Raw genomic sequence first — 112,573 nt, forward strand, 5'->3', positions numbered from 1 at the left:
GCTCGGGCGTGGCCGCGCCCTGGTATTTCGACTTCCAGGTCTCGTAGGGCATGCCGTAGACGGCTTCCCGGCTCTCGTCCTTGCTCAAGGGAACGCCTTTGGCGTCGGCGGCGTCCTTGAGCCAGTTGGACAGGCAGTTGCGGCAGAAACCAGCGAGATTCATCAGGTCGATGTTCTGGACGTCCGTCCGCGTCTTCAAATGGTCGAGCAGGCGCCGGAAAGCGGCAGCCTCGAGTTCCGTTCTGGTTTTGTCGTCGATTGCCATGGCTGGATCCCTCGGCTTACGAAATTGGCTCTGACCCCGATGGGGTCACCCTTACGAGATCAGGTGGGGCGTGTCACAGATTTTGCCATATCGCGGCGCAAACGGGCGCGAAGCCGGCTTTGGGGCAGTTCCCGGGCCCAACGCCAAATCGTCAATGATCTGATATAGCTTCCGCGACAATGATCGCCGAATCTCCCCGCTCCCCCCTCTGCCTGCTCGCCCGGTTGGTCCCGGTGCTGGTGGTTGGCCTGCTGTGCTTCTGGGCCAGCCCGGCCTCCGCCGATTTCCGGCTCTGCAACAACACATCGAGCCGGGTCGGCATCGCGCTCGGCTACAAGGATGCCGAGGGCTGGACCACCGAGGGTTGGTGGAACATCTCGTCCCGTTCCTGCGAGACGCTGCTGCGCGGAACGCTGGTCGCCCGCTTCTACTACATCTACGCCATCGACTATGACCGCGGCGGCGAATGGTCGGGCCAGGCCTTCATGTGCTCGCGCGACAAGGAGTTCACCATCCGCGGCACCGAGGATTGCCTCGCGCGCGGCTATGACCGGACCGGCTATTTCGAGGTCGATACCGGCGAGCAGCGGGCCTGGACGGTGCAGCTCACCGACGCCAACGAGCAGCCGTCAAAGCAGCAGCGCGTGCCGGGCATGCCCGGCCCCGTCGGTCCGGGGGTTCCGGGTTTGCCCAATGGCCCGCCCGGTGGTACGCCCCCCGCCGCGCCTGGCCTCTCGCCAGCTCCCTCGCCCCCGTCTGGAAATAAGCCATGAGGCGTCTTCGCCGTATCAAGATACTCGCGACCCTGGGCCCCGCCTCTTCGGACCTCGCGATGATCCGCCGCCTGTTCGAGGCCGGCGCCGACCTGTTCCGCATCAACATGAGCCACACCCCGCATGACAAGATGCGGGAACTGGTGGCAACGATTCGCAATGTCGAGAGCAGCTACGGCCGGCCGATCGGCATTCTGGTCGATCTCCAGGGGCCGAAGCTCCGGCTCGGCGCCTTCGCCGAAGGCGCGGTCCAGCTCCAGAACGGCCAGACCTTCACGCTGGATTCCGACAAAGCGCCGGGCGACACCACCCGCGTCCAGCTCCCGCATCCGGAGATCCTGGCCGCGCTGCGGCCGGGCCATTCGCTGCTGCTCGACGACGGCAAGGTGCGGCTGATCGCCGAGGAGACCACGAAGGAGCACGCGGTGACCCGCGTCGTGGTCGGCGGCCGGATGTCCGACCGCAAGGGCGTCAGCCTGCCCGACACCGACCTGCCAGTCTCGGCGATGACGCCGAAGGACCGCGCCGACCTCGAGGCGGCGCTGGTCACCGGTGTCGACTGGATCGCGCTGTCCTTTGTGCAGCGCGCCGACGACGTGATCGAGGCCAAGAAGATGATCCGCGGCCGCGCCGCGGTGATGGCCAAGATCGAAAAGCCGCAGGCGATCGATCGCCTCGCCGACATCATCGACGCCTCCGACGCCCTGATGGTGGCGCGCGGCGACCTCGGCGTCGAACTGCCGCTGGAACGCGTGCCGAGTCTGCAGAAGCAGATGACGCGCATGGCGCGGCGGGCCGGCAAGCCGGTGGTGATCGCGACCCAGATGCTGGAATCGATGATCCAGTCGCCGGTGCCGACCCGCGCCGAAGTCTCAGACGTCGCCACCGCCGTCTACGAAGGCGCCGACGCCATCATGCTGTCGGCGGAATCGGCGGCCGGCAAATTCCCCGTCGAGGCCGTCTCGACCATGAACCGCATCGGCGAGGAGGTCGAGCGCGACCCGATCTATCGCTCCGTCATCACCGCGCAGCGCCCCGCTCCGGAATCCACCGCCGGCGATGCCATCGCGGACGCCGCGCGGCAGATCGCCGAAACGCTCGACCTTCCGGCCCTGATCTGCTGGACCAGCTCGGGATCGACCGCCGTGCGCGTGGCGCGCGAGCGGCCGAAGCCGCCGATCGTGGCGATCACGCCGAACGTCGCGGCGGGCCGCCGGCTGTCGGTCGTCTGGGGCGTCCATTGCGTGGTGGCGGACGATGCGCGCGACCAGGACGACATGGTGAGCCGCGCCGGCCAGATCGCATTCCGGGACGGCTTCGTCCGGGCCGGCCAGCGCGTGATCATCGTCGCCGGCGTGCCGCTCGGGATCCCCGGCACCACCAACATGGTGCGCATCGCCTCGGTCGGCCCCGAGGGCGAAGCGAATATCTAGCTCCGCCGGCACGCGGCAAACAAAAAGTCGAAAACAACCCCATGCACAGTAGCCGGCTGGTCCGGCGAATGCGCTGAGGTTTCTCGAAAAGGCGAGCTCAAGCAACGGCCTGGGCGGGATCAGGCCCCACGTCGATCAGGCGGGCGTTTTAAGCCCCAACCAGCGCCTTCGCCGCCGGCAGCAGCGTCTGCTGCACGACGAGACCCCTGGCGCGGGCGTCCATGACGCCGACCGCGCGGAGCGCCAGCAGCGTCACGGTCTGCACGGCGTCGCGCATCCTGGCGGGATCTTCGAGATTATCCGGTGCGAGCGGTCCGACCAGAGCCTCATGCAGCGCGCCGAGCAGCGCGGTGGCGGCGAGCGCCGTGTCCTGCGCCGGCAGGTGGCCAGCACGCACGGCGGCGTCGATCCGCGAGGCCATCTCACCCGCGATCTCGCGCCGGCTGGCGAGGCGCGAGGCGCTGACATCGACATCGACCGGCTCGGCCAGGATGCCCCAGGCCAGCCTGCGCTGCGACAGGCTGTGGACCGCCACCGTGGTCACGGCCGCTGCCAGCGCCGAGGACGGTCCCGGCGCGGCATCGGCTGCTCGCCGGATCGCCGTGAGCTCGTCGCGGGAGACTTCGGCGATCAATTCGGAAATCAACTCGGCCTTCGAGGGGAAGTAGCGGTAGACCGTACCCGCAGCGACGCCGGCACGAATCGCGACCGGCGCAATCTGCACTGCCGCCATCCCGCCTTCCGCCGCCGCCTCCCGCGCAGCCGCCAGTATCGCACTGCGCCGGGCCGCAAGGCGCTTCACCACTTGATGCGTCCGCCGATAAACCATGGCGCGCTTCCTGTCCCACACGCCGGCCGCACACTCTGCGGCCGAACGCTTCGTCACTGATGTCGCAAATCGCCCCGCAAGGACTGAACAACTATTCAGAGTGGATGACAAGGTACAAATGCATGAAGCGTCACGGCAAAAAAGCGCGAGCTCAAACAGCTAAAAACGCCGCGAACCGGGTTGGTGAAGAGGTAACCACGATCGTTACCGCCATCTTAAACCTGCAGCGCGACTGTGCCGCGGTATTGCGATCCTAACTCGGTGCAGCATGGTCGACACGGACGCCCGGACCGCCTGGCAGCTCTTCCACTTGAACTGGATTCCCATCGCAGCAATGGGCAGTCTGCTGGCGCTCGGCCTGCCCTTCACCGGCCTGAGCCTCGAACCCGTCGCCTGCGTCGTGACGTTGGCGATCGCTGCGGTCCTGGTCGCGCTCGCCTATGGCCACCGCATCGTCAAAGGCGAGCTTGCCGACCCGAAGCTGGTATTTTCGCTCGGCACGATCGGACAGATCATTATCACCTGCGTCCTCGTCGGACCGCTCAGCTATGTCGCGGGCAAGCTGAACTGGCCGCTGCAGGACCAGGCGCTGCTTGCGATCGACCGGGCGTTCGGCCTCGACCCCGAACCGATCGCGCGATACGTCAACGACCATCCCTGGCTGGCGGACTGTCTCGCTCGCGGATACGGGTTGATCAAATTGCCGCTGCTCGGCATCCCCGTCGTGCTGGCACTGACGGCGCGCTATGTGCGGCTGCAAGTGTTCGTGCTCGCGATGAGCCTCGCGCTCGCGGTCACCATCGCGATCTCCGCCGTCGTTCCCGCGATCGGCACCTATTGGGGGCTGCAACTGTCCGCCGCACATTTTCCCGAAATCAGCACCGCGGTCTATGCCGGACAGTTGCGCGACATCCTCGCACTTCGCGACGGCAGCCTGCACGAGCTCCGGCTGTTCTTCCTCTCCGGCATCGTCTCGTTTCCGAGCTTCCACGCCGCATCCGGCGTGCTCTACATGTGGGCGCTGTGGCCGGTGCGCGGCCTCGGCGGCGTCGCGGCCGCGCTCAATCTCCTGATGATCGCGGCGACACCGGTGATCGGCGCGCATTACATCATCGACGTCGCCGGCGGCATCGCAGTCGCCGCAGCGTCGATCTGGGCGGCGAAATTCTATCTCGAATGGCACGGCCGCGCGTCGCGAATTGCTGCCGCGCCTGCTCCCTCGCCGGTCTGGCAGACCGGCCTCGCGGAGTGACGGGCGGCAATTTGCCGTAAGGTGGGCACGTAACGCTGTGCCCACCAGCCATTTCGATGTCTAATATTCTCGACGGTGGGCGCGCTTCCGCCTGCGCTCGTGGAGCTGCGGCAGACGCTTTGCGCACCCCACAAGCTTGCCAAAGCTTCACGACCTGCCATCCGGAAATCGTCCGCCAAAAGAAGAGAGCCCCGTCAAGGACGGGGCTCTCTAAATTCGCTATTCGTCCGGGCTTACTTGAGGCCGGTCGAAATCGATGTGAACTTGCCGTTCAACGTGACGCCCAGGTTATTGACGACAGTGATGATCGCCAGCGCGATGCCGGCGGCGATCAGACCGTATTCGATAGCGGTGGCGCCGGATTCATCCTTCAGGAAACAGGCAACGAGGTTCTTCATAGACAGCTCCAAAAATACACGAGGCTACAACTGATCTGGTCTTTTTGGCTTCCCAGCGCCGCTTGACCATGGAACCAAACGTAGTGGCAAAGAATTGCGCCGCAGTTAATTCGACTGCGGAAACACAAAGCGGTTTGCGTGTATTCGCTGATGGTAAACCGAAATCTAAAACGATCCGTTAAATTGTCGAGACATCAAACCGGCCCGCCTGTGCCGGTTTACCCGAAGTTATGACCACCGTGGTCCAATCTCGCCCGCTCGGCAACCCGACAAAAAACAACTGGACGACGAGGCGGCATGTCCTTTTCCTTTGCCAACAGCATCGCGGTGCAGAGCCGTGCGCGAGCTCTGGTGCCGCTGTGCGTTGGTGCGGGCGCCTATCTCTTCTTCGTGTATGTCGGCGATACGCTGCTTCAGGACTCCGACTCGTTCTGGCAGATCAAGATCGGACAATGGATCCTCGATCACCACGCGCTTCCCTACACGGACTTCTATTCCTTCACCCGGCCGGGAGCGCCCTGGGTTTCGACCTCATGGCTGTCGCAGGTGCTGTTCGCCCTGTCCTATGCGCAATGGGACTGGGCCGGCCCCGTGATCCTCACCGCGCTTGCCGTCGCATTGTCGACGGCGATCCTGGTCGACCTGCTCGAGGCTCATCTGGAAATTCCGCGCGCGGTCCTGTTCGCGATGTTCGCGGTCTTGCTGTCGCTGCACCACATTCTGGCGCGGCCGCACGTTCTGGCACTGCCCGTGATGATCGCGTGGGTCGGCATGCTGATGGCCGCAGCCGACCGCAAGGGCGCCCCGTCATGGTACTGGCTGCCGCTGATATCATTGTGGTCGAACCTGCACGGCGGCTTCGTGCTGGGCCTGGCGCTGATCGGCCCGATGTCTTTCGTGGCACTCTGGGGCATGGAGTCCGGCAAGCAGGTCCGGCTGCTGTGGCGCTGGTTCCTGTTCGGTGTTGCGGCACTCGCTGCAAGCTGCGTCACCCCCTATGGATGGCGCACATTGCTCGGCGCGACCAACATCCTCAATCTCGGCGAGCTGCTGACGGTCATCTCCGAATGGTCACCCGCGAACTTCGCGTCCTTCAACGCATTCGAAGGCGCGCTGTTCGGCCTGATCGCGATCGGGCTTTATCGCGGCCTGACGCTCTCGCCGCCGCGTATTCTTCTGATCCTGCTTCTGACCTGGATGGCGCTCACCCATGTCAGGAGCATCGAGGCCTTCGCCTTCCTGGTGCCGCTGGTGCTGGCCAAGCCGCTCGGCGAACGGTCTGCGCTGCCGCAGCCTGGCATGCAGGGCACGCAAGACAGCGAGAGCTGGGCGGCCCGCTACGTCACCGTAACGGGCGCGCTGATGATCGTGTTGGCCGGCTGGACCTCGACGTCACTTTACATGTCACATCACCGCTTCACCTTCACGATGGACCAGACACCGGTTGCCGCCGTCGACCTGCTCGAGAAACGAAAGGCCCGGCGCATCTTCAACGCCTACCAGTTCGGCGGCTATCTGATCTCGCGCGACATCCCGGTCTTCATCGATGGCCGCGCCGAGCTATACGGCGAAACCTTCGTCATGGACGTCTTCAAGGCCGTGGAGCTCAAGAAGCTCGACCATCTGACGCGACTGCTCGAGGAGTACAAGATCGACGCCACGCTCATGGTTGCGGACACGCCGGCCGCCCAGGTGCTGGACCACATCAAGGGCTGGAAGCGGCTCTATGCGGACAATATCGCGGTGATCCATGTACGGGACGATGCAGCTGCAACGCGATCGAAGTGAGAACGTCGCTCCAGGGCAGGAATTATAGATGAGATGTTCGCTTCCAGGTGTGATGCAAACTTGAGCCGGCGCTCTGGCCGCTTCGCCGGTTGACCCGATTTCGTCGAAAAGGCCCATAGCCGACACGCCAAGGCGAGTTGACCTACTCCGCTCGCGGGGGCGTAGGGACATGGCATGCGTTCGCTGATCGGATGTATCAGCACACCCCAGCGCGTTGAACCAAATACGAGTCGGCTGTCCACGGTCAAACCCTCCCCAATCGGGAGAGACGATCAGGGTTCTGGAGTCGCACTGGCTCGATCAACAGCTGATCCCTCGTCGATTATCAATTGCTCGTCTGCAATTCGCCGAAGCGCTTCCAGCTCTTGCCGTTCGCCAGCGCATAGCGCGCATAGAGCCGTGCCTCGTAACGGAACGGCGCCTGCACGCCCATTGTCGCCTGCGGATATTGCGCGACGTCGGCGAATTTCGAGGCGCCGGAGCCGATGAAGAGCTGTGGCACGTTCTTGGACTGGAGATATTTCGCGATCGCCGCGTTGTAGGCGGTGCCGATCGAGGAGAAGATCAGCGCGACCTCGTCGCTCTCCACCAGCCTGCGGGTCTGCTCGACCGATTTCGGCGGCGCATAGCTGTCGTCGAGCGAGATCAGATTGACCTTGCGGCCATTGATGCCACCCTTCTCGTTCAGCATCTTGAAGTAGCCGACCTCGCCCCTGCCGAACGCCGACACCGACCCGCTATAGGGCATGGTCTGGCCGATCCTGATTTCGGTCGCGGTGACGCGGCGCATTCCGGCAGCCATCGCGGCGGCAGGCAGCATCAGACAAGCGACGGCGCCCAGCGCCGCCAACCGCCGTGACGAAACGCATCAGCTTCCCTCCCCTGTGTCGTCAGCCGCGCTTTAAGTGCGCACGGAGCGGCCGGTATTGCGTTCCGGCGCTTGGAAACATGCCATGGCGCCCGGGTCCCAACCCTAATCATGAAGGTTCGGACGCAGGGGACACGCGGTTTCGGCCCGCTATAGCCGCTTCGCCACCACCGCATTGGCCAGCAACGACTGAACGCCGGTCCGGTGGAACGGCACGATGAAGAACAGATAGATCTTGCCGGCAAGGTTGTGCACCGAGCAGATCGTCGAGACGACAACGCTCTCCGCATCGCCATCCCTCACTCGAAGCACCGAGAGTCTGAAATCGAGGTGCTTGTTGTTACGGCCCGCGACAATCTCATTATCGCCAATGAAGAAAATCGGCCACGGTCCGATCTTGTCGCCGACGCTGTAGCTGGCGCGCACCGCAGGCTTGAGAATTTCGGCGATCGTCGGCGCTTCCAGCCCAAAACATCTGGCAATGGCATTGCGGGTGATCAGCAACGCCTTCATCCAACGCGGCGTATGGCCGAACAACGCAAAAAAGATTTCGGCGATTGTCAGCCCTCGACGCGCCAGCGGCACGCGGTACGAATCGTGAAAATAGGCTTTGCTGATCGCATCCTTGCCCAGCGCGCTCGTGGGCGGAAGTTCGCATTCGACCACGTGCATGCCGGTCCCCTGTCAAGCGGGCGTCCATAACAGAACGGGCGCTGATGCGCCCGTTCCTAACTCAGTGCGATAGATGATAACCCGGCGGTTACGCCTGCGGCTGTGGCTCCAGGCCGGGATCCGGATCGGGCCGCGGGCGCGACTTGCCGGCCGGCGGCACGGCGGAAGCGCGCGGCGTGGTCGGCTCGAGCACGGATTCGCGGTTCGGCTTCTTGCCCTTGAGCAGGTCGATGATCTCGTCGCCGGAGAGCGTCTCGAACTCGAGCAGGCCCTTGGCGAGAGCTTCGAGATCGGCGCGCTTCTCGGTCAGAATACGCGTCGCTTCGTTGTAGCCCTCTTCGACGAAACGCCGGATCTCGTTGTCGATCTTCTGAACCGTCGCTTCCGATGCGTTCTGGGTGCGCGACACCGACATGCCCAGGAAAACCTCGTCCTGGTTCTCGCCATAGGACACGGTGCCAAGGGCCTCGGACAGACCCCAGCGCGTCACCATCATGCGCGCCAGACGCGTCGCCTGCTCGATGTCGGACGACGCACCCGAAGTCACCTTCTCGCGGCCGAAGATCAACTCCTCGGCGACGCGGCCACCCATCATGATGGCAAGGCGCGAGGTCATCTGCTCCAGTGACATCGAGAGCTTGTCGCGCTCGGGCAGCTGCATGACCATACCCAGCGCACGACCGCGCGGAATGATGGTGGCCTTGTGGATCGGGTCGGTCGCGACGACGTTGAGGCCAACGATGGCGTGGCCGCCCTCGTGATAGGCCGTCAGCAGCTTCTCTTCCTCGGTCATGACGAGCGACTTGCGCTCGGCGCCCATCATCACCTTGTCCTTGGCTTCCTCGAACTCGGACTGCGTCACCATCCGCTTGTTACGGCGAGCGGCGGTGAGCGCGGCTTCGTTGACGAGGTTCATCAGGTCGGCACCGGAGAAGCCCGGGGTGCCGCGCGCGATGGTCTTGAGGTTGATATCCGGCGCCAGCGGCACCTTGCGGACGTGAACCTTCAGGATCTGCTCGCGGCCGACGACGTCCGGGTTCGGCACCACGACCTGACGGTCGAAGCGGCCGGGACGCAGCAGCGCGGGATCGAGCACGTCGGGACGGTTGGTCGCGGCGATCAGGATCACGCCCTCGTTGGCCTCGAAGCCGTCCATCTCGACCAGCAACTGGTTCAGCGTCTGCTCGCGCTCGTCATTGCCGCCGCCGAGGCCGGCGCCACGGTGACGACCGACGGCGTCGATTTCGTCGATGAAGATGATGCAGGGCGCGTTCTTCTTGGCCTGCTCGAACATGTCGCGGACGCGGCTTGCGCCGACGCCGACGAACATCTCGACAAAGTCAGAACCCGAAATGGTGAAGAACGGCACATTGGCTTCGCCCGCGACCGCACGCGCGATCAGGGTCTTACCGGTGCCAGGGGGGCCGACCAGCAGCACGCCGCGCGGAATGCGGCCGCCGAGGCGCTGGAATTTGCCGGGGTCGCGCAGGAATTCGACGATCTCCTGGAGGTCCTGCTTGGCTTCGTCGACGCCGGCGACGTCCTCGAAGGTGACGCGGCCATGCGCTTCCGTGAGCATCTTGGCGCGCGACTTGCCGAAGCCCATCGCCTTGCCGGCGCCGCCCTGCATCTGCCGCGACAGGAAGATCCACACGCCGATCAGCGCGATGAAGGGCAGCCAGGAGACCAGCAGCGAGACGAACCACGGCACGTTGTCGCCGGGCGGCTTCGCGGTGATCTGCACCTTGCTGTCATAGAGGCGCTTCACAAGCGTCGGATCGCTCGGCGCATAGGTCTGGAAGCTCGAGCCGTTGGTGAAGGTGCCGTGAATGTCCGGCCCCTGAATGACGACGTCGCGCACATTGCCGCGGTCAACCTCGCTCAACAGCTGGGAGAAGGCGATGTCCTGCGAGGAGGCGCGCTGACCCGGATTCTGGAAGAGCGTGAACAACGCCAACAGCAGCAGGACAATGATGACCCAGAGGGCGAAATTGCGCAGATTGGCGTTCATCGATCTTCCTTCGTGGTCGCGCGGATCGCGGCCTGAGCCTTGGGCAGTTATTTGGGCAGCGCGAGGAAACCCCAAGGAATCCTCTCGGTTAGACGCATATAATCTAGGTGTCTAATCTAGGTGTCGCTCCGGTCGCTGCCAAGGGAACGAGATGGGACTATTTAGCCCATCTTAGTCCGATTCCCGCTGAAATAATGGCGCCCGGATCCGGGTTTTTCCTGCCTGGTTAAGGTGTCCTGACGGCGCGGTCGCCAAACGAGCCGGTGCCATGATCCGCCCTTCTCCACCCTTATCCACCCTTGCGCCGTCGGGCAGGCGCCGCCGCGACGCGGATACGGCCCCCGGCGAGGCTGATCAAGGCTCCTGCAAGCGTCTGCTTCAGGGCAGGCCGGCCATTTGCGGGTGCGCGGGGACGTGCGGCAATGGCCTGATCGAGCGCGGCCAAGAGGGATTCGACCTTGCCGAGTTCCGCCGGCCCCTCATGGCCGAAAGCGTTAATGGCCCGCAGCAGGAGCCGCAGCCGGACCTCCTCCGGCAGGACGGCAAAGCTCGCTGCATCGAAGCTTCGACCGCCCGCCTGCGGCGCATCGCCGCGATCCCGCAAACGGAGGAAGCGCTCGGCTCCATCGGCCAGCACCTCGACGGCCGCATTGGCACGCGCCAGCCTTGCCGCGAGCCGAGCCAGGCTGCGGGCATCGCCGCCCTCGGCCGCGAGCTGCGGCAACAGCGCACGCAGCCGCGGCCGGGTGAAGTCGGTGTTGCGGTTGGTGGGATCGTCGACAAAGCCGATCTTCGCCCGCTTCAAGGTCGCGATCAGCTGCGACTTCGGAACATCGAGCAGCGGACGCGCAAGGACAACGCCGTCGCGCTCCGTGAGACGGGCCATCGCCGACAGCCCGGCAAGTCCGCTGCCGCGGACGAGCCGCATCAGCAGGGTCTCGGCCTGGTCGTCGCGGGTGTGGGCAGTCAGCACATGGCTCGCACCGGCGGCACGCGCGGCCTGTACAAGCAGGCGGTAGCGAGCTTCGCGCGCGGCGGCCGGCAGTCCCCTCTTCGGCTTGGCCCCGCGCCAGCGCATGGTCCGGTGCGGCAAGCCAAGCGCGGCAGCCAGCCGCTTGACCTCGCGCGCCTCGCGCGCCGCTTCGGGGCGCAAGCCGTGGTCGATGGTGACGACGGTGAGGCGCGGGCCGCGCGCGAGGCTGCGGTGCCAGCGCGCCGCAAGCCACATGAGCGCGACCGAGTCGGGCCCGCCGGAGACCGCGAGCAAGAGTCCCTGCGCGCCTTTCAGGCCGGCGAAGAGGCGCTTGGCCTCACGCGCCGAGATCGGTGAGTTGTCCTCTGACATGACGCTGCAATCGTCCGCGGATGGGCCGACTGTTTAGCCCAGCACCATCCGTCTTGTCAGGATCGATCGCAGCAGATCAGCACTTCACCCGCTTCTGCTCGCGGTCCACTGCGGCTTTAACACCGGCGGACGCGCGCGGATATTTGCGGCCGACTTCGCCGAAGGCGGCGCAGGCGGCCTCCTTCTCCTTCAGCGCGGCCAGCGACTGCCCGAGCCGCAGCAGGGCGTCCGGCGCCTTGCCGGATTTGTCGTATTTGGTGGTGACGGCGAGAAAGGCTTCCGCGGAGTCGCGATATTGCTGGCGCTGGAAATAGCTCTCGCCAAGCCAGTATTGCGCGTCGCCGAGCAGCGGGTCGCTCGGATATTTCTGCGAGAAATTCTTCATGGTCTGCTCGGCCAGCGCATAGTCCTTGCGCTGCATGTAGCCGATGCCGAGGTCGAACTCGTCGCGCGGGGTTGCCGAGGGCGGCAGGGTCGCAAGGCCTGTGCCGCCTGACGGTGCGGGAGCGCCGGATTGGGCCGGCGGGTAGCCGGGCTGCGCGGCCTGGGGGGCGGCCGCTTGCGGATAGCGGGCGCCGTTGTTGGCAAGATCGAGCGGTTCGCCGGCGCCACGGCCACCGGGCGCGCCGGCAGGAGCGCCTGCCGGCATCGGCTGCTGCCCGCCGCCGAGCGCGCGCGGCGCACCCGGCGCATTCGGGCTCTGGTTCGGGTCAAAGGCATCGCCGCGGCGGCGCGTGCCCGGCGCACCGGGCGCAGTCTGCTCCTGAACGATCGGCGCGGGAGCGGCGATCTGCGGCTGCTCGTAATTCGGCTGGGTCGTTTGCTGCTGCGGCTGCTGCTGGCGATGGGCCGGCGCGGCTTGCGCGGGCGGCATGGCCGCGACATTGGGCTGGACCGGCGCTTGGCCGGGCGCACCTTGCGCGCCGCCCTCGAGCGCTCGCAGCCGCTCTTCGAGCTGGCGGTTGCGATATTGCAGCTCTTCGTTCTGGCCGGTGAGCTGGCGCAGCTGGTTCTCCAGCCGCTCGATCCGCATCTCGGGATCGGGATCATCCGACTGTGCGAGGGCGGGCGAGCACAAAGAGAGCAGCGCGGCGATCGCCACGGTGCCGGTGAAGACCTTAATTCTGGATGACATCTTGCCCTGACGACGAAAGCGAAATGGCCTGCGACCGAACACTCGGCGCGCCACACATTGAAGGGGAGTACGCCAAAACTTTGACTGCAACAAACGGGTTTCTGTCACAGATTGCTGAAACGAAACCGGCGCCCGAGAGGGCGCCGGCATCATCGGTTCCTGAAGATGAACGGCGCCTGACTGACGTCAGGAGCTCGCGTTCAGCACGGTGACGGCGCGGCGGTTCTGCGACCAGCAGGAGATGTCGTTACAGACGGCGACCGGCCGCTCCTTGCCGTAGGAGATCGTGCGCATGCGGTTCGGATCGATGCCGCGCGAGGCGAGGAACGAACGCACCGACTGGGCGCGGCGGGCGCCGAGCGCGATGTTGTATTCGCGGGTGCCGCGTTCGTCGGCATGACCTTCGACGGTGAAGCTGTAGCGCGGATAGCTCTGGAGCCACTGCGCCTGCTTCTCCAGGGTCACGATCGCCTGCGGGGTCAGATCGGTCTGGTCGCTTTCGAAGAACACGCGGTCGCCGACATTGACGACGAAGTCCTGCTGGCTGCCCGGCGTCGCCGCGTTGGCCATCGCATCCGTGGCAGAGTTCTTGTTGGCGCAGGCGCCCATCGACAACGCGACGGCAAGCACCGCGGCCAGCTTCAATCCCTGGAGGATACGCATAGGATGTTTCATTCCGGAGCCTCCACGCTCACGTTTCGTCCACTGCTGTCCGGTCTACAGGGGGTTGGTTAAGCGAACGTTCCGTCAACCTTGATGGAACCTTGCCACAGCCGGTCAAATGCCCCCAACCAGCGAAAAGCAACCGTCATGGTTAATGGGTTGTAAATGTGGCGCGAGGGTGAAGGCAAGCCGCGTGATCGACTAAAAGGCAGGGTTTCGCCCGGGGGCGGCCGCCGGCGAGCCGCGGCCGAATAAGTAGCGATCTTCGGGGTCGAGGGCTCAGGCCTGCGCGACGGCGGCACCTGCAACAAGAACCGGCCGGACCGCGGCCTTTCGTTGGCTGCCGCGTTCGAACAGCATACGCCTCTCGAACGCGCTCGAACGCATGATCGGGAAGCGCGTCAGTATCCTTTCGCGGACCTTGGGGTATTCAGACGCCATCAGGACAGCCTTCTTCGTCGGCCAGCCCGGAAACGAACGCGGTTCGGTGAGGGTCTCGGAAAGGAACACGCGCCGGTAGAACGCCTGATGATCGATCCGCACCATCGAAAGTCCGACATCGGCGTTGAAGTGTTCGCAGGCAACGAAGGGTAGCCGCACGGTCAAATACGGCAGTTCCGGGAAGCGCTGCTGCATTTCGGGGTCAGCAACAAATCGACATGGATCGACGAAAACCTCGCCCCGGTCGAGGCGAGGATGCAGGACGTCACCGAAAACCTCGGTCGTATACGACATCCGCCATTCGGACGTGAGAACGTGGATTCGGACGGAGCTGCAGAGTTCGTCGTCAACGTAGACACCGAAGTTCCAGACGTTGGGCGCGTCGTCGAAACGGTCGGTCACCCGCTCTGACTCGGACGGTGGTATCAGACCCGCCTGCAAATAAGCGCGGTAGCGCATCAGGTGGAGGCGATCTTTGTCCTCCGCAGTTTCGATGAGACGATAGTCGATACGCTCGAACAGCGCGGCTCCGCGTGGGAGAAGCCCAGTCTGCGGTTCGGACCCGGACTTCATCTGTAACCTCTACGCTGCAATCAACCTGTGCGAGTGCGAGATTAATAGTTCCTTAACGAAATTGCAAAGGCTTAGAAATGTTAGGGTTAACCTTTGCACCCGTAGAAATGCGGGACGCAGACGGTGTCAAAGATCGATGGAGGAATCGTCAGGCGATGGATCGCGATGCCGCGGCCATCTGATCCTTGCCCTGCCGATGCCCATGCGAAGCATTAAGCAGCTGGCGAATCCGCACGGCCGGAACGGGCCGGCTGAACAGGTAGCCTTGAGCTTCGCTTACCGTGCCATCGGCACTGATGAGCTCGAGTTGCTCGTTCGTCTCGATGCCCTCGACCACGACTGCCATGCCGAGATCGGCCGACAGCCGCGCCACGCCGCGCAGCAGCGTCAGCGGCCGATCGGTATCGATGCCTTCGAGGAAGGAGCGGTCGATCTTCACCTTCTGCATCGGGAAATTGTGCAAATAGCTGAGGCTGGAATAGCCGGTGCCGAAATCATCCAGCGAAATGCGCACGCCGAGCGCATGCAGTTGCGACAGGATGTCGTGCGTGAGCTGGGTGTTACGCAACAGCGAGGATTCGGTGATCTCGATCTCCAGCCGGTGCGCCGGGAGCCCTGAAACTTCCAGTGCGTAGCGGATTTCACTGAGCACGTCGCGCTGATGGAATTGCTGCGGTGAGAAGTTGACGGCGACGCTGACCCCTTCGGGCCATTTCATGCATTCCACACAGGCCCGGCGCAGGATCCAGCGGCCGAGATCGACGATCAGACCCATGTCCTCGGCGACGGGGATGATGTCGATGGGCGAAACCGTGCCCCGCACTGGATGATTCCAGCGCAGCAGCGCCTCGCAGGTGGTGACCTTGCCGGACTTCAGATTGACCAGCGGCTGGTAAAACAGCTCGAACTCCTCGCTGGCCAGCGCCTTACGCAGGTCGAGTTCGAGGGTGCGGCGGGCCTCGACAGTCGCGGCCATCTCGTCGCGGAAGAAGCAGAAGGTGCCGCGACCGTCCGCCTTGGCGCGGTACAGCGCCATGTCGGCGTTCTTGAGCAGCGTGTCGGCCCTGATGCCGTCCCCGGGCGAGGTCAGCGCGATGCCGACGCTGGCACCGATCTCGACCAGGTGATTGTCGATGCGGTAGCGCTCGCTCAGTCGCTCTACGATGCGGCGGGCGAGACTCGCGGCGTCATCGGCCGCACTGATGTTCTGCTGGAATACGACGAACTCGTCGCCGCCGAACCGGGCGACGTAGTCTTCGGGGCGCAGCATCTCGCGCAGGCGGTTGGCGACCGCGCACAGAAGCTGGTCGCCGCAGGGGTGACCGAGCGTGTCGTTGACCTGCTTGAACTGGTCGAGATCGACGAAGAGCAGAGCCGACAGACGCTCCGAATGCTGCGCGACAGCGAGCAACCGCTCGATCTCGTCGCGAAAGCTGACTCGGTTGGGCAGCGCGGTGAGATCGTCATATCGCGCGAGATGGCTGATCCTGGCCTGGGCATTGCGCCGCTCCGTAACGTCCTCGAGCAGCACCACCGCGCCGCCGTCAGCCATTGGCTGCACGGTCCAAGCCAGTGAGCGGTTCCTCTGGGGATCGGGATCGACGGTGATAACTTCCTTTGCCTGCGAGGTTTCGATGTCGGCAATGATCAACTCACCGCTGGCACCCGAAATCGATCCCGCTTCGACGCAGGCCGCGACGACATCGCGCGCGCTCGTGCTGCTCTGTGCGAAATCCTGAGCGAGGTTCATCATCGCGGCAAAGCGATGGTTCATCACCGCGAGCTGGCCGTCGGCGCCAAACATGCAGAGCCCGTGCGGCATGTTGTTGAGGGCCGTGTCGAACTGGCCGGCGAGCGCCGCTTCGCGCTCGCGCGCAACAACGGCCCGCAAGAATATCCGGTGCAGATTGGCCGAGAGCCGCATGACGGACAAAAGAAACGCGGCGCACACGAAGGACATCGCGATGTAATAGGGGGTGCCGTGCAGCGCCAGGGCGACCACGGCCGGTCCAAATATCAGGGTTGCCTGCAAACGAAATATAGATTGCCGCCCGTAGGCTCTCCCCGCTCCACCCGCCACGATTCCAGTGGTGACCGAGAGAGCGATCATGTGAGCGATGGCGTCGTCATTGCTCAAGAGGCTTGTGGAACACCATAGCCCCATCACAGCGGCCTGGATCAGCGCTCCGATCTGGTAGCGCTGCTGCCAGCGCGCGGCTTGTTCGGCGGTCAGGACCGATTTTTGAGCTTGGTAACGGCTCAAATCGAAGGCCCGTATAGCTCCGGCCAGAATGAGAAGCGGGACAAAACCCCAGATCAGCGTTTGTCCAGTTTTGAGCGCAGTCAGGGACGCCGCGAACGCCGAGAAGACGATGCCGGTGAGCACCGTGCCGGGAGCCTCGAACAACGAATCGGTCAACGCCGCCGAAATCGTCGGCGTGGCCTGTTCGGGTTCTCCGCTCTTGCTGTCAAACTGCATATGGTCTGTACGCGCGTCCTATCTGGAGCGCAGTTTTACCGATCCGGTATGAAGTCTTTCTGAGGGAACATCGTTAAAGTCGAGTTGTTTTGAGCGACAGATAATCGAAATATATCAATAGAAACAAAGTCATGGGAAAATTTTGCCGAGCACAACCTTAAAGAACAATTATCGCGGAGAAACATCTCCCAAACTTTTCGAAAAAGGCGCGCGGTCAAATGATCGCCCGCCGCGGGCGGCCGGCTAGCCCGAGGTCGAGGACAATAGCGGCGACCATGCCGGGTCGGAGGCGAAGCCCGGCGTCGGCACCTTCAGCTCGTTGCGGCCCGAGATGTCGACGGAGAACAGCGATGGCCCGCCGCTGCCGCCGGGATCGCGGAAGAACATCAGCACGCGGCCGTTCGGCGAGAAGGTCGGGCCTTCGTTATGGTAGCCGGAGGTGAGCAGCCGTTCGCCGGAGCCATCCGGCTTCATGACGCCGATCGAGAACTGTCCACCGCCTTGCCTGGTGAAGGCGATGTAGTCGCCGCGCGGCGACCACACCGGCGTCGAATAGGTCGCGTTGTTGTCGTCCTTGGAGAAGGAGATACGCTGCGCAGCTCCCCCGCCCGCGGCCATGACGTAGATCTGCGATCTGCCGCCGCGATCGGACTCGAAACAGATGCGGGTGCCGTCCGGGGAGTAGGACGGAGAAGTGTCGATCGCCGGCGTGTCGGTGAGGCGCGTGGTCGAGCGCGAGCGCAGATCCATCACGAACAGGTTGGAATTGCCGCCCTGCTGCAAGCTCATGATGACGCGCTGGCCGTCCGGCGAGAACCTTGGCGCAAAGGTCATGCCCGGGAAGTTGCCGACGATCTCGCGTTGGCCGGTCTCGATGTTGAACAGATAGACCTTCGGATCGCCCTGGCCGAACTCCATGTAGGTGATCTCTTGCGAGTTCGGCGAGAAGCGCGGCGTCAGCACGAGGTCGGAGCCGCGGGTCAAATAGCGCACGTTGGCGCCGTCCTGGTCCATCATCGCGAGCCGCTTGACGCGGCGCTCCTTTGGCCCGGTCTCGTCGACGAACACCACGCGGCTGTCGAAATAGCCCTTCTCGCCGGTCAGCTTCTCATAGATCTGGTCGGAGATGATGTGGGCGATGCGGCGCCAATATTCCGGCGAGGTGAAATATTGCTGGCCGGCGAGCTGCTGACCGGTGACCACGTCCCACAAGCGGAATTCGGCCTTGAGGCGGCCGTCCGGCTGCCGCGTCATGCGGCCGGTGACGAGGGCCTGCGCGTTGAGGGTCTTCCAGTTCTCGAATTGCGGCGCGACGTCGATGTTGCTGATGCGCTCGATGAAGGCGGCCTGGTCGACCGGCGCGAACAGGCCCGAGCGCTTCAAATTGTTGGTGATGACCTGCGTGACGCCGTTTCCGACGTCGCCGTCGGCCGGCGAGCCGGGCACGAAGTTGGTGATCGCGATCGGAATCGGCCGAAACTCCGTCGGGTCGATGCGGAGCCGCCCCTGCTGCGGCTGCTGGGCGAAGGCCCGTCCGCCCCCCAGCATCGCGAGCGTCGATCCGGTCAGGGTCATGAAGCGGCGGCGGTTCATCGATCGGACGTCATTCATCGCAAAATACTTTTGTTCGGATGTCACAACATATCTTTCAGGCCGAAAGTCATCGGGATGAGCTTCCAGCTCTCGTACTGCGGCTTCGGCATGAACGAATAGACCTGACACTGCACGATGGCGCGCTTGGCGCTCTCGGCCACCGCCTGGGCGATTGACCGTGACGGTCCCCTCACCGCGACGACGACGGGCTCGGATGCGAGCGATCCATCGATCTTCATGGGAATGTCGATGTCGGCTTCGTACTGATCGGCGTCCTGGCCATTGTAAGTCGGCGTGAAGCAACGCTTGACCGCGCCCTGAAAAGCGCCGCGCCAGGTCGCGACGTTGTTGGCGGCAGTTCCCGTCGTTGATCCCAGCGAGGCGGACGCATTCAGCGCCGTGCCAGCGAGCTCGTGCCGGGTCGAAGCGCGCTTGTCGAGGTCGCGCTGGATCTGCGCGGGGTCGAAGCTGCGCTCCTTGGGCTTCGGCTGCTGTTGCGGCTGCACCGCTGCGACCTTTTGCTCCGGCGGCTTGGGCGGCGGCTTCTTGGTCTCCAGCTTCTTCTGGAGCTCGGCGATCGGATCTTCCTTGGCCGGATCAGGCTTCTTTTCCGGCGGCTTCGGTTCTTCTTTCGGCTTGGCCTCGGCTACCGGCTTCGGCGGCTCGGGCTTCTTCTCGACCGGCTTCTCGACGGGTTTCGGCGGCGGCTCGGGTGTCGAGTTGGTCTTGATCAGCTCTTTCTTCTCGGTGACCTTGCCGACGGCGTCTTCCTCGGGCTTGGCCTCGGCGATCTTCTCTACTTTGGGCTTCGGCTCTTTCTTGTCGCCGGTCTTCTGCCCCGACATCATCTGCGCGAGCTGGTCGGTCGAGATGATGTCGATCGGCAGCGACTCTTCCGGCGGCACGAAAGCCCTGCTGCTAAAGGTGACGAGCCCCCATCCCAGCACGAGGATGTGGAGGGCAATCGACGCAACGAGTGTCTTGTCGACCTTCACCTTCACCGCCTACCCCTGATCCGCTTCCGTGACGAGGGCCAGCTTCTTGAATCCTGCGCCGGACAACTGGCCCATGACCTTGGCCACCGTCCCGTAATCGGCCTTCTTGTCGGCACGCAGATAGATGCGTTCCTCAAGCCCCCCGCGCGCGTCCGTGATCGCCTTCAGCTTGGGGATCAGTTCGTTCATCGCGATCTCGGCGTCGTTGATGAACACCTTGCCCTTGATGTCCACCGACATCTGGATCGGCTTCTGGTCGTTGTTTTCGAGGCTCTTGGCCTGGGTCTGCGGCAGGTCGAGCGGCACGCCGACCGTCAGCATCGGCGCCGACACCATGAAGATGATGAGCAGCACCAGCATCACGTCCACCATCGGCGTGACGTTGATTTCGGCCACGACCGGCTTGCGCCGGCCACGGCGCCCACCGCCTCCGGACGAACTCGCGGCGTTCATGCCCATGGTCTGGTGCCCAAATTGCCCTTCACACTATACATGCCGTCCGTCAGCCCCGCTCGTCGATCTGGCGTGACAGGATGGCTGAAAATTCATCGGCGAAGCCTTCGAGCCGCTGCGCCTGCCGGTTCACCTCAGAGGTGAACTTATTGTAGAAAATAGTGGCAGGAATGGCGGCGATAAGGCCGACGGCGGTCGCAAACAGCGCTTCCGCGATACCCGGGGCCACCACCGCCAGAGAGGTATTTTTCGACGCCGCGATCGACTGGAAGCTCGACATGATGCCCCAGACGGTGCCGAACAGGCCGACGAAGGGGCCTGCGGAGCCGACGGTGGCGAGTACCAGCAGCCGGCGTTCCAGCCGCTCGACCTCGCGGGCGATCGAGACGTTCATGACCTTGTCGATGCGCATCTGAAGGCCTGCGACCGAACGGGCTTGGCTTTCGAACGAACGCTTCCATTCGCGCATCGCCGCCACGAAGCAGGCCGCCATGGAATGCGTCGGTTTGGCCGAGAGCGTGCGATAGAGGTCCTCGATCGACTCGCCGGACCAGAACGCCTGCTCGAAACGGTCCATCGAGCGGCGCGTGCGGGCGAACAGGAAGATCTTGTCGATGGCGATCGCCCAGACCCAGACCGAGCAGGCGAGAAGCCCCAGCATCACCGCTTTCACGATCCAGTGAGCCTGCCAGAACAGCGCGATCAGCGACACGTCCGCGGAAGCGGCAACCGGAAGGGCTGACTGAGCCACGTCGGCCGGATTCATAAGCAGTATCCTCTCAAGGCGATCATCACCTAATGTCCCGGCCGGCAAATGGCCGCCGGTTCCCAATGGCCGCGCTAGAACCGGCGCGGCCGGCAAGCCCGCTCAAAGCCTTGTCTTTCTGGGGTGCAGGGCTCGTCCAAAGCCGGCCGCCTGCATTCCCTGCCAAGATGTCAAAACTATGGGGCCTCGGCCCAAGGCTCAGAGTTCGGGCTTTGGGCGCGATTATCCGCAATTACCAGAGCCCGGCGATGGTTAATGCTGGGTTACCGCAGGCGAATTTGGCTGCGGAAAAGGAAGCTAGCGCAGGGGGATGGGCGGCGGGGGCGGTTCCGTGCCCGGGACGCAACGCAACGGCCCAGCGGTTGGCATGGGCCCCGGATCTGCAGCGCATCGTCGAAGAGACGCTGCACTGCGTCCGCGCACCAGAGTTCCGTTGCCGTCCCCGCTACCCGCTATCGTCGGAGGAACCAGCCCTCGCCTGAAAAATTGTCCGGAGCATCACTTCTCGCGAGGTTTTGCCATGAGCATCAACCCAAAGACGACCGCCGCCGTCGGCGATCATCCGCTCCACCCCATGATCATCCCGTTCCCCGTCGCCTTCCTGGTCGGCGCGCCCATCGCCGATCTCGCCTTCATCGGTACCGGTGACGGCTTCTGGGCCAGGGCCGCGATCTGGCTGATCGGCGCCGGCATCGTCATGGCTCTCGTTGCCGCCGTGGCCGGCTTTGTCGACTTCTTCAGCGAGGCTCGTATCCGCCGCCTCAACGATGCCTGGTATCATATGATCGGCAACCTCGCGGCGGTCGTGCTGGCCGCAATCAATTTCTACCTCCGCTACGCCCAAGGCGCGGAGGCTGCGGTCAAGCCGTGGGGCGTGGCGCTCTCCCTGATCGTGCTCGGCATCCTCCTGTTCACGGGATGGAAGGGCTGGGAAATGGTCTACCGGCATCACGTCGCAGTGCTGGACGCGCCGGGCCAGACCAGTTCGGAGCCGGTCACGCCGCATCATGGCGGCGAAAGCCACCGCCGCGCCGCCTGAGCGGGTGTAGAGCCGGCCGCGCGCTGCATGGGCCACGCCGCCCGTCTTTCGATGAGCGTCAGGCCGCGGGGGCAGGTTCGGGGCAATTGGTCAGCCGCGCCGGATTGCCGATTGCGGTGCAGCCGCCGGGTACGTCGCTGGTTACGACCGTGCCGGCGCCGATCTTTGCAAAATCGCCGATCCTGACGTCGCCGAGAATAGTCGCGCCGGAGCCGATGAACACGCCGCGACCAATGCGAGGCGAGCGCGCCGGCAGTTCAGCGCTGCGACCTATGCTGACGTTCTGAAGGATGGTGGCCTCGTCACCGATCACCACATTGGCACCGATCACGATGCCGGTGGCGTGGTCGAGATACACGGACGATCCGAGGCTCGCTGCCGGATGAATGCTGACCTGCAGGACGTTCGACGCCTCGTTCTGAAACAGCAGCGCCGCGTCGCGATGGTCGTGATGCCAGAGCCAGCTCGAAACGCGCCAGGCTTGCAAGGCGACGTAGCCTTTGAAATGCAGCAGCGGCGCCATCAGCCCGGCGATGGCGGGATCGCGGAGCACGATGGCATGCAAGTCGCGGCCGGCCGCCTCGATCAGATCCGGGTGCGTGCGAAAGGCGTCGCGGGAAAATGTCGTGAAGCGCTCGCGTTCGGCCGCGCTGTCGCCAAGCCGGCGCCCGATCAAATCGGACAGTGCGGCGGTAAAATCGTCATGGGCAAGGATGAGACCGACAAGAGCCTTGCCGAATATGGGGTCGGCTGCCGCTGCGCGCTGCGCCTCGCCGCGGATCTCCTGCCAGAGGCTCTCGCTCGCCATGATCGCAGCTTCCGTCATCGTTGCCGCCTGCGGTGTTTTGACGCTTCCTTCTCATTGGCGGATATACGCCGCCGTCAGCCCGCGCGCCAAGCTCCCCGTGAGGCTACGAGCTTGCATGCCAAGCAGCCCGGATCATATATATAGGGTCAGTCGAGTTCCCGGCCGAAGCTAAGGTCTCAGGTTCGTACTGCCGCACTGGGCTAGGGTTGTTCAGGCAAAGTATCTCGTTCAAGACCCCGCAGTGGTCCGCCATCCCCGGGTTTGTCGTGCACAGCGGCTCAGTGTGCCGAAGCGAATCCCGAATCCCGTCATCCAAGGTCACGCCAATACATGTCGCCCAACGCCTCCGCCGACGACCAACACGACGACATCATGTATCCCTCCGCCCTGCCGTTCCTGCTGGTCCATCTCGGCTGCGTTGCAGCCATCTGGACCGGTGTTACCTGGCAGGCCATCGCGATCTGCGCCCTACTGTATGTCGTGCGCATGTTTGCAATCGGAGCAGGCTACCACCGCTATTTCTCCCATCGGGCTTTTGCGACCGGTCGGGCGTTTCAGTTCACCCTGGCCTGGCTCGCGCAAAGCACCGCGCAGAAGAGCGTTTTGTGGTGGGCGGCCAAGCATCGACACCATCATCTGCATTCCGACACCGAAAACGACGTGCATTCACCGCGTCACCGAGGCTTCCTCTACAGTCATCTCGGCTGGATTTTCTACCGAGAGCACGATGAGACCGACCTCGTGAAAGTCGGCGATTTCGCCGCCTATCCGGAACTGATGTGGCTGCATCGGCTGGAACTGGTGCCGGCCGTTGCGCTGGCTGCGCTCTGCTTTCTGGTTGCAGGATGGTCCGGCCTCGTCGTCGGCTTCCTGTGGAGCACCGTGCTGGTGTATCACGCGACCTTCTGCATCAACTCCCTCGCCCACGTGCATGGACGCAAGCGCTACGTGACCGGCGATGATTCCCGCAACAACTGGCTGCTGGCGCTGTTCACCCTCGGTGAGGGCTGGCACAACAACCACCACGCCTACCAGAGCAGCGTGCGACAGGGCTTTCGCTGGTGGGAAATCGACGTGACCTATTACATCCTGAAGGTGCTGTCCTGGTGCGGCGTGGTCTGGAACATGAAGACGCCGCCCGAACAGGTGCTGCGCAACGAACAGGCGCTTGGCGCACGGGTCATCCATCGGGCGGCCCGCGAGCTTGCCGGACGGTTCGATGCGCAGACCCTGGCACACGCGATCTCGTCGGCGCTACGACGAGCCGATTTGGCCCAGTTGCAACTGCCAACGCTGCACGACATCCTCAATCGCGCGCATGAAGGCGTCGATGCGCTGACGCATCTGCATTTGCCGAAGATTCCGACCCGCGAGGAGTTTCTCGCCGAGGCCAGGGCGATGTTCGCGCGAACGCGATCACTCAATGAGATCGTGGACTACGCCTACGAACACTTCCTGGAGTCGGTTCGCGCGCAACTCGCGACGGCGCGCTGACCAAAACAATCCAGACAAGGCAGCCCAGAGATCGCGGCTGCCGGCCTCGCATTCCCAAAAACCAAACCGCCCGCCTGCGGGTTGCGCAGGCGAGCGGCTCAGGGGCCATCAGGACTTTGGGGGCATGCGCCTGAAGGCTTTGAGAGGCGTCAGTCCCAAGATCAACCTTGCTGCTGGTCGGTCGGCGGCGAGGTCGGGCGCGTCTTGTGCTGCGCCATGAACTGGTCGAACTCTTCCTTGTCCTTGGCGTGACGCAGACGGTCGAGGAAGTTCTTGAACTCGACCTGCTCCTCCTCGAGCCGCTGCAGCGTCTCGGTGCGGTACTCGTCGAAGGCACGGTTGCCGCTCGTGGGCGGGCCGAAGCCGAAGCCGAAACCGCGGCGCTCCATGCGGCCGCGCATCCGGTCCATCTTGTACTGCATCCGCTCCATCTTGTTCTGCCAGCGATCCTGGTTGCTCCAGCACGACATTCTTCTGCTCCCGAGTGTGAAAAAGAGAAGGGCAAGTCCGATCGGCCACCAGATGATGAAGCCGAGAATGGTCACGGCGATCCAGCCGGGGTGCCAGGGCGTCTCGAGCATGCGGGGACGCTCGTACTGTTGCTGTTGGTCCGAAGGGCCGCGCCATCGATTGACATCAGCGGTGTAGGCCATTTCCCTCTCCATGACGGCATCAGCGCCGTTGTGAATGTAAATAACATTTACATAGGTAGATCATCCCGCGATTTTGTCAAGCCGACCGCCCAACAGGGCGGGCGAATTATTTGAGCAACTTTATTTCGGCTTGCCCCAGGGACCACCGGGCGGCACACCGGAACCGGAGGACGCCTCCGGTGGCACCGGCGGCGGCTCGGCGCTTTTCGCCGGAGGGCGGCGATCGGTCGGGAAGCCGAGACCGCGCAGATAGATCAGCACCTCGGCTTCGAGCAGTTCGTCCGGCGACATCGGCAGCTTTCGGCGCGCGGCGTCGCCGCGGGAGAACAGCGAGGCCACGCCATGCGCCATCGACCAGATGTGCAGCGCCATCATCATCGCCGGCGGCCGCGGCGTGCCTGGCGGCGCCAGCGCGGCAAGCCGCTCCGCCGCGGCACGAATGATGTTGAAAGCACGTTCGCTGGCGGCCTGGAGCGCCGGATTGGAATCCACCGGCACGCCCGATTCGAACATCGCATTGTAGAACGCAGGCTCCTCGCGGGCGAAGGCGAGATAGGCCCTGCCGACACGCTCGAACGCCGTGACGGTGTCGGGCCGGCCGTCGTCCCAGGCTGCGGTGAGGCGGGCCTCGAACTGCTCGAAGCCGCGCTGCGCGATCGAGGACAGCAGCTCGTCACGGTCGCGAAAATGCCGGTACGGTGCCGCTGCACTGACGCCGGCCATACGCGCGGCATCGGCAAAGGTGAAGCCGGCCGCGCCCTTTTCGGCGATCAGCCCGAGGGCAGCCTGCAACAGGGCTTCCTTCAGATTGCCGTGGTGATAGCCGCGCTCGGCGCGGCGCGTCTCCTTGCGCCAGCTCATGTGAACGACCTTTACATGAGCCGGGCATGAAGGTCACTAGCCGCGACGGGTTTGATCAACCCGTATTTTCCGCAGTCATTCCGGGGCGATGCCAAGCATCGAACCCCGGAACGATGCCAAGGCCTCGCAGCCCGGAAGGCCTAGCGGCCCGGGATCGGCAGCACCGGCATGACTTCGATGGCCTCGCCCGGGAAGATCGCAAAGTGCGGGTGGTTCTTGAACAGTTCTGCGGCGGCTTCCTGCGAGGCGGCGCGCACCACCGTGAAGCCTGTCAGCGCGTTGCTGACCTCGGTGACACCGCCGGCGTCGATCCTGCGGGTCTTGCCGAGCGGGCCGCCCATCTCGACGATGACGGCCTTGTGCTTTTCGACCCAGCCGTGCCAGGCGGCCATGCCCTCCTGCTCCTTTGCCTTCCGTTCAGCCTCAGGCATCGCGTGCCAGGCTGCCATTTTCGTGCCGGTCATGCTGCCGAGATAGACGGCGAGAAACGTGTGTTCGGTGCTCATGGGGGTCTCCTCAGGTTTGGTGGATCGGGGAAAAATTCGGGACTTCGAATGCGGCCGCCGCCTTGATTATTTGCTCTTCAGGTCGGCAAACCCGGCGGCAGCCTCCTGTACCTCCGGCGAGAAATCGACCATCTCCTGCACCTGGCGGATCTCGATGACTTCATTGGGCGACGCCGGGCACTTCTTCGCCCAGGCGATCGCCTCCGCGCGCGAGGCGACCTCGATCATCCAGTAGCCGCCCAGCACTTCCCTGGCTTCGGCGAATGGGCCGTCGGTCACAACAGGCTCGCCGGTTGCAAATGACACCCGCGCCCCCATCGACGGCGGATGCAGGCCGTCGAGCGTGATCAGCACGCCCGCGTCCATCAGCGCCTCGCTGTAGTGCATCACCGCCGCGACACGCTCGGGATCGGGTTGGACATCCGGCGGCGCGGTCTCGTAGCCGAGCGGGATCATCAGCATCATGAATCGCATGGAGCTTCCTTGCTTGCTGTGTCATTTCGGGCCGGCACGGCAGCCCGGACCGCCCGCCCTCACCTCCAAGACGAACAAACTCTGACGGAACCGACAGGTGACGAAATTATTCTGAAGGCTGCTGGGCTGGCGCTAGCGCGGCTGCGGCAGGAAACGACCGTCCTGCCGGGCAGCGCCGAAATAGACCTCGATACGACGGACCTTGCCGCCGGCGAAGGTAAAGAACTCCGTGTTCCGAAAGCTCCTGCCATCTGTCGCCAGGCAAAGATAGGTGACGAAGGCCTCGTCGCCCCGGACGAAGATCCGCTCGATGTCATGCCGCGCGATCCAGCCGGTGTCCTTCCAGCAGCGCTCGAAATAGGCCGCCTTGTCGAGGTCGTCGTCGAACGGACTGATGAAGCGGAAATCGTCGGCCAAGGCATCGGCGACCCGTTGCCGGTCGTTGGCGAGATAGGCGGCGAACAGGCTTCGAATCAGGTGCTCGTGATGGTGGGGCATGGTCGCTCCTCCTTCAAATCATTTGAAGCTCCGATGGAAGACGACCCGCGCGCAGGCCTGCCGACATCGCACGCCGATTCCGTGCCGGCAACCCGCGGCAAAATTGCCCTAGTCCGCCGTCCATCGCCGGGTCGCCGCGCTTGCTCCCTCCGGCAGAGCCTCGAAGACTGGCGAGGCCAGCACGGCATGGACGTGCAGCGTGGTCGTGCCCGAATTACGAAAACCGTGCTTGCGGCCGGAGGGAACCAGCAGCGATTGGCCGGCCGTCATCGTGACGCGCTCGGCCTCAATCCATATATCGGCCTCGCCCGCGCGCACGGTCAGCACCTCCTCGACCGGATGACTGTGCGTCGGCGCCCCGGCGCCGGGCGCGACCCATTGCTCGAAGATGCAGAGCGCGGCGGCGCCGTTGCGCGCGGATGTCAGCATCCGAGTCGTCACACCTGGCCGCCATTCCTCGAGCGGGATCGCACTGGGATCGATGAGCATGGCCAGAGGCCCTTTCTTGCCGGGACGAAAGCGAAGTAAAAGGAGCCGGCGCTCGCGCGCGACCGAATTTTCGGACACAGGACAGACTAGCAAATGCCGCAAACCCCGCAAAACGTCGCCCTCGTCACCGGAGCCGCGCGCGGCATCGGGCTTGCGACCGCGAAGAAGTTTCTGGCTGAGGGCTGGCGCGTGGCGCTGCTCGACATCGAGGGCGAGCTGCTCGGCCGCGCGGTCGCTGAGATCGGCCGGGACGAAGCCACGCTGGCGCTGACCTGCGACGTCTCGGACGCAGCCGCGGTCGCCGCCGCGATGACGACGACCGAGCGGCGGTTTGGCCGGCTCGACGCGCTCGTCAACAATGCCGGCATTGCCGTGTTCGCGCCACTCATGGAGACAACAGAGACCGATTGGCGGCGCGTGCTCGAGGTCAACCTCACCGGCCCGTTCCTCTGCACCAAGGCGGCGGTGCCGCTGATGCGCGACGGCAATGGCGGCGCCATCGTCAACATCACCTCGATCTCGGCGGTGCGCGCCTCGACGCTTCGCTCGGCCTACGGCACCAGCAAGGCGGGCCTCGCGCACCTTACCAAGCAGCTCGCGGTCGAGCTCGCGTCCCTCAACATCCGCGTCAACGCGGTCGCGCCGGGGCCGGTCGATACCGCGATGGCGAAGCAGGTGCACACCAGGGAGATCCGCGCCGACTATCACGACGCCATCCCGCTGAACCGCTACGGCCTGGAAGAGGAACTCGCAGAAGCCATCTACTTCCTGTGCTCGGAACGATCGAGCTACATCACCGGCCAGATTCTGGCCGTCGATGGCGGGTTCGATGCCGCGGGCATCGGCCTGCCGACGCTACGCGGCGAGCGGAGGAACGGGTAGACCTGGCGTAGGTTGAATAGGCGAAGCGTAACCCACCTCTTCTCGTGCGCGCCTGAAGTGCTGGGTCACGCCGAGCGGACTTCGCTTCGCGCAGCCGCTTCGGCTGGCCCGTCCTACGGAATCGAATTCGCGGAGGCTTCATGCGACGCGCCACCTTCCTCCAAGTCTTGATCCTCCAAGCCTTGATGCTCGCATCCGCGCTGCTGGCCGCTACGCCTGTCTTCGCCGAAATCCGCATCATCCAGTCGCCCGGCGGACAGGTCGGGCCGTTCCTCGATTTGTTCGAGAAGGTGCGCGAGAGCGGCGAGCGCGTGGTGATCGACGGCCCCTGTCTGTCCGCCTGCACGCTGTTGCTGAGCATCGTGCCGGGCGAACGGATCTGCGTCACCAAGCGTGCCGTGCTCGGCTTTCATGCGGCGCGTTCGGTCGACCGACATGGGCGCTTCTATGCGGAGCCGGAGGCATCTGAAGCGGTGCTCCAAGCCTATCCCGGCCCGGTGCACGACTGGATCAGCCGCCACGGCGGCCTCACCTCGCGGTTGCTGTTGCTGAAGGGGCGCGACCTCGCCGCGATCTATTCGCGCTGCCGGTGATGATAAGCCGACGCAAGCGGTGTGCCCGGGTTGAATCCGGCGCTGTCCGGCGATTAGGCAGTTCTTCAAAATTCCGACTGGCCGGACGCGAAATCCGCTCAAGCGCTTCGCAATGCCTGCCCAATTTACGCGGTTTCCGGCTTCTCCCGACCGTCTATGATGGTGCCGGCCAGACTGGGGCCGCGGCGGCGTCATTTTCTCAGCAGTGGTCACAGACTAGAATGGTTCCGCTTTTTCAGGACTACTCATTTTCAAACGGGTCGCAGGCCGTGCAGCCCCTCGATTTTCGCTACCGCCTGTCGGACCGGGGACGCATCGTCCTTGGCCCGCTGAGCTCCGAAGAGACCGTCGAATTCGAATTGCTGTCGCTGCGTGAGCGCGAAGGCCTGATGGACATCGTGTCCGAGCTGCGGCTGCTAGAGCTTTACGTGAAGTACGTCGGCTCTGGCGCAGGAATTGCGGGCGCGCCGACGGAGCCCAACCGGCAGGTGGGCGAGCCGCCGCGCCGGCGCAGACCGCCCGCACGCTCGGCAGGGCCGCTCAACTACATCGTCTCGATGATCGTCATCGCGAGTGTCAGCTTCACGCTCATCGCGTTGCTCGTGAGCTAGCAGACAAGCGCGCCGGCGAAATTGCCGGTCACGCGCTTCGTGAGGCCTAATAAAACCTCTGGATCATCTGGGTCAATTCCATGCTCGCGCAGATGAGCATACCCCAAAGTGCAAAGTTGATCTGTAGCGCCGCCGCCATCGGTCGCTCCCCTTCCAAGTCCGCCCGCCCCAGTTTGTAGAATTTATGAAGGGATAGTTAGCGATTCTGTTGCGGAGTTCACAGCCTAATATTGCGCCAGTTGTTGTGCGATGCGGTCCGCATCATTTCACGAAGCGGCCTCACTGCTCTCGCAATGTGGTGCGAGAGCAAAGTCCATATTCGGCCATGTCGGCCAGCGTTTCCCTTAGGTTCCATTTGAGCGGTGCGACGCAAGCTACTGCATGCAGAGTTAGCGCGTTGCCTACAACACCCAAGGGTCCGGCATGATGCGACACGGCTTTGTCTTGCTCACTTTTTGCGCAACGCTGATGGGATGCGCGGTCGCGCCTGCGCAGGAACGCCGTCCGATCGCATGGGACGGCCTCGGTCAGAATCCAAACCGTCCCTCTGTCATCAAGCGTCGTGTGGTGAACCAAGCTCCCGCGGTGAGTGATCCGAATCAGGAGCGGGAAAAAGTGCTCGGCACCTTGCGCCCGTACTCCGCGGCCTGGTGGGCAATCCATGATGAAATCGAAGCGGAGAATGACAGGCAGCTCGGCACGAAGCTCGTGATCTGTCCGCGTTGCGTTCCGTCGTCCCAACCACCGAGCAACGACGTGACCGGATCGATCCGCTGAGAGGACACGCAGCCGATCCGCGCACAACGCCGCGTCCTTATGCGCGCCCCCTCTCCCACATCGTCGGGAGAGGGAGATCGCCCACCTGGCGCGTCAGGCGATCGCGCCTGTCACATTCCCTCGGCCGGGCAATTCACCATCCAGGGGATGCCGAATTTGTCGACGCACATGCCAAAGCCCTTGGCCCAGAACGTCTTGCCAAAGGGCATGGTAACGCTGCCGCCGTCCGCGAGCGCGTTGAACTTTCGCTCGCCCTCCGCGGGGTCCGCGACCGTGAACGAGATCGAAAAGCCCTGCGGCTTGTGAAAATGCTCGCTTGGTGTGTCAGAGGCCATCAACACGCTGCCGTCGGGCAGCGACATCCGCGCGTGCATGATCATCTTCTCGCGGCCGGGCGCGGCGGCCATATCCGCGGGCGCGTCCGATGCACGCATCATGGCGTCGATCTTGCCGCCGAGAACCTTGGCGTAATAGTTGAACGCCGCTTCGCAGGTGTCCTGATAGAATAGATAGGCATTGAGCATGTTTCTCTCCTCTTGGTTGACTTGACCGTTCCGACCGTTCCTTGGGCGAGGACGCCGCTATTTCTCGGTGAGCTTCTTCAGTCCGGCGAGGCCGGCCTCGAAATCCTTGCCGATCATGCTGTCCATGTTGATGAACACCTGCATGACCTTGGACAGGAACGGGGCCGGGCCGGACATCGCCCACGTGACCAGTGTGGCATCGCCTTGCGGCACAAAGGTGAACTCGGCGGTGTTGTGGCCTTCGAAGGGCCGCTCGAAATCCAGCTTGATGCGGAGTTTTGACGACGCATCTGCCTCGAGAATTTCCATGCGACCGGCGCCGACATTGTTGTTGCCGTCCTAGGCATAGGTCGCGCCCTTTCTTTCCGCAGTTCCGCCGAAGCTGCGCTTCATGGCGGGATCGCGGCCCTCGTAGGGTGACCAGGTTGTCCAGCGATGGAAATCGGCGACCAAGGGATAGACCGCATTGGCCGGCGCTTTCACGGCGAGGCTGCGCTCGACGCGGAATGTGTCGGGCTTTGTCAGGGCGAAGACGAGGACGCCCACGATTCCGACCGCGAGCAGGATGGCGATGGCAGCAATGGCTTTCAGCATGAATGGCTCCCTGGATACTGTCCTAGGACGAAGGGAGGGGGTCGGGCCCGACAAGGCGACGCAAAAATGTTGGTACGCCCGAAGCAGGCCCTCCCTACTTCACCTTCGCGCCCTGCCTGGCACCGCCATTGGCGCCCTTCGGCTGGCTGTCCCGGATCAGGCGATCGAGGTGCATGCGGATGTGGGCGGCTTCTGCGGATGTGTTGGCGAGGGCGATCGCACGATCGAAGGCGATGCGGGCTTCGTCATTGCGCCCGAGCTGCATCAGGAAGGCGCCGCGCACGCCGTAGAAATGGAAGTAGTTGGCAAGCTTCGGCGCCAGAGGTTCGATCAGGTCGAGCGCGGCTTGCGGTCCGCGCACCTTGGAAACCGCGACCGCGCGGTTGAGCGTCACCACCGGCGAAGGCTGCACCACCTCCAGCGCACCATAGAGCAGGTCGATCTGCGCCCAGTCGGTCTCCTCGGGCGTCGCCGCGCGGGCATGCAGCGCAGCGATCGCGGCCTGGATCTGGTAGGGCCCGCTGCGGCGATGGCGCATCGCCTTGTCGATCAGCGCGAGGCCTTCCGCGATCATCGTGCCGTTCCACAGCGAACGATCCTGGTCGTCCAGCAGGATCAGCGAGCCATCCGCGGCAAAGCGCGAGGCACTGCGCGCATGCTGCAACAAGATGAGCGCCGTGAGCCCCATGATCTCCGGCTCGCTCTGGAACAGCCGCAAAAGCAGCCGCGCCAGCCGGATCGCCTCCTCGCACAGCGGCTTTCTGATTGCGGCGGTGTCGCCGCTCGCCGAATAGCCCTCGTTGAAGATCAGATAGATCATTGCGGCGACAACGGCGAGCCGCTCTGAGCGCTCGACCGCGCCCGGCGTTTCGAACGGTGTCCCGGCCTCGGCGACCTTGGCCTTGGCACGGGTGATGCGCTGCTCCATCGCCGCCTCCGAGACCAGGAAGGCGCGCGCGATCTGCTTCACCGTGAGGCCGCAGACGATGCGGAGCGCTAGCGCGATCTGCTGCGTCGCCGGCAGTCCTGGATGGCAGCAGATGAACATCAGCCGCAAAATGTCGTCGCGGTAGTGCGAGCCGTCGAGCCGCTCGGCGAGCGCACCCTCGGCGTCGTCGAGATCGGAGATGGCCTGGTCGTCCTCCGGCAGCGGCTGCTGCTTGCGGGTGCGGCGCACCTCGTCGATGGCAACGTTGCGGCCGACCATGATCAGCCAGGCCGCTGGGTCGCGCGGCGGCCCCTTCTGCGGCCAGGTCTTGAGCGCGCGCAGGCAGGCGTTCTGAAAGGCTTCCTCGGCGGTGTCGAGATCGCGGAAGTAGCGAAACAGTGCGCCGACCGCCTGGGGGCGCGCCGATGTCAGCGCGGTCTCGATCCAGGCGGTATCGGCCTCGCTCACGTCAGATTCCCTCCGGGCCTGAACACGCCGACCGGGCGCACCTCATAGGCGCCGCCGGGATTGGCGGATCCGAGGTCACGCGCAACGTCGAGCGCCTCGTCGAGGTTCTTGCAATCGACGATGTAGAAGCCGAGCAACTGCTCCTTGGTCTCCGCATAGGGCCCGTCGAGCACCAATGGCGGGTCTTCCTTGCGCAGCGTCGCTGCCGCGGTGGTCGGCAGCAGCCGCGCCACCGGGCCGAGCCTGCCCTGCTTCGCGAGACCTTCCTGCACCACGGCGAGCTTCTTCATCACGGCCTCGTCCTGGTCCTTGCTCCAGGAGCCGACGAAGTCCTCATCGTGATAGCAAAGGATCGCATAAAGCATGGGCAGTACCTACTCTGAACGCTTGTTTTGAAGACGATCCACTATGCCCTGCCCCGACATGGCTGCGGAAAAAAACTGCAAGAAAAATCCGGCAGATCGTGCCAAGGAGGGCCTTCTTGAGCGGAACCTTATGAGGCACTTCGAATGACCGTGGGCACACTGGCCGTCCTGATCAACAGCACGCAGCAGAACTGGCTGCCGGAGCGCTGGAAAGCCCGGTTCGACGCGGTCTGCGGCGGCCGCCGCGTGGTGCTGCTGCCCGACGCCGGGCTCGATCCGGCCGAGGTGCACTACGCCGCGGTGTGGAAGCCGGTGCCGGGCGACCTCGGCTCTTTTCCCAATCTGCGTGCGATCTTCAATCTGGGCGCCGGCGTCGATGCGCTGATGGCGGACAAGAGCTTGCCGAACGTGCCGTTGGTGCGCGTGGCTGTGCCTGATCTGACCGGCCGCATGACCGAATACGTCGTGCTGCATGTGCTGATGCACCACCGCCAGGAGCTGTATCTGCGCCAGTCGCAGCGCGAAAAGCGCTGGGAGCCGACATATCAATGGCCCGCGAGCGCCGTCACAGTCGGTGTCATGGGACTGGGCACGCTCGGCGCCGACGCGGCCGATGTGCTGCGGCGGCTTGGTTTCCGCGTCGCCGGCTGGAGCCGCAGCCCCCGCACCATCCCGGGCGTCGATTGCTTCCATGGCGCTGAGCAGATCGACGCGTTCCTGCGCACGACCGATATCCTCGTCAGCCTGTTGCCGCTGACGCCTGATACAAACGGCATCCTCAATCGCGACGTTTTCACCAAGCTCAACCGCAACAGCCCGCTCGGCGCGCCCGTGCTGATCAACGCCGGCCGCGGCGGCCTTCAGAACGAAGCCGATATTCTGGCCTGCCTCGACGACGGCACGCTGGGCGCCGCCTCACTCGACGTCTTCGTGCAGGAACCGCAGCCGGCGGACAGCCGGTTCTGGACCCATCCCAAGGTGCTGCTGACGCCACACAACGCCGCCGACACCGACGCCGATGCGATCTCGGCCTATGTCGCCGAGCAGATCGCGCGGTTCGAGGCGGGCGGCGTGCTGGAGAACGTGGTGGACCGGGCGCGGGGATATTGAGACCGCACGTGCCACCCGAGCCCGTAAGATCCCTGGTCGTCCGCCGGTATCTCGTTCACCCTCTCTTAGCGAGAAGTTGATAGGCGTTGTTAATCAACGCTCAACGAACGAGTCGGACATGCGGGCGAACCTCGGCCTCAGGATGCGGATCACGGTTGCGCTGGCGGTGACGGCGGCGGCGACCGCGCTGTTTGCGGTGCTCGGGGCGATGTGGATCATCGCGGGGATTATCGACCGCGCCGACCAGCGCGAGCTGCGCAGCCATTACGACGCCCTGCAATCGCGCATCGCCGAGGAATCCCGCCGTGCCGCCGCCATGAGCGCCGTCGTCGCGGCGATGCCGGCGACGCAGGACGCGATGGCCAAACAGGATCGCAACGCTTTAATCGACCTGTTCGGGCCGGTGTTTGCCGCGACCAAATCGGAGTACGGCGTCGAACAGTTCCAGTTCCACGTGGCCCCCGCGACCTCGTTCCTGCGCGTGCATCAGCCTGCTAAATTTGGCGACGACCTCTCGGGCTTCCGCAAAACCGTGATCATGGCCAACCAGGAGCACAAGGTCGTGGTCGGCCTCGAGGGCGGCCTGGCTGGGCTCGGCATCCGCGGCGTCGTGCCGATCGCGCAAGGCGGCAAGCATCTCGGCTCAGTGGAGTTTGGCCTGACCTTCGGCCAGTCCTTCCTGGACGACTTCAAGAGCACCCGCCATGTCGACATCACCTTCCATCTCGCCGACGGCACGGGCTTCAAGCTGTTCGGCGGCACACTGAAGGGCAAGAGCTTCTTCGACGCGGCCGATTACAGCCGCGCTGCCGGCGGCGACTTCACGATGCGGCAGGCCAAGCTGGACACCACGCCGGTGGCCGCGCTGCTCGGACCGATCAGGGATTTTTCCGGCAAGTCGCTCGGCGCGGTCGAGCTGGTGATGGACAATGCCGACTATGTGGCATCCGCCGACCGTGCCTGGCTGCTGGCATTCGGCATCGCCGCGCTCGGACTGGTGCTCGCCGCAATCGTCGGCTATCTCATCGCCCGCAGCATCTCGCGTCCGATCATCTCCATCACCACTGTGATGCGCGAGCTGGCCGACGGACACCTCGATGTCGCGGTTCCCGCCAGCAAAACGAATGACGAGGTCGGCGCAATGGTCAAGGCGGTCGCAGTGTTCCGCGACAACGCCGTCAACTTCAACCGGCTCCAGGCCGAACAGGCCGACACCAAGGCGCAATCCGAAGCGGAGAAGCGACGCGCGTTCGCCGCGCTCGCCGACAATTTCGAAGCCAGCATCCGCGACGTCGTCACCACGGTCTCCTCGGCCGCAGTCGAGATGGAGAATACGGCGCGCTCGATGTCCGATATCGTCGAGCGGTCGCGGCAGCAGACCGGCACGGTATCGTCGGCCTCGGCGCTCGCCTCGGAGAATGTGCAGACGGTTGCTGCCGCCGCGGAAGAGCTATCGTCGTCGATGACCGAGATCAGCCGGCGCCTTGCGCACGCGACCGCCGTAGTCGGCAAAGCTGCGGGCGACGGACGGCGGTCGAACGAGCGCGTGCAGAGTCTGGCAGATGCCGCGCAAAAAATCGGCGACGTGGTCTCCTTCATCAGCGGCATTGCCGAGCAAACCAATCTGCTGGCGCTCAACGCGACGATCGAGGCGGCGCGCGCGGGCGAAGCCGGCCGCGGCTTTGCGGTGGTCGCCTCCGAGGTGAAGGCGTTGGCAACCCAGACCGCCAAGGCGACCGAGGAGATCGGCGCGCAGGTGACAGCCGTACAAGGAGAGACCGCCGGCGCAGTGGACGGCATCCAGTCGATCTGCACAACGATCCAGGAGGTCGACGAGATCTCCGCCGCGATTGCCGCCGCCGTCGGCCAACAGGGCACCGCGACGCAGGAGATTGCGCAGAACGTCCAGCAGGCAGCCGCCCGCACCGGCGAGGTCTCGCAAAACATCGCGGGCGTCACCGCCGGCATCGCCGCGGCGGGAACAGCGGCGGAGGAAGTGCTGGGCTCGGCGATCGAGCTGTCAAAACAATCGCTGCGGCTGCGCGACGAAGTGGATCGTTTTCTCGCGCATATTCGCGCGGCGTAGCGTGGCGCGAGATCGCGCCACATACTCGCCGTCGTCCTGCCCTAGCTTTTAGCCGCCACCATCAAGTCGATCGCCCCCTTCACGATCGCCTCGAGCTCCCTGCGGGATACGCGGGCGCGGGAGCGGATGGCAATTGAGTGCACGGTTGCGGATGCGAGCTGCGCCAGCACGGCGGGATCGGCGCTCTCGGGCAGTTCGCCCTTTTCCTTGGCGCGGCGAAAGCAACTGGCAAACGCCTTGTCGAGCTCGTTGAGGCCATCGAGCACCATGGCGCGGATGTCGGGATCGCCGACGGCTTCGGACGCCGCGGTCACCACCGTGAAGCAGCCGCGCGGGCCGGTCTCGCCGGAGAGATAGATGTTCAGCGCGGAGGCGAAGATGCGCTCCAGCCGCTGGCGCACGGGCATCTCCTCGCGAAAGATCTCCACCATGGATGCGCGCGCTTCCTCGCGGTAACGCTGATAGCTCTTGATGTAGAGCTCGCGCTTGTCGCCGAAGGCACCATAGAGGCTCGGGCGATTCATGCCGGTGGCTTCGCTGAGATCGTCGAGCGAGGTCGCCGCGAAACCCTGCGTGCGGAACAGGTCGAGCGCTTTGCCCAGCGCGACGTCCGGTTCATAGGCGCGCGGACGGCCCCGGCGTTTAGGCTCAACGGCAGCAGCTGGCGGCTTCGATTTTTGTACCATCTCGCAAATTAATCCTTGACCGAGACCATAATATGCAAGATGGTACAAAAATCAATCTGGCCAGGTTGAGCAACCACCACAGGGAATTGCCCAAGGAGGCTCAAGATGGATCTTTATTTCTCGCCGCTCGCCTGTTCGATGGCGACCCGCGTCGCGCTGTATGAAGCCGGTGCCGAGGCGAATTATCTCGAAGTCGATCCGCCGACCAAGAAAGTGCTGAGCGACGGCACTGACTTCCGTACCGTGAATCCGATCGGCCTGGTGCCGACGCTGCGCACCGACGAGGGCGTGGTGCTGACCGAGAACGCCGCGATCCTGCAATATGTCGCCGACCGCTTCCCGCAATCGGGCCTCGGCGCCACAGCGGGCATCGATCGCACGCGGCTGCATCAATGGCTCTGCTTCATCGGCACCGAGCTGCACAAGGGCCTGTTCATCCCGATGCTCGACCGCAAGGCGCCGCAGGAGATGAAGGCCTATGCGCTGGAGAAGAACCTGTCGCGGCTCGACTATCTCGACAATTACCTGAAGGGGCGCGACTTCCTGCTCGACCATTTCAGCGTCGCCGACGCCTATCTCGTCACGGTGATCAACTGGACCATGGCGACGCCGCCGATCGAGCTCGCCAAATGGCCAAACGTGAAGGCGTATTACGAGCGCCTGCGCACGCGGCCCTCGGTCGCACGCGCGATCGCGGAGGAGTTCGAGCTGTACAAGGCCGAGCAGACGCGGAAGAAGGCGGCGGCGTAGCGGCATTCGAAACGACCGTCGTTCCGGCCAATGCGGCCGGGACGACGGGTTAAACAGCCCCGCTGACCGCGCCCGGAACACGTGACTATTTCGGCGTCTGCAGTACGACCCCGTAGCGGCCGTATATCCGATCGATCGTGCCGTCGTTTCGCAGCCGTTTAACCGCTCCATCGATGGTGTCGCGCAATGCATCATCCGGACGGACCATGCCGACCGCGACGTTCCAGTTGAGATCGGCTATGGACTCGTCGCGATCCAGGATACGAAATGCCTTGTCCGGATGCGTCAGATTGAAATAACTCGCCGCAGTGGGGGTGACCGCAGCGGCATCGATCTCATGTTTTGACAAGGCATCGAGGCTGTCGCTCTCGAAGCCGAAAGTCGACGTCGGGACGTGTCGTTGACTGATGATCATGGCCGCGACGGATCCGACCTGTACCCCGACCTTGGTATGCTCATTGAGGCTCTGGAACGAGGCGAGCGCGCTGGATGAGGGGACGGCGAGCGCGACGCCCGTGCGATAATACGGTTTTGAGATTCTCAAGCGGGTTTCACCCTGCGCTACGCGGTCGGCGATGACGTCCAGAACAATGTCGCATCCGGCGCTCCGCATCTGATACTGGGTGATGATCCAGTCGAGACGCAGCGAGACGCCGAGCTCGTGTGCCAGCGCCTCGCCCAATTCGATCTGAAAGCCGGGAGGATCGGCGGCCTTGCTTGCGAACGGAAGCGAGTTCGGATGGGCACATAATCCGAGCACGCCGGACGCGCGGATCGCGTCCAGCGTTCGCCCCTGCGCAGGATTCAGCAGTGCGATCACGGCGCCGACCACAAGCGGGAGAACTGTCTTCATTCCGCGTCCTCGTATCGACATCGGCCTGGTCGATTCAACCCTCGCGCGGCTTCAGGGCGCGGATATATTTGACGATCTGGTCGATCTGCGCGTCGGTGAAGGCCCCGCCGAATGCCGGCATCGCACCAGACTTGCCGTTCTTGATGCGGGTGTGCAGAAAGTCGTCGGCGCGCGGCGAATTCATCAGCTGTGGTCCCTTGCCGGCGGCCCGGCCGCCAGCGGAGTGACAAAAGCCGCAAGTCCCTGCGAATAACTGCTCGACGTCGAACGTCCCGTTGTCGGGTACAGGAGTGGCAGACTGCGCCTGAACCGGTGCGGCATACAGCAACGAGGCGCCCAGCACTGCCGATAGCAGCGCGGTGATCTTCTTCAAATGCAAGTTCAACGTATCCAGCTCCATATCCTGAAGCGCCACGTCCCGAAGCACGAGTCCTGAAGCACACCCGGAAATTCCAATGCACGGGAAGCAAGCTTGCGCCTGCTCCCCGGCAATCTGCGATGATTTATTTCAAGCTGAAGACGACGAGCGCCCCGTCATCACGCGGCATGCTCTTGTAGACGCCGCCGAAGTTTGGCGCGTATTCGTCCGCCAGCATGCCGCCAAAGCCAGCCGCCACGGCAATGTACTGCTTTCCATTGACGGAATAGCTGACGATGCCGCCCTGGTGGCCGGTGCCGTTGTTGTGACTCCACAGCTCGGCCCCGGTTTCGGCATCATAAGCATGAAGGATGCCGCGGGAGTCGGGCACGAATACGAGATTGCCCGCAGTCGACAGCACGCTTCCGAGCGGCGGCTCGGGATAGCGAACCTCCCACTTCTTAGCGCCGGTGATGGGGTCGCGCGCGTCGAGATGTCCATAAATCTCTCCGCCCGGAGGGGGTACCATCTTGAAATCAGCGCCGATGTTGAGCTGGACCTGGGGCGCTGTGACCGGCGTCGTCTTCTGGACGTCGAGCGTCATGCACCATTCCTGGCCGATCTTGTAGTACAGGCCGGTCTTCGGGTTGTAGGAGCCGGCGTTCCAGCTGACGCCGCCGCCAATGAAGGGGCACAGCGGCGGTTCGGTGACCTTCCCGGCGCTGAAGTCGCGACGGCCGATCAAGGCACCCGTCTTGGGATCGATATCCTTGACGAAATTGATGTTCTCAACGAGCCGCCAGACATTCTTCACGGCGAGATTGCGGTCATAGACGAAGACGAAACCGCCCTTGTTCGGGTGAACCACGAACTTCTGACCGTCGCGTTCGAGCATCACAAACTCGCCGACCGCGCTGTCGAAGTCCCAGGCGTCGTGCGGCAATTCCTGATGATGGAATTTCAGCCTGCCGGTATCGACGTCGAGACCGATCACCGAACTCGTGTAGAGATTGTCGCCGGGACGCGCGCCTTGCGTTTTGTAATCGGCGCCCGACCAATCGTAAAGCGGCGCCGGGTTTGCGGTGCCCCACAGGATTGTGTTGGTCTCGGAATCGTAAGTGCCCGGCATCCAGCCACCGCCACCGCCCGTGCGCCAGGAATCGTTTCCCCACGTCTTCATAGCCTCGTCCGTGCCGGCGACGGTCAAGAACTCCCACTTCTTCTTCCCGGTGGTGGCATCCAGGCCGAAGATCGGGCCGCGGCCCGGCCATTCACCGCCTTGCGCTCCGATGATCACCGTACCCTTCGCGTAAAGCGGTGCACCGGTGAAACCGACCGTGAGCTTCTGCGAGTCGATCAGCCTAGTTTCCCAGAGGACTTTCCCCGACTTCATATCCAGGCCCAGAACCCTGCCATCCATGGTGCCGACGAAAACCTTGCCCTCGCCGAGCGCTACGCCGCGATTGTAAGGGGAATGGGTCTGACGGGAGATCAGGGCCTCGTCCAATTCCGGAAAATGGGACCAGATCACCTCGCCTGTCGCGCCGTTGAGCGCAAAAACCCGGCTGTAAGAACCCGAGTAATAGAGCACGCCATCGGCCGCGAGGGGCATCGATTGCAGGCCGCGGGTCGAGCGTCCTGGAATATGGGTCCAGGCAACGTTCAGATTCCCGATATTGTTTGCATTGATCTGCGCCAGCGGGCTGTAGTGATAGGATTTGTATGAACCGTGATAGGTCAGCCAATCGTTCTGACCGCCGTTCTCGATCCGCGCAGTATCCACGGACTGGGCGAAGGCCGACGACACCATCAGCGTCGCGCCGGCAATAAGAGGTAGACCAGACTTACACCAACGTTCCTTCATCCGTTCCTCCCGCTTTTATGTTTGTTGAACTTGCGTCTCACAGACGCCGCCGCGAGGGATGTTGCAGTCCGCTCTCTCTGTCGGTTCTTCTCCATCGCATGCGAGCCGCCAACGGCTCTCGATCTCTCTCGGCGGGAATCGCCAAAAGGTGCTACGTTCTCTGGACTGGTTGCAGTTGCGCTTATCCTCGCTCCTGCAGCGTACGCCGGATGACGAGGAGCGCAAAGATGCAATACGCGCACGGCGCGAATTTGACGCGCGGCGCGGATTACAAACGTCAGTCGCGCTGACCTGCTGCGTGCGGACGCGGTAGCCAGGGCCTGAGGACGGATTTATCCGTACAGCACCCTTGGCAGGATCGTGACGATGCCGGGCCAGAGCGTCAGCAGCAGCACGAAGCCGACCATGATGAGGAGATACGGCATCGTGACGCGCGCGATGTAGCCGAGGCCGTCCTCGGTCAGGCCCTGGATGACGAACAGGTTGAAGCCGACCGGCGGCGTGATCTGCGCCATCTCGACGGCGAGCACGAGGAAGATGCCGAACCAGATCTCGTCGAAGCCCGCGCCCTTCACGATCGGCAGCACGATTGGCAACGTCATCACGATCATCGAGAAGCCGTCGAGAAAGCAGCCGAGGATCAGATAGAAGATAATCAACACCACGATCAGCATGAAGGGCGACAAGCCGAGCCCCTTCACGAAGGCGGCGACTGCCTGTGGGATGCCGAGGAAGGCCGCGGCGTTGCCGAGGATCGAGGCGCCGAGCACGATCAGCGCGATCATCGAGCAGGTCACGACCGAGCCGATCAGCACGTCCCGGATCACCTGCTGCGACATCGAACCTTGCGCCCAGGCGACCAGCGCCGCGCCGAGCACGCCGACCGCGGCCGCCTCCGACGGCGTCGCCAGCCCGCCATACATCGAACCGAGCACACAGGCGATCAGGAACAGCGCCGGCGCGAGATCCTTCAGCGCCGCAAAACGCTCACCCCACGGCACCTGCGAGAGTTTGGCTTCCGTTTCCGGCACCATGCCGGGGTTGAGGGTCGTGTGCAGCATGACCCATCCCATGAAGGTAGCGGCCAGCAGCAGCCCGGGCAGCACGCCCGCCGTGAACAGTTTCAGGATCGAAACGTCGCCCAGCACGCCATAGATGATCATGATGTTCGACGGCGGAATCAGGAAGCCGAGCGTGCCGGCACCGGCGAGCGAGCCGATCGCGACGTCGCGGGAATAACCGCGGCGCAGCAGCTCATTCAGCGACATGCGACCGATCACCTGCGTCGTCGCCGCCGATGAGCCGGATATCGCCGCGAAGATGGTGCAGCCGATCACGTTCACATGCAGAAGACGACCCGGCAGAAGCCCCGCCCAGGGCGCGAGCCCCTGGAACAACGAACGTGACAAGCGAGTGCGAAACAGCAGCTCACCCATCAGGATGAACAGCGGCAATGCCAGCAGCTCCTGCGTCGTCAAAATGTTCCAGGCGTATTGCGGCAGCAGCTTGTCGAGCGGGATCGAGCGGAACATCGCAAGCAGCAGCGTCGCGGTGAGCGCAAGCGTCAGGCCGATCCAGACCCCGCCCGCCAGAAGCGCGAACAGGATCACGAACAGGCTGACAACTTCGATGGTCATGCGATCTTGAATCCGTTTGCGAGCAAGGCGGTCATTCGACGGGCGAGGCCTTCATGCGATGATCCTCCAGCGGCAGGCCGAGCACGGCCTGGATCGCACGCGCAAGGAACTGGAGCGTCAGCAGCAGCATGCCGAAGGTGACGACGGCCTGCGGAAACCACAGCGGGGTGTCGCTTGAGGTCGAAACCTGTCCGCGCACATAGGCGCCGAAGGCGAACTTCGCCATCGACGATGTCAGGAAGACCATGAAGGCGAAGCCTGCGGCGGCCGACAAGATTTCGATCGCGCGCTGAAAGGGGGCCGGTACGTTCTTCAGGAGCAGCACGACACGGATATGGCCGCCGACGCGCAGGGTCATGGCGGCGCCGAAGGTGAAGGACGCCGCCATCAGATAGGAGGAATATTCCCACGCGATCGAGATTGTGGGCGGAAAGAACGGAAGGAAGTTCGAGAGGAAGCGTGTCACAACCTCGCACAACATCAGCAGCGTCAACATCAACAGGCAGCCGCCGCCGATCCAGCCGTCCAGCCGACCAAGCCGGTCGATGCCGTCAAGCAGGAGGCGCAGCGGCGCCGGCGCCGCTGCGTTGAGACTGTGCGGAGCCGCGGGCGAAACGCTGACCATGACCGGGCTCAGCGCTTCATTTCGGCGAGATAGGCCCGCACCGGCTTGTCGGCCGCCGGCACCCGCTTGAGGAACGCGTCGAGCTGCGGCGCGGTCTTGGCGCGAATGTCAGTGATCATGGCCTCCGAGACCGGCACCACCTCCATGCCGCCCTCTTTCAGCCGGTTGAGGCTGTCGACATCCGCTTTGAGCGAGTTTGCCCAGAAGCCGGGCTCCATCTTCTCGGCAACTGCGCTGACCTGTTGTTGCTGGTCGGCCGACAGTGCCTTCCAGGAATCGAGATTGACGGTGAGCATCTGCGACGACCAGACGTGGTTGGTCGGGTAGATGTACTTCAAGAACTCCCAGAACTTGCCGTCGACGCCCGAGACCGCCGAGGTGGATACGCCGGAGACCGCGCCCGAGGCCAGCGCAGGGATGGTCTCGCCCCAGGGGATCATCACCGGTGCCATGCCGACCACGGCCAGCATGTCGACGGCGTTCTTGTCGGGGACGCGGATCTTGATGTTCTTCAACCCGTCGACATCGGCGACCCTGACCTTGAGGTGCAAATACTGCGTCGGCCACGGCACGATGTAGAGGATCTTCTGGTTGTTGCGCGCGGCGACCTTCTCGTATTCGGGCCGCACATATTTGTGCAGCACCTTGAGCTCGTCCATCGAGCCGCAGAGGAAAGGAATGCTCTCGACGCCCATGAAAGGTTCGTCGCCGACCTGCTGGATGTTGAGCACGTCGGCGAGCGGCACCAGGCCATCGCGCACGGCGCGCAGATGCTCGGGGCCCTTGAAGCCGAGTTGGCCACCGGCCTTCACGGTGATCGCAACCGAACCGCCGGTCTGCTTCTTCACTTCTTCCGCGAAAGCAAACGCGTTCTGGGTGTGGAAATTGCCGTCGGGCCATACCGTCGACATGTCCCAGCTCACCGTCGCCGCCCGCGCGCGGGTCGTGATGTGGCCGGCTGCGAGCAGCGTCGCTGCGCCCGCAGTAAAACTCCGTCGCGTGATCATTGAGCCCCTCCGTTCGCTACGCGCACGACGCCTGAGGCGTCATCGCGTATACCCATACACTGCAACTGCGTTGTCGGCAGACACGAGGCCGCTTTCGATGTCGTCGTTGACGGCTGTCGGCGCGCGCTCCCGGGGATCGCCGATGCCGGCGCCGCCCGGCGTCAGCACCACCAGCCGATCGTCCGGCGGCACCTGCTGAAAGCCTTTTCCACGCAGCTTCTTGCCGGACTTCAGGCCGACATAGCCGGCCTCGCCGTTCTTGCCGCCATCGCGGCCGCGCGGCGGATGGTCGATGCGGTCGAACGCCGCCAGGATGTCGAACGGCGCATCGACGCCGCTGCCGACCTCGATGATCTGGCCAAGGCCGCCGCGGGTGCGCCCTGCCCCGCCGGAATCCGGGCGCAGCTCCTTGCGCCAGAAGATCAGCGGCGTCTGCGTCTCGGCGATCTCGACCGGCGTGCCGCGCACGCCACTGGGATAGGCGGTCGCCGACAGCCCGTCCTTCGCGAAGCGCGCGCCAGTGCCGCCATTGGAGGTCACCGCCATCGAGAATCCGTAATTGCCGCCGGCGCCCGAACGGGTCTGTCCGCGTACATTGAGATTCCACAGGCACGAGGTGCCTTCCGCGGGCACGCGCTCGGGAATGATCTGGCGCAGGCAGCCGAACACGACGTCTGGCAGCATCTGACCGATGATGTGGCGCGAGGCGACCGGCGCCGGCTTCGGCGCATTGAGGATCGCGCCTGGGGGAGCCGACACTGTCAGCGGCGAGAGCGAGCCGGCATTGTTCGGGATCTGCGAGGCGACGACGCAGCCGAGACCGAACACGGTGTAGGCGATGGTGTAGGACAGAGGCACGTTGATGCCGAACCTGGACGCGGCCGAGGTGCCGTCGAAATCGACGTGGATGCCTTCGTCCGAGATCGTCAGCGTGGCCGCCAGCGTGACCGGCGTATCATAGCCGTCGACCACCATGGTGTTGCGCCAGGTGCCCTTCGGCAGTTTGGCGATTTCGGCCAGCACGGCCTCGCGCGAGCGGTCGCAAATGTAGTCGCCGAGCGCATCGAGCGTGTCGATGCCGAATTCGGTCATCATTTCGACCAGGCGCTCGCAGCCGACGTCGTTGCAGCCGGCGAGCGAGTAGGTGTCACCCTCGGTGTCGATCGGTAGCCGCGTGTTGGTGCGGATCATCGCCATCAACGTCTCGTTGACGACGCCCTGGTCGATCAGCTTCAGCATGGGGATGTAGAGCCCCTCCATGAACACGTCGGTGGCGTCGGGCCCGAAGCCGATGCCGCCGATATCCATGAGGTGGCTGGTGCAGGAAAACAGCGCGACCGGCTTGCCGTCCTTGAAGCAGGGCGTGGTGACGACGAAATCGTTGAGATGGCCAGTGCCCATCCAGGGATCGTTGGTGATGTAGGCGTCGCCCTCCTTCATCGTCTCGATCGGAAAGTGGGCGATGAAGTGCTTGACCGATTCCGCCATCGAGTTGACGTGGCCGGGCGTGCCGGTCACCGCCTGCGCCAGCATCCGCCCCTTGAGGTCGAACACGCCGGCGGAGAGGTCGCCGCATTCGCGCACGATCGGGCTGAAGGCGGTGCGGAGCAGCACCTGCGCCTGCTCCTCGACCACGGCGATCAGCCGGTGCCACATGATCTGAAGGTCGATCAGGCTCGCGCCGCTTGCCTTGCTCATGATCAGGCTGCCTTCCGTTCCATGACGATGCTGCCGGCACCGTCGATATGGGCATCGAAGCTGTTGGAGACGAACGTTGAGGTTTCGTCTTCAGCGATCACCGCGGGACCTGCGATCGTCGCGCCCGGCGCCATGTCCTCGCGGCGGTAGAGCGGGATCTCGATCACCTCCCCGGCCCGGCCGTCGAAGAATTTGCGGCTGCCCGACGCCTTGCCGGCGGGCATGCGCGACACCTCGGCCACGCGCGGCGGATTGCGCGCCTCGGTGGTCGCGAGCACCGACCAGCTCAAGACCTCGATCGCCGCACCCGGGATCGACCGCTCGAACATCGCCGCATAATCCGCTTCGAACTTCTGGCGCAGGCCGGCGAGATCGGCAATCGTCAGCCGCCGGTTCGGCAGCTCGACCGATATCTCATGGCCTTGGCCGACATAGCGCATGAAGGCGGCGCGGCGCGCGCGCACCGGCGCGCCTGCCGCACCCGTCTCGACCAGCGCACGCGCTTCGGTCACCATCTCCTGGAGCAGATCGGAGACCCCTTCAGTGTCGAAATCGTCCAGCCGAACATGACGGCTGCGCACCAGCTCATAGGCGATCGGAGCCGCAAGAAAGCCTACGGCCGAACCCACGCCGGCATTGGAAGGCACGATCACCCGGGAGACACCGATCTTCTCGGCGACGCGCGCCGCATGCAGCGGCGCGGCACCGCCGAAGGCGACCAGCGTGTGCTGACCGACAATCTCGCCGCGCTCCACCGCATGCACGCGCGCCGCACTCGCCATGTTCTCGCAGACGACCTCGTGCACGGCGTAGGCCGCGGTTTCCGCCGACAGGCCGAGCGGCTCGCCGACGCTGCGCAGCAGCGCCTGCTTCGAGAGTTCAGGGTCGAGTTTGATCGTTCCACCCGCAAAGGCGTGGGGATCGATCAGGCCGAGCGCAACGTCGGCATCCGTCACGGCCGGGCGCAAGCCGCCGCGGCCATAGCAGGCGGGCCCCGGTTCCGACGAGGCACTCTCGGGGCCGACCGTAACGCGCTTCATGGCGTCGACATGAGCGATCGAGCCGCCACCAGCGCCGATCTCGACCATCTCGATCACGGGAATCCGCACCGGCAGACCCGACCCCTTCAGGAAGCGCGCCGCGCGATCGACCTCGAACACACGCGAGGTCTCGGGCTGGTATTTCTCGATCAGGCAGATCTTCGCCGTGGTGCCGCCCATGTCGAACGACAGCACCTTGCTCTCGCCGAGACGCGCCGCGATCTGCGCCGCGAAAATGGCGCCGCCGGCAGGACCGGATTCGACGAGGCGCACCGGAAAGCGCCGCGCCGTCTCGATCGAGGTGACACCGCCGCCGGAGGTGACAAGATAGATCGCGCCGCGGTACTGCTCGACCCGCAAAGCATCGGACATGCGGGCGAGATAACCGTCGATCAGCGGCTGCACATAGGCGTTGGCCACCGCAGTCGATGTCCGCTCATATTCGCGGATCTCCGGGCACACGGCGGACGATATGGTCACGGAAATGCCGGGCATCTCCTCACTGATGATTGCGGCCGCACGGCGCTCGTGCTCGGGATTGGCGTAGGAGTGCAGGAAGGCGACCGCGACGCTCTCGACGTTCAGCGCGCGCAATCTTGGTGCGAGCGCACGCACCGCCGGCTCGTCCAGCGGGAGGCGGACGGCACCGTGGGCGTCGATGCGCTCGGGGACGGTGAAGCGCAGCGATCGCGGCGCCAGCGGCTTCGGCTTGTCGATGCTGAGGTCATATTGGTCGTAGCGGCTCTCGGTGCCGATATCGAGCACGTCGCGAAAGCCCTCGGTCGCGATCAGCGCCGTCTTGGCGCCGCGACGCTCGATGATGGCGTTGGTCGCGAGCGTCGTGCCGTGAATGAAGACGTCGATGTCGCTGATATGGGCGCGCGCGTCAGCGAGAATGAGCCGCATGCCGTCAAGCACCGCTTCCTCGGGCCGCTGCGGCGTCGTCAGCAGCTTGCGCGTCTTGCGATCCTGCCCCACGTCCAGCACGATGTCGGTGAACGTGCCACCGATATCGACGGCAAGCCGCACTTCGGCTCCCTCAAGCATTCCAAATTCTCCGCGCTGATCGTCAAGACTGGGAACAAAAGCGCAGCAATTTCCGTGCCATGGATGAGGACGAGAACACGCCGCGTCCGGCTATTCTGCTTGGCACCCATGCAATAGGCAAGGCATGTTCGCAGCCTGAGCGATCAGAGCAGGAATGCAAGCGCCGCTTCGCAGCGCTCCTCGACTTTCAGCGTGAGGAGATCATCGGCGCGGGTGCGTCCGAGATTGACCGCAGCGATCGGGATTTGCCGATGCGCGGCAGCCTGCACGAAGCGGAAGCCGGAATAGACCATCAGTGACGAGCCGACGATGAGCATGGCGTCGGCTTGGGCCAGATGATCCTGCGCGGTAGCGACCACGTCGCGCGGGACGTTCTCGCCGAAGAACACGACATCGGGCTTGAGGATGCCGCCGCAGGCTTCGCAGACCGGCACCTCGAACGACGAAAAATCCGCATGCTCCAGGTCGGCGTCGCCGTCGGGCGCATCGGCGGCATCGAGCGCGAGCCATTCCGCATTGACGCGGCCAAGCGTCTCCTGGAATTCGCTCCGCGGAGTCTTTTGGCCGCAGCTCATGCAGCGGACCAGATCGAGCCGGCCGTGCAGGTCGATCACCTGGCGATGGCCGGCGGATTGATGCAGCCGATCGACGTTCTGGGTCAGCAACATCTCGCAACGCCCGCCCGCCTCGAGCCGGGCGAGCGCGTGATGCGCAGCGTTCGGCCTCGCCTGGCCAAAGCGCCGCCAGCCGATCAGGCTGCGCGCCCAATAGCGCCGGCGCGTATGCTCTTCCGACATGAAGGACTGGAAGTTCACCGGCTGGGTCCGCTTCCAGTTGCCATGGCTGTCGCGATAATCGGGAATGCCCGAATTGGTGCTGCAACCGGCGCCGGTCAGCACGAACAGACGTTCGTGCCGGCCCACGAAATCCTGGAGCGGATGATTTGCCATGGCGCAGATGTAGTCTGCGCAGTCCGGTTTTGCCAGATGGCGAGGAATCCCGCTAGCTTGCCCAGTTCTCGCGGAATTCGGGAAACAGCGTCAGACCTCCGCAGGCGTAGATGGTCTGCCCGGTGATGTAGCTTGCTTCGTCCGAGGCGAGGAAGGCGAACACCGCAGCGATCTCTTCCGGCGTGCCGACACGGCCCAGCGGAATGTGGCTGGTGACCACGCCCCGCTTTTCCGGATCTCCGGTCCATGCCGCATTGATCGGGGTGTCGATCGCACCGGGACCGACCGCATTGACGCGAATGCCGCGGCCGGCGAATTCGAGCGCGAGTGTGCGTGTCAGATTGGCCATGCCGCCCTTGCTGATCGAGTAGGCGAGATAGCCGGGCTTCGGGATGATCTGGTGCACGCTGGAGCAATTGATGATGCTGCCGCCTCCGCCGCGCGCGACGAAATGGGCCAGCGCCTTCTGCGCGCAGAGCACGGCGCCGTTGAGGTTGACGTCGATGATGCGGCGGTAGGTTTCGATGTCGAGCGCTTCGCTGGGAGACTCCCGCTGAAAGCCGGCATTGTTGATGAGACAGTCGAGGTGCTTCCAGCGCGAGAGGATCGTCTCGAACATTGCGCCCACGTCCTGTTCGCTGCCGACATCGGCCTTGACCATGATGTGATCGATCTTGCCATGGCCGCGGTCGGCGGATGCCGCTCGTGCGAGCGCCAGCGTCTCCTCAGCCCCTTCAGGGCTGCCGAAATAATTGATGGCGACGGTCGCCCCTTCCTGGGCGAGCCGGACGGCGACGGCGCGGCCGATGCCTTGTGAGGCGCCGGTCACCAGCGCGTATTGGCCGACAAGGCGCGAGGGAAACGAAGTCGAGCGATCGGGTTGCGGCATGGGTTCTCTCCGGAATGCCTCATCATCGGCGGAAGGCGCTTTTTGTTCCACCCGTTCAGCGCATCGCTGGGACTCATTCCGCGCGCCTCGCCAGCGGCAAGGTCAGGATCTGATAGAGGATGATGGCGCCAAAGGTTGCGGTGCCGATCCCGCCGATCGTGAATGCACCGAATTTGAGTGTCAGGTCGCCCGCGCCCGCGGTCAACGCCACGGCGGCGGTGATCAGGTTTGCAGGATCTGCAAAGTCGACCTTATTCTCGACCCAGATCCGACCCGCCATCGCCGCGATCAATCCGAACAGCACGATCGAGAGGCCGCCGATGACGGGCCCGGGAATTGACAGGATCAGCGCGCCGAATTTCGGCGAGAAGCCGAGCAGGATCGATACCGTGGCCGCGAAGGCAAACAGCAAGGTGGAATAGACCTTCGTCGCCGCCATGACGCCGATATTCTCGGCATAGGTGGTGACGCCGGTGCCGCCGCCGCAGGCCGCGGCGATCGTCGCGAGGCTGTCGGCGAACAGGGCGCGGCCGAGATAGGCATCGAGGCTCCGGCCCGTCATGGCGCCTACGGCCTTGATGTGACCGAGGTTCTCGGCAACGAGGATGACCGCAACCGGCGCGATCAGGAATATTGCACCGGCCTGGAACGTCGGCGTGGTGAAGCTCGGCAGCCCGAACCACGGCGCGGCCGAGAGTTGCGCGAAGTCGACAGGCTTGCCGAAGCCGAGACCGTTCGCGAACAGCAAATACAAAAGATATCCGCCGATTGCGCCAAGGATGATCGGCAGCCTACGCCACAGGCCCGGTGCGGCCACGGCAACAACGCCGATGATCAGAACGGTCGCGAGCCCGATTCCCGTGTCGAAAGTGCCGGCGCTCACCGCCTTGACCGCCACGGGCGCGAGGTTGAGGCCGATCGCAGCGACCACAGCACCGGTGACGGCCGGCGGCAGCAGTCTCTCGACCCAGCCGACCCCCGACCACATCACGATCAGCGCGATCACGCCGTAGAGGACGCCGGCGCCGACGATGCCGCCAAGCGCAACCGACAAATTCGGGTTCGGCCCGTGCCCGGCATAGCCGGTGGCGGCGATGACGACCGCGATGAACGCGAAGCTCGAGCCGAGATAGCTCGGCACGCGCCCCGCGACGATGACGAAGAAGATCAGCGTGCCGATGCCGGAGAACAGGACCGCAACATTGGGATCGAATCCCATCAGCAGCGGCGCGATGATCGTGGATCCCGACATAGCGACGCAATGCTGGAAGCCGGACACCACGGTCTGGCCCCATGACAACCGCTCCTCCGGCATGATCACGCCCGATGACTTGAGTTTCCAGCGCGGAAAATAGCCTTGCGTTTGCTGGTCGGAGCCCGTTGCAGTCGCCATGTTCCCCCCAATTGCGGTGCAGCGATCGATCTTCGTGCGATCCGACAAAAATGTGATTGTCACTTCTGCGGCGGCCATCACATGGTGCAGGTCAAGCAGGATCCAAATCCTGCAAGATCAATACGTTCCGGGGCCTACTCTATGACACAAGTCGCGCTCCAGCCAGCCATCCACCGCCGGCACCAGCCCTGGTACAAGATCCTCTACATCCAGGTGCTGATCGCGATCGCGCTCGGGGTGCTCGTCGGCTATTTCTATCCCGATCTCGGCAAGGCCTTGAAGCCGCTCGGCGACGGCTTCATCGCGCTGATCAAGATGATGATCGCGCCGGTGATCTTCTGCACCGTGGTGCACGGCATCTCCTCGATGGGCGACCTCAAGCGCGTCGGCCGGGTCGGGCTGAAGTCACTGATCTATTTCGAGACGGTCTCGACCGTCGCGCTCGCGGTCGGCCTCCTGGTCGGCGAGGTGCTCCAGCCCGGACACGGCTTCAACATCGATCCCGCCACGATCGACCCCCAATCGGTGGCGACCTACGTCACCAAGGCCAAGGAGGAGGGCATCGTCGCCCATTTGATGGCGATCATCCCCGACAGCTATGTTGGCGCCATCGCACGCGGCGATCTCTTGCAGGTGCTGCTGATCTCGATCCTGTCGGGCTTCGCCATCGCCTTTCTTGGCAAAGCCGGCGAGCCCATTGCGGAGGCGATCGACAAGGCCGCAAAGATGTTCTTCGGCATCATCCGCATCATCGTGCGCGTCGCCCCGATCGGCGCGTTCGGCGCGATGGCGTTCACCGTCGGCGCCTACGGCCTCGGCTCGCTGCTCAATCTCGCCGCCCTGATCGGCACGTTCTATCTCACCAGCATCCTGTTCGTGGTGGTCGTGCTCGGCGCAATCGCCCGGCTCGCCGGCTTCTCGATCCTGCGCTTCATCGCCTACATCAAGGACGAGCTCCTGATCGTGCTCGGCACCTCGTCGTCTGAGACGGTGCTGCCGCAGATGATCCAGAAGATGGAGCATCTCGGCGCCTCGCGTTCGGTGGTCGGGCTCGTCATTCCGACCGGTTACAGCTTCAATCTCGACGGCACCAACATCTACATGACGCTGGCAACGCTGTTCCTGGCGCAGGCGACCAATACCCATCTGACCATCTGGCAGGAGCTCGGCATTTTGGGCATCGCCATGATCACCTCGAAGGGTGCTTCAGGCGTGACCGGAGCGGGCTTCATCACGCTCGCGGCGACGCTCTCGATCGTGCCCGACATCCCGATCCAGTCGATCGCGATCCTGGTCGGCATCGACAAGTTCATGAGCGAGTGCCGTGCGCTGACCAATCTGATCGGTAACGGCGTCGCCTGCGTCGTCATCAGCATCTCCGAAGGCGAGCTCGATCGTGAGGCGCTGCACGAGGCCATGGCCCATCCGCTGGAGATGGGCGAAGCGCTGGAACCGGGCGGAGGTGCGTGACGCCACGCTCGCCCCGACGCGGTAGTTTCCCGGAGTGGTAAATTGGTGCGGCACGCCTCACAACAATGATATTGGGATCACGAACTGATACTCATCCTTTCCACCCGACGCGCTGGGGGCAGGGCGTCGGGTTTTTGAAGAATTGTTGTGGTGTCGGAACGCAGCGTGGGATCAGTTGATCCCGTCATGGGCACGCTGTTCCTTGACAGCTAGATCAAGCCGCGGCGCAGGACGGGAACGCACCGAGCGCTGACGTCCCCCGCCGGCCTGCGCGATCAGCCCTTGAACGCCGTCACCACCACCTCGATCAGCGCGCTGCCGCCGAGATCGGCGACGCCGACGGTGGCGCGGGTCGGCAGATTGTCGCCGAAGAACTCGGTCCAGACCGCGTCCATCTCCTTCTTCTTGGAGAGATCCGTGACGAAGATGGAGGTGCTGACGATGCGGCTCTTGTCGGTGCCCGCTTCCTTCAGATAGCCGGCGATCTTGCCCAGGATGTTGCGGGTCTGCTCGCCCATCGACACCGAGGTGTCGTCGGCGATGGTACCGCCAATGAAGACAAAGCCGCCTGCTTCGACGGCGCGGTGCATGATGGGCGTGCGGATGCTGCGGGTAATGCTCATGATGTCCTCTTGTTGCTAGAGCGTGGGGGAATAGAAACGCTCGATGCCGAGATCGCCAACGCGGGTCTGGGTGCCGCCGTTGACGATCAGCTCCGCCATGACGGCGCCCGCGCCGGGCCCGAGCTGGAAGCCGTGCAGCGAGAAGCCGAACTGGTGATAGAGGCCCTTGTGGCGGCTGCTCGGCCCGAACACGGGTAGATCGTCCTTGGTCTTGGCCTCGATGCCGGCCCAGGCGCGCATGATCGTCGCATCGCGCATCACCGGGAACAGCTCGAACACGGTGCGCGCGCTGGTCGCGAGGCTCTTCCAGTCCAGCACCGTCTCGTTGCGGTCCTGGTACGGCGTTGCCAGATGGCCGCCGCCGATCAGCACCGTGCCGTTCTCGAATTGCTTGAAGGAGAGCTTTCGGCCTCGCAGGATCACGACGGGGCCGATGAAATGCGGCACGCGCGAGGTGATCATCAGCATCGGCGCCACCGTCTCGACCGGAACGGGCTCACCGAGCGTGGCTGCAATGGTCCCGGCCCAGGCGCCGGCGGCGTTGACCAGCACCGGCGCGGCAAAGCTCTCGGCGCCGACGTCGACGTGCCAGAGGCTATCGGTGTGCCGGATGTTCGTGGCGGCAACGCCCTCGCGCACGGTCGCGCCGAGCTGCTCCGCCTTGCGCCGGAACGCCGTCGTCGCCTGCGCCGGATTGGCCGCACCGTCGCGGCGCGACACCACGCCGCCGGGACAGGTCTCGGCGACCGCAGGCACGAGGCGCCGCAGCTCGGCGGTATCGATCAGCTCCTCGTGGGTGAAGCCGAGCGCGTTGAGCTCGGTCACACGCGCACGGCAGATCGCGAGCTCCTCCTCGTTCTCTGCGACCAGGACCTGGCCATAGCTCTCAAAACTGCAATCGTCGTCGAGGAGATCGCTGATCTTCTCCCAGATTTCCATCGAGCGGATCGAAAGCGGGATTTCGGGGATGTGCCGCGCGAGCTGGCGGACGCCACCGGCGTTGACGCCGGAGGCGTGCCGGCCGGCATAGTCCTTCTCGATCAGCACCGGCTTCAGGCCGGCCAGGCACAGATGCAGCGCAGTCGAGCATCCGTGGATGCCGCCGCCGACGACGATCGCATCCACGTTTTTCGTCATCCGCGCACCACCGCCTTGATGTCGTCTTCGCTCTTTGGAACCGCGGCAAGCTCGGCGAGCGTGATCGGCTTGACCGGGGCGCGCAGCCGGTAATAACCGATCTCCTGCGGGCTCTTGCCCCGCGCCTGCGCCATCAGCTCGGTGACGGTGAGGCCGCAGAGCCGGCCCTGGCACGGGCCCATGCCGGTGCGGCGATAGGCCTTGAGCTGGTTCGGCCCGGTCGCGCCGATCGCGACGGCATCGAGAATGTCCTTTGCGGTGACCTCCTCGCAGCGGCAGACGATGGTGTCGCCCGCGGGAATGCGAAACTGCGGCGCCGGACGGAACAGCGTGTCGAGGAAAACGCGGCCACGCTCGGCCTTGGCGAGATCGGCGCGCAGGCTCGCCATTGCGGGAAGCTTCGCGGCGGCCGCGGGAGCCAATGCTTCCACCGCCGCGCGCGCCGCGATGCGGCCGCGAACGACGGCTGCGTTCGCGCCGCCGATGCCGGCGCCGTCGCCGGCAATCGCAATGCCGGCGACCGACGAATGGCCGCTGGCATCGAGCACCGGCGACCAGCACAATTGCAGGTCATCCCAGCGATGCTCGATTCCGGCCGCCATCGCCAGATTGACGTTGGGCACGACGCCCTGATGCAGCAGCAACAGATCCGCAGGAATGATCTCGCGCTTGCCGCCGGCGACATAGCTCATGCTCGCGAGCTGGCCGTCGCCAGATGCCGAAAGCTCGGTGACGCCGGAGACGACCTGCACCTTCGCCTTCACCTCGCGCATCATTGACAGGCCCTTGGTGAAATAGGGCGAGGTCAGAAAGGCGAAGGCGTGGGGGAGCGCCGCAAAGTAGTTGCCGCGCTCGGTGGTGTCGAGAATGCGATCGATGCGGCCGCCGAGGCGTAAAATCTGCGCGGCGAGCAGCCAGAGCAATGGCCCCTGCCCTGCGATCACCGTAGGGCCATCCGGCACCAAGGCTGATGATTTCAGCATGGTCTGCGCGGCCCCTGCGGTCATCACGCCCGGCAGCGTCCAGCCGGGAATCGGAAACGGCCGCTCCAGCGCGCCGGTCGCGAGGATCACGCGCTTCGCCTTGACGAAGGCGGACGCGCCGCCGATCGAGACCGCGATGTCGAGATTGCGGTCGAGGCTCCAGACCGTGGCACGGTGGATGACCTCGGCGTCGCTCGCACGGAGTGCCTGCACGAGCTCGGCGCCCACCCAATAGTCGGCGCCGAGCTGATTGCGCTCGGTCACCGGCGTCGAGTCGATGGCGCGGAACACCTGGCCGCCCGGCCCGACATTCTCGTCAAGCAGCAACGTCGACAGGCCGGCTTCGGAGGACGTCGCAGCAGCAGCGAGGCCAGCGGGCCCAGCCCCGATCACCACGACGTCGTATTCTTCGCGCTCGGGAGCCACAGTCATTTTCCGATCTCCCGCTTGCCCTTCTGGATTTCGATCTGCATGCCTTCGGCGACCGGCACCAGACAGCCCTGTCGGTTGCCGACGCCATCGATGGTGACGAGGCAATCGAAGCACACGCCCATCATGCAATAGGGCAAACGCAGCGCGCCGCTCACCGCAGTCGAACGGCGTGCATCGCAGCTCGAGGCCAGCAGCGCCGCGGAGACGGTGTCGCCCTGCCGCGCCGCGACGGCAACGCCATCGATGAAGATCTGCACTGGCGGCCGCTTGTCCAGTTCGGATCGTTTGAACATGTGGGTCCCTTCAATATTCCTAGTAGCCGCTGTTGTTCGCAGCGCCATTGGCGCCAAAACGGCTGGCCGAGAACGCGCCGACCAGCTCCGGCTCAAGCGAACCTTGCGCGACCATCCGCGCGATCTCGAAAGCGTGGTTGGAGGCGAGCGTTACGCCAGAATGGCAGCAGGCGACGAAGGCGCCGGGATGGGTCTCCGACTGGTCGTAGATCGGAAAGCCGTCCTGCGGCATGACGCGGATGCCGGCCCAGCTCCTGACCACGTTGAGCCGCGACAGATGCGGAAACATCCGCTGCGCGCGATCGGTCATCACGGCGCTGATCGAATGCTTCAGCGCGCGATCGTCGAGTTCGTCTTCCTTGCTGTCACCGATCATCACCGTGCCCTCGTCGGTCTGGCGGATCGTGGTCAGCGGATGCGGCAGGAACGGCATGGTGCGCTCGGTCACCACGATCTGACCGCGGGTCGGGCCCATCGGGGCGTAGAGACCGACCATCGGCGCCAGCGTCTGGTTGGCATTGCCGGCGGCGAGCACGATCTTGGCCGCACGGAGCTCGGCCTGCGGCGTCGTCAGGCGAAACTCGCCTCCGCTCTGGCTAATCGCCGAGACCGGACGCTCCGGAAGATAGTCGATGCTGAATGCCTTGAAACCGGTGTGGAACGCACGAAACGTACGCAGCGAATTGACGTGACCGTCGAGCGGGCAATAACTGCCGCCGGACACCTCGGGACCGATCAGCGGCAGCGACTTCTTCACCTCGGACGCGGAGAGCATCTCCATCTTGTAGTCGGCTGCGCCTGTCTGGTTGTGCATGCGCCTGACCAGCTCGGCGCGCTGGCCGAATTCGTCCTCACCGAGCGTGAGATGAAAGCCGCCATTCTGCTGAAGAGAGACATCCAGGTCGGTCTGCTGCTTCAGCTCGGAGGCGAGCCGGCTCCATGCCTGTGACGCCTGCACGGTCCACACCGTATAGGCCGGCATGCCGAGGCCCTTGCTCTGCACCCAGACCAGCGCAAAGTTGGCACGCGAGGCACGCTTGGTGATGTCGCCCTCGTCAAGCACAGCGACGCGTCTGCCGAGCCGGCCGAGGCCCCAGGCGATGGCGGAGCCGAGCAATCCGCCGCCGACGACGGCGACGTCGTAATCTGTTCGCATGGATTCTCCTATCGCCCCGTATCGCCCTTGCCGGCGAGCACACGGTCGAGCCCGTAGAAGCGGTCAAGCAGAATGAGAGCGGTCATGGTAACAGCGATCACACAGGCCGAGACTGACGTCACCAGCGGATCGATGTTGTCCTGGATGTAAAGGAACATGCGCACGGGCAGCGTCTCAGTGCCGGGCGCCGCGAGAAAGACGGTCATGGTGAGATCGTCGAAGGACTGAATGAAGGCGAGCGCCCAGCCGCTGATGACGCCGGGCAGTATCAGCGGCAGCGTGACGCGGCGGAACAGCGTCCAGCCGCCAGCGCCGAGCGAGACCGCGGCCATCTCGATCGAGAGATCCATGCCGGTCGCTGCCGCGAGCGTCAGCCGCAGCGCGAACGGAAACACGATGATGACATGCGCGATGATCAGGGCGGCGAAGCTGCCGCCGAGGCCGGCCGAGGTGAAGAAGCGAAGGAACGCGATGCCGAGCACGACGTGCGGGATCATCAGCGGCGACAGGAACAACGCGGCCAGCGCATCGCGGCCGCGGAAGCGATAGCGCGCGATTGCCAGCGCCGCGGGCACCGCGAACAGCAGTGCCACGAAGGAGGACAGTGCGCCAAGGCCAAGACTGACCCAGAAGGCGTGGATGAATTCGGGATAGTTGCCGATCGCCCTGAACCAGCGCAGCGAAAAGCCGTTGGTCGGCAGCGACAGAAAGCCCTCGGGCGTGAACGCAACGAGGCAGACCACCAGGATCGGCGCCACCATGACGATGACGAAGATGGTGTGGAAGATCAGCGCGAGCGGGCCGTTCCGGCTCATCGGAACACCTCCGCGTAACGGCGCTCGATCAGTGCGTTGCTGCCGACGACGATCAAGACCAGCGCGGCCAGAAGCAGCGTGGCGACCGCCGCGCCCAGCGGCCAGTTCAGCGTGTTCAGGAATTCGTCATAGGCGAGCGTCGCCGCGACCTTGAGTCGGCGGCCGCCGATGATGGCGGGCGTCGCAAACGCACTGGCCGAGAGCGAGAACACGATGATTGCTCCCGACAGCACGCCCGGCATGATCTGCGGCATGATGATGCGGCGGATGATGGTCACAGGGCCGGCGCCGAGCGACAACGCGGCATTCTCGATCTGCGGATCGAGCCGCTGCAGCGCCGCCCAGACCGACAGCACCATGAACGGCATCATCACATGCGCGAGCGCAACCACCATGCCGGTTTCGGTGAACATGAAGGGAATGGGTGCGCGGATCACACCGGCCGACATCAGCAGCTTGTTGACGAGGCCGTTGTTGCCGCCGAACAGCAGCGCCCATCCGAGCGTGCGCGCCACCACGGAAATCAGCAGCGGCCCCAGGACGACCAGCAGGAAAACGCTCTTCCAGCGTCCGCTCATGCGGTTGAGGATGTAGGCTTCGGGCGCACCGAGCACGGCGGTGAGCAGCGTGGTCAGGAGCGCGATGCGAAACGTCCGCCAGAACATCTCGGCGTAATAGGGATCCGTTACGATCTCGTACCAGTTCTTGAGGATGAAGACGGGCTCGATGCCCTTGTACTGCCCCCAATCGTGGAACGACAGCATCACGGTCATTGCGAGCGGAATCAGGAGCACGCCGACGAACAGCATCAAAGCGGGCGCCGTCAGGGCCCAGGGCGCACGCACACCGCGTTCCTCGGCGGCTGTGCTCATGCGGCGGCTTCTCCGCGCACGCTCATGTCCTCGGGACGCCAAGCGAGACGGACAGTCTCGCCTTCGGCCGGCTGCCTCTCGCCGTCATTCTGGCGGATCACGGTCGCCGGGCCGCATTCGCTGTCGCACTGGAACAGCCAGTGATTGCCCTGGAAGATACGCGTGACGATCTTTGCGGTAAGGCCTGCGTCGCCAAAGCCGATCCGTTCGGGGCGAATGCTGACGGTCACGGCACCGCTGAGTCCGGCAGGCGCGGGCGCGCTCCACGAGCCGGCGATCAATCGCGCAGGCGCACTCGTCCGGTCGATCGTCGCGGCAAAGTCGTTGGTCTTGCCCAAAAACTGCGAGACGAAGGCCGAGGCCGGCTTCTCATAGGTCTCCTGCGGCGTGCCGATCTGCTCGATGCGCCCCTGGCTCATCACCACGATACGGTCGGACAGCGACATCGCCTCGTTCTGGTCGTGGGTAACCAGGATCGTCGTGGTGCCGATGGTGCGCTGGATCTGGCGCAGCTCGATCTGCATCTCCTCGCGCAGCTTGGCGTCGAGATTCGATAGCGGCTCGTCAAGCAGCAGAACGCTCGGCTTGATCACCAGTGCGCGCGCCAGCGCCACGCGCTGCTGCTGGCCGCCGGACATCCGGCGCGGATGGCGATCCTCGTAGCCGGCGAGCCCGACCATCGCGAGCGCGGCGCGGACGCGCTCGGTCCGTTCGCCGCGCGGCACGTTGCGCATCTCGAGGCCGAAGGCGACATTCTCGGCCGCGGTCATGTGCGGAAACAGCGCGTAGCTCTGGAACACGATCCCGAGCCCGCGTTTGGCCGGATGGATCGCGGTCAGGTCCTTGCCTTCCAGCCGGATCGCGCCGCGGGTGGGATCGAGGAAGCCCGCGATCATTTGCAGGGTCGTTGTCTTGCCGCAGCCGGAGGGGCCGAGGAAGGAGATGAACTCCCCCTTCCCGACCGCGAGACTGAAGTCGTCGACGACAGTCTGCGCTCCGAATTGCTTGGCGATCCCTTCGAGCTCGAGATAGGCCATCGCACTGTCTCCGGTCTGACCGATCAGCGCTCGACCTCGCGATTCCAGCGCTTGGTCCACTCCTCGCGCTTGTCGTTGATGACCGTCCAGTCCGGATTATAGAGCTTTGCCGCGCGCTCGCCGACCGGCGCCATCTTGCCGAGCTCCGGCGGGATGACCAGCGATTTCAGCACCGGGCCATAGCCGTAGTCCTTCAGCATCACCAGCTGGATCTTGGGATCGAGCAGCATCTTGACGAAGCTGGAGGCCAGCGGCGAGGCGTTGGGCTTGGTGATCGGACACGCCGTCGTCAGCAGCGTTGCGGCGCCTTCCTTCGGATAGACGAAGTCGACGGGGAAGCCGGTGTTGGCAAAGCTCTGCACGCGGCCGGTGCCCCACACCGCGATCACGGCCTGGCCGGACTGGAACAGCTCGGTCATCTTGCCCGGCGACGGCTCATAGGCGAGCACGTTCGGATTGATCTGCTCCTTGAAGATCTTGAAGCCGGAATCGACATTGGACTCGCCGCCGCCGTTCATCTTGGACAGCATCACCAGCGCTTCGAGGCCATAGGTGTTGTTGATCGGCGGGATCACGAGCTGCTTGGCGTATTTCGTGTCCTTCAAATCGTTCCAGGAGGTCGGCGGCGCCCAGCCCTTCTCCGCAAACACCTTGGTGTTGTACATCAGACCAGTGGCGACGATGCCGATCGCGACCGCGCGATCGTCCTTGAAGCGGGCGGTGTCGTAGAGATCGGCCGGCAGGCCGTCGAGCTTGCCGCAAAAGCCGAGCTGGATCGCCTGGTACATCGGGCCGTCGTCGACGATGGCGACGTCGATCTGCTGGTTGCCCTTCTGCGCCTGGAGCTTGGCCAGCGTGTCGGTGGAGTTGCCGGCGACGTACTCGACCTTGACGCCATTCTCCTTCTCGAAGGTCGGGATCACCTCGTCGCGGATGGTCTTCTCGAACGAGCCGCCATAGCCGGCGACATAGAGCGTCTTTTGCTGGGCCGTGGCGACCGACGGCGTGGCAATGAGAGCCGCGATGCTGACCGCTGTCAGAAGGCGAAAAGTCTTCATGTGGTCCGATCTCCATACCGGGATGAGGTGACGTGCCGACGAGTCTCGTGGGCTGAACCTGCCGCATTTCCTTCCGCGCGAATCCCGTGTCCGACCAAGGCTCCGGCCCCTGCTCGGCGGGTTTTGGCGCGATGCGGAGGTTTGAACCCCTCCAATCTGCCGAAAAAGCGGGCTGTCTCCAGCTCTGATGAAAAAGATCGCAAACTCTGGCTTCCATCGTCCAATGAATAATGGCACCATCTGCATGCCAGAATGTTATGAATGGAATTCGGGATGGCGCGGATCAATTCGCGGCAGGTGGAGGCCTTCCGGGCGACGATGCTGACCGGCAGCGTGACTGAGGCGGCGGCGCTGATGAAGGTGACGCAGCCGGCAGTCAGCCGGTTGCTGCGCGACCTCCAGGCGTTGCTGAAGATGGAGCTGTTCGAACGGCGCGGCACCGGCCTGGTACCGACCGCTGCGGCAATGGCACTCTACACCGAGGTCGAGCGCTCCTTCGTCGGCCTTGAACGCATCACCGCGGCGGCCGAGGAAATCCGCGGCCGCCGCACCGGCTCACTGCGGATCGCGGCGCTTCCAGCATTGTCGAATGGCTATTTGCCGCGGCTCACCGGTCACTTCCTGAAGGAGCGGCCCAACCTCAACCTCGCCTTCTTCGGCGTAATCTCGCCGATCGTCGTCGACTGGGTGCTGAACAACCAATGCGACATCGGCTTTGCCGAGGTGCCGATCGCGCATTCGGGCCTTCCGACCCAGAAGCTGCCCGCGCCGGCACGCGTCGCCGTGCTGCCGACAGGTCATCGCCTCGCAGAAAAGGACGTTTTGGAGCCGCACGACTTCGAGGGCGAGACCTTCATCTCGCTGTCGGCGGGATCGTCGAGCCGTCACCTCGTCGACCAGATCTTCCATCGTCACGATGTCCGCCGCGTGCTGCGGGTCGAGACCGCGCTGTCCGAGATCATGTGCGGCATGGTGTCGTCGGGGCTCGGGGTCGCGATCTGCGATCCCTTCACCGCGCAGGAATTTTCCACCCGCGGCGTAGTCGTGCGCCGCTTTCTGCCGCGTATCGACTTCGAATTCTCAGCGGTCTTTCCGGCGCAGCGCAGCCCGTCGCCGGTGGCGCTGGATCTGGTCGAGACCATGCGCAAGTCGCTCGCCGAATTCGAGGAGGCAGCCCTCAGCCGTTGAACGCCGCCTGCGCCTCCGGCAGGTCCCAGATCCTACCGATCGCAGCCGTCCCCGCCGCCGTGATCGCGGCTTCGTCGGCACCAAGATAGCGGCCGGCATCGACCAGCACGCGACCGTCAACGACGACCTGATCGATATTGGCGCGGTTGGCGAGCGCGATCAGCGCGCGGCGCGGGTCGAACAGCGGCTGAAGATGCGGATGGGTGAGATCGACCACAGTAAGGTCGGCGGTCGCGCCGGGCTCGATGCGGCCGAGGTCAGGCCGCTTGATCACGTTGGCGGCGATTGCCGTGTTGGCCTCGATCAGCTCGGGCGAGTTGGCGACATCGGCGCGCGCTGAGGTGATCTTGGAGATCAGCGAGGCGGCATTGAGCTCGCCGAGCAAATCCATATTGTAGCCATCGGTGCCGACCACGGTGCGCACGCCGTGCTCCGCGAACCGGCTGAACGCCGCGGTGACGCCGGCGCGCGCGAACACGCGCGGGCAGTTGAGAACCGTCATGCCGCGCGCGGCCATCCGCTTGAGATCGTCGTCGGTGCTGAACATGCAGTGCGCCGCCATCAGATCGGGCGCCAGCAGGCCGAGCCAGTCGAGATATTGCGCCGGCGTGCGGCCGCCATAGCGCTTGCCGATGGTTTCGACCTCGGTGCGGCTCTGCGCCATGTGCGTCGTGATGGGCACGCCAAGCTCGCGCGCCCGCGCGGCACAGGCCTTCAACAGATCAGGCCCGCAGGTGTCGGTGGCATGCGGACTCATCGCAAGGCCGATGCGACCGTCGCCACGACCGTTCCAGCGCTGGTAGAGCGCATCCCATGTCGCCATGTCGGCGGTGCCGTCATCGCCGGCATAGTGGACCACGCCGTCAGGGCCGGCCTTGGCGTCGGACGTCGAGAACAGATAGGGCGCTCCATAGAAACGGATGCCCATCTCCTCGGCGGCATCGAACATCTCCGGGATTGAGTTCCGGAACGGCTCCATCACCGTGGTGGCGCCACCCTTCAGGAGTTGAAGGATGCCGAGCCGCGCGACCGCCATGCGCTCTTCCGCCGACAGCAGATCCGCGCCGCGCTTGGTCAGGGGCAGCAGCACCGTGTAGACGATGCTCTGATTGTTCTTGCGGCCATTGCCGTCCTCGGTATGGCTGCGCGCCACCGCTTCCGAGAAGCAGTGATTATGCAGGTTCAACAGGCCTGGCAGAACGAAGCGGCCGGGGCGGTCGTAAGTTTGATCCGCATGCGGCTTGTCGCGCGTGACCGCCGCGATTGTCTTGCCTTCGACCAGAACCCAGTGGTCGCGCAGCACGTCCTGCGCGCCGTCCTTGCGTGACAGCACATAGCTGCCGAAGATTGCGATCGTGCTCATGCGGGGCGTACGTTCCAGAAGACGGCGGTGCCGTCGAGAATGCCGGTGATGGCTTTGCGATAGGCGGTCGGCTGCTTGTACAGGCCGATCGGAATATAAGGGATTTCCTGGAAAGCCACTGCCTGGATCTCACGGCAGACGCGCTGCTGCTCGGCAAGCTCGGAGGCCGCCAGCCACTGGCTGCGCAGCCCGCCCATCTTCTCACTCGCATACCAGCCGGCGACCTTGCCCTCGCCCCGGATATTGGTGTTGCCGGCCGGATTGAGCCAGTCGATGCCCTGCCAGTTGCCGACCGCCGCGCTCCAGCCGCCCTGTCCGATCGGGTCCTTCTTGAGCTGACGCTGCAGCACCACGGCAAAATCGAGCCCGGCATATTCGACGTTCATGCCGGCCTTGCGCAGGCTATCGACGGCGATCTCGCCGAGCGGCTTCTGCGCCAGTGAATTGGTGGGGACGAGCACCACGATCTTCTCGCCATTGTAGCCGGCGGCCTTCAGATCGGCCTTCACCTTGGCGTAGTCGCGCGGGCCGCGGAACACATCGAGGCCAACATCGCTCGCCATTGGCGTATTCGGCGCGAAATAGCCGATCGGTGAGACCTGGAAGTTCGGATCGGTACCGGCGACCGCGGTCATGAAGGCGGATTGATCGATCGCCCCCAAGAGCGCGCGACGAACGGCAGGGTTGTCGAACGGCGGCTGAAGATGATTGAGGCGCAGCATGCAGGCATAACCCCGGGGATCGAGCACGCGCGTCTCGATGTCGCCGGCAGCCTTGATGATCGGCAGCAGATCGTGCGGCGTGGTCTCCTGCCAGTCCTGCTCGCCGGTCTGCAGCGCGGCGACGCCGGTACCGGCATCGGGCGTGGTGGTCCAGACCACGCGGTCGTAATACACGATCTTCGGACCCGCGGTCCAATCCAGCTTGCCGTCGGTGCGCGGCTGATAGCGCTCGAACTTGGCATAGGCATTGCGCGCGCCCTGCACGCGCTCGTCGGCGAGATAACGGAACGGACCGCTACCGATCACTTCAGTCAGCGGCTTGAACGGGTCCTGACTCGCGAGCCGCTCCGGCATGATGAAGCAGGGGTTGATCGCGGCCTTGCCGAGCGCCTGCGGCAACAGCGGGAACGGACGCTTGAGGCGAAAACGGATGGTGCGGTCGTCGGCGGCCGAGAGTTCGCCGGTCGCCTCCATCAGCTCACTGCCAAAACCGTCGCGCGCGGCCCAGCGGCGGATGCTCGCGATGCAGTCGCGGGCGAGCACGCGTTCGCCGTCGTGCCAGAACAGGCCGTCGCGCAAGCTGAGGTCCCATTGCAACCCGTCGCCGGAGACGACGTGGCCCGACAGCATCTGCGGCGAGACTTGCAGGGAGGAGCTCATGCCGTAGAGCGTGTCGTAGACCATGAAGCCATGGTTTCGCGACACCTGTGCCGTGGAATAGATGGGGTCGACGAAAGCGAGGTCGATGACGGGAATGAATCGCAACGTGGTCTGGGATTCGGCGCGGACGATGCCCGGGAATGACAGCGCTGGCACTGCTGCGGCAGCCTTGAGGAGCGAGCGGCGGGAGATGGGCATCAAAAGCAGCTCCTGACAGAAAGCATCATTCGTTCTTACGCGTTCAACAACACCGCGCCGATCGCAGCGGCCACCGCCTGCTGCGCCGGCTCGACCACGGGAACGCCGATGGCATCCGCAATCGCCGCCCGATGCGAGGCCATGCCGGCGCAGCCCATCACCACGACATCGGCGCGGCATTGCGAGACCAGCGCGCGGCCGGCTTCAATCAACCGTCCCCGGATGTCCGCGCCTGCCGTCTCCGCCGCGCTCGCGCCGACCGACCAGCTTCCGGCATAGCGGCTGTCGACGCCCATCAGCCGCACCATCCGCTGCTGGCGGCGGATGCTCGAGGGCGACAGCGCGATGATTCCGAAGCGCTCGCCCAGCATCAGTGCGCGAAAGATGCCGCACTCGGCGATGCCCATCACCGGCCGCCCGCCGGCCGCCTCGCGCACCGCATGCAGGCCCGGATCGCTGAAGCAGGCCAGCACGAAGGCATCCGCATCGTCACGCGACACACGGCTGACCAGCGGCATCACGACGCTGTCGGCATCGCGCTGCGAGCTGATACCGGGCGGTCCCTCGGCAAGGCCGACCACTTCAATCTCCGGCCCACCCGCGATGCGCAGCGGTGCGACGGCGCCATCGATCGCCGCCGTCACCGATGCGGAGGAGTTGGGATTGATGACGAGGATGCGGGTCATGGCGTGGTTCAACTTTTGCCGGCCTCGTGGCGCAGGAAGTTGGCCGCGATCTTCTCACCGGTCGTGATCCAGACATCCGGGCACGACTTTGCGTAAGTCAGGAACTCGCGCAGTAGGCGCAGCCGCATCGGCCGGCCGCTGCATTGCGGATGCAGCACGGTGGTCACCATCGCGCCCCAGTCGCGGACTTCGTCGAGCTCGTCCTTCCAGATCGAAAGCACATGCTCCTTGGGGAAAATCGGGCGCGGACTGAAGCGCGCGGACAGGCCATGCATCCAGTCGTCATAGCTCGCGGTCACCGGCAGTTCGATCGTGCCGGGCTTGCCGTCGGCGAGGCGATGGCGATAGGGCCGCACGTCATCGCGAAACGAGGACGTGTAGACGATGCCGTGGCGCACCAACGCCACCCGCAGTTCTTCCGTGAATTCGCCGTAGGGCGCGCGGTAGCCGGTCGGCCTGACGCCGAGCCGGCGCTTGAGCGCCTCAAAACCGCGCTCGAGCTCCTCCTCGATCCAGGGATCGCCGGGATCGGGCAGCAGATGGTGATAACCGTGATGACCGATCTCGTGGCCGGCCTTGAGAATGGACTCGGCCATCGCGGGATGCGCGTCGACCGACCATCCCGTGACGAAGAAGGTCGCCTTGAGATCGAGCTGGTCGAGCAGCTCCAGAAGTTTCGGCGTGCCGACGCGCGCCTCATAGCCGCCATAGCTCATGGTGATGAGCCGCTGCGCGTGCACCGCGTCCTTGCTGGTCCACGCGCTCTCCGCGTCCACGTCGAACGACAGGAACATCGCCGAATTGTACGGCTTCGGCCAGGGGTATTCCGGCGCAGGATCCGCCGTGTTGGCCGGAACGAGCGGAATGCTCTGGAGTGCCTTACTGTCCAGCATTGATGGTCGCCTTTTCGAGTGCGTTGTCGGTCAGTTTCCACTTGGCAAGCAGCGTACGATACGTGCCGTCCGCGATCAGCGCGTCGACCGCCTCCAGCATGGCTTGCTGCAGCGCCTTTTCCTTGACCGGCAGAGCGATGCCGGTGAATTGCTGCGCCATGGGCTCGCCCACAGCCGCATACGTGCCGGGCTCGAGATCCATGATGTAGGGCAGCGTCTCGTTGCCTTGAGCGGCGGCATCGATGCGGCCCTGCCTGAGCTGGGTGCGGGCGTCGGCCGAGCCGTCGGTGCCGACGAACTGGATCGGATTGGTGCCGCAATTCTTCTCGCTCCAGGCCGCGATCTGCGCCGGGAACATGGTGCGGCGGCTGGCGCCGACCTTCTTGCCGCAGAGCGCCATTGCGTCCTTGAACTCCGCCTTGCGCGACTGCTGCACGAAAAACTGCGGACCGCTTCGCAAATAATCGACAAAGGACGCGATCTCGTGCCGGCTGGCGTAGTCCGTGAAGCCGGACAGGATGGCGTCGACCCGTCCGGTGGAGATCGACGGCATGAACTCGGCAAAGCTTGTCTCCTGCCACTCGATCTTGACGCCGAGCTTGCGGCCGATGGCCTCGCCGAGATCGATGTCAAAGCCGGACAACGCGTTGGTGGCCGGATCGCGGAACTCCATCGGCGGATAGTTTGGCACCAGCGCCACCTTGATGCTGCCGCGCTTGGCGATCTCCGCCGGCAGCTCGACTGCCATTATCGGGGCGCTCATGGCCCCAACGAGTGCTGCCGTAACCAAAAGTCTCTTCATCAACACGCCCCCATTCAGATCACTGCCGAAAGAAATGCCTTGGTGCGCTCCTCGCGCGGCGTACCCAAGACGTCCGAGGCACGGCCCTGCTCGACGATCGCACCCTGGTCCATATAGACGACCCGGTCGGCGACCTCGCGCGCGAAGCCGAGCTCGTGCGTCACTACCACCATGGTCATACCGCTCCGCGCCAGCTCCTTCATGACTGCCAAGACCTCGCCGACGAGTTCGGGATCGAGCGCGCTGGTCGGCTCGTCGAACAGCATCAACATCGGCTTCATCGCCAGCGCACGGGCAATGGCGACGCGCTGCTGCTGGCCGCCGGAGAGCTGGGCGGGATACGAATCGGCCTTCGCAGACAACCCGACGCGGCGCAGCAGCTCGACAGCTTCAGCGCGCACCTCATCGGGTTTTCGGCCCTGCACCTGGAGCGGACCTTCGGTGATGTTTTCGAGCGCCGTCTTGTGCGGAAACAAATTGAAGCGCTGGAACACCATTCCGGTCTTCAGCCGCTGCCGCCCGATCTCGCGCTCGCTGAGCCGATGCAGCCGTCCGCCCTGCTCGCGCACGCCCAAGAGCTCGCCGTCGAGCCAGATGCCGCCGCTGTCGATCGCGGCGAGCTGGTTGATGCAGCGGAGCAACGTGGTCTTGCCCGAGCCGGAGGCGCCGATCAGGCACATCACCTCGCCGGGCCGGATGTCGAGCGAGACGTTTTTAAGAGCCTGAAACTCGCCAAAACTCTTGCTGACGGAGCGGATCGCGACCAGGGGTTTTGTCATCGCGCCAACCGCAATGTGCCGCGTGCAAAACGGCGTTCGAGCAGCATCTGGAGCGGAGTCAGAATCGAGACCACGAGCAGATACCAGAGCCCGGCGACGATCAGGAGCTCGATCACGCGCGAATTGGCGTAGTAGATGTTTTCGGCGTTGTGCAGCAATTCCGGATACTGGATGACGCTGGCGAGCGAGGTCGCCTTCACCATGCCGATGAACTCGTTGCCGAGCGGCGGGATCACCACCCGCATTGCCTGCGGCAGGACGATCCGGCGCAGCGCACGCAAGCGTCCCATGCCGATCGCCTGCGCCGCCTCATATTGCCCGACATCGACCGAGAGCATGCCGGCGCGCATCACTTCCGACGTATAGGCGCCCTGGTTGATGCCGAGCCCGAGCAGCGCGGCAAGGAACGGCGTCATGACGTCGACGGCGCGCGCGCTCCACAGGCCGGGAATCCCGATGGTCGGAAACACCAGCGCGAGATTGAACCACAGCAGCAGCTGCAGGATCAGCGGCGTGCCGCGGAACAGCCAGGTGTAGCCGGCGGCGACGGTCTTCAGCACCGGGTTGGGCGACAGCCGCATGATCGCGACGACCACGCCGAGGAAGATGCCGAGCGCCATCGCCAGCACCGCCATCACCATGGTGTTGACGATGCCTTCGAGAATGACTTTTGCCGTCAGGAAGCGGCTGACATAGGACCATTCGATCTGGCCAGCCGCGAACGCACGCGCGATCTCTGCCAGCACGAGGACAATCAGCGCTGCGCTGAGCCAGCGAAACCAGTGCGGCTCGCGCGCGATCCGCATCCCCGACAGATCGGGAAAACCCTCCGCGAGTGCCGGTGCCGGCTTCATTGCGGCGCCGCGTTCAGCATGGGCTGGGCGACCGCGTTGGCGCCGAGGCCCCATTTGTCGAGAACGGCCTTGTAGGAGCCGTCGGCGATCATGGCGGTGAGCTTCTCGGTCACCACTTCACGGAGCGCCGCATCGTCCTTTCGGAACATGATGCCCTGATAGCCTTTGGCGAAGGGCTCGCCGATCACGCGGTATTTGCCCGCTTCCTGCGTCTGTGCATAAGGCAGCGTCTCGCTGCCTTGCACGGCGGCGTCGATCCGGCCCTGCTTGAGCTGGTTGCGAACGTCGATCGAGTTCTCGCCCGGCACGTACTGGATCGCCGCCTTGCCGGCCGGCTCGCAATTCTGCTTGCTCCACTTCTCGATCTCGACCGGAAAGCTGGTGCTGCGGGTGGTGCCGACCTTCTTGCCGCAGAGATCGGTTGCAACTTTCGCCTCGTTGTCCGCCATCACGAAGAACTGCGGGCCGGTCCCGAGGTAATCGACGAAATCAGCAGTCTCGCGCCGCGAGGCGCGATCCGAGATGCCGGAGATGATGAAATCGGCACGCCTGGTCTGGAGCGATGGGATCAATTCGGCGAATGGCGTCTCGCTCCAGACGATCTTCACACCGAGCCGCTTGGCAAGTTCGTTCGCGAGATCGATGTCGAGCCCGACGAGCTCGTTGGTCGCGGGATCGCGATATTCCATTGGCGCGTAGGTCGAGTTGACCGTGAGCTTCAACGTGCCCGCCTGCTTGATCTCCGCCGGAAGCTCGGCCGCCTGCGCGGACGTCACGGCCGCCAACGCTGCGATGCCGAGGAAATACGAGAGGCGCGTCATATCGGCTCCTTTGCCAGTGTTGTCTGGACGTTCTGTCAGTCCGCGTCGAGAACCGCCGGCTCGATCACGCCGGCGCGCTCGGTGATCACCCTGTATTGCTCCGGCCGCCGGTGGGCGGCGAAGTTGAACATCTTGTCCTTGCCCTGGCGGCAGAGGTCGAGATCGATGTCGGCGACGATCACCTCGTCGGTCAGCGTTGCGGCCTGTGCGACGATGCGGCCATTGGGATCGACAATGCAGGAGCCGCCGATCAGGCCGGAACCGTCCTCCTCGCCCGCCTTCGCCACCGAGATCGCCCAGGTCGCGTTCATGTAGGCATTGGCCTGCGTCACCAGCGTGGAGTGGAAGGTGCGCAGGGAGGCATCTTCCGTGCTGCCGCCGTTGGGATCATAGGCCGCCGAATTGTAGCCGATGCAGACGAGCTCGACGCCTTGCAGGCCAAGCACGCGCCAGGATTCCGGCCAGCGGCGATCGTTGCAGATCATCATGCCCATGATGGCGTGGGCCCAGGCCGATCCGGAGCGGAAGGCCGGAAAGCCGAGGTCGCCATATTCGAAATAGCGCTTTTCGAGCTGCTGGTAGCGCGCACCCTGCCGCGGCTCGACCGAGCCCGGCAGGTGCACCTTGCGATAGCGGCCGAGCAGCTCGCCGTCGCGGTCAACCAGGATGGCGCAATTGTAGCGGCGTCCATCCGGCGTCAACTCGGCATAGCCGACATAGAAGCCGACGCGCAGCGCGCGCGCGCGGTCGAACAGCGCCGCGACGTGCGGGTTCGGCATGCCACGTTCGAAATAGTGGTCGAGCGCCTCGCCTTCGAGCAGCCAGCGCGGAAAGAATGTGGTGAAGGCAAGCTCGGGATACACCACGAGACTGGCGCCGCGGCCGGCCGCCTCCTCCAGCAGGGCAAGCATCCGCGACAGCGTATGCTCGCGCGTATCGGCTTTTTGCGTCGGCCCCATCTGTGCGGCGGCGGCGCGAAGAACACGAACCAAGATTGCCTCCAATCTGTGCGCAGTGCTGCCTCAATGGGCGAATGAACCCTTTGATGCGACGTGCAAATCCGTTGCCATTACGCGGAAGCGGGGCTGCAAAATCAATTCATTCTGCTATGATGTTTTGGCCCAGAGTATAATCGGCAGTGATATGAACCTGCGCCAACTCGAAATTCTCCGTGCCGTCATCCGCCACCGCACCACGGTGGCGGCGGCCGACGAACTGGCGCTGTCGCAGCCTGCAGTCAGCAATGCGCTGAAGACGATGGAGGCGCAGGCGGGCTTTGCGCTGTTCGAACGCGTCAACAACCGACTGTTTCCGACCGCGGAAGCGATGGCACTCTACAAGGAGAGTGAGGCGATCTTCGCGCTGCACGCCAAGCTCGAGAACCGCGTGCGCGATCTGCGCGAGAACCGCTCCGGGCATCTCGCGCTGGTCGCGACGCCGCCGCTCGCCTACAGCATCATCCCCTCGGCGCTGTCAGGCTTCCTGCGCCGCCGCCCGGAGACGCGGGTGTTCTTCGATGTGCGGCGCTATGAGGGCATCATCGAAGGCGTGCTCAACCGCGTCGCCGAGCTCGGCTTCGCGCTCGGGCTGACGCACCATCCTGGCATCGCCCATGAGGTGGTGCACACCGGCGAGATGGTATGCGTGCTGCCGCCGCAGCACCCGCTCGCCGAACTGCCGGTGATCTCGGCTTCGGACCTGTCCGGGCTGCCCTTCATCGGGCTCGAGCGCGGCACACGGCTTGGTGAGGCCGTGCGCGACAGTTTTGCCCGCGCCGGCGCGCCGTTCCGGCCGACCGTAGAGGTGCGCTATTGCAACACGGCCTGTGTGCTCGCGGCCGCCGGCGTCGGCGCCGCGGTGGTCGATCCCTTTTCGCCGCGACAGAACGGCGGGACCGGCCTGATCGTGCGGCCGTTCGCGCCCACGACGCACGCGGTCGCCTACATGCTATGGTCGGAAGCCGAGCCGCTGTCGCGCCTGGCCAAGGCGTTTCTCAACGAGGTCCGGAAAGAGAGTGCGCTGCTGGAGCGCACAGCGCCACACCGGCAACATGGGGCAGCAAGCGACTGAGCTTGACCTTTACCAGAGGGCACATGGCACGCATCACCATCATCGAGACCGGGCAGGTCCCGCAGAAATATCGCGAGCGCCACGGCTCGTTCCCGGACATGTTCGAGCGCATGGTCCGCGCCGAGGACGCGACAGCTACGGTCGACGTCGTTAGCATCCCGAACGGCGATGTGCTTCCCGATCCGCGCAAACTGGAGGCGGTGCTGATCACCGGCGCGGCCGCCGGCGTCTATGACGGGCTCGACTGGATCGCGCCGCTGGAAGATTTTGTGCGCACGGCCTACGCCAACAGGACGCCGATGGTCGGCATCTGCTTCGGTCATCAGCTGATCGCGCAGGCATTGGGCGGCACCGTGCGCAAGTCCGAGAAGGGCTGGGGTATCGGCCGGCACGTCTATCAGGTGCTGCCGGACAACGGCGTCGTCGACGGCGAAGCGGTCGCCATCGCCTGCTCGCATCAGGACCAGGTGGTCGAAGCACCTGTTGATGCGCTGACGATCCTCTCGTCCGACTTCACCCCGCATGCCGGCCTGCTCTACGCCAACGGCGCCACGCTGACCGTGCAGCCGCATCCGGAGTTCGACGTCGAGTTTGCGCAAGTGTGCTGTGAGCTGCGCGACGGCAAGGCGCCGGATGCAGTCGTTGCCACGGCCAGGGAGTCACTGGCGAAGCCGATGGACCACGCCAAGCTCGGCGGGGCGATTACAAGGTTTCTGGCGCGCAAGTCCGTCCCCTCATCCTGAGGAGCGCACACTTTGCGCGCGTCTCGAAGGATCGAGGCCCCGCCGCAGCAACAGGGCCTGCATGGTTCGAGACGCCGCTTCGCGGCTCCTCACCATGAGGGTTGAAATCTCAGAACGGGCTCTCTCCCAACCCCGGCACATCGGCCGGCCTTGGCCCCGGCGCCGGCCAGTGAAACCGGCGGTCCTTCTCCGCAATCATGATGTCGTTGATCGAGGCTTCGCGCCGCCTCATCAAGCCTTGGTCATCGAACTCCCACTGTTCGTTGCCGTAGGAGCGATACCACTGGCCGCTGGCATCGTGCCATTCGTACTGGAAGCGCACGGCGATGCGGTTGCCGTCGAAGGCCCAGAGGTCCTTGATCAGGCGGTAGTCGTGCTCCTTCTCCCATTTGCGGGTGAGGAACGCGACGATGGCTTCGCGGCCCTGAAAAACCTCGGAGCGATTGCGCCAGCGGCTGTCCTCGGTATAGGCGAGCGAGACGCGCGCCGGGTCGCGCGAATTCCAGGCGTCCTCGGCCATGCGGGCCTTCTGCGCGGCGGTCTCACGAGTGAAGGGCGGAAGCGGCGGGCGCGACATCATGGCCTCATCGGTTGACGGAAGCGCAATCTACGCCTGCATGCCGCGGAGTCGAGAGGCCGTCCGCTATCGCCCGATCACGAAATCAGATCGGCCTTCATCATGGCGCGGATCGATTTCGGGATCGGCTGGGCGCGGCCGCCGCTGATGAAGGCGACGCGCACTTCCGCTTTCACCAGCACGTCCTCAGCCCGACGCACCTCCTGCGCCAGCATGATGGAGGCGCCCTTCACGGCGACCGGCCAGGTCACGACGTCGAGCACGTCGTCCATCCGGGCAGGCTTGAGGAAATCGAGATGCATCGAGCGCACCACGAAGGCGAAGCCGGTATCTTCCGTCGCGGGCTGCTCGAACAAAGCCTGCTGCTCGGCACCCATCAGCCGCAGATGATTGGTCCGCCCGCGCTCCATGAAGCGCAGGTAATTGGCGTGATAGACGATGCCGGAAAAGTCGGTGTCCTCGTAATAGACACGGACCTGCATATGATGGCGGCCGTCGCGGATCTCGCCGTCGAGGTGAGCTGTCACGTTGCGAGCCTCTTCGCTTGTCACTCCGGTCCGTTCTGCGCAAAAAAGACCGGCCGCGCAAGCGCGGCTAGGCCACCGCCGGCCCCCGCCCCAGCGTCACCTCGACGATCTCCGGCGGCACGCCGACGCGGACCGGCATGAGGCTGCAACCGAGGCCGCCGGAAATGATGACGTCGCATTTGAGCCGAAAGTGACCGTAGGCGAGCCGGAGGCCATGCTGCCGCGAAACGGCCGGCGACCAGCCGAGCAGGCGGACCTGGCCACCATGGGTGTGGCCGGACAGTTGCAACGCGACGCGCGCGGGCACGCGTGGCGCGATATTGGGCTCATGCGCGAGCAGGATCACCGGCGCATCGTCGGTGATCTTGGCGAGCGTCGCGGCGAGATCGTCGGCACCGAAGCGCCCCGTTGTCCGGAAGCGCCGCGCCGGCAGAAAGGCGAGCTGATCGCCCAGGCCGGCGAGCCAGAATGGGCGGCCGTCCTTGGTGAGGCGCACGGCGTCGTTCTCGTAGACGGGAATGCCGGCGGCCTCCAGCGCACGATGCGCGATCGTCGTCCCGTGCCCTGCCTGCTGCACGATCCTGTCGTCCCAATAATCGTGATTGCCCATGACGGCATGGACGCCGAGCGGCGCTTTCAGGCCGGCCAGTACCTTGGCCCATTCGTTCGCCGGAATGATGCGCGTGACCTGGTGCAGGCCGGCGACATAGTCGCCGAGCAGCACGATGATATCCGCATTCAGTGCGTTGGTGCGATCGACGATGGCCTCGATCCGCTCCAGCGACATCCAGGGATCGCACGCATGGATGTCGGCGATCACGGCGATCTTCAGCGGCAGATCCGCAGGCCATTGCCGCGGGGTCGGATGATAGCGGGTGACGCGAAGCCGCAGCACCGGCTCGACGCCGACGCTGTAGGCGGCGGTGGAGACGGCGAGCGCGGACAGGCCGCCGATGGAACGGATGAGATGACGGCGCGTGATCATGGAAACTCGATCGTGATGCAGCTTCTTGATGCGATCCGATTGGAGCGGAAATGGGGTGTGTTTGTGCAGACCCTCTGCACAAAATTACCGAAAATTCATGACGGCCCGGGCACCCAGCATGGTGCAGGTCAGTCGTCGCTCTCGTCTGTGCCGAACAGGCCGAACTGTGCCGCCGCATCGCGCGAGGGCTCGCTGATGCCGAGATGCCGGAAGGCATGCGAGGTGAGCAGGCGGCCGCGCGGGGTGCGCTGCAGATAGCCGCACTGGATCAGATAGGGCTCGATAATGTCTTCGATCGCATCGCGCGGTTCGGACAGAGCGGCGGCCATCGTCTCGACGCCGACCGGACCGCCGCCATAGTTCTGCGCGATGGTCGTGAGGTAGCGGCGGTCCATTGCGTCGAGGCCAGCGGCGTCGACCTCGAGCGCGCTCAGCGCGTGATCGGCAATGTTGCGATCGATCTTGTCGGCATCGGCCGCCGAGGCAAAATCGCGCACGCGGCGCAACAGGCGGCCGGCGATGCGCGGCGTGCCGCGGGCGCGGCGCGCGATCTCGTTGGCGCCGTCCACGCTCATGCTGACATTGAGCACGCGGGCGCCACGGGTGACGATGCTCTCGAGCTCTTCGATCGTGTAGAAATTCAACCGGACCGGAATGCCGAAGCGGTCGCGCAACGGATTGGTGAGCAGGCCGGCGCGCGTGGTGGCGCCGACGAGGGTGAATTTCGACAGCTCGATCTTGACCGAGCGCGCCGCCGGTCCCTCCCCGATGATGAGGTCGAGCTGAAAATCCTCCATCGCGGGATAGAGCACCTCTTCCACAGCGGGGCTGAGGCGATGGATCTCGTCGATGAACAGCACATCGCGCTCTTCGAGATTGGTGAGCAGCGCGGCAAGATCGCCAGCCTTGGCGATCACCGGGCCCGATGTGGCGCGAAAGCCGACGCCGAGTTCCTTGGCCACGATCTGCGCCAGCGTGGTCTTGCCGAGTCCCGGGGGACCTACGAACAGCACGTGATCCAGCGCCTCGCCGCGCTTGCGCGCCGCCTCGATGAAGATCGAGAGGTTCTTGCGCGCCTGCTGCTGGCCGACGAAGTCGGACAGCGATTGCGGGCGAAGCGCGGTGTCGCCGACATCATCGCTGCGGCGCTCGGGCGTGACCATGCGGGGGGGAGTGTTCATGCGCGCAGAATAACACGGTGCAGCGGTTTCGCGAGCCACCAGCACAGGCTGGCCGGGATGACGGCGACGATGGCGAGCATGGCGGAAAGCTTCAGCGCTTCAGGCGCGGAACCGACAGTCGGCAAGATCACCGCCGAGGTTTCGGAGGGAACAACGAACATGCCAAACACAACGAAACCGACGGCCGCCACGGCCGCGGCAAGCCAAGCCATCCAGATCATGTTGAGATCGGCGTAGACCGCGGCCAGCGCGAATATCAAGCCGGCGGCGACTGCGGGAAGGAACGAGGCGAGCATCGTGGCAATGGCCAGCAGCACGATTGCGATCGAAACCAGGGCGCGCAGCGCCTCCAGCTCGAGGAGCGCAAGAAACAGCTGCAGCACCGCGGCACCGAGCGCCGTCACCGTCACCGAAACCAGCGCGGCGATCGTCAGCGGCCCGACAACAGAGAAGATCACGACGATACCGGCTACCCGCGAAAGGCGACGAAAAAGAACGGCGACGGGATGGGCGCGGACCGCGCTCACTTCGACAGCTCCTTCAGACCTAGGCGAATGAGCTGCGCGGTCTCGGCGCTCTCGCCCGCGCTACGCGAGGCCGATGCAATCGCCGCGGCGGCCTGCGGCTGGCCGTAGCCGAGATTGACCAGCGCGGAGATCGCATCCGCCACCGGCCGCGGCGCGCGCTGGTCGTCGATGGCGCCGGCGAGGTGCACGACGGCCGGATCGACATTGGAGAAGGCCGGCGCCTTGTCCTTCAACTCGGTAACGATGCGCTCGGCGACCTTGGGGCCGACGCCCGGCGTGCGCGCCACCGCAGCCTTGTCGCGCAATGCGATGGCGTTGGCGAGATCGGAAGGAGCCAGCGTGCCGAGCACGGCGAGCGCGACCTTGGCGCCGACGCCCTGCACCGTCTGGAGCAGGCGAAACCATTCGCGTTCCTGGTCGGTGCGGAAGCCGAACAGCTTGATCTGGTCCTCGCGCACATAGGTCTCGATCGACAGCACGGCGGCCTCGCCCGGCGACGGCAGATGCTGCAGTGTGCGCGTCGAGCAATGCACCTGATAACCGACACCGCCGACGTCGAGAATGACGAAATCCTCACCGTAGGAATCGATCAGGCCCTTGAGCTTGCCGATCATAACCCCGCCACCTTCAACCTGAGCGCCGTGCTCTGGCGATGATGGGCGTGGGTGATGGCGATGGCGAGCGCGTCGGCGGCGTCCGCGGACGGCGGATCGGCTTTGGGCAGCAAAATCTTGAGCATCATCGCGATCTGATGCTTGTCGGCATGGCCGGCGCCGACCACCGTCTTCTTCACCTGGTTCGGTGCGTATTCGGCGACACTGATGCCGAACATCGCGGGCGCGAGCATGGCAACGCCGCGGGCCTGGCCGAGCTTCAGCGTCGCGACGCCATCCTTGTTGACGAAAGTCTGCTCGACCGCGGCTTCCATCGGCTTGTGACCGGACAGGACGGCGGCGAGCCCCTCATGGATCGCGAGCAGCCGGCTCGCCAGCGGCAAATCGTCCGGCGGCTCCACCGAGCCGCAGGCGACGTAGATCAGGCGGTTGCCCTCGGCCTCGATCACGCCCCAACCGGTGCGGCGCAGGCCAGGGTCGATGCCGATGATGCGAACGGGGCCACGAATCGGGAGCGTCGTCATGGGCCAGTGATAGCGGCTGGCCGCCGTGGGGGAAACAGAAACAGAACGGAAGTAACAGGGGAAGTGGCCCCTACCCGCCCATCTTCGCCATCAACGCGTCCGATACCTCGAAATTGGCGTAGACGTGCTGGACGTCGTCGTGCTCGTTGAGCAGGTCCATCAGCTTCAACAACTTCTCGCCGGTCTCGTCGTCGACCGCGATCGTGTTCTGCGGCTTCCAGATCAGCGCGGCCTTGCGCGGCTCTCCGAACTTGACTTCCAGCGCCTTGGCAACGTCGCGATAGCCTTCGGTCGAGGCGTAGATCTCGTGGCCGCCTTCACTCGATACCACGTCGTCTGCGCCGGCCTCGATCGCTGCATCCAGCACCGCATCGTCGGAGGCGACGCCGCGGTCGTATTCGATGATGCCGGTGCGGTCGAACATGAAGGAGACCGAGCCGGTTTCGCCTAGATTGCCGCCGGACTTGGTGAAGAAGGAGCGGATGTCGGAAGCGGCGCGGTTGCGATTGTCGGTCAGCGCCTCGACGATGACGGCGACGCCGCCGGGGCCGTAACCCTCGTAGCGGATCTCGTCGTAGTTCTCGCCGTCACTGCCGAGCGCCTTCTTGACGGCGCGCTCGATATTGTCCTTCGGCATGTTCTCCTGGCGCGCCGCGATGATGGCCGCACGCAGGCGCGGGTTCATGTTGGGGTCGGGCGTCCCCAGCTTGGCCGCGACGGTGATTTCCCGCGCCAGCTTGCCGAACAGTTTCGACTTCTGGGCATCCTGCCGCCCCTTGCGGTGCATGATGTTCTTGAATTGGGAATGTCCGGCCATGCGTGATCTTCTCTAGGGAGCGCCAAGGTGAGCGTGGGAAGCGCGGCCTTATAGGCCGCCACCCCACCGGAAAGAAAGAGGCTCTACGACTTTAAGGTAACACCGTACTGGGTCGTGCCTAGATGGCAGGCACCGTTAACCCTGATTTCATTCCAGCCTGCGAAAATAGCGCCCGACCGTCCCCCGACAAGAGAGACCTGATGGCGTTCGGACTATTTCGGAAGCGTCTGCCGGACATGGCCGCAACTGCGGCAGCCCCGCAGGCTGCGCAGCAGGTGGCCAATTCCGAGCCTGCCGCCGCCGCCGAAGGCGATTCCGCCAAGGAAATCCTGGAACTGCTGGAACTTGAGCTCGGCGCCATGATTCGCCAGCTCGAGCGCGCCGCCAATTCGGTGGCCGGCGGCGCCGAGGCGACCGCCACGACGCTTGCCGCCATTCGCGACCGCACCGACGCCCTGACCGGCCGGACCAACGCCGCGCAATCGAACGCCTCCACCTTCGCCCATGCCGCCGACAAATTCACCCAGTCGGCGCTGGGCATCGGGGCGCAGGTTCGCGAGGCCGGCAAGCTCGCCGATGAGGCCAGCGCCGCGGCGCAGGAAGCCCGCGCCAATGTCGATCGCTTGCGCGAATCCTCGGCCGCCATCGGCAACGTCGTCAATCTGATCGCACAGATCGCGCGGCAGACGACGCTGCTCGCGCTCAACTCGACCATCGAGGCCGCGCGCGCCGGCGCTGCGGGAAGAGGCTTTGCGGTCGTCGCCACCGAGGTCAAGGCACTGGCGGTGCAGACCCAAGGCGCGACGGAGGAGATCACCAAAAAGATCGACGCGCTCCAGCGCGACGCCGCCGGCTCCGCGGATGCGGTGCACCGTATCTCGCAGGCGATCGAGGCCATCCGCCCGGTCTTCGAGACCGTCAACGGCGCGGTCGCCGAACAGAACGCCACCACCAGCGAAGTCTCCGGCAACGCGACAAGTGCGTCCGAGTTCATCATCTCGGTCGGCGAAAGCGCAGCCGAGATCGATGCTGCGACCAAGGCGGCCGAAAGCCACGGCGAGAATGTCGCGAGCGCAGGCAAGGCCGTGACAGCCTTCGCACAGAAACTGAAATCGCGCTGCGCCGTGCTGCTGCGCCAGAGCGAGCATGACGACCGCCGCAAGACCGAGCGGCTGCCCTGCCATCTCAAGCTCGAAACCGCCCGCGGGGTGCTGCCGGTCTACGAGATATCGATGGACGGCGTGCTGATCGGCGGCGCAGACGCGGGCCGGCTTGCATCGCAAGCAACGATCGAAGGCATCCTCGAACACGTCGGGGCCTGCCGGCTGCGCGTGGTCGAGCAATCCAAGGCCGGGGCCCGCGCGCAATTCGTCAACCCCGACGCCGCGCTCAAAGAGAAGATCGAGGACCGGCTCTGGTCCATCCACGAAGAAAACACGGAGTTCGTCACCCGCGCCATGGAGGCGGGTAACGCGCTGACCGGGATCTTCGAGCAGGCAGTTGCACGCCGCGATATCGGGATCGACGACCTCTTCGACACTGATTATGCCGAAATCGCCGGAACCAATCCGCAGCAATACCGCACCAGATATCTGGACTGGGCCGACCGCGCGCTGCCGCCGTTCCAGGAAGCCTTTCTGGCAAAGGACCCGCGCATGGCGTTCTGCGCCATGGTCGATCGCAACGGCTTCCTGCCGGTGCACAACAAGATCTATTCGCATCCACAGCGGCCGGGCGATGCCGCCTGGAACACGGCCAACAGCCGCAACCGGCGGATCTTCAACGATCCGGCGGGGTTGGCCGCCGCGCACAACCTGCGCTCGTACCTGGTCCAGAGCTATGCGCGCGACATGGGCAATGGGAATACGGTGATGATGCGCGAGATCGACGTCCCGATCCGCGTGCAAGGCCGGCACTGGGGCGGATTCAGGACGGCCTACAAGCTCTAGTGCGCGCTCAGGCAAGACATCAAAGCGCGAATCACCTCTTAAGACAGGAATTGGAATGGGAATGCCGCGGAGAGCCGGCGAACGGCTCTGACTGGAGGACTCTCAAGACATGTCCGTCGTACAACTTGCAGTACTGGACACCGGCTCCAACCGAGCGCTCGCCGAACACCTGATCGACCAGCTCGCGGACCGCATCGGCGGCCTCGGCGTGGAGCTCGCCGACATCGCCGGCAACGTCCAGGAAGTCGCGAGCCGCGTCGCGAGCCAGTCGGAACGGTTTCATCATCTCCAGGAAACCGCCGAGACGATGGTCTCGGCCAACCACGACATCGCCAATGCGTCACAGGCGGTGCAAACGACCACGTCGGCGGCGGTCGGCGAGATCGCGCAGTCGCGCAATGCCGTCGACACTGCGGTCAACCACATTTCCGAACTCGTCGCAGCCGTCGAACGCATCGAGGCGCGCTTGAGCGCCGTCGGCTCGGCGCTGGCGCAGGTGGCAAAGGTGTCCGGCTCGATCGAGGCGATCGCGAAGCAGACCAATCTGCTCGCGCTCAATGCCACCATCGAGGCGGCACGCGCGGGCGATGCCGGGCGCGGCTTCGCGGTGGTCGCAAGCGAGGTCAAGAACCTCGCGGAGGCCACCCGTCAGGCCACGCACCAGATCTCCGACACCGTGCGCGATCTCGACGGTCAGATCGAAGGCCTGATCGGGGAGAGCAGCGACGCTTCGCAGCGCGCAAAGACTGCCGGCGAGGGCGCCCAGCAGATCTCCGGCATCATCTCGCGGGTCCAGCAGGGCTTCGCCTCCGTGGAAGCGGAGATCGGCAGCGTCACGCGCGCGGCGACCTCCAATCTCGGACACTGCGACACGGTCATCAGCGAGCTCAACGAGCTCGCCAGGGGCGTCGACCTCTCCTCGCGCGATCTCAAGAACGCCGATCAGCGCGTGACCAAACTGCTCGACACGTCCGAAGGACTGATCGCCCTGATCGCCGACAGCGGCGTCGAGACCTCGGATGCGCCGCTGATCCGAATCGTCGTCGAGACCGCAAAGCGAATCTCGAACGAGTTCGAAGCCGCGATCGACCGCGGCGAGATGACGCTCGCCCGGTTCATGGACGAGAACTACCGGGAAATCCCCGGCACCGATCCCAAGCAGTACAACACTGACTATGTCGAGTTCACCGACCGCGTGCTGCCGGCGATCCAGGACCCGATCCAGAAATCCGATCCCCGCATCGTGTTCTGCGTGGCCTGGGCCAAGGGCGGCTATCTGCCGACGCACAACCCGAACTACCGCCTGCCGCAGGGCAAGGACCCGGTCTGGAATAATGCGAATTGCCGCAACCGCCGCCTGTTCACCGATCGCGCGGTGCAGAAGGTCGCGGCCAACACCAAGCCGTTCCTGCTCCAGACCTATCGCCGCGACATGGGCGGCGGGCAATTCGTGCTGATGAAGGATCTGTCGTCACCGATCATGATCCGCAGCAAGCACTGGGGCGCCTTCCGGATGGGCTTCCGGCAGAGCTGACGATCGTCGCGACGCGCCTGCCGCGACGGCGCTCTGGCGTCCCTGAATCAAAAAAGCTCGAAAACAACCCCATGCACAGTAGCCGGGGCGAGTGGAATCAAGGGCTTAGGCATGGGCGCCTGACCCGAGATGAAATCAGACGCGATCGGCTGTCCACGCTTCGCCTCTCCCGACCGGGATAGGTGCTTCGCCTGCCGGGCGCATACCGATGCGACCAACAGTTGAACCGTCGGGCAAAACAGGCGCATACTGCTAATATTCAGAAATCACAGCGCCCCTGCAGGGTCGTCCGCGGCGAAGGCCGGGACGACACTCAGTGTGGCGCGGCGCTGCTCAGCTCAACCAGAATTTCGGCGTCGTCGGCTCCAGCCGCCCGCCCGCGCGCACCGGTGCAATCCGCAGTGCGAGTCCCGTCGTGTCATCCGTCTCCACCGCGACGCCGCTCAGCGTCGCGGCGCCCGCCGCGGGCTCGAAGCGGCCTGACGGGATTCCCGAGGTGAACCTGCGCAGCGGCTCTTCCTTCTGCATGCCGATGATGGAATCGTAGTCGCCGGTCATGCCGGCATCTGTCATGTAGGCGGTGCCGCCCGACAGGATCTGGTGGTCGGCGGTCGGCACATGGGTGTGGGTGCCGACGACGAGGCTGGCGCGGCCGTCGCAGAAGAAGCCGATGCCCTGTTTCTCGCTGCTCGCCTCGCAATGGAAATCGACCACGATGGCGTCCGCGGCAACGCCGAGCGGGCAGGCGCCGAGCTCGCGCTCCAGCGCTGCGAAGGGATCGTCGAACGGGGTCATGAAGACGCGGCCGAGCGCGTTGACGACGAGCGCGTGCTTGCCGTTCTTGGTCTCGACCAACGCGGCGCCGCGACCGGGCGTACCGCGCGGATAGTTCGCCGGCCGCACCAGGCGCTCGGCGCGCTCGATGAAAACAAGCGCTTCGCGCTGGTCCCAGGAATGGTTGCCGAGCGTCACCGCGTCCGCGCCTGCGTCGAGAAACTCCTGATAGATCGCTTCCGTGATACCAAAGCCGCCGGCGGAATTCTCGCCATTGACGACGACGAAATCGAGCGACCAGTCCTTGACCATGCCGGGCAGATATTCGGCGATGGCGTTGCGGCCGCTACGGCCGACCACATCACCCACGAAGAGAATGCGCAACTTCAGAACTCCGGAAATCGAATACGTCGGATTCCGTTAGCACATAATCCAGCGCGACGTCGTGGGATAGTGCCGGAACCGCCTTGATCTCCTGGGCTGCAAACGCGAGCCCGATGCCGATGATGTTCTTGGTTTTCCGCAGATGCGCGAAGGTGTGGTCGTAGTGCCCCGCGCCATAGCCGATGCGATGGCCGAGACGATCGAAGGCAGCGAGCGGCGTCAGCATGATGTCAGGGATGACTTCGGCGGCCCCGGGCGACGGCTCGGGAATGCCAAGCGGTCCGAGCATCAGGCGATCGTTCGGATGGAAGATGCGGAAGATCAGCGACTGGCCGCGCGCGGTGACGCAAGGCAGCGCGAGCCTGGCGCCCTCCTCGGCGAGCTTCTTCATCAGCGGTATCGGATCGATCTCGCTGCGGATCGGCGAATAGCCGGAGACGATGCTGCCCGACAGGAGCTGGAACGGCAGCCCGCGGTTGGCGAGCTTGGCGGCGGCGGCGGTGCGTTTCCTTTCGCTCAGCGCATCGCGGGCCGCGAGGGCTTTGGTACGGAGTTCGGCTTTCGAATTCGACATGCGCTTTGGTCCCCCACGTCATCACCCGCCTTGTGCGCCCTCGCGCATGGGAGCGGGTGATCCCGCATTCCAGAGGCGGTGGTGATTCACACAAAAGCAGCGGCGTACTGGATGCCCCCCCGTGCGCAAATGCGCACTCGGGGGCATGACACCTGTTGAACTGGCCGCAGTCATTTCAACAAGGACAAACCAAGCAAACAAAAAGTGCGAAGCCGCGAACGCCGTTGAAGCACTCGATCCCGGAGTTCCCTACGAAAGTAGGTGGGCACCATATGTCCGAGCCCACGGGCCCGGCCAGGGACAGTTCCCTAAAGGATCGATAAGGCCCCGGGGATTATGGCTCCTGACGCGCGTCGCAGCCTCGCTTCTGCAATGTAACAACGATGCTGACGAATCACCAGCCCGGTGAAGGGTCAGCCGATCGCAATCCCGTTGCCGACGGTCCGGTTCAGGACCTGGGTCGACTTCTCGATGCGATCGGCGGCGGCGTTCAGTGCGTTGACGACCGCGGTCTGGGTCAACCGGGCGCGCTCGACGGCGGCGTTGCGGAAATCCCGCAATTCGGTCAGCTCCTGCTCCATGGTACGGATGCGGTTGCCGGCGTCGACCAGCTCGTCGCAGACGGTCAGCGCCGCCATCACGGTGAGCCTCGCATCACCGATCTCGCCGAATTTTCCGCGCAGCGACTGAATCCGCGTCTCCAGGCTCTCGGCGAGCTTGAGCAGCCGCACCTCCTGGCCCTCCTCGCAGGCCATGCGGTATTGCCGGCCGTTGATGGTGACGTTGATGTGGCTCATCCGTCCTCTCCGGTATCGAGCACCGAGCGTATCGTGACGATCGCGGAATCCAGCCGGTCGGAGATCTCGCGGCTGGAGCGCTCGAGCTTGCGCGCCTTCACCAGCGCCCCGTCGAGCTCGTCGGCAAGCCGCGAGCGGTCCGCGCCCAGCGCCTGGATTCGCGCCGCGAGCTCGTTCTCGTCGCGGTCGGCGTCGCGCCGCCGCTCCACCGCGCTTTCGAGCGAGTCGAGCGCCGCCATGAGCCTGCGGGTCGCGATCTCGATCTCGACGGCCGAGGACTCCGTCATGGCAGAGCTGTTGGATACGCGATCGTTCATGCGGTCAGCGGCGGAACCTGTGGCCTTGCCCGTGGGCTTTTCCTTGGGCTTTTCGTGGGGCTTGCCGTCCGGCAAAAGACTCGGTTCGGCAAGCGGTTAGAAGCAGAAATTTACGTGGCAAGCTAGGGAAGCGCAACGCCGCCGCGAAACTATGCACTGCTAAGCAACTTTTACGGCCAAACCGACGTTTGATTGCCTTGGACTCCCGGAACCGAGGTGCTATTTCAGCCCCGACCTTCAGTGCCGCCAGGCTCCTTCCATGCGGCCCGCTCCGCCGCCAAGCGCCTCATTTCAGACGGATTTCAGACATGACGCAAGTCGATCACGGCCGTATGGCCAACGCGATCCGCGGCCTCGCAATGGACGCCGTCGAGAAGGCGAAGTCCGGCCATCCCGGCTTGCCGATGGGCGCCGCCGACATGGCCACGGTGCTGTTCACGCAGTTCCTGAAATTCGATGCGGCGGCGCCCGCATGGCCTGACCGCGACCGCTTCGTGCTCTCGGCCGGCCACGGCTCGATGCTGCTGTATGCGCTGCTGTATCTGACCGGCAATTCCGACATGACGCTGGACCAGATCAAGCAATTCCGCCAGGTCGACTCGCTGACCCCGGGCCACCCGGAGAATTTCCGCACCAAGGGCATCGAGACCACCACGGGCCCGCTCGGCCAGGGCATCTCGACCGCCGTCGGCATGGCGCTCGCCGAAAAGATGCTCGCCGCCGAGTTCGGCAAGAAGATCGTCGATCACCATACCTATGTGCTCGCCTCGGACGGCGACCTGATGGAAGGCGTGTCGCAGGAAGCGATCGCGATGGCCGGGCACTGGAAGCTCAACAAGCTGATCGTGCTCTACGACGACAACGGCATCTCGATCGACGGCCCGACCTCGATCTCCGATTCCGTGGACCAGGTGAAGCGTTTCAAGTCGGCGGGCTGGGCCGCCGAGAAGATCGACGGCCACGACCAGGCTGCAATCGCTGCCGCGATCACGCGGGCGCAGAAGTCGAATAAGCCGACGCTGATCGCCTGCCGCACCACCATCGGTTTCGGCGCGCCGCACAAGGCCGGCACGTCGAAGGTCCATGGCGAAGCGCTCGGCGCCGAGGAGCTCAAGGCCGCCAAGGAAAACCTCGGCATCTCGCTCGAGCCGTTCGCGGTGCCCGACGACGTGCTGAGGGCCTGGCGTGAAGCCGGCAGCCGCGGTGCTGTGGCGCGCCAAGAATGGGAAGGCCGGCTCGGTGAACTCGGCGGCCGCAAGCGCGCCGAGTTCGAGCGCCGCGTGCGCCACGAGCGTCCGGCCTCGCTGGCGAAAGCAGTGCGCGCCTACAAGAAGGAGCTGCTGGAAAAGCCGATGACTGCGGCCACCCGCAAATCCTCGGAAGCCGTAATCGAAGTCATTGCCGGCGCCATGCCGATGGAATTCCTCGCGGGCTCGGCCGACCTCACCGGCTCCAACAACAACAAGGCGAAGTCGGCAACCGCTTTCTCCGCCAAGACGCCGAAAGGCCGCTTCATCCATTACGGCATCCGCGAGCACGGCATGGCCGCGGCGATGAACGGCATCTTCCTGCACGGCGGTTTTGCGCCGAACGGCGCGACGTTCCTGGTGTTCACCGACTACGCGCGGCCGGCAATGCGCCTTGCCGCATTGATGGGCGCCGGCGTCGTCTATGTGATGACGCACGACTCCATCGGCCTCGGCGAAGACGGCCCGACCCATCAGCCGGTCGAGCATCTCGCCGCGCTTCGCGCCATCCCGAACATGCGCGTGTTCCGCCCCTGCGATTCCGTCGAGGTCGCCGAGTGCTGGGAACTCGCGCTGAACCGCATCGACGGCCCGACCGTGCTGGCGCTGACGCGGCAGAACCTGCCGCAGCTCCGCACCACCGCGCCGAACGAGAGCCCTTGCGCTCAGGGCGCCTACGAGCTGGTGGCCGCCCAGGGCGAAGCCAAGGCGACGCTGTTTGCGTCCGGCTCCGAGGTCGAGATCGCGGTCGCGGCGCAGAAGCAGCTCACGGAGCGCGGCATCCCGTCGCGGGTGGTCTCGGTGCCCTCGCTCGAGCTGTTGTTAGCGCAACCAGAGGCGAAGCGGGCCGCCATCATCGGCAACGCGCCGGTGAAGGTCGCGATCGAGGCCGCGGTGCGCTGGGGCTGGGATGCCGTGATCGGCCAGGACGGCGACTTCATCGGCATGCATTCCTTCGGCGAGAGCGGGCCGGCGAAGGAGCTTTACAAGCATTTCGGCATTACCGCCGAGGCTGCGGTTAACGCCGTGCTGAAGCGCGTTTCCTGAGAGTTGAGCTTGCCAAAAAAAAGGATTACGTAACTCCTCATATGATCAAGCACCGCCCGGCCGAACCGGGCGTCCGCCCTAAAAAAACCCTCGCAGGCGCGCTAAGCGCGTTGTGCGGGATGATTGGCGTTATCGACACCCGTCATTGAACGGTCATAAGGAGACGAAACATGGCAGTCCGCGTCGGAATTAACGGTTTTGGCCGCATTGGCCGTAACATCCTGCGGGCTATCGCCGAGTCCGGCCGCAAGGACATCGAGGTCGTAGGGATCAACGACCTCGGCCCGGTCGAGACCAACGCCCATCTGCTTCGCTTTGACAGCGTCCATGGCCGTTTCCCCGGCACCGTGACCGTTGATGGTGACTCGATCAGCCTCGGCGGTGCAAAGATCAAGGTGACCGCGGAGCGCGATCCCTCGAAGCTGCCCTGGAAGGATCTCGGCATCGACATCGCGATGGAATGCACCGGCATCTTCACCTCGAAGGACAAGGCCTCTGCGCATCTGACCGCCGGCGCCAAGCGCGTGCTGGTCTCCGCCCCCGCCGACGGCGCCGACGCCACCATCGTCTACGGCGTCAACCACGACACGCTGACCAGGGAACATCTGGTCGTCTCCAACGGCTCCTGCACCACCAACTGTCTTGCGCCGATCGCCAAGGTGCTGAACGACCTCGTCGGCATCGAGACCGGCTTCATGACCACGATCCACGCCTATACCGGCGACCAGCCGACGCTCGACACCATGCACAAGGATCTCTATCGCGGCCGCGCGGCTGCGATGTCGATGATCCCGACCTCGACCGGCGCCGCCAAGGCGATCGGCCTCGTGCTGCCGGAACTGAAGGGCAAGCTCGACGGCGTCGCGATCCGCGTGCCGACCCCGAACGTCTCGGTGGTCGACCTCAAGATCGTCGCCAAGCGCGCCACCGATCCGAAGGAAATCAACGAGGCGATGAAGCGTGCCTCCGAGCAGCAGCTCAAGGGCATCCTCGGCTACACCAGGGCGCCGAACGTCTCGATCGACTTCAACCACGACCCGCACTCGTCCACCTTCCACATGGACCAGACCAAGGTGCAGAACGGCACGCTGGTGCGCGTGATGTCCTGGTACGACAACGAGTGGGGCTTCTCGAATCGCATGGCGGACACCGCCGTCGCGATGTCGAAGGTGATCTAAGTAGCAGGTCTCGTGTCCCGGACGCGGTGCAGAGCGCTTGCGCTGCTCCGCAGAGCCGGGACCCATGTCTCCCCGCGTAGGTCCCGGTTCTGCACAGCGGCACTTCGCGCCGCAGTGCGCCCGGGACAAGAGAGAGTGTCCGATGACCAACAAATTCCGCACCCTCGACGACGTCGACGTGAAGGGCAAGCGCGTGCTGCTGCGCGTCGATCTCAACGTGCCCATGGACAACGGGCGCGTCAGTGACGCAACGCGGCTCGAGCGCGTCGCGCCGACCATCACCGAAATCTCGGACAAGGGCGGCAAGGTCATCCTGCTCGCGCATTTCGGCCGACCGAAAGGGCGCGACGCCAAGGACTCGCTCAAGCCGGTTGCCGAGGCGCTCGCCAAGGTCGTGAAGAAGCAAGTCGCCTTCGCCGATGACTGCATCGGCGAGGCCGCGGCCAGCGCCGTTGCCGGCTTGAAGGACGGCGACATCCTCTGTCTGGAAAACACCCGCTTCCACAAGGAAGAGGAAAAGAACGATCCCGCCTTCGTCGCGCAACTGGCCAAGCTCGGCGACATCTGGGTCAATGACGCGTTCTCGGCCGCGCACCGCGCCCACGCCTCAACCGAAGGCCTCGGCCACAAGCTGCCGGCCTATGCCGGCCGCACCATGCAGGCCGAACTGGTTGCGCTGGAGAAGGCGCTGGGCTCACCGACCAAGCCCGTCATCGCAATCATCGGCGGCGCAAAGGTCTCGACCAAGATTGACCTGCTCGAAAACCTCGTGACCAAGGTTGACGCGCTGGTGATCGGCGGCGGCATGGCCAACACCTTCCTGCACGCCCAGGGCGTCGGGATCGGCAAGTCACTGGCCGAGAAGGATCTCGCCGCGACCGCGCTGCGCATCATGGAGAAGGCGGAAGCCGCCAACTGCGCCATCATCCTGCCGGTCGACGCCACCGTCGCCTATCATTTCGCGGCCAACGCGCCGTCGCACGCCTATGGCCTCGACGCAATCCCGGCCGACGGCATGATCCTTGATGTCGGTCCGCAGTCGATCGCACGTGTCCATGCCGCGATCGACGATGCGGCGACGCTGGTCTGGAACGGACCGCTCGGTGCCTTCGAGATGCAGCCCTTCGACCGCGGCACGATGTCCGCCGCCAAGCATGCCGCCGAGCGCACCAAGGCCAAGAAGCTGATCTCGATCGCGGGCGGCGGCGACACCGTCGCGGCCCTCAACCAGGCCCATGTGGCCGGCCAGTTCACCTATGTCTCGACCGCCGGTGGCGCATTTCTTGAATGGATGGAAGGCAAGCCCCTGCCCGGCGTCGAAGTTCTGCGCGTCAAGTAGTCAGTCGGAAAATAGCTAGCGGGCCCCGAAGGCCCAAACGGGAGAAAAAGACAGATGGCTCGGATCACGTTACGTCAATTGCTCGACCATGCGGCGGAGAACGATTACGGCGTACCGGCCTTCAACATCAACAACATGGAGCAGGCGCTGGCGATCATGGACGCGGCCAACCAGGTCGACGCGCCCGTCATCATCCAGGCCTCGCGCGGTGCACGCTCCTACGCCAATGACGTCATGCTCAAGCACATGATGGACGCGGTGACCGAGATCTATCCGCACATCCCGGTCTGCGTGCATCTCGACCACGGCAACGAGCCGGCAACCTGCATGACCGCGATCCAGGCCGGCTTCACCTCGGTGATGATGGACGGCTCGCTCAAGGCCGACGGCAAGACCCCCGGCGACTGGAGCTACAATGTCGGCGTCACCAAGACCGTGACCGACATGGCCCATCTCGGCGGCATCTCGGTCGAGGGCGAGCTCGGCGTGCTCGGCTCGCTCGAGACCGGCATGGGCGCCAAGGAAGACGGCCACGGCGCCGAGGGCAAGCTGAGCCACGACCAGCTCCTGACCAATCCGGATGAAGCCGTGAAGTTCGTCCAGGAGACCCAGGTCGACGCGCTCGCGATCGCGATGGGGACGTCTCACGGTGCTTACAAGTTCACCCGCAAGCCCGACGGCGACATCCTCGCCATGAACGTGATCGAGGAGATCCACCGCAAGCTGCCGAACATGCATCTCGTCATGCACGGCTCCTCGTCGGTGCCGCAGGACCTTCAGGACATCATCAACGCCTATGGCGGCAAGATGAAGCCGACCTGGGGCGTGCCCGTCGCCGAGATCCAGCGCGGCATCAAGCACGGCGTGCGCAAGATCAACATCGACACCGACAACCGCATGGCGATGACCGGCCAGATCCGGAAGGTGCTCAAGGACAATCCGGAAGAGTTCGACCCGCGCAAGTACCTGAAGCCCGCGATGGAAGCGATGACCAAGCTCTGCAAGCAGCGGCTCCAGGAATTCAATACCGCAGGCCAAGCCTCCAAGATCAAGAAGGTGCTGACAACGGCCGAGATGGCCAAGCGCTACGCCAAGGGCGAGCTCGCCCCGAAGGTGGCGTAAGCCACCCCCCACTTTCTCCGTCATTCCGGGGCGCCACCAAGCGGCGAGCCCGGGATGACGACCTTGCTGCCGGCGCCAAAGCCTCCCCCCTTGCCCTGCGACGAACGTTAACTCGGCATTTGCCCGAGAACGGTCTATTTTCACCGGCAAGGGCAGAATCGTTTTGGGAGGACATCTCGATGAATCTGACTGAGCTCAACAGGATCGCGACCGCCATGGTCGCGCCCGGCAAGGGCATCCTTGCCGCCGACGAATCCTCCGGCACCATCAAGAAGCGTTTCGACGCGATCGGCGTGGAATCAACCGAACAGAACCGCCGCGACTATCGCGAGATGCTGTTCCGCGCGAAGGACGCCATGAGCCGATACATCTCCGGCGTCATCCTCTATGACGAGACGATCTGGCAGGACGCGAAGGACGGCACGCCCCTGGTCAAGCTGATCGAGAGTAGCGGCGCCATTCCCGGCATCAAGGTCGACGAGGGCACGCAAGCCCTGCCGATGTGCCCGGGCGAGCTCGTCACCGTCGGGCTCGACAAGCTCGCGGAGCGGCTGAAGACATATTACGAGCGCGGCGCCCGCTTCGCCAAATGGCGCGCGGTGATCGACATCGGCAGCGGTATCCCCTCGATGACCGCGATCAGCGTCAACGCCCACGCGCTGGCGCGCTATGCAGCGCTGTGCCAGGCCGCGCAGATCGTGCCGATCGTCGAGCCCGAAGTGCTGATGGACGGCGATCACGACATCGATCGCTGCTATGAGGTGACGAGCCGTGTGCTCAACAAGACGTTTCAGGAATTGCGCGTGCAGCGCGTCGCGCTCGAGGGCATGGTGCTGAAGCCGAACATGGCCGTCTCCGGCAAGAAATGCGCGAAGCAGGCTTCCGTCGAGGAGGTCGCGGAGAAGACGATACGGCTGCTCAGGGCTTGCGTCCCCGCGGCGGTGCCCGGCATCGCCTTCCTCTCCGGCGGCCAGTCGGACGAGGAGGCAACCGCGCATCTCAACGCCATGCACAAGCTCGGCCCGTTGCCCTGGGGCCTGACCTTCTCCTACGGTCGCGCGCTCCAGGCCGCACCGCAGAAGGCATGGTCTGGCAAGGCCGAGAATGTCGCGGCCGGACAAGACGCATTCAGTCACCGCGCGCGTATGAATGGACTCGCCTCCAGGGGCGAATGGCAAAGCAGCCTGGAACAGAAGGCAGCCTAGATCTTGTCGAACAAATCTCCTCCGCCGCGCCCGGCGCCGCGCCTTTATCTGGCAACACCTGTGGTCGACGATCACGTCTCGCTTCTGGCCGAGCTGCCCGCCCTGCTCGCCTCCGCCGACGTCGCGGCCGTGCTGCTGCGGCTGAAACAGACCGATCAGCGCACCATGATCTCGCGGATCAAGGCGCTCGCGCCGGTCGTGCAGAATGCGGGGGCAGCCCTGCTCGTCGACGGCCATCCTGAGCTCGTCGCACGCGGCGGCGCCGACGGCGCGCACCTACCCGGCATCGCCGCGCTGAAAGAGGCGTTGCCATCGCTCAAGCCCGATCGCATCGCCGGCGTCGCCGGGCTGACGACGCGGCACCATTCCATGGATGCGGGCGAGATGGGCGCCGACTACGTGCTGTTCGGCGAGCCCGACACGAAAGGCCAGCGGCCGTCGTCGCAGGCGATTGCCGAGCGGCTGGATTGGTGGGCCGAGCTGTTCGAGCCGCCCTGCGTCGGCTTTGCCATGTCGCTGGAAGAGGCCCACGAATTCGCCGCCAGCGGCGCCGATTTCGTGCTGGTGGGCGACTTCATCTGGGCCGATCCGCGCGGACCCAAGGCCGCGCTGATCGAGGTCGACGCTGCGATCAAGCAGGCCCATGCGACTGCGCTTGCAGGTCAGGAGCACGGCTAGCGCCCGACATGAAGCTCCCGCGCATCACCATCCTGGCCACGCTGCTGCTGACGGCGCCCGCGGCCGCGCAGCTGCAGATCACGCCGCCGGCCGCAACGCCGAGCCCGCCGGCCGAGAAACAGAAGCCGAAGCCGCCGCCCGTCGCCAAGAAGAAGGAGGCCGCGCCGGCCCCCAAACCTTCAGCCTCGCCCAAGCCTTCAGCGTCTCCCAAACCATCGGCCTCCCCAAAGGCGCCCCCTGCCGCGACCGTGATCCCGGCACCTCCGACCGACAATCCCAACGTCGATCTGGTGTTCGGCGCCTATCAGCGCGGCCAGTACAAGACCGCCTTCGATCTCGCCACCGCCCGTGCCGAGGCCGGCGATGCCAAGGCGATGACCATGCTGGGCGAGCTCTATTCCAACGCCATGGGCATCCGGCGCGACTACGCCAAGGCGCTGCAATGGTACAAGCGCGCTTCCGACGCCGGCGACCGCGAGGCGATGTTCGCGCTCGCCATGCTCAGGATGTCCGGCCGCGGCGGCCCGGTCGACAAAAACGAGGCGGTGAAGCTGATGGCGTCCGCCGCCAAGCTCGGCGAGCCCAGGGCCGCCTATAATCTCGCGCTGCTTTACCTCGACGGCCAGACCCTGCCGCAGGACGTCAAGCGCTCCGCGGAGTTGCTGCGCCAGGCGGCCGATGCCGGCCTGTCCGAGGCGCAATACGCGCTCGCGACCTTCTACAAGGAAGGCACCGGCGTGCCGAAGGACCCGGAACGGGCGGTGCGTCTGCTCCAGGCGGCGACGCTGACCGACAATGTCGATGCCGAGGTCGAATACGCGATTGCGCTGTTCAACGGCACCGGCACGCCGAAGAACCAGCCGGCGGCTGTCGCGTTGCTCCGCAAGGCCTCCCGCCAGGGCAGCGCCATCGCGCAGAACCGGCTGGCCTGGGTCCTGATCAACGGCATGGGGACATCCGTGGACAAGGTCGAAGGATTCAAATGGCATCTGGTCGCCAAGACCGCCGGCAAGGGCGATCCGGAGCTGGACAAGCAATTGTCCGATTTGCCGGCCGAGGACCGGGCCAAGGCCGAGGCCGCAGCCAGGAAATGGCTCGGGACCAAATGATTTGACGCCGAATGAACTGAAGCAATGACTTGACCTTGGGCCCCTCGCAGGGCACCCCATCCCTCAATCAGGCGCGATTTCGCGCCATTTCCCCCGATCCAGACCAGAGCTCATGCTGTATTCCGCAACTATCAACGTCATGGTCAAGGCCGCGCGCCGCGCCGGCCGCAGCCTCAAGCGCGATCTCGGCGAGATCGAGCATCTCCAGGTCTCGCTGAAGGGACCGGCGAATTTCGTCTCGCTGGCCGACAAGCGCGCCGAGGAGATCCTCTACCAGGACCTGGCCAAGGCCCGACCCGGCTACGGCTTCATCGGCGAGGAAGGCGGCACGCGAGAAGGCTCCGACAAGAGCCACACCTGGATCGTCGATCCCCTCGACGGCACCACCAACTTCCTGCACGGCATCCCGCAATTCGCGATTTCGATCGGGCTTTCGCGCGAAGGCACGATCATCGCCGGCGTGATCTACAACCCCGCCAATGACGAGCTCTACATCGCCGAGCGCGGCAAGGGCGCCTTCCTCAACGACCAGCGCCTGCGGGTCGCCGGCCGCCGTCAGCTCAACGAATGCGTGGTGGCCTGCGGCCTGCCGCATATCGGCCGCGGCGACCACGAGGAATTCCGCCGCGAGATGACCGCGATGCAGGAGCGCGTCGCCGGCCTCCGCCGCTTCGGCGCCGCCTCCCTCGACCTCGCCTTCGTCGCCGCCGGCCGCCTCGACGGCTACTGGGAGCGCAACCTGCAACCCTGGGACATTGCCGCGGGGCAGATCATGGTGCGCGAGGCCGGCGGCACGATCACCGACATCGACACGCCGGGCGATGCGCTGGTGACGGGGCACGTGGTGTGCGGGAACGAGTTCGTGCACGGCGAGCTGGTGAAAATTTTGCGAAAGCCGGCATAGTAGCACGGCGGCTCGATCTGCTGCGGCTAGTCGTCGTCCTCTTCGGATTCCTCGTCGCGATATTCACCGCCAATGGTCAGGCCCTCGATGGCCGTGGCGCCTTTCGACTTGATCACCCGGCGGAGTGGGACCGAACTCTCGCTTCGCAGTGCGTCCATCAACTGTTCCGAATGGGTGACAATCCAGATGTCGGCGCGGCGTGATGCCTTGGCGATGAGCCGGGCCAGCGGCGCCAGCAGCGACGGATGCAGGCTTGTCTCGGGTTCGTTCAGCGCGATGAACGGCGGCAGCCGATAGCCCATGAACACTGCGAGCAGGCAGATGTATTTCAGCGTCCCATCGGACAATTCGTGAGCCCGGAACGGCCGCGGCATATCCTCCAATTGCAGATCAAATTCACATCTGCCGCTTTCTTCCCATGCGCGGAGTTCGGCGCCCGGGAATGCATCCTGGATTGCGTCCTGCAGGTCGCTCGCGTCTTCCCGAATGACATAGAGAGTCGCCAGGGTCGCAGCCAAATCGATTCCATCGGCGCTGAGCGAGGGCGTCGCGATCGCCAGACAGGGCTTTCGTATCGGTGACGACGGATCAGTGCGAAAGTCATGATAGAATCGCCAGCCCATCATCGCATTTCTGATCAGGTCGATTTCGGGGCATTGCTTGCCATCGGAAAAAGCCGCAAGCGCCGTCTCCGACGGCAGCACCGCATCCTTGTGAGCGTTCCAGGCGCCGCTCTCGCCACGGACGCTGACGAGCGAATTAATCCGCTCCATCAGCTTGACCGTTCGTTTGCCGTGGGTCGTTTGGATTGTTTCGGACTTGATCATCGGCTCGCCGGGAAATGCGGCCTGAAGCGGGCTGGGAAACCCGAGCTCGATGGAATAGCTCATGCTGTCGAATGTGGCCGACAGCCGCAGCCGCCCATCTTCGCCTCGCTTGCGAATGCCGGACCAGCAGACCGAATTCAATCCGCCTTCATCGGCGATCGTGCGGGTTGACCGGTCGCCGCGTCGCGCAACAGCGACAAGGACTGGTAGAGATTGGATTTGCCGACACCATTCTCGCCCACGAACACCGACAAGGGATGGATGGGGATGGAGAGCCGCCGAATGGAGCGATAGTTCGAGATCGCAATGTCGGTCGGACGCATCACATGCTCTCGATCGGCGGTGTGCCTGTGCATTTCGCGGCGCGGTACGAATACGTTGTTTCAATCCAGGGATGCAGTCTGGATTGAGGCTCCCGAGAAAGCAAGCCGACCGTCCGGCGTTCAGTCAGGGCAATCGTATATGGATTTCACGAGGACCGCGCGGGCTTGCTCCGCCTCTCCCGCTTGCGGGAGAGGCCGACGCGTCCCGGGCGATGCGAAGCATCGTCCCGAGCGCGGCGGGTGAGGGCTCTCACCAGACGGGGGTATCCTCCGCAATTGTCGACAATCCCGACGTGGAGACACCCTCTCCCCAACCCTCTCCCGCAAGCGAGAGAGGGAGCCCACTACCGATGCTGCCGCATCGTGCGCGCCATATGCGATTGCCGTGGGCGTTCAGTGGCCGGCCCTTGCCGGCGCGGGCGGCCCATAGGTCTCGACCTTCTTCTCCTCTGCCTTCTCCCGATCCCCGCCCAGCACGCGCTGCACCGAGACGAAGAACACCGGCACCATCAGCAGCGCCAGGATCACCACTGCGATCATGCCGCCCATCACGACGGTGCCGAGCGATTGCTGGCTGGCGCCGCCGGCACCATGCGCAATGGCCATCGGCAGCACGCCGCAAATGAAGGCGAGGCCGGTCATCAGGATCGGGCGGAAGCGCAGGCGGCAGGCCTCGATGGTGGCGTCCACCAGCGGCTTGCCTTCTTTCCGCAGATCCTTGGCGAACTCGATGATCAGGATCGCGTCCTTGGCGGCAAGGCCGATGATGGTGATCAGGCCGACGGTGAAATAGACGTCGTTGGGCAGGCCGCGCAGCATCGCCGCGATCACCGCGCCGACGATGCCGAGCGGCACGGTGAGCAGCACCGCGAGCGGGATGGTCCAGCTCTCGTAGAGCGCGGCGAGGCACAGGAAGACCACGAAAATCGAGAGGGCGAGCAGGAACGGCGCCTGCGAGCCGGACAGCTTCTCCTGGAGCGACTGTCCGGTCCATTCATAGCCGAAGCCGCGCGGCAGCTTGCCTGCGAGCCGCTCCATCTCGGCGATGGCATCGCCCGAGGTGAAGCCGGGCTTGGCCTCGCCCGAGATGCGCACCGCCGGATAGTAGTTGAAGCCGGCGATCTGGGTCGGCCCGCGCGCCCATTCCACCGTGGTAAAGGACGAGAACGGCACGAGCTGGCCGCGGCTATTCTTGACGTTGTAGTTGAGAATATCCTCGGTCCGCATGCGGTCGCGCGCATCGGCCTGCACCACGACGCGCTGCATGCGGCCGCGGTTCGGGAAGTCGTTGATGTAGTTTGAGCCGAGATTGGTCGAGATCGTATTGTTGATTTCCTCGAAGGTGACGCCGAAGGCGCCCGCCTTCTCGCGGTCGATCACGAGATTGACCACGCCGGCCTCGGGCAGGCCCTCGACATAGACCTTCTGAAGCACGGAGCTTGCATTGGCCTCCGCGATCAACTGGTCGGCGGCGCGCATCAAGGCCGGATAGCCCTTCTGGCCGCGGTCCTGGAGGCGGAACGAGAAGCCCGAGGAATTGCCGAGATTGTCGATCGGCGGCGGCTGCAGCGCGGAGATCTTGGCGTCGCGGATCGACGACGACAGATCGCGGTTGATGTCAGCCACGATCGCCGCTGCCGAATCCTTCGGCCCGCGCTCCGACCAATCCTTCAGGGTGATGAAGGCCTGCGCGGTGTTCATGCCCTGGCCGGAGAAGCTGAAGCCAGTGAGGAAGGTGACGTTGTCGACGCCCGGCCGCTGCGCCAGATATTTTTCGACCTTCTCGATCACCGCCTCGGTGCGGCCGTAGGACGAATCCGATGGCGTCTGCACGTCGGTGGTGACGAAGCCCTGGTCGTCCACGGGGAGGAAGCCGCCCGGCAGATTGACGAACGCCCAGGACAGGCCGGCGAGCAGCGCGGCATAGACCAGCATCAGGCGGCCGGTGCACTTCAGCGAGAAGCCGACGGTGCGCGAATAGCCCTCCTTGCTGCCGTCAAGCATGCGGTTGAACCAGCCGAACACGCCCTTCCTGGCGTGACCGTGGCCGCCTGTGACGGGCTTGAGTAAGGTCGCGCATAGCGCCGGCGTCAGCGACAGCGCGAGGAACGCGGAGAAGCCGATCGCGGCGACCATGGTCACGGAGAACTGGCGGTAGATGATGCCGACCGAGCCCGGGAAGAACGCCATCGGCACGAACACGGCCATCAAGACCAGCGTGATGCCGATGATGGCGCCGGTGATCTGCGACATCGCTTTCCGCGTCGCTTCCTTCGGCGGCAGCCCCTCCTCGGCCATGATGCGCTCGACGTTCTCGACCACGACGATGGCATCGTCGACGAGGATGCCGACCGCGAGCACCATGCCGAACATCGAGAGCATGTTGATGGAGTAACCAGCGAGCAGCAGCGTGGTACAGGCGCCCAGCAGCGCCACCGGCACCACGATGGTCGGAATGATGGTGTAGCGGATATTCTGCAGGAACAGGAACATCACGACGAACACCAGCACGATGGCTTCAACCAGCGTTGTCAGCACCTTCTTGATCGAGGCCTCGACCACGGGCGTGATGTTGTAGGGAATCTCGTAGGAGATGTTGGCCGGGAAGAAGCGCGACAGCTCCTTCATCTTCTCCTGGACCGCACTCGCAGTCGCCAGCGCGTTGCCGGTCGGCGACATCAGCACGGAGAGACCGGCGGTCGGCTTGCCGTCGAGGCGGGTGTTGAACTGGTAGCTGAGGCCGCCGACCTCGATGCGCGCGACGTCGCGCAAGCGCACGGTGGAGCCGTCGGCATTGGCGCGCAGGATGATGGTGCCGAATTCGTCCGGGGACGAGAGCTGGCCCTTGACCAGCACCAGCGCGGAGGTGCGCTGGGCAGAGGTCGACGGTTCGGCGCCGATGCTGCCGGAAGCGACCTGCGCGTTCTGCGCGGCAATGGCCTTGTTGACGTCGTCGGCGGTCAGCCCATAGCCGACCAGCTTTGCCGGATCGACCCAGACGCGCAAGCTGCGTTCCGTCGAATAGAGCGTGGCGCGGCCGACGCCGGGGATGCGGCGGATCTCGCCGAGCACGTTGCGGATCATGAAGTCGCCGAGGCCGACCTCGTCCAGGCTGCCGTCGGTCGAGTTCAGCGTGATGATCTGGAGCACCGCGCTGGAGGCTTCCTCGATCAAAATGCCCTGCTGGATCACCGCGCGCGGCAGTCGCGCTTCGACGCGCTTGATGCGGTTCTGCACCTCGACCGAGGCCGCACTGGTGTCGGTGCCCGGTACGAAATTGGCGATGATCTCGACCTGGCCGAGCGAGTCGCTGGTCGATTCGAAATTGAGGATGCCGGAGGCGCCGTTGAGCTCCTCTTCGATCAGCCGCGTGACGCTGTTGTAGAGGTTTTCGGGCGAGGCGCCGGGATAGCTGGTCGAGATCGAGATCGAGGGCGGCGCGATGATCGGATACTGTGCGATCGGCAACAGCGGAATCGAAATTGCGCCGACCAGACAGATGAACAGCGCGACCACCCAGGCGAAGATCGGCCTGTCGATGAAGAAGCTCGCCATGACCTGTTACCGCGTCAGCTTCTGGGCGTGCCGGTTGTCGGCGGTCGCGTCCGCTTCCGACCAGGATTGCGGCTTGACCTTGTCGCCGGCGGCGAACTTCTGGAACCCTTCGACCACGACCTTGTCACCGGCCTTCAGGCCCTCGGTGACGAACCAGAGTCCATCCTGCACCGAACCGGTGCGCACGGGCTGCACCGCGATATGGTTGTCGTCCTTGACGACGAACACCTCGCTGCCGCCGCCGCCATTGCGCTGGATCGCCTGCTGCGGCACCGCGATCGCGTCGCTATCGAGGCCCTGGTCGATGCGGACGCGGACATACATGCCCGGCAGCAGTTCGCGCTTGGGATTGGGGAATTCGCCGCGCAAGCTCACCTGGCCGGTATGGGCGTCGACCTTGGCGTCTGAAAACAGCAGCTTGCCGTCGAGCGAATAGATGGTGTTGTCGTCGAGGACCAGGCGCACCTTGGCGGCATCGGACGCGATGCGCTCGAGGTCGCCGCTCTCGAAGGCGCGGCGGAGCTGGTTGAGCTCGTTCACCGACTGGGTGAAGTCCGCATAGATGGGATCGAGTTGCTGGATGGTGGCCAAATTGGTCTCGTTCTGAACCGCGAGCGCGCCCTCGCTGACCAGCGCAGCACCGACGACGCCGTCGATCGGCGCGCGCACGGTGGCGTAGTCCAGATTGAGCTTTGCGCGTGCGAGGTCGGCCTTGCGGCCTTCGACCTCGGCATGGGCCTGGCGCTCGGCCGCGATCGTCTTCTCGTTCTCGGCCTCGGGCGCGGCGCGCTGGCTGGCGAGCGTGGCGATGCGGCGCGCCTGCTGCTGGGCCTGCATCAACGCGGCCTCGGCCTTGGCGACCGCGGCCTCGTTGGCCATCACTTCGACCTCGAACGGTCGCGGATCGATGCGGTACAGCGGATCGCCCGCCTTCACCTCGCTGCCCTGCCGGAACAGGCGCTCGACCACGATGCCGGAGACGCGCGGCCGCACGTCGGAGACGCGCGTCGGTGCAATGCGGCCCGGCAGCTCGCGCACTACGGCACGCGGCTGCGGCTTGACGATGACGACGCTGACGTCAGGATCGGCGGGCTGGGTGGCTGAGACGGCGGAACTGGATTCGTCGCAGCCTGCCAACAGCGGCGTAAAGGCCGCGAGCATCATTGCAACGCATGCCGATCGCGCGCGAAGTCCTGACATGAAGTGGGGTGCCCCGATGTTGTTGAAACTGATCACGGTCCGCGCGAACCCGTTCTGGGCCATTGCACGCGGCTGATGCCGTCAAAATAGAGGGGACTTGCTGCGACGCAACGCATCGCGCAGGCGGCTCAATGTCACACGGGCTATAGTGCTGAGTTCAGGGCGTTTTTTACGCCTCACCCGATTGTGAGTCCGGTTCCATCGCCGCGTGCCGCGACAGAAGATCGCAATTACCCGGCGGTAGCCTTCATCCGGTATTGGCTGATGCCCCACTCGGTTCCATCGGCGTAGCCGAACAGGCCCGACGTCGCGAGAAAGAACCAGCGCCAACGTCGCATCCGCAGGCCGGTCTCCTCGCCATGGATGTTGCGCAAGGCCGCCTCGACGGAGTCGCGATGCGCGTCGAAATTGGTGAGCCAGTCGTTGGCGGTGCGCTGATAATGCGTGCCGCTCCAGCACCATTCCTTCTCGACCGTGAAGATATCGTCGAATTGCCTGATGAGATGATGGCTCGGCATCAGCCCGCCCGTGAAGACGTGCTGCGCGACCCAGTCTTCGCGATCGGCCCGGTCGAACAGGAGAGAGCCGGTGCGATGGGCGACGATGTGCATGAAGAACCGCCCCTCTGGCGCCAGCCACCCGCGCAGGCGCGTCATCAGCTTGCGCCAGTTCATCACGTGCTCGAACATCTCGACCGAGACGATACGGTCGAATTGCCCGTCGGGCGCGAACACGTTCATGTCCGCAGTGACCACGCGCAGGTTGAGGAGACCGCGCAGCCGCGCCTCTTCCTCGATATAGGCGCGCTGCGCCTGCGAGCGCGACACCGCCGTCACCTTGGCGTGCGGAAACTGCCGCGCCATCCACAGCGACAGCGAGCCCCAGCCGCAACCAAGCTCGAGGATGGTCTGACCGTCGGCGAGTGCGGCATGCTCGGCAGTCTGGCGCAGCGCCTCCTCCTCGGCCTCCCGCAAGCTGGTCGCGCCGGTCTTGTAGAAGCAGGACGAGTATTTGCGGCTCGGACCGAGCACCTTCGCAAAGAACGAAGCGGGCGCCGCGTCATGCCCGACATCCCCGTCCTCGACGATCGGCCGCAGCATCATCCGCCCGGCGAAGGCGGCATCGTCCGCCGCGCCCAGCGCGGACAGGCGCGTCACCGTGCGCGAGCACAGGCGCTGGATCGCCGCGCGGATCACGACGTCAGGCAGCGGCACCCGTTCGGCAGTCCCGATGATCGCGGACACGACGCTCATGCGACGACTCCGTCTTAGGGCGGCAGGGGGAAAAGTGCGATTTAAACCTGTGGAATGCCGACGATTTACAAAGAACGTCCTTACCAAAGCGCGGTTTCAGCTTTGGGTTCCCCACCTCCCCACGAAATCGGCGCATCCGGCGCTTTTTTTGGGCTGGCGCTGTGCCATAGTGCGCCCCGCAAGCAAGTTTCGTAACGGATGATACCGGCCATGCCGTCAGGCGCCTCGCCCCGCTCCTCCATCGACATCGAATACACCAAGCTATCCTCGCCCAGCGTTTTCCTGGTGCGGATGCTGGTCTTCCTGGTGCTCTGCACCCTGGTGGGGGTGGTGCTCTACAAGCAGATCATCCAGGCCTTCTTCGCCAATCCCGGGCTCAATGCCCTGATCGGCGGCGTGCTGTTCATCGGCATCATCCTGGCCTTCCGCCAGGTGATCCGGCTCTACCCCGAAGTCTCCTGGGTCAATAATTTCCGCATCGCCGATCCGGGCCTTGCGCCCGCCCGCCACCCCAAGCTGCTGGCGCCGATGGCGATGATCCTCGGCGGCGAACGCACCGGGCGGATGTCGATCACCCAGACCACCATGCGGCACCTGCTCGATTCGATCGCGACCCGCCTCGACGAGGCCCGCGACATCTCCCGCTACATGACCGGGCTTCTGGTCTTCCTCGGCCTGCTCGGCACCTTCTGGGGCCTGATCGAGACGGTCGGCTCGGTCGGCAAGGTGATCGACGGGCTCAAGGTCGGGGGCGATTCCGGCGCCCTGTTCGACACGCTGAAGGAGGGCCTCGCCGCCCCGCTCGGCGGCATGGGCATCTCGTTCTCGAGCTCGCTGTTCGGCCTCGCCGGTTCGCTGATCCTCGGCTTCCTCGACCTGCAATCGAGCCAGGCGCAGAACCGCTTCTACACCGACCTCGAAGACTGGCTTGCCACCACCGTGCGCGAATATGGCAGCGGCGAGATGCCTGTCGCCGCCGGCGGCGGTGGCGGCGGCATTGCCAGCGGCGAGCTTCAGGCCGTTGTCGAGCGGCTGCGATCGGTGCTCGAGGACGGCAGCGCCAGCCGCGGCACCACCGCGGCGATGGCGAGCCTCGCCGAAGCCATCCAGGCGCTGGTCTCGCATATGCGGACCGAGCAGCAGATGATCCGCGAATGGGCCGACGGCCAGGGCGAGCAGAACCGCGAGATCCGGCGCCTGCTGGAGCGGATCGCGCGTCAGCCCGAGAAGGGTTAGCGACATGGCTCTGGCGCGCGGCCGCCGCGGCGATACCTCTTTCAACTATTGGCCGGGCTTCGTCGACGCGCTGTCGACGCTGGTGCTGTCGATCGTATTCCTGCTGTCGGTCTTCCTGGTCGTGCAATTCTTCCTGTCGCAGGAGGTCACCGGCAAGGACAAGGCGCTGGAGCAGCTCAACGCCAAGATCGCGCAGCTCAACGAGCTGCTGTCGCTGGAAAAGCTCGGCAAGCTCACGCTCGACGACCAGGTCTCGTCGCTGAAAGCCGGCCTCGCCTCGGCCGAGAGCGAGCGCGACCGCATCAAGGGCCTCTATGAGGGGCTCGCGGCCGCCGGCAATGACGCGCAAGGCAAGTCCTCCGAGCTCGGCAAGGCGCTGGAGTCGGAGAAGGCGGTTTCGGGGCGGGCGCTGGCGCAGATCGAGGTGCTGAACCAGCAGATTAGCGCGCTCAGACGGCAATTGGCGGCGCTGGAAGAAGCGCTCGACGCTAGCGAGAAGCGCGACAAGGAATCGCAAAATCGGATTGCCGACCTGGGGTCTCGCCTGAACGTCGCCCTGGCGCAGCGCGTGCAGGAATTGTCGCGCTATCGCTCGGAATTCTTCGGCCGCCTGCGCGCCATCCTCGGCAACCGCCCCGACATCCGCATCGTCGGCGACCGCTTCGTGTTCCAGTCCGAAGTGTTCTTCGACACCGGACAGGCGGTGCTGTTGCCTGAGGGCCGCGCCGAGCTCGACACCCTGGCGGCCGCGCTGATCGAGCTCGACAAGAAGATCCCGAACGAGATCGCCTGGGTGCTGCGCGTCGACGGCCACACCGACGTGCGTCCCGTGAACGGGCCGATCTTCAAGTCGAACTGGGACCTCTCGGCCGCCCGCGCCATCTCCGTGGTGCAATATCTGATCTCGCTCGGCGTGCCCGCCCAGCGCCTCGTCGCCGCCGGCTTCGGCGAATTCCAGCCGCTCGACGCCGCCAACACCGAGGAAGCCTACAAGCGCAACCGCCGCATCGAGCTGAAGCTGACGGAGCGGTAGTGGTGAGGGTCGCGCGATACTCGCACCACCGTCATGGCCCGGCTCGTCCCGGCCATCCACGTTCTTCAGGCCACGCTGGGAGAAAGGCGTGGATGCCCGGGCATAGGCGAGCGGAAGCGACGCCGTCCTTCGGACGGCTAAGCCCGGGCATGACGGCCTTCGTACAATGAGCGCCCTGCTGCTCCGCCCCTATCGACCCGAGGACGAGGCCGCCTCGATCGACCTCTGGCATCGCACCTGGCAGCAGGCCTATCCGCAGATCGACTTCGCCGCCCGCCTGGAATGGTGGCGCGAGCGCTGGCGCAAGGATCTGGTGCCGAAGGCCTCCATCGTGGTGGCGGAGCAGGACGGCGCCCTCACCGGCTTCGTCACCATCGACGGCGACGGCTATCTCGACCAGCTCGTGGTCGATCCCGCGCACTGGGGCACGGACGCGGCGCGGCTGCTGGTGGATGAGGCCAAGCGCCTGTCCCCGACGGGCGTGACGCTGCTCGTCAACAAGGACAACACCCGCGCCATCCGCTTCTACGAGCGCAGCGGCTTTGTCCATGCCGGCGACGAGGTCAATCCGACCTCGGGCCGGCCGGTGCTGAAGATGGCATGGCCCGTTTGATTCTGGCGGGCGTGACGCCCGTCACGCCGGGATCCCAGGACGTCACCTATTCGTTGTGCCCGGAAGTTGCGCTGGCAGGCGGATGGAGATGAATGATGAAACTGAGCGATCTGGCCAAGGGGTCTTCGGTCCTGCTCGGCGTCATCGTCGCCGGTTATGTCTCGACCACCTATGTCGACCAGCGCTTCACCACGCCGGTCAAGACGACGAGCGCGCCGACGAACGGCCCCGCGCCATCGGCCTGCGTCGGAGAGGACGGAAGCTGGAAGAACTGGCCGTGGCCGAACGTGCCGGCGCTCTCGCCGAAGTGCAAATAATCTCGCGCTCCAAAACTAAAACGGCGAAAACAACCCCATGCACAGTAGCCGGTGAGAGCGAAATCAACGGCTTACGCGGGCAGCAAAGCGGTTTGACCCGACGCCGCGGGGACTATCCAACGAATGGGCGGCATCAAAAGGACGGACAAATACAGCTGGTCATATTCGTGCTCCCGCCGCGCCTCACGGGGGTGTTCATTGCGCACGCTCGATACGCACAGTGACGGGTCCAGGTCGATCAAAGATCGAAGCATCACCAACCGTTTGTCCAAGGATGATGATGCCGGGCTGCGGGACTTGGCCGTCTCTGTAGTAGATAACAAAGTGATCCGAAGTCCAAAGCCCGAGCGTCCCCTTTGAGAAATGCGTTTGCCGCGCGACCTCGTTTAAAGGCGAAGGCAGATTACCGGTCTTTTCCTGGCGCAGATGATCACGCATTTGGATTGTGACCGGCAACATGCGGAGGAGCGATCTGGCCGCGTCGTTGTCGCCCAATTCGGCAGCCATCTCGCCCCATTCAGAGGAAATTCGGATGCGTTCCTGTGCCATGAGTGTTCCTGTCAGTCCGAGGACGAAGATGATCGCCGCCAATATTTTCACGGGCATATGGGGTGTTCTTGGGATCATCGACCGCTTCTCCGCTCGGTTCGCGTTTCTCTAGCAGGCCAGACGGTGCGTTCATGGATGCCCGGTCACGTTACATCTGGCAATGCGGCAAGGAACTTGTCCAAGGTGACAGGATACTCACGGACCCGCACGCCGGTTGCGTTGTAGATGGCGTTGGCCACCGCGGCCGCGACACCGGTCAGGCCTAGTTCGCCGAGACCCTTCGCCTGCAACGGAGACATCGTCGGATCCAATTCGTCGATAAAGATAACGTCCAGGTGTGGAACATCCGCATGGACTGGCACCTCGTAGCCGGCAAGATCATGATTCACAAAGAAGCCGAAACGGGTGTCGACGACCATCTCCTCCATCAGTGCGGCGCCTATCCCCATCGTCATGCCGCCGATCACCTGACTGCGGGCCGTCTTGGGATTGAGAATGCGGCCAGCCGCGCAAACCGCAAGCATGCGCCTGACCCGGATCTCGCCGGTGAAGGAATCGACTGCCACCTCGGCGAAATGTGCACCGAAAGTCTGCTGTGCAAACCGCTTCGCCAGGTCGCCGTATTCCATGAAGTCCTCGACGATGATATCGCCTGACTGTGCGGCCGCCCCGAGCGGCACCGCGCGGTTGCCGGACCGCACCTCCCCGTCTGCGAACACGAGATCCACCGAGTTGAAGCCGAGCTTTTGCGCGACAGCTTCGCGCAATTTGGCGCACGCCGCGTAGACTCCCGCGGTGACCGACGGCGCGCCCTGCTGACCGCCCGACCCGGGCGTCTCTGGAAACGTGGAATCGCCGAGCTTGGCGACGACCTTGTCGATCGACACGCCCATCATTTCGGCGGCTGTCTGCGCGACGATCGTGTAGCTGCCGGTGCCGATGTCGGTCATGTCCGTTTCCACCGTCACAACGCCGCCGCTGTCGAGCCGCACACGTGCGCCTGACTTGCTGATCGGCGCCCCTCGGATCGCCGCCGCCATTCCCATGCCGACGAACCAACGGCCATCGCGCACCTTTCCGGGCGTAGCGTTTCGGTTACTCCAGCCGAATTGACCCGCTCCGGTCTCCAGGCACTCGACAAAGCGACGCGAGGAGAATGGTCGTTCGGGCTTCTCGGGGTCCACTTGGGTGTCGTTGAGGATCCGGAGGCGGACCGGGTCCATTTCCAGCTTCTCCGCCATTTCGTCCATCGCGATCTCGAGCGCCATCATGCCGGGTGCTTCGCCCGGTGCTCGCATCGCGTTTCCTTCAGCCAGATCTAGTACAGCCAGACGTACACGGGTCATTCGGTTGGCGCCGGCGTAAAGCGCCCGAGTCGACAGTGTCGTCGGTTCAGTCCGACCACCTCGCAGATTGCCCGAGAGGCTTTCGTGGCCGATCGCGATGATCTTGCCGTCCAAATTTGCGCCAATCTGAATACGCTGGATGGTCGCCGGACGATGGATCAGATTGTTGAACATCAAGGGCCGCTGGAGTGCCAGCTTGACGGGCCTGCGGGCTGCGCGGGCTCCCAGCGCTGCCATGACAAGGTCGGACTGAGCCGTACCCTTCCCGCCAAATCCGCCGCCGATATACGGTGATATGAGCCTGACGTTTTCCTTTGGAATGCCCAAGGTCTTGGCTAGGTCGCGTGTGCCCCAGTTCATCTGCTGGATCGATGTCCAGCAGGTCAGCTTGTCACCCTCCCATATCGCCATTGTCGCGTGCGGCTCCATCATGGCGTGCGCCTGGTCGGGCGTCGTGTAGGTCTCGTCGAGCTTGACCGCGGAAGCAGCGAAAGCACCAGCGAAGTCCCCGACTGCTGTTTCGGTGGGCCCACCATATGGGCCCTGCTTGGCAACCGGCGCCGTCCGCTTCTGAGCTTCGAGATCGAACGAACCGTCGCTCTTGAGATAGTCTATACGGACGAGAGAGGCGGCCGACCGTGCTTGCTCGAAGGTTTCGGCGACCACCAAGGCCGCGACTTGATGGTAGTGATCGACTTCCGGGCCGGCCAGAAAGCGCTGAGTATAGAATTCGCCCTTTGCGAGCGGTCCTGCGTTCTCATGGCTAATGACGGCGATGACACCTTGGGCCGCCTTTGCTCGGGCGATGTCGATGGACTTGATCCGCCCCTTGGGAATCGCTGCACCAACGACATAGCCGTACGCGGGGTCACTTGGGACACTATGATGCTCATACGCGTAAGTAGCAGCGCCTGTCGTTTTAAGGCGTCCTTCGACCCGGTCGTGCGGTTTACCGACGACCCTGAGCCGATCGATCGGGTTCGGGGTTGCAGGCGTGTCGAACTTCATGGCTCATCCTTTCACTTCACGACCGCTAGATGCCAGCATTGAACGCCTGCTGCCCTGCTCAGCAGCTGACGGAGCTCACACGTAAGGCACGCCCGGCGCGAGGATGCTCACGTCATCGGCTCGTTCGGGCATTTTTCGGCGTCGCTTCGCCTGCATCGCGAGGGGAAATCCGAAGGCCAGCATCGCCGGATGGCATGTCTATCTCCGATGTCGAGAACGTCCCGGATCGACCGGCAACCAAGCGGGCCTCATTGACGATGTTGAGACGGAGGAGACCCGTCTTTTGGACCGCTCTCGTTACGCTATCTGACCGCCGTCGACGACCATTGCGTGCCCCACGACAAATGCCGCCGCGTCTGAGCACAGCCAGACGACGGCAGCGGCGATTTCCTCGGGTTTTCCCATCCGGCCGACAGGCTCCTGTGCGATCACGCGTTGCCTTCCCTCTGGTGTGCCCCCGCTGAAGCGTTCCATCATTGGCGTTTCGATGATGCCCGGGCATACGACGTTCACACGAATGTTGGACTTGGCGTAGTCGAGTGCTGCCGCTTTGGAGAGACCGACGACACCGAATTTCGCCGCACAGTACGCTGCCTGCCCTGCGATGCCCTTGACGCCAGCCCCAGAGGAAATGTTCACGATCGCGCCGCCTCCCTGCTTCATCATCAAGGCGATCTCGGATCTCATGCACAGGAAAACGCCGCGTAGATCGACTTCGATCAATCGATCCCACCGCTCCACCGTGAGATCGGCCAACGGCATGATAGCCTGTTCGATGCCGGCATTGTTGAGGGCGTAGTCCAGGCGCCCGAATACTTCGATTGTCTTCTCCAGCGCGGCCCTGACATCTTCCTCACGGGAGACGTCGCACCTGACGGCAAGTGCCCGTCCACCGGATTGCTCGACGAGCCGAGCTGTTTCTCGATTATTCGTTTCCGACGCATCTGCGACCACGACACTGGCGCCTTCACGCGCGAACGCCAGCGCTGCCGCCCTGCCGATGCCCGCACCTGCTCCCGTCACGAAGGCTACCTTTCCGCCAAAATTATCCCTCACGTTAGGCATGTCGGCTTCCAACAATCGTGCTGTGGTCGATACGATCCAACGTCGCAGCAGCGTTTGCTGGCGCGACGCTCAGCCATTGGCATTGTAGCTTCAACCATGTTGATCCAGCGGCAGCATCGGTCGAAGATCGGCAGCGCCCAATCATGATATGGCCGGCAAGCCAATGAGGTGTTTATCCAAGGTGACCGGGTAATCTCGCACGCGAACGCCGGTCGCATTGTAAACTGCATTGGCGACAGCGGCGGCGACGCCGCAAATTCCGAGTTCGGCAACGCCCTTTGCCTTCATCGGCGAGACCTTGTCGTCCGCCTCATCCAGGAAGATCACTTCCTGATGCGGTATGTCAGCGTGAACCGGCACTTCATAGCCGGCGAGGTCGTGATTGACGAAGAATCCCCGGCGCTTGTCGACGGCGAGTTCCTCCATCAACGCGGCACCTACGCCCATGGTCATCGCTCCAATCACCTGGCTCCGTGCGGTCAATGGATTCAGGATTCGGCCCGCTGCGCAGACCGCGAGCATTCGACGAACGCGAATTTCGCCGGTGAATCCGTCGACAGCCGCCTCGACGAAATGGGAGCCGAAGGTCGACTGCTGGTAGCTCTTGTCGAGACCTCCCCATTCAATCTTGTCCTCGGCGACGAGCTCGCCGTCGCGGACGGCGTCGATCAGTTTGGCGGAGCGGTTGCCGGCGAGCACCTGATCGTGGGCGAAGGTCGCCTCCGCCGAGTTGAATCCGAGGCGTTGCGCGACCGCTTCCCGCAGCTTTACGCATGCGGCGTACACGCCCGACGTCGAACTGTTGGCGCCGAACTGACCTCCCGATCCGGAGGAGACGGGGAACGCGGAATCGCCGAGCCGTACTAGTACTTTTTCAATGTCCACGCCCATCATCTCGGCCGCGGTCTGCGCGATGATCGTGTAGCTGCCGGTCCCGATGTCAGTCATGTCTGTTTCGACCGTGACACGACCGTCTTGTCCCAGACGAACACGGGCGCCTGAAGGAATGTTCATGTTGTTCCGAAACGCGACCGCCATGCCCATGCCGACCAGCCAGTTGCCGTCCCGCACCGCCCCGGGGGACGGGCTCCGGCGCTGCCACCCGAACCGCGCGGCGCCTTCGCGCAGACAGCGCACTAGGTTGCGCTGGGAGAACGGACGGTCCCGCTTCTCGGGGTCCACCTGCGTATCGTTGCGTACGCGGAGCTCAACGGGATCCATGCCAAGCTTCTCGGCCAGTTCGTCCATGGCGATCTCGAGTCCCATCAACCCCGGCGCTTCGCCAGGGGCTCGCATCGCATTTCCTTCGGGCAGGTCCAGGACTGCAAGCCGCATCGAGGTGAGACGATTGGCGCCGGCGTAGAGTAGCCGAGTCTGATTGGTCGCCGTCTCCGGCTGGCCGTCGGGAAGATCGCCTGAGCCGCTTTCATGGGCGATGGCGAGGATGTTTCCGTCCGCGGTGGCTCCGATCCGGATGCGTTGCCGGGTCGCGGGACGATGTGTCGTGTTGTTGGGGACGAACGGCCGCGGCAGCGCGACTTTGACGGGACGACCAGCCGCTTTTGCTCCCAACGCGGCCATCACCGCATCGGAGCGCAGGAACAGCTTGCAGCCGAACCCGCCACCCACGTATGGCGACACGAAGCGGACGTTCTCCTTGGGGATGCCGAGGGTGGTTGCGAGATCCGTCCTGCCCCAGTCTATCATCTGGTTCGACGTCCACATTGTCAGCTTGTCGCCGTTCCACGCTGCGATCGAAGCGTGAGGCTCCATCATCGAATGGCTCTGGTCGGGCGTCGTGTAGAGCTCGTCGAGCTTCACCGGCGCTCGAGCGAAGGCCTGCTCGAAGTCGCCGGTCCGACTTTCAGGAGGTCCCTGCTTCTCGGGACTGTTCGGGTCCTTCGCAAGGGGCGCAGTCTTCAGCGCCTCTTCGAGATCGAACCTTCCTTCCGACTGCGCGTATTCGACGCGCACCAAGGCGGCTGCCGCCGTCGCCTGCTCGAAGGTCGTCGCCACCACCACCGCCACCGCCTGGTGGTAGTGGTCGATGTCGGGGCCGCCGAGCAGCTTCGCTGTGTTGTATTTGCCTTTGCCGAGCTTGCCGGCGTTCTCAGCGATCACGATGGCGATGACTCCGGGCGCGCGCTCCGCCACCGTCAAGTCGATCCTCGCGATGCGGCCCTTGCCGATTGCGGAGCCCACAATAACCCCGTAAGCAGGATTGGTCACAACGTCGCGGTGCTCATAAGCGTACGTCGCGCTTCCCGTAGTCTTCAAGGGACCATCGATGCGGGGGTGCGCACGTCCCACCAGCCGCATGCGATCGATCGGGTTGGTCTGGGCGGGTGTATCGAACTTCATTTCTGCCTCGCTTCGTGCATGACGGCGGCGACCGTCCGCTCGACGAGCGGCACCTTGAATGCGTTCTCCTTCGTGGGCTTCGCATCGGCAAGCAGCCGGGCGGAGAACGGCTTCGCCCCTACGCGCAGCTCGGCTTCCGCTTTTTCGATACGCCAGGGTTTGGGCGCCACTCCGCCCACCGCCACACGTCCCGTACCGTCGCGCTGCATTACCGCAGCGACAGAAACCAGGGCGAAAGCGTAAGACGCACGATCACGGACCTTCTTGTAGAGATGTGTTCCGCCGAGCGGAGGCGGCAGCGTCACCGCGGTGATTAGCTCGCCCGAGGAAAGCGCTGTCTCGACGTCCGGTGTATCGCCGGGTAGCCGATAGAAATCGGCAATCGGTATCTTCCGCGTCCGTCCAGAGGCGTCGATGATCTCCACCTCGGCGTCGAGCGCTCGCATGGCGACCGCCATATCGGAGGGATTTGTGGCGATGCACGCCTCGCTCACGCCTATCACGCCCAGTTGGCGGCTGTAGCCCGCGATCGCCGCGCAGCCCGACCCGGGGTTTCTCTTGTTGCAGGGTTGGTTGGTGTCGTAAAAGTAGGGACAGCGCGTGCGCTGGAGAAGATTGCCCGCCGTCGTCGCCTTGTTGCGGAGCTGACCGGAGGCGCCGGCGAGAAGTGCGCGGCTGAGGACGCCGTAGTCTCGCCGGACGCGCATATCGGCGGCGAGAGCGGTGTTTCTCACCAAGGCGCCGATGCGAAGTCCACCGTCTTCGGTCTTCTCGATCTTGTCGAACTTCAGCCCGTTGACGTCGATGAGGTGCTGCGGCGTTTCGATCTCGAGCTTCATCAGATCGAGGAGATTGGTGCCGCCGGCGATGAACTTCGCGCCCGGCGTCGCCTGTGCTTTGGCGGCAGCTTCCTGAGCCGAGGTAACGCGTTCGAAAGTGAATGACCTCATGTCTTGCTCCCGGCGGCCTCGGCGATTGCCTCGGCGATGTTGGAGTAGGCGCCGCAGCGGCAGATGTTGCCGCTCATGCGTTC

107 protein-coding genes, 1 other RNA gene and 2 pseudogenes (2 of these 110 cut by a window edge) are annotated in these 112,573 nt (G+C 64.6%); 31 read left to right on the top strand and 79 right to left on the bottom strand.

All coding sequences use genetic code 11. The features are described from left to right. Positions 1-265 carry the 5' portion of a DUF1244 domain-containing protein gene (locus tag IVA88_RS26055; protein WP_247500006.1) on the bottom strand. It extends 38 nt beyond the left edge of the window, so only the first 265 of its 303 coding nucleotides appear in the window; it begins with the start codon at positions 263-265; its stop codon lies off the left edge, out of view. Positions 266-444: 179 nt separating this feature from the next. Between IVA88_RS26055 and IVA88_RS26060 the strand changes: the two genes are divergently transcribed. Together IVA88_RS26060 and pyk are read left to right on the top strand one after the other, a co-directional pair. After that, positions 445-1,038 carry a DUF1036 domain-containing protein gene (locus tag IVA88_RS26060; protein ID WP_247500007.1) on the top strand — a complete coding sequence of 198 codons (594 nt, stop codon included), beginning with the start codon at positions 445-447 and terminating at the stop codon, positions 1,036-1,038. After that, entirely contained in the window at positions 1,035-2,471 is a 1,437-nt protein-coding gene (gene pyk, locus IVA88_RS26065) for a pyruvate kinase (protein ID WP_247500008.1), read from the top strand. The genes IVA88_RS26060 and pyk overlap by 4 nt, the downstream gene beginning before the upstream one ends. A gap of 148 nt (positions 2,472-2,619) precedes the next feature. Here the strand turns inward: pyk and IVA88_RS26070 are convergent, their stop codons facing one another. Beyond that, positions 2,620-3,300, bottom strand: a complete 681-nt coding sequence (locus tag IVA88_RS26070) for a TetR/AcrR family transcriptional regulator (RefSeq protein WP_247500009.1) — start codon at positions 3,298-3,300, stop codon at positions 2,620-2,622. A gap of 268 nt (positions 3,301-3,568) precedes the next feature. Here IVA88_RS26070 and IVA88_RS26075 point away from each other — a divergent pair, with 268 nt between their 5' ends. Beyond that, entirely contained in the window at positions 3,569-4,552 is a 984-nt protein-coding gene (locus IVA88_RS26075; RefSeq protein WP_247500010.1) for a phosphatase PAP2 family protein, read from the top strand. 233 nt (positions 4,553-4,785) lie between these two features. Here the strand turns inward: IVA88_RS26075 and IVA88_RS26080 are convergent, their stop codons facing one another. Continuing rightward, positions 4,786-4,950: a Flp family type IVb pilin gene (locus IVA88_RS26080; protein ID WP_247500011.1), complete on the bottom strand. Its 165-nt coding sequence runs from the start codon at positions 4,948-4,950 to the stop codon at positions 4,786-4,788. 297 nt (positions 4,951-5,247) lie between these two features. Between IVA88_RS26080 and IVA88_RS26085 the strand changes: the two genes are divergently transcribed. Then, positions 5,248-6,738 (top strand): hypothetical protein, encoded by a 1,491-nt coding sequence (locus tag IVA88_RS26085; RefSeq protein ID WP_247500012.1) that lies wholly within the window; start codon positions 5,248-5,250, stop codon positions 6,736-6,738. A gap of 325 nt (positions 6,739-7,063) precedes the next feature. On the opposite strand, the gene IVA88_RS26090 is transcribed toward IVA88_RS26085, so the two are convergent. From IVA88_RS26090 to tolQ, 12 genes are all read right to left on the bottom strand, one after another. After that, positions 7,064-7,558 (bottom strand): ABC transporter substrate-binding protein, encoded by a 495-nt coding sequence (locus IVA88_RS26090; RefSeq protein WP_346657636.1) that lies wholly within the window; start codon positions 7,556-7,558, stop codon positions 7,064-7,066. 198 nt (positions 7,559-7,756) lie between these two features. Continuing rightward, positions 7,757-8,278: a DUF2867 domain-containing protein gene (locus IVA88_RS26095; RefSeq protein ID WP_247500013.1), complete on the bottom strand. Its 522-nt coding sequence runs from the start codon at positions 8,276-8,278 to the stop codon at positions 7,757-7,759. Between the two features lie 88 nt (positions 8,279-8,366). Further along, complete coding sequence (ftsH, locus tag IVA88_RS26100; RefSeq protein WP_247500014.1) at positions 8,367-10,289, bottom strand: ATP-dependent zinc metalloprotease FtsH; 1,923 nt, start codon at positions 10,287-10,289, stop codon at positions 8,367-8,369. 289 nt (positions 10,290-10,578) lie between these two features. Next, positions 10,579-11,634 (bottom strand): tRNA lysidine(34) synthetase TilS, encoded by a 1,056-nt coding sequence (gene tilS, locus IVA88_RS26105; protein WP_247500015.1) that lies wholly within the window; start codon positions 11,632-11,634, stop codon positions 10,579-10,581. Positions 11,635-11,710: 76 nt separating this feature from the next. Beyond that, on the bottom strand, positions 11,711-12,769 hold the full coding sequence (gene ybgF, locus IVA88_RS26110; RefSeq protein ID WP_247500016.1) for a tol-pal system protein YbgF: 1,059 nt from the start codon (positions 12,767-12,769) through the stop codon (positions 11,711-11,713). A gap of 186 nt (positions 12,770-12,955) precedes the next feature. Beyond that, positions 12,956-13,444 (bottom strand): peptidoglycan-associated lipoprotein Pal, encoded by a 489-nt coding sequence (gene pal / locus IVA88_RS26115; RefSeq protein ID WP_026232595.1) that lies wholly within the window; start codon positions 13,442-13,444, stop codon positions 12,956-12,958. A gap of 267 nt (positions 13,445-13,711) precedes the next feature. After that, positions 13,712-14,446 carry a hypothetical protein gene (locus IVA88_RS26120; protein WP_247500017.1) on the bottom strand — a complete coding sequence of 245 codons (735 nt, stop codon included), beginning with the start codon at positions 14,444-14,446 and terminating at the stop codon, positions 13,712-13,714. 148 nt (positions 14,447-14,594) lie between these two features. Further along, positions 14,595-16,925 carry an EAL domain-containing protein gene (locus IVA88_RS26125; RefSeq protein WP_247500018.1) on the bottom strand — a complete coding sequence of 777 codons (2,331 nt, stop codon included), beginning with the start codon at positions 16,923-16,925 and terminating at the stop codon, positions 14,595-14,597. Positions 16,926-17,168: 243 nt separating this feature from the next. Further along, entirely contained in the window at positions 17,169-18,536 is a 1,368-nt protein-coding gene (gene tolB / locus IVA88_RS26130) for a Tol-Pal system beta propeller repeat protein TolB (RefSeq protein ID WP_247500019.1), read from the bottom strand. A 23-nt stretch (positions 18,537-18,559) separates the two neighbouring features. Next, a complete protein-coding gene (locus IVA88_RS26135) occupies positions 18,560-19,519 on the bottom strand; it encodes a protein TolA (RefSeq protein WP_247500020.1) in 960 nt (319 codons plus the stop codon). 3 nt (positions 19,520-19,522) lie between these two features. After that, positions 19,523-19,972, bottom strand: a complete 450-nt coding sequence (gene tolR / locus IVA88_RS26140) for a protein TolR (RefSeq protein WP_247500021.1) — start codon at positions 19,970-19,972, stop codon at positions 19,523-19,525. 43 nt (positions 19,973-20,015) lie between these two features. Beyond that, positions 20,016-20,732, bottom strand: coding sequence for a protein TolQ (gene tolQ, locus IVA88_RS26145; protein ID WP_007596319.1), 717 nt, complete (start codon positions 20,730-20,732; stop codon positions 20,016-20,018). Between the two features lie 520 nt (positions 20,733-21,252). Here tolQ and IVA88_RS26150 point away from each other — a divergent pair. Then, on the top strand, positions 21,253-21,771 hold the full coding sequence (locus IVA88_RS26150; RefSeq protein WP_247500022.1) for a DUF2231 domain-containing protein: 519 nt from the start codon (positions 21,253-21,255) through the stop codon (positions 21,769-21,771). 58 nt (positions 21,772-21,829) lie between these two features. Here IVA88_RS26150 and IVA88_RS26155 read toward each other — a convergent pair whose 3' ends face one another. Then, positions 21,830-22,597 carry a DapH/DapD/GlmU-related protein gene (locus tag IVA88_RS26155; protein WP_247500023.1) on the bottom strand — a complete coding sequence of 256 codons (768 nt, stop codon included), beginning with the start codon at positions 22,595-22,597 and terminating at the stop codon, positions 21,830-21,832. Between the two features lie 312 nt (positions 22,598-22,909). On the opposite strand from IVA88_RS26155, the gene IVA88_RS26160 reads away from it, so the two are divergent. Further along, positions 22,910-24,073 (top strand): acyl-CoA desaturase, encoded by a 1,164-nt coding sequence (locus IVA88_RS26160; RefSeq protein ID WP_247500024.1) that lies wholly within the window; start codon positions 22,910-22,912, stop codon positions 24,071-24,073. A 161-nt stretch (positions 24,074-24,234) separates the two neighbouring features. Here IVA88_RS26160 and IVA88_RS26165 read toward each other — a convergent pair whose 3' ends face one another. From IVA88_RS26165 to IVA88_RS26190, 6 genes are all read right to left on the bottom strand, one after another. Next, positions 24,235-24,726 carry a DUF2852 domain-containing protein gene (locus tag IVA88_RS26165; RefSeq protein WP_247500025.1) on the bottom strand — a complete coding sequence of 164 codons (492 nt, stop codon included), beginning with the start codon at positions 24,724-24,726 and terminating at the stop codon, positions 24,235-24,237. A gap of 120 nt (positions 24,727-24,846) precedes the next feature. Continuing rightward, positions 24,847-25,587 (bottom strand): TetR/AcrR family transcriptional regulator, encoded by a 741-nt coding sequence (locus IVA88_RS26170; protein WP_247500026.1) that lies wholly within the window; start codon positions 25,585-25,587, stop codon positions 24,847-24,849. A 140-nt stretch (positions 25,588-25,727) separates the two neighbouring features. Further along, positions 25,728-26,093: a YciI family protein gene (locus tag IVA88_RS26175; RefSeq protein ID WP_247500027.1), complete on the bottom strand. Its 366-nt coding sequence runs from the start codon at positions 26,091-26,093 to the stop codon at positions 25,728-25,730. A gap of 66 nt (positions 26,094-26,159) precedes the next feature. Continuing rightward, positions 26,160-26,567 (bottom strand): YciI family protein, encoded by a 408-nt coding sequence (locus IVA88_RS26180; RefSeq protein ID WP_247500028.1) that lies wholly within the window; start codon positions 26,565-26,567, stop codon positions 26,160-26,162. 132 nt (positions 26,568-26,699) lie between these two features. Then, positions 26,700-27,065 (bottom strand): nuclear transport factor 2 family protein, encoded by a 366-nt coding sequence (locus IVA88_RS26185; protein WP_247500029.1) that lies wholly within the window; start codon positions 27,063-27,065, stop codon positions 26,700-26,702. Between the two features lie 108 nt (positions 27,066-27,173). After that, the gene (locus IVA88_RS26190) at positions 27,174-27,554 is read right to left on the bottom strand and encodes a cupin domain-containing protein (RefSeq protein ID WP_247500030.1); all 381 of its coding nucleotides are present in this window, start codon (positions 27,552-27,554) and stop codon (positions 27,174-27,176) included. 93 nt (positions 27,555-27,647) lie between these two features. Between IVA88_RS26190 and IVA88_RS26195 the strand changes: the two genes are divergently transcribed. From IVA88_RS26195 to IVA88_RS26210, 4 genes are all read left to right on the top strand, one after another. Then, positions 27,648-28,436 carry an SDR family oxidoreductase gene (locus IVA88_RS26195; protein WP_247500031.1) on the top strand — a complete coding sequence of 263 codons (789 nt, stop codon included), beginning with the start codon at positions 27,648-27,650 and terminating at the stop codon, positions 28,434-28,436. 140 nt (positions 28,437-28,576) lie between these two features. Beyond that, a complete protein-coding gene (locus tag IVA88_RS26200) occupies positions 28,577-29,029 on the top strand; it encodes a hypothetical protein (RefSeq protein WP_247500032.1) in 453 nt (150 codons plus the stop codon). 269 nt (positions 29,030-29,298) lie between these two features. Then, the gene (locus tag IVA88_RS26205; protein WP_247500033.1) at positions 29,299-29,640 is read left to right on the top strand and encodes a hypothetical protein; all 342 of its coding nucleotides are present in this window, start codon (positions 29,299-29,301) and stop codon (positions 29,638-29,640) included. Between the two features lie 423 nt (positions 29,641-30,063). Then, positions 30,064-30,417, top strand: coding sequence for a hypothetical protein (locus IVA88_RS26210; RefSeq protein ID WP_247500034.1), 354 nt, complete (start codon positions 30,064-30,066; stop codon positions 30,415-30,417). Between the two features lie 110 nt (positions 30,418-30,527). Here IVA88_RS26210 and IVA88_RS26215 read toward each other — a convergent pair whose 3' ends face one another. The 4 genes and pseudogenes from IVA88_RS26215 to IVA88_RS26230 form a co-directional block, all read right to left on the bottom strand. Beyond that, on the bottom strand, positions 30,528-30,941 hold the full coding sequence (locus IVA88_RS26215) for a VOC family protein (RefSeq protein WP_247500035.1): 414 nt from the start codon (positions 30,939-30,941) through the stop codon (positions 30,528-30,530). A 57-nt stretch (positions 30,942-30,998) separates the two neighbouring features. After that, positions 30,999-31,535: pseudogene (locus IVA88_RS26220) on the bottom strand (SRPBCC family protein). Positions 31,536-31,629: 94 nt separating this feature from the next. After that, complete coding sequence (locus IVA88_RS26225) at positions 31,630-32,931, bottom strand: RNA polymerase sigma factor (RefSeq protein WP_247500036.1); 1,302 nt, start codon at positions 32,929-32,931, stop codon at positions 31,630-31,632. Then, entirely contained in the window at positions 32,928-33,296 is a 369-nt protein-coding gene (locus IVA88_RS26230; protein WP_027570323.1) for a YciI family protein, read from the bottom strand. Before IVA88_RS26230 ends, IVA88_RS26225 begins: the two co-directional genes overlap by 4 nt. Positions 33,297-33,440: 144 nt before the next feature. On the opposite strand from IVA88_RS26230, the gene IVA88_RS26235 reads away from it, so the two are divergent. Continuing rightward, positions 33,441-34,406: a glyoxylate/hydroxypyruvate reductase A gene (locus IVA88_RS26235; protein ID WP_247500037.1), complete on the top strand. Its 966-nt coding sequence runs from the start codon at positions 33,441-33,443 to the stop codon at positions 34,404-34,406. A gap of 118 nt (positions 34,407-34,524) precedes the next feature. Continuing rightward, positions 34,525-36,492 (top strand): methyl-accepting chemotaxis protein, encoded by a 1,968-nt coding sequence (locus IVA88_RS26240; protein ID WP_247500038.1) that lies wholly within the window; start codon positions 34,525-34,527, stop codon positions 36,490-36,492. Between the two features lie 41 nt (positions 36,493-36,533). Here the strand turns inward: IVA88_RS26240 and IVA88_RS26245 are convergent, their stop codons facing one another. Beyond that, a complete protein-coding gene (locus IVA88_RS26245; protein WP_247500039.1) occupies positions 36,534-37,178 on the bottom strand; it encodes a TetR/AcrR family transcriptional regulator in 645 nt (214 codons plus the stop codon). A gap of 105 nt (positions 37,179-37,283) precedes the next feature. On the opposite strand from IVA88_RS26245, the gene IVA88_RS26250 reads away from it, so the two are divergent. Continuing rightward, positions 37,284-37,928 carry a glutathione binding-like protein gene (locus IVA88_RS26250; protein ID WP_247500040.1) on the top strand — a complete coding sequence of 215 codons (645 nt, stop codon included), beginning with the start codon at positions 37,284-37,286 and terminating at the stop codon, positions 37,926-37,928. Positions 37,929-38,013: 85 nt separating this feature from the next. On the opposite strand, the gene IVA88_RS26255 is transcribed toward IVA88_RS26250, so the two are convergent. The 11 genes from IVA88_RS26255 to IVA88_RS26305 all read right to left on the bottom strand — a co-directional run bounded on the left by IVA88_RS26255 (position 38,014) and on the right by IVA88_RS26305 (position 51,289). Continuing rightward, positions 38,014-38,781: a transporter substrate-binding domain-containing protein gene (locus tag IVA88_RS26255; RefSeq protein WP_247500041.1), complete on the bottom strand. Its 768-nt coding sequence runs from the start codon at positions 38,779-38,781 to the stop codon at positions 38,014-38,016. A gap of 34 nt (positions 38,782-38,815) precedes the next feature. Beyond that, on the bottom strand, positions 38,816-39,181 hold the full coding sequence (locus tag IVA88_RS26260) for a cytochrome c (RefSeq protein ID WP_247500042.1): 366 nt from the start codon (positions 39,179-39,181) through the stop codon (positions 38,816-38,818). 103 nt (positions 39,182-39,284) lie between these two features. Next, positions 39,285-41,003 (bottom strand): PQQ-binding-like beta-propeller repeat protein, encoded by a 1,719-nt coding sequence (locus IVA88_RS26265; protein WP_247500043.1) that lies wholly within the window; start codon positions 41,001-41,003, stop codon positions 39,285-39,287. A gap of 332 nt (positions 41,004-41,335) precedes the next feature. Beyond that, positions 41,336-42,640, bottom strand: coding sequence for a TRAP transporter large permease subunit (locus IVA88_RS26270; protein WP_247500044.1), 1,305 nt, complete (start codon positions 42,638-42,640; stop codon positions 41,336-41,338). A gap of 31 nt (positions 42,641-42,671) precedes the next feature. Further along, positions 42,672-43,265, bottom strand: coding sequence for a TRAP transporter small permease (locus IVA88_RS26275; RefSeq protein ID WP_247500045.1), 594 nt, complete (start codon positions 43,263-43,265; stop codon positions 42,672-42,674). Positions 43,266-43,273: 8 nt separating this feature from the next. Continuing rightward, positions 43,274-44,272, bottom strand: coding sequence for a TRAP transporter substrate-binding protein (locus tag IVA88_RS26280; RefSeq protein ID WP_247500046.1), 999 nt, complete (start codon positions 44,270-44,272; stop codon positions 43,274-43,276). Between the two features lie 39 nt (positions 44,273-44,311). Beyond that, positions 44,312-45,970 carry a hydantoinase B/oxoprolinase family protein gene (locus IVA88_RS26285; protein WP_247500047.1) on the bottom strand — a complete coding sequence of 553 codons (1,659 nt, stop codon included), beginning with the start codon at positions 45,968-45,970 and terminating at the stop codon, positions 44,312-44,314. A 2-nt stretch (positions 45,971-45,972) separates the two neighbouring features. Next, positions 45,973-48,057 (bottom strand): hydantoinase/oxoprolinase family protein, encoded by a 2,085-nt coding sequence (locus IVA88_RS26290; RefSeq protein WP_247500048.1) that lies wholly within the window; start codon positions 48,055-48,057, stop codon positions 45,973-45,975. A gap of 143 nt (positions 48,058-48,200) precedes the next feature. Beyond that, entirely contained in the window at positions 48,201-49,007 is an 807-nt protein-coding gene (locus IVA88_RS26295) for an NAD-dependent protein deacetylase (protein ID WP_247500049.1), read from the bottom strand. A 52-nt stretch (positions 49,008-49,059) separates the two neighbouring features. Beyond that, positions 49,060-49,896 (bottom strand): SDR family oxidoreductase, encoded by an 837-nt coding sequence (locus IVA88_RS26300; RefSeq protein ID WP_247500050.1) that lies wholly within the window; start codon positions 49,894-49,896, stop codon positions 49,060-49,062. A gap of 73 nt (positions 49,897-49,969) precedes the next feature. Then, entirely contained in the window at positions 49,970-51,289 is a 1,320-nt protein-coding gene (locus tag IVA88_RS26305; protein WP_247500051.1) for a solute carrier family 23 protein, read from the bottom strand. A gap of 141 nt (positions 51,290-51,430) precedes the next feature. Between IVA88_RS26305 and IVA88_RS26310 the strand changes: the two genes are divergently transcribed. Continuing rightward, entirely contained in the window at positions 51,431-52,759 is a 1,329-nt protein-coding gene (locus IVA88_RS26310) for a dicarboxylate/amino acid:cation symporter (protein WP_247500052.1), read from the top strand. Between the two features lie 275 nt (positions 52,760-53,034). Here IVA88_RS26310 and IVA88_RS26315 read toward each other — a convergent pair whose 3' ends face one another. From IVA88_RS26315 to IVA88_RS26355, 9 genes are read right to left on the bottom strand one after another with little or no spacing between them, the layout of a single operon-like run. Continuing rightward, a complete protein-coding gene (locus tag IVA88_RS26315; RefSeq protein ID WP_247500053.1) occupies positions 53,035-53,382 on the bottom strand; it encodes a RidA family protein in 348 nt (115 codons plus the stop codon). Between the two features lie 15 nt (positions 53,383-53,397). Then, the gene (locus IVA88_RS26320; protein ID WP_247500054.1) at positions 53,398-54,519 is read right to left on the bottom strand and encodes an FAD-dependent oxidoreductase; all 1,122 of its coding nucleotides are present in this window, start codon (positions 54,517-54,519) and stop codon (positions 53,398-53,400) included. Next, positions 54,516-55,934, bottom strand: a complete 1,419-nt coding sequence (locus IVA88_RS26325; protein ID WP_247500055.1) for a (2Fe-2S)-binding protein — start codon at positions 55,932-55,934, stop codon at positions 54,516-54,518. The genes IVA88_RS26320 and IVA88_RS26325 overlap by 4 nt, the downstream gene beginning before the upstream one ends. Further along, a complete protein-coding gene (locus IVA88_RS26330; protein WP_247500056.1) occupies positions 55,931-56,227 on the bottom strand; it encodes a (2Fe-2S)-binding protein in 297 nt (98 codons plus the stop codon). Before IVA88_RS26330 ends, IVA88_RS26325 begins: the two co-directional genes overlap by 4 nt. A 19-nt stretch (positions 56,228-56,246) precedes the next feature. Continuing rightward, positions 56,247-57,383, bottom strand: coding sequence for an FAD-dependent oxidoreductase (locus IVA88_RS26335; RefSeq protein ID WP_247500057.1), 1,137 nt, complete (start codon positions 57,381-57,383; stop codon positions 56,247-56,249). An 8-nt stretch (positions 57,384-57,391) separates the two neighbouring features. Further along, the gene (locus tag IVA88_RS26340) at positions 57,392-58,198 is read right to left on the bottom strand and encodes an ABC transporter permease (RefSeq protein WP_247500058.1); all 807 of its coding nucleotides are present in this window, start codon (positions 58,196-58,198) and stop codon (positions 57,392-57,394) included. Continuing rightward, the gene (locus IVA88_RS26345; RefSeq protein WP_247500059.1) at positions 58,195-59,070 is read right to left on the bottom strand and encodes an ABC transporter permease; all 876 of its coding nucleotides are present in this window, start codon (positions 59,068-59,070) and stop codon (positions 58,195-58,197) included. Before IVA88_RS26345 ends, IVA88_RS26340 begins: the two co-directional genes overlap by 4 nt. Then, a complete protein-coding gene (locus tag IVA88_RS26350; protein WP_247500060.1) occupies positions 59,067-60,107 on the bottom strand; it encodes an ABC transporter ATP-binding protein in 1,041 nt (346 codons plus the stop codon). Before IVA88_RS26350 ends, IVA88_RS26345 begins: the two co-directional genes overlap by 4 nt. A 23-nt stretch (positions 60,108-60,130) precedes the next feature. After that, positions 60,131-61,165, bottom strand: a complete 1,035-nt coding sequence (locus IVA88_RS26355; RefSeq protein WP_247500061.1) for an ABC transporter substrate-binding protein — start codon at positions 61,163-61,165, stop codon at positions 60,131-60,133. Between the two features lie 273 nt (positions 61,166-61,438). Here IVA88_RS26355 and IVA88_RS26360 point away from each other — a divergent pair, with 273 nt between their 5' ends. Continuing rightward, positions 61,439-62,353: a LysR substrate-binding domain-containing protein gene (locus tag IVA88_RS26360; protein WP_247500062.1), complete on the top strand. Its 915-nt coding sequence runs from the start codon at positions 61,439-61,441 to the stop codon at positions 62,351-62,353. Here IVA88_RS26360 and IVA88_RS26365 read toward each other — a convergent pair. From IVA88_RS26365 to IVA88_RS26405, 9 genes are read right to left on the bottom strand one after another with little or no spacing between them, the layout of a single operon-like run. Continuing rightward, a complete protein-coding gene (locus IVA88_RS26365; RefSeq protein ID WP_247500063.1) occupies positions 62,343-63,716 on the bottom strand; it encodes an amidohydrolase family protein in 1,374 nt (457 codons plus the stop codon). The genes IVA88_RS26360 and IVA88_RS26365 overlap by 11 nt on opposite strands. Then, positions 63,713-65,296 (bottom strand): ABC transporter substrate-binding protein, encoded by a 1,584-nt coding sequence (locus tag IVA88_RS26370; RefSeq protein ID WP_247500064.1) that lies wholly within the window; start codon positions 65,294-65,296, stop codon positions 63,713-63,715. Before IVA88_RS26370 ends, IVA88_RS26365 begins: the two co-directional genes overlap by 4 nt. 35 nt (positions 65,297-65,331) lie before the next feature. Then, complete coding sequence (locus IVA88_RS26375; RefSeq protein ID WP_247500065.1) at positions 65,332-65,982, bottom strand: aspartate/glutamate racemase family protein; 651 nt, start codon at positions 65,980-65,982, stop codon at positions 65,332-65,334. An 8-nt stretch (positions 65,983-65,990) separates the two neighbouring features. Beyond that, a complete protein-coding gene (locus IVA88_RS26380; protein WP_247500066.1) occupies positions 65,991-66,875 on the bottom strand; it encodes a polysaccharide deacetylase in 885 nt (294 codons plus the stop codon). Beyond that, positions 66,862-67,677, bottom strand: coding sequence for an ABC transporter substrate-binding protein (locus IVA88_RS26385; RefSeq protein WP_247500067.1), 816 nt, complete (start codon positions 67,675-67,677; stop codon positions 66,862-66,864). Before IVA88_RS26385 ends, IVA88_RS26380 begins: the two co-directional genes overlap by 14 nt. Positions 67,678-67,691: 14 nt before the next feature. Next, the gene (locus tag IVA88_RS26390) at positions 67,692-68,456 is read right to left on the bottom strand and encodes an amino acid ABC transporter ATP-binding protein (protein WP_247500068.1); all 765 of its coding nucleotides are present in this window, start codon (positions 68,454-68,456) and stop codon (positions 67,692-67,694) included. Beyond that, a complete protein-coding gene (locus tag IVA88_RS26395) occupies positions 68,453-69,310 on the bottom strand; it encodes an amino acid ABC transporter permease (RefSeq protein ID WP_247500069.1) in 858 nt (285 codons plus the stop codon). The genes IVA88_RS26390 and IVA88_RS26395 overlap by 4 nt, the downstream gene beginning before the upstream one ends. After that, positions 69,307-70,131: an ABC transporter substrate-binding protein gene (locus tag IVA88_RS26400; protein ID WP_247500071.1), complete on the bottom strand. Its 825-nt coding sequence runs from the start codon at positions 70,129-70,131 to the stop codon at positions 69,307-69,309. Before IVA88_RS26400 ends, IVA88_RS26395 begins: the two co-directional genes overlap by 4 nt. A gap of 35 nt (positions 70,132-70,166) precedes the next feature. After that, complete coding sequence (locus tag IVA88_RS26405; RefSeq protein ID WP_256466828.1) at positions 70,167-71,123, bottom strand: N-carbamoyl-D-amino-acid hydrolase; 957 nt, start codon at positions 71,121-71,123, stop codon at positions 70,167-70,169. A gap of 151 nt (positions 71,124-71,274) precedes the next feature. Here IVA88_RS26405 and IVA88_RS26410 point away from each other — a divergent pair, with 151 nt between their 5' ends. Beyond that, positions 71,275-72,201, top strand: a complete 927-nt coding sequence (locus IVA88_RS26410) for a LysR family transcriptional regulator (RefSeq protein WP_247500074.1) — start codon at positions 71,275-71,277, stop codon at positions 72,199-72,201. Between the two features lie 23 nt (positions 72,202-72,224). Continuing rightward, positions 72,225-72,944 (top strand): type 1 glutamine amidotransferase, encoded by a 720-nt coding sequence (locus tag IVA88_RS26415; RefSeq protein WP_247500075.1) that lies wholly within the window; start codon positions 72,225-72,227, stop codon positions 72,942-72,944. 109 nt (positions 72,945-73,053) lie between these two features. Here the strand turns inward: IVA88_RS26415 and IVA88_RS26420 are convergent, their stop codons facing one another. From IVA88_RS26420 to IVA88_RS26455, 8 genes are all read right to left on the bottom strand, one after another. Further along, a complete protein-coding gene (locus IVA88_RS26420; protein ID WP_247500415.1) occupies positions 73,054-73,521 on the bottom strand; it encodes a nuclear transport factor 2 family protein in 468 nt (155 codons plus the stop codon). Between the two features lie 77 nt (positions 73,522-73,598). Next, positions 73,599-74,003 (bottom strand): tol-pal system-associated acyl-CoA thioesterase, encoded by a 405-nt coding sequence (gene ybgC / locus IVA88_RS26425; RefSeq protein ID WP_247500416.1) that lies wholly within the window; start codon positions 74,001-74,003, stop codon positions 73,599-73,601. 112 nt (positions 74,004-74,115) lie between these two features. Beyond that, entirely contained in the window at positions 74,116-75,033 is a 918-nt protein-coding gene (locus IVA88_RS26430; RefSeq protein WP_247500078.1) for a metallophosphoesterase, read from the bottom strand. 128 nt (positions 75,034-75,161) lie between these two features. Further along, positions 75,162-76,214: a Holliday junction branch migration DNA helicase RuvB gene (gene ruvB, locus IVA88_RS26435; protein WP_247500079.1), complete on the bottom strand. Its 1,053-nt coding sequence runs from the start codon at positions 76,212-76,214 to the stop codon at positions 75,162-75,164. Continuing rightward, on the bottom strand, positions 76,211-76,741 hold the full coding sequence (locus IVA88_RS26440; protein WP_247500080.1) for a hypothetical protein: 531 nt from the start codon (positions 76,739-76,741) through the stop codon (positions 76,211-76,213). The genes ruvB and IVA88_RS26440 overlap by 4 nt, the downstream gene beginning before the upstream one ends. After that, a complete protein-coding gene (gene ruvA / locus IVA88_RS26445) occupies positions 76,738-77,355 on the bottom strand; it encodes a Holliday junction branch migration protein RuvA (RefSeq protein WP_247500081.1) in 618 nt (205 codons plus the stop codon). The genes IVA88_RS26440 and ruvA overlap by 4 nt, the downstream gene beginning before the upstream one ends. Further along, positions 77,352-77,879, bottom strand: coding sequence for a crossover junction endodeoxyribonuclease RuvC (gene ruvC / locus IVA88_RS26450; RefSeq protein WP_247500082.1), 528 nt, complete (start codon positions 77,877-77,879; stop codon positions 77,352-77,354). Before ruvC ends, ruvA begins: the two co-directional genes overlap by 4 nt. Before the next feature lie 70 nt (positions 77,880-77,949). After that, the gene (locus tag IVA88_RS26455) at positions 77,950-78,696 is read right to left on the bottom strand and encodes a YebC/PmpR family DNA-binding transcriptional regulator (protein ID WP_247500083.1); all 747 of its coding nucleotides are present in this window, start codon (positions 78,694-78,696) and stop codon (positions 77,950-77,952) included. A gap of 200 nt (positions 78,697-78,896) precedes the next feature. Here IVA88_RS26455 and IVA88_RS26460 point away from each other — a divergent pair, with 200 nt between their 5' ends. After that, positions 78,897-80,645: a methyl-accepting chemotaxis protein gene (locus IVA88_RS26460; protein WP_247500084.1), complete on the top strand. Its 1,749-nt coding sequence runs from the start codon at positions 78,897-78,899 to the stop codon at positions 80,643-80,645. Positions 80,646-80,754: 109 nt separating this feature from the next. Next, entirely contained in the window at positions 80,755-82,179 is a 1,425-nt protein-coding gene (locus IVA88_RS26465; RefSeq protein ID WP_247500085.1) for a methyl-accepting chemotaxis protein, read from the top strand. Positions 82,180-82,512: 333 nt separating this feature from the next. Here IVA88_RS26465 and IVA88_RS26470 read toward each other — a convergent pair whose 3' ends face one another. The 5 genes from IVA88_RS26470 to IVA88_RS26490 form a co-directional block, all read right to left on the bottom strand. Beyond that, positions 82,513-83,337, bottom strand: a complete 825-nt coding sequence (locus IVA88_RS26470; RefSeq protein WP_247500086.1) for a TIGR00282 family metallophosphoesterase — start codon at positions 83,335-83,337, stop codon at positions 82,513-82,515. Further along, positions 83,315-83,911, bottom strand: coding sequence for a 5-formyltetrahydrofolate cyclo-ligase (locus IVA88_RS26475; RefSeq protein ID WP_247500087.1), 597 nt, complete (start codon positions 83,909-83,911; stop codon positions 83,315-83,317). The genes IVA88_RS26470 and IVA88_RS26475 overlap by 23 nt, the downstream gene beginning before the upstream one ends. Positions 83,912-84,116: 205 nt before the next feature. Continuing rightward, positions 84,117-84,276: non-coding RNA, 6S RNA (gene ssrS, locus IVA88_RS26480), on the bottom strand. Positions 84,277-84,324: 48 nt separating this feature from the next. Further along, positions 84,325-84,708 carry a cell division protein ZapA gene (locus IVA88_RS26485; protein ID WP_247500088.1) on the bottom strand — a complete coding sequence of 128 codons (384 nt, stop codon included), beginning with the start codon at positions 84,706-84,708 and terminating at the stop codon, positions 84,325-84,327. Beyond that, positions 84,705-85,025, bottom strand: coding sequence for a DUF4164 domain-containing protein (locus IVA88_RS26490; protein ID WP_026232773.1), 321 nt, complete (start codon positions 85,023-85,025; stop codon positions 84,705-84,707). Before IVA88_RS26490 ends, IVA88_RS26485 begins: the two co-directional genes overlap by 4 nt. A gap of 308 nt (positions 85,026-85,333) precedes the next feature. On the opposite strand from IVA88_RS26490, the gene tkt reads away from it, so the two are divergent. From tkt to IVA88_RS26530, 8 genes are all read left to right on the top strand, one after another. Further along, the gene (tkt, locus tag IVA88_RS26495; protein ID WP_247500089.1) at positions 85,334-87,319 is read left to right on the top strand and encodes a transketolase; all 1,986 of its coding nucleotides are present in this window, start codon (positions 85,334-85,336) and stop codon (positions 87,317-87,319) included. A 170-nt stretch (positions 87,320-87,489) separates the two neighbouring features. After that, positions 87,490-88,497, top strand: coding sequence for a type I glyceraldehyde-3-phosphate dehydrogenase (gene gap / locus IVA88_RS26500; protein WP_247500090.1), 1,008 nt, complete (start codon positions 87,490-87,492; stop codon positions 88,495-88,497). 142 nt (positions 88,498-88,639) lie between these two features. After that, positions 88,640-89,836 carry a phosphoglycerate kinase gene (locus tag IVA88_RS26505; RefSeq protein WP_247500091.1) on the top strand — a complete coding sequence of 399 codons (1,197 nt, stop codon included), beginning with the start codon at positions 88,640-88,642 and terminating at the stop codon, positions 89,834-89,836. Positions 89,837-89,890: 54 nt separating this feature from the next. Beyond that, complete coding sequence (gene fba / locus IVA88_RS26510) at positions 89,891-90,958, top strand: class II fructose-bisphosphate aldolase (RefSeq protein WP_247500092.1); 1,068 nt, start codon at positions 89,891-89,893, stop codon at positions 90,956-90,958. A gap of 179 nt (positions 90,959-91,137) precedes the next feature. Continuing rightward, on the top strand, positions 91,138-92,163 hold the full coding sequence (locus tag IVA88_RS26515) for a class I fructose-bisphosphate aldolase (RefSeq protein ID WP_247500093.1): 1,026 nt from the start codon (positions 91,138-91,140) through the stop codon (positions 92,161-92,163). A 3-nt stretch (positions 92,164-92,166) separates the two neighbouring features. Next, entirely contained in the window at positions 92,167-92,841 is a 675-nt protein-coding gene (locus tag IVA88_RS26520; protein ID WP_247500094.1) for a thiamine phosphate synthase, read from the top strand. A gap of 8 nt (positions 92,842-92,849) precedes the next feature. Further along, a complete protein-coding gene (locus IVA88_RS26525) occupies positions 92,850-93,950 on the top strand; it encodes a tetratricopeptide repeat protein (RefSeq protein ID WP_247500095.1) in 1,101 nt (366 codons plus the stop codon). A gap of 112 nt (positions 93,951-94,062) precedes the next feature. Beyond that, a complete protein-coding gene (locus IVA88_RS26530) occupies positions 94,063-94,854 on the top strand; it encodes an inositol monophosphatase family protein (RefSeq protein WP_247500096.1) in 792 nt (263 codons plus the stop codon). A 26-nt stretch (positions 94,855-94,880) separates the two neighbouring features. On the opposite strand, the pseudogene IVA88_RS26535 reads toward IVA88_RS26530, so the two are convergent. The 4 genes and pseudogenes from IVA88_RS26535 to IVA88_RS26550 form a co-directional block, all read right to left on the bottom strand. Next, positions 94,881-96,004 (bottom strand): annotated as a pseudogene (locus IVA88_RS26535) (AAA family ATPase). 393 nt (positions 96,005-96,397) lie between these two features. Beyond that, positions 96,398-99,559, bottom strand: coding sequence for an efflux RND transporter permease subunit (locus IVA88_RS26540; protein ID WP_247500097.1), 3,162 nt, complete (start codon positions 99,557-99,559; stop codon positions 96,398-96,400). A gap of 6 nt (positions 99,560-99,565) precedes the next feature. Then, the gene (locus IVA88_RS26545; protein WP_247500098.1) at positions 99,566-100,759 is read right to left on the bottom strand and encodes an efflux RND transporter periplasmic adaptor subunit; all 1,194 of its coding nucleotides are present in this window, start codon (positions 100,757-100,759) and stop codon (positions 99,566-99,568) included. 230 nt (positions 100,760-100,989) lie between these two features. Then, positions 100,990-102,012: a cyclopropane-fatty-acyl-phospholipid synthase family protein gene (locus IVA88_RS26550; RefSeq protein ID WP_247500099.1), complete on the bottom strand. Its 1,023-nt coding sequence runs from the start codon at positions 102,010-102,012 to the stop codon at positions 100,990-100,992. A 210-nt stretch (positions 102,013-102,222) separates the two neighbouring features. On the opposite strand from IVA88_RS26550, the gene IVA88_RS26555 reads away from it, so the two are divergent. The 4 genes from IVA88_RS26555 (at position 102,223) to IVA88_RS26570 (ending at position 105,211) form a co-directional block, all read left to right on the top strand. After that, positions 102,223-103,248, top strand: a complete 1,026-nt coding sequence (locus tag IVA88_RS26555) for a flagellar motor protein MotA (protein WP_247500100.1) — start codon at positions 102,223-102,225, stop codon at positions 103,246-103,248. Between the two features lie 4 nt (positions 103,249-103,252). Next, positions 103,253-104,281, top strand: a complete 1,029-nt coding sequence (locus IVA88_RS26560; protein ID WP_247500101.1) for a peptidoglycan -binding protein — start codon at positions 103,253-103,255, stop codon at positions 104,279-104,281. 166 nt (positions 104,282-104,447) lie between these two features. Beyond that, positions 104,448-104,894 carry a GNAT family N-acetyltransferase gene (locus IVA88_RS26565; protein ID WP_247500102.1) on the top strand — a complete coding sequence of 149 codons (447 nt, stop codon included), beginning with the start codon at positions 104,448-104,450 and terminating at the stop codon, positions 104,892-104,894. 95 nt (positions 104,895-104,989) lie between these two features. After that, positions 104,990-105,211, top strand: a complete 222-nt coding sequence (locus IVA88_RS26570) for a hypothetical protein (RefSeq protein WP_247500417.1) — start codon at positions 104,990-104,992, stop codon at positions 105,209-105,211. A gap of 195 nt (positions 105,212-105,406) precedes the next feature. On the opposite strand, the gene IVA88_RS26575 is transcribed toward IVA88_RS26570, so the two are convergent. From IVA88_RS26575 to paoA, 6 genes are all read right to left on the bottom strand, one after another. Continuing rightward, positions 105,407-105,838, bottom strand: coding sequence for a cyclophilin-like fold protein (locus IVA88_RS26575; protein WP_247500103.1), 432 nt, complete (start codon positions 105,836-105,838; stop codon positions 105,407-105,409). A gap of 65 nt (positions 105,839-105,903) precedes the next feature. Next, positions 105,904-108,114, bottom strand: coding sequence for an aldehyde oxidoreductase molybdenum-binding subunit PaoC (paoC, locus tag IVA88_RS26580; RefSeq protein ID WP_247500104.1), 2,211 nt, complete (start codon positions 108,112-108,114; stop codon positions 105,904-105,906). A 297-nt stretch (positions 108,115-108,411) separates the two neighbouring features. Beyond that, positions 108,412-109,179, bottom strand: coding sequence for an SDR family oxidoreductase (locus IVA88_RS26585; RefSeq protein ID WP_247500105.1), 768 nt, complete (start codon positions 109,177-109,179; stop codon positions 108,412-108,414). 141 nt (positions 109,180-109,320) lie between these two features. Continuing rightward, positions 109,321-111,540, bottom strand: coding sequence for an aldehyde oxidoreductase molybdenum-binding subunit PaoC (gene paoC, locus IVA88_RS26590; RefSeq protein WP_247500106.1), 2,220 nt, complete (start codon positions 111,538-111,540; stop codon positions 109,321-109,323). Continuing rightward, positions 111,537-112,490 carry a xanthine dehydrogenase family protein subunit M gene (locus IVA88_RS26595; protein WP_247500107.1) on the bottom strand — a complete coding sequence of 318 codons (954 nt, stop codon included), beginning with the start codon at positions 112,488-112,490 and terminating at the stop codon, positions 111,537-111,539. The genes paoC (IVA88_RS26590) and IVA88_RS26595 overlap by 4 nt, the downstream gene beginning before the upstream one ends. Next, a protein-coding gene (gene paoA / locus IVA88_RS26600; RefSeq protein WP_247500419.1) for an aldehyde dehydrogenase iron-sulfur subunit PaoA crosses the window boundary here: on the bottom strand, positions 112,487-112,573 show its 3' portion. The gene runs 555 nt beyond the window's last position; 87 of the gene's 642 nt are visible here — the last part of the coding sequence; its start codon lies beyond the right edge, outside the window; it ends in the stop codon at positions 112,487-112,489. Before paoA ends, IVA88_RS26595 begins: the two co-directional genes overlap by 4 nt.

This window comes from Bradyrhizobium sp. 149 (assembly GCF_023073915.1).
Classification (GTDB): domain Bacteria; phylum Pseudomonadota; class Alphaproteobacteria; order Rhizobiales; family Xanthobacteraceae; genus Bradyrhizobium.

What these genes read in the sequence shown, in the direction of transcription:
- IVA88_RS26060 (WP_247500007.1), top strand. Translation starts at nt 445, where the DNA reads ATGATCGCCGAATCTCCCCGCTCCCCCCTCTGCCTGCTCGCCCGGTTG.
- pyk (WP_247500008.1), top strand. Translation starts at nt 1,035, where the DNA reads ATGAGGCGTCTTCGCCGTATCAAGATACTCGCGACCCTGGGCCCCGCC.
- IVA88_RS26070 (WP_247500009.1), bottom strand. Translation starts at nt 3,300, where the DNA reads ATGGTTTATCGGCGGACGCATCAAGTGGTGAAGCGCCTTGCGGCCCGG.
- IVA88_RS26075 (WP_247500010.1), top strand. Translation starts at nt 3,569, where the DNA reads ATGGTCGACACGGACGCCCGGACCGCCTGGCAGCTCTTCCACTTGAAC.
- IVA88_RS26080 (WP_247500011.1), bottom strand. Translation starts at nt 4,950, where the DNA reads ATGAAGAACCTCGTTGCCTGTTTCCTGAAGGATGAATCCGGCGCCACC.
- IVA88_RS26085 (WP_247500012.1), top strand. Translation starts at nt 5,248, where the DNA reads ATGTCCTTTTCCTTTGCCAACAGCATCGCGGTGCAGAGCCGTGCGCGA.
- IVA88_RS26090 (WP_346657636.1), bottom strand. Translation starts at nt 7,558, where the DNA reads ATGCTGCCTGCCGCCGCGATGGCTGCCGGAATGCGCCGCGTCACCGCG.
- IVA88_RS26095 (WP_247500013.1), bottom strand. Translation starts at nt 8,278, where the DNA reads ATGCACGTGGTCGAATGCGAACTTCCGCCCACGAGCGCGCTGGGCAAG.
- ftsH (WP_247500014.1), bottom strand. Translation starts at nt 10,289, where the DNA reads ATGAACGCCAATCTGCGCAATTTCGCCCTCTGGGTCATCATTGTCCTG.
- tilS (WP_247500015.1), bottom strand. Translation starts at nt 11,634, where the DNA reads ATGTCAGAGGACAACTCACCGATCTCGGCGCGTGAGGCCAAGCGCCTC.
- ybgF (WP_247500016.1), bottom strand. Translation starts at nt 12,769, where the DNA reads ATGTCATCCAGAATTAAGGTCTTCACCGGCACCGTGGCGATCGCCGCG.
- pal (WP_026232595.1), bottom strand. Translation starts at nt 13,444, where the DNA reads ATGAAACATCCTATGCGTATCCTCCAGGGATTGAAGCTGGCCGCGGTG.
- IVA88_RS26120 (WP_247500017.1), bottom strand. Translation starts at nt 14,446, where the DNA reads ATGAAGTCCGGGTCCGAACCGCAGACTGGGCTTCTCCCACGCGGAGCC.
- IVA88_RS26125 (WP_247500018.1), bottom strand. Translation starts at nt 16,925, where the DNA reads ATGCAGTTTGACAGCAAGAGCGGAGAACCCGAACAGGCCACGCCGACG.
- tolB (WP_247500019.1), bottom strand. Translation starts at nt 18,536, where the DNA reads ATGAATGACGTCCGATCGATGAACCGCCGCCGCTTCATGACCCTGACC.
- tolR (WP_247500021.1), bottom strand. Translation starts at nt 19,972, where the DNA reads ATGGGCATGAACGCCGCGAGTTCGTCCGGAGGCGGTGGGCGCCGTGGC.
- tolQ (WP_007596319.1), bottom strand. Translation starts at nt 20,732, where the DNA reads ATGAATCCGGCCGACGTGGCTCAGTCAGCCCTTCCGGTTGCCGCTTCC.
- IVA88_RS26150 (WP_247500022.1), top strand. Translation starts at nt 21,253, where the DNA reads ATGAGCATCAACCCAAAGACGACCGCCGCCGTCGGCGATCATCCGCTC.
- IVA88_RS26155 (WP_247500023.1), bottom strand. Translation starts at nt 22,597, where the DNA reads ATGACGGAAGCTGCGATCATGGCGAGCGAGAGCCTCTGGCAGGAGATC.
- IVA88_RS26160 (WP_247500024.1), top strand. Translation starts at nt 22,910, where the DNA reads ATGTCGCCCAACGCCTCCGCCGACGACCAACACGACGACATCATGTAT.
- IVA88_RS26165 (WP_247500025.1), bottom strand. Translation starts at nt 24,726, where the DNA reads ATGGCCTACACCGCTGATGTCAATCGATGGCGCGGCCCTTCGGACCAA.
- IVA88_RS26170 (WP_247500026.1), bottom strand. Translation starts at nt 25,587, where the DNA reads ATGAGCTGGCGCAAGGAGACGCGCCGCGCCGAGCGCGGCTATCACCAC.
- IVA88_RS26175 (WP_247500027.1), bottom strand. Translation starts at nt 26,093, where the DNA reads ATGAGCACCGAACACACGTTTCTCGCCGTCTATCTCGGCAGCATGACC.
- IVA88_RS26180 (WP_247500028.1), bottom strand. Translation starts at nt 26,567, where the DNA reads ATGCGATTCATGATGCTGATGATCCCGCTCGGCTACGAGACCGCGCCG.
- IVA88_RS26185 (WP_247500029.1), bottom strand. Translation starts at nt 27,065, where the DNA reads ATGCCCCACCATCACGAGCACCTGATTCGAAGCCTGTTCGCCGCCTAT.
- IVA88_RS26190 (WP_247500030.1), bottom strand. Translation starts at nt 27,554, where the DNA reads ATGCTCATCGATCCCAGTGCGATCCCGCTCGAGGAATGGCGGCCAGGT.
- IVA88_RS26195 (WP_247500031.1), top strand. Translation starts at nt 27,648, where the DNA reads ATGCCGCAAACCCCGCAAAACGTCGCCCTCGTCACCGGAGCCGCGCGC.
- IVA88_RS26200 (WP_247500032.1), top strand. Translation starts at nt 28,577, where the DNA reads ATGCGACGCGCCACCTTCCTCCAAGTCTTGATCCTCCAAGCCTTGATG.
- IVA88_RS26210 (WP_247500034.1), top strand. Translation starts at nt 30,064, where the DNA reads ATGATGCGACACGGCTTTGTCTTGCTCACTTTTTGCGCAACGCTGATG.
- IVA88_RS26215 (WP_247500035.1), bottom strand. Translation starts at nt 30,941, where the DNA reads ATGCTCAATGCCTATCTATTCTATCAGGACACCTGCGAAGCGGCGTTC.
- IVA88_RS26230 (WP_027570323.1), bottom strand. Translation starts at nt 33,296, where the DNA reads ATGCTTTATGCGATCCTTTGCTATCACGATGAGGACTTCGTCGGCTCC.
- IVA88_RS26235 (WP_247500037.1), top strand. Translation starts at nt 33,441, where the DNA reads ATGACCGTGGGCACACTGGCCGTCCTGATCAACAGCACGCAGCAGAAC.
- IVA88_RS26240 (WP_247500038.1), top strand. Translation starts at nt 34,525, where the DNA reads ATGCGGGCGAACCTCGGCCTCAGGATGCGGATCACGGTTGCGCTGGCG.
- IVA88_RS26245 (WP_247500039.1), bottom strand. Translation starts at nt 37,178, where the DNA reads ATGGTACAAAAATCGAAGCCGCCAGCTGCTGCCGTTGAGCCTAAACGC.
- IVA88_RS26250 (WP_247500040.1), top strand. Translation starts at nt 37,284, where the DNA reads ATGGATCTTTATTTCTCGCCGCTCGCCTGTTCGATGGCGACCCGCGTC.
- IVA88_RS26255 (WP_247500041.1), bottom strand. Translation starts at nt 38,781, where the DNA reads ATGAAGACAGTTCTCCCGCTTGTGGTCGGCGCCGTGATCGCACTGCTG.
- IVA88_RS26260 (WP_247500042.1), bottom strand. Translation starts at nt 39,181, where the DNA reads ATGGAGCTGGATACGTTGAACTTGCATTTGAAGAAGATCACCGCGCTG.
- IVA88_RS26265 (WP_247500043.1), bottom strand. Translation starts at nt 41,003, where the DNA reads ATGAAGGAACGTTGGTGTAAGTCTGGTCTACCTCTTATTGCCGGCGCG.
- IVA88_RS26270 (WP_247500044.1), bottom strand. Translation starts at nt 42,640, where the DNA reads ATGACCATCGAAGTTGTCAGCCTGTTCGTGATCCTGTTCGCGCTTCTG.
- IVA88_RS26275 (WP_247500045.1), bottom strand. Translation starts at nt 43,265, where the DNA reads ATGGTCAGCGTTTCGCCCGCGGCTCCGCACAGTCTCAACGCAGCGGCG.
- IVA88_RS26280 (WP_247500046.1), bottom strand. Translation starts at nt 44,272, where the DNA reads ATGATCACGCGACGGAGTTTTACTGCGGGCGCAGCGACGCTGCTCGCA.
- IVA88_RS26285 (WP_247500047.1), bottom strand. Translation starts at nt 45,970, where the DNA reads ATGAGCAAGGCAAGCGGCGCGAGCCTGATCGACCTTCAGATCATGTGG.
- IVA88_RS26290 (WP_247500048.1), bottom strand. Translation starts at nt 48,057, where the DNA reads ATGCTTGAGGGAGCCGAAGTGCGGCTTGCCGTCGATATCGGTGGCACG.
- IVA88_RS26295 (WP_247500049.1), bottom strand. Translation starts at nt 49,007, where the DNA reads ATGGCAAATCATCCGCTCCAGGATTTCGTGGGCCGGCACGAACGTCTG.
- IVA88_RS26300 (WP_247500050.1), bottom strand. Translation starts at nt 49,896, where the DNA reads ATGCCGCAACCCGATCGCTCGACTTCGTTTCCCTCGCGCCTTGTCGGC.
- IVA88_RS26305 (WP_247500051.1), bottom strand. Translation starts at nt 51,289, where the DNA reads ATGGCGACTGCAACGGGCTCCGACCAGCAAACGCAAGGCTATTTTCCG.
- IVA88_RS26310 (WP_247500052.1), top strand. Translation starts at nt 51,431, where the DNA reads ATGACACAAGTCGCGCTCCAGCCAGCCATCCACCGCCGGCACCAGCCC.
- IVA88_RS26315 (WP_247500053.1), bottom strand. Translation starts at nt 53,382, where the DNA reads ATGAGCATTACCCGCAGCATCCGCACGCCCATCATGCACCGCGCCGTC.
- IVA88_RS26320 (WP_247500054.1), bottom strand. Translation starts at nt 54,519, where the DNA reads ATGACGAAAAACGTGGATGCGATCGTCGTCGGCGGCGGCATCCACGGA.
- IVA88_RS26325 (WP_247500055.1), bottom strand. Translation starts at nt 55,934, where the DNA reads ATGACTGTGGCTCCCGAGCGCGAAGAATACGACGTCGTGGTGATCGGG.
- IVA88_RS26330 (WP_247500056.1), bottom strand. Translation starts at nt 56,227, where the DNA reads ATGTTCAAACGATCCGAACTGGACAAGCGGCCGCCAGTGCAGATCTTC.
- IVA88_RS26335 (WP_247500057.1), bottom strand. Translation starts at nt 57,383, where the DNA reads ATGCGAACAGATTACGACGTCGCCGTCGTCGGCGGCGGATTGCTCGGC.
- IVA88_RS26340 (WP_247500058.1), bottom strand. Translation starts at nt 58,198, where the DNA reads ATGAGCCGGAACGGCCCGCTCGCGCTGATCTTCCACACCATCTTCGTC.
- IVA88_RS26345 (WP_247500059.1), bottom strand. Translation starts at nt 59,070, where the DNA reads ATGAGCACAGCCGCCGAGGAACGCGGTGTGCGTGCGCCCTGGGCCCTG.
- IVA88_RS26350 (WP_247500060.1), bottom strand. Translation starts at nt 60,107, where the DNA reads ATGGCCTATCTCGAGCTCGAAGGGATCGCCAAGCAATTCGGAGCGCAG.
- IVA88_RS26355 (WP_247500061.1), bottom strand. Translation starts at nt 61,165, where the DNA reads ATGAAGACTTTTCGCCTTCTGACAGCGGTCAGCATCGCGGCTCTCATT.
- IVA88_RS26360 (WP_247500062.1), top strand. Translation starts at nt 61,439, where the DNA reads ATGGCGCGGATCAATTCGCGGCAGGTGGAGGCCTTCCGGGCGACGATG.
- IVA88_RS26365 (WP_247500063.1), bottom strand. Translation starts at nt 63,716, where the DNA reads ATGAGCACGATCGCAATCTTCGGCAGCTATGTGCTGTCACGCAAGGAC.
- IVA88_RS26370 (WP_247500064.1), bottom strand. Translation starts at nt 65,296, where the DNA reads ATGCCCATCTCCCGCCGCTCGCTCCTCAAGGCTGCCGCAGCAGTGCCA.
- IVA88_RS26375 (WP_247500065.1), bottom strand. Translation starts at nt 65,982, where the DNA reads ATGACCCGCATCCTCGTCATCAATCCCAACTCCTCCGCATCGGTGACG.
- IVA88_RS26380 (WP_247500066.1), bottom strand. Translation starts at nt 66,875, where the DNA reads ATGCTGGACAGTAAGGCACTCCAGAGCATTCCGCTCGTTCCGGCCAAC.
- IVA88_RS26385 (WP_247500067.1), bottom strand. Translation starts at nt 67,677, where the DNA reads ATGAAGAGACTTTTGGTTACGGCAGCACTCGTTGGGGCCATGAGCGCC.
- IVA88_RS26390 (WP_247500068.1), bottom strand. Translation starts at nt 68,456, where the DNA reads ATGACAAAACCCCTGGTCGCGATCCGCTCCGTCAGCAAGAGTTTTGGC.
- IVA88_RS26395 (WP_247500069.1), bottom strand. Translation starts at nt 69,310, where the DNA reads ATGAAGCCGGCACCGGCACTCGCGGAGGGTTTTCCCGATCTGTCGGGG.
- IVA88_RS26400 (WP_247500071.1), bottom strand. Translation starts at nt 70,131, where the DNA reads ATGACGCGCCTCTCGTATTTCCTCGGCATCGCAGCGTTGGCGGCCGTG.
- IVA88_RS26410 (WP_247500074.1), top strand. Translation starts at nt 71,275, where the DNA reads ATGAACCTGCGCCAACTCGAAATTCTCCGTGCCGTCATCCGCCACCGC.
- IVA88_RS26415 (WP_247500075.1), top strand. Translation starts at nt 72,225, where the DNA reads ATGGCACGCATCACCATCATCGAGACCGGGCAGGTCCCGCAGAAATAT.
- IVA88_RS26420 (WP_247500415.1), bottom strand. Translation starts at nt 73,521, where the DNA reads ATGTCGCGCCCGCCGCTTCCGCCCTTCACTCGTGAGACCGCCGCGCAG.
- ybgC (WP_247500416.1), bottom strand. Translation starts at nt 74,003, where the DNA reads ATGCAGGTCCGTGTCTATTACGAGGACACCGACTTTTCCGGCATCGTC.
- IVA88_RS26430 (WP_247500078.1), bottom strand. Translation starts at nt 75,033, where the DNA reads ATGATCACGCGCCGTCATCTCATCCGTTCCATCGGCGGCCTGTCCGCG.
- ruvB (WP_247500079.1), bottom strand. Translation starts at nt 76,214, where the DNA reads ATGAACACTCCCCCCCGCATGGTCACGCCCGAGCGCCGCAGCGATGAT.
- ruvA (WP_247500081.1), bottom strand. Translation starts at nt 77,355, where the DNA reads ATGATCGGCAAGCTCAAGGGCCTGATCGATTCCTACGGTGAGGATTTC.
- ruvC (WP_247500082.1), bottom strand. Translation starts at nt 77,879, where the DNA reads ATGACGACGCTCCCGATTCGTGGCCCCGTTCGCATCATCGGCATCGAC.
- IVA88_RS26455 (WP_247500083.1), bottom strand. Translation starts at nt 78,696, where the DNA reads ATGGCCGGACATTCCCAATTCAAGAACATCATGCACCGCAAGGGGCGG.
- IVA88_RS26460 (WP_247500084.1), top strand. Translation starts at nt 78,897, where the DNA reads ATGGCGTTCGGACTATTTCGGAAGCGTCTGCCGGACATGGCCGCAACT.
- IVA88_RS26465 (WP_247500085.1), top strand. Translation starts at nt 80,755, where the DNA reads ATGTCCGTCGTACAACTTGCAGTACTGGACACCGGCTCCAACCGAGCG.
- IVA88_RS26475 (WP_247500087.1), bottom strand. Translation starts at nt 83,911, where the DNA reads ATGTCGAATTCGAAAGCCGAACTCCGTACCAAAGCCCTCGCGGCCCGC.
- IVA88_RS26485 (WP_247500088.1), bottom strand. Translation starts at nt 84,708, where the DNA reads ATGAGCCACATCAACGTCACCATCAACGGCCGGCAATACCGCATGGCC.
- IVA88_RS26490 (WP_026232773.1), bottom strand. Translation starts at nt 85,025, where the DNA reads ATGAACGATCGCGTATCCAACAGCTCTGCCATGACGGAGTCCTCGGCC.
- tkt (WP_247500089.1), top strand. Translation starts at nt 85,334, where the DNA reads ATGACGCAAGTCGATCACGGCCGTATGGCCAACGCGATCCGCGGCCTC.
- gap (WP_247500090.1), top strand. Translation starts at nt 87,490, where the DNA reads ATGGCAGTCCGCGTCGGAATTAACGGTTTTGGCCGCATTGGCCGTAAC.
- IVA88_RS26505 (WP_247500091.1), top strand. Translation starts at nt 88,640, where the DNA reads ATGACCAACAAATTCCGCACCCTCGACGACGTCGACGTGAAGGGCAAG.
- fba (WP_247500092.1), top strand. Translation starts at nt 89,891, where the DNA reads ATGGCTCGGATCACGTTACGTCAATTGCTCGACCATGCGGCGGAGAAC.
- IVA88_RS26515 (WP_247500093.1), top strand. Translation starts at nt 91,138, where the DNA reads ATGAATCTGACTGAGCTCAACAGGATCGCGACCGCCATGGTCGCGCCC.
- IVA88_RS26525 (WP_247500095.1), top strand. Translation starts at nt 92,850, where the DNA reads ATGAAGCTCCCGCGCATCACCATCCTGGCCACGCTGCTGCTGACGGCG.
- IVA88_RS26530 (WP_247500096.1), top strand. Translation starts at nt 94,063, where the DNA reads ATGCTGTATTCCGCAACTATCAACGTCATGGTCAAGGCCGCGCGCCGC.
- IVA88_RS26540 (WP_247500097.1), bottom strand. Translation starts at nt 99,559, where the DNA reads ATGGCGAGCTTCTTCATCGACAGGCCGATCTTCGCCTGGGTGGTCGCG.
- IVA88_RS26545 (WP_247500098.1), bottom strand. Translation starts at nt 100,759, where the DNA reads ATGTCAGGACTTCGCGCGCGATCGGCATGCGTTGCAATGATGCTCGCG.
- IVA88_RS26550 (WP_247500099.1), bottom strand. Translation starts at nt 102,012, where the DNA reads ATGAGCGTCGTGTCCGCGATCATCGGGACTGCCGAACGGGTGCCGCTG.
- IVA88_RS26555 (WP_247500100.1), top strand. Translation starts at nt 102,223, where the DNA reads ATGCCGTCAGGCGCCTCGCCCCGCTCCTCCATCGACATCGAATACACC.
- IVA88_RS26560 (WP_247500101.1), top strand. Translation starts at nt 103,253, where the DNA reads ATGGCTCTGGCGCGCGGCCGCCGCGGCGATACCTCTTTCAACTATTGG.
- IVA88_RS26565 (WP_247500102.1), top strand. Translation starts at nt 104,448, where the DNA reads ATGAGCGCCCTGCTGCTCCGCCCCTATCGACCCGAGGACGAGGCCGCC.
- IVA88_RS26570 (WP_247500417.1), top strand. Translation starts at nt 104,990, where the DNA reads ATGAAACTGAGCGATCTGGCCAAGGGGTCTTCGGTCCTGCTCGGCGTC.
- IVA88_RS26575 (WP_247500103.1), bottom strand. Translation starts at nt 105,838, where the DNA reads ATGATCCCAAGAACACCCCATATGCCCGTGAAAATATTGGCGGCGATC.
- paoC (WP_247500104.1), bottom strand. Translation starts at nt 108,114, where the DNA reads ATGAAGTTCGACACGCCTGCAACCCCGAACCCGATCGATCGGCTCAGG.
- IVA88_RS26585 (WP_247500105.1), bottom strand. Translation starts at nt 109,179, where the DNA reads ATGCCTAACGTGAGGGATAATTTTGGCGGAAAGGTAGCCTTCGTGACG.
- paoC (WP_247500106.1), bottom strand. Translation starts at nt 111,540, where the DNA reads ATGAAGTTCGATACACCCGCCCAGACCAACCCGATCGATCGCATGCGG.
- IVA88_RS26595 (WP_247500107.1), bottom strand. Translation starts at nt 112,490, where the DNA reads ATGAGGTCATTCACTTTCGAACGCGTTACCTCGGCTCAGGAAGCTGCC.